We start from the raw sequence: 115343 nt of genomic DNA on the forward strand, positions 1-115343 counted from the left end.
AAATGAATAGTCAAAAACGGCAACATCCCAACTATCGATACACACATCACCTTCCCTCCCTAAAGGAACAAATCCGTGATTGGCTCACCGACGAACATACATTTCTGGAACAAAAAATCCTTTACCCTGAAAACACCTTATTACCAGAAGAAGTCGCCAGATGGCAGGCCTATAAAGTAAAAGTAGATCTCTCAGTCAATGAACTGGGTTACCTGATCCGCTTAATGATAGAACACGGCCTGATATTAAACGACAACAGAACCGAAGTCGCTGATTTTTTTGCCCAGTATTTCGCCACTAATAATCAGAAATCGCTCTCCCACCTAAGTCTCAGACAAAAAATGTATAACTATCCACCCTCATCCACAGAATCAGTAAGAGGTCTTTTGCTGGATCTTTTCAACACCAGTAAACAATTAAAAAACGATCACCTACCCAGGAAGTCATCCTCCCCCTGATACAGGCGTATTAAATCAATGCCTGCACAAAGTGCGTGTGGGTGCCCGAAATACCAACAACAAAGCCGCTCTTAAAGCTTTACTATGTAGTCAATCACATATCCTGCACCAGCCCCATACCAAATGCCCACCCTCATCTTTTTCCACCTCACAACCCATTACAAACCAATACCCTAACAGGGGTTACAGTAACCCCTGTAACTATTCCAGCGTGCTTTATCTCCGTTCATTTGCATCATCAACAAAGCAATCAAAACGCAATGCCAACACAAATAGTAACACTTGACGATCTGCATCATTTCAAAAAAGAACTCTTTACCGAACTAAGAGACCTATTCAAACCTGCATCACCCATCGTCAAAAAATGGCTAAAAACATGGGAAGTCAAAGACATGCTCGGCCTCTCATCCGGCACCTTACAAACCATGCGCTCAAACGGAACGATTAGCTATACCAAAATAGGCGGATTAGTCTTCTACGACTACGATGATATCATGAAACTGATGGAAGCGCAAAAAAAGGGCGGAAAACCAGCTAAAAACAGATACTAATGCAGGACATGTACCGGGTAAACTACATCCGGCATCAAAAAGCCTTCTATTCCCACGTCCGTAAAGACAACCGGTTAAAGGCAAATGACATCAGCCTCTACCTGGCCCTCTTCCAGATCTGGAACAACCAGCACTTCCGGAACCGGTTTCCCATCATACGCGAAGAAGTGATGCTCCTCAGCAGAATAGGCTCCCGGAACACCTATACTAACTGTCTGAAGTGGCTACATACATGCGGTTACATCATCTATCAACCATCTAACCGCCCATATGTCCCCAGCCTGGTCAGTATCGTCCCATTTACGGGGAAAAGCACAAAACAGCTTACCCTGTTCGACGAACCTAATCCCAAAAGAGAGACACGCACTAAGCTCAGAAAAGAGACACATACACGTCTCAAAAAAGAGACACCTACATGTCCCAAAATCGATACTACCATAGTCCCAAAAATGAGACACAATTATAATAAACAAATAAACAATCAAACAGAGAGTAAAAGTACACGCTCAAAAAAAAATTCAATTATCAATGAAAAAAAAACACCAACAATAGAAGCCGCCATGGATTGGTTTTCCCAAAGAGGCCACCCGCCTCAGGAAGCCCGCAAATTTTTCTACCACTACCAGGCCATTGACTGGATGCTCAGCGGCCACCCAATAGCGGACTGGCAGGCCGCCGCCGCAAAATGGTCCGAAAACATAAAAACCACAAAACATGACAAACATGACAAACCCGGAAAACTCCACACCGACAACAACAAAGCCTACACCCACCCCTTATGACTATCATTACCTGCTGCAGTACGTCTCCAGCATAGGAAAAGACATGTACGGAAGAGACTACACCATTGCGGATATAGACAAACCTATCATTTCCCGTCTCTTATGCTATTTCCTAAAAGACAGGGAAGTTGCCGCCGCCGAAAAAATAGACCTGCAGAAAGGCATACTCCTCATGGGCCCTGTCGGCTGCGGCAAATCTTCCATCATGAAAATCATGAACAACTTTTGCCCTGCACCAGATAAACCAGTTTTCCACTCCTGCAATGAAATCGCCATTGATTTCAATACCAAAGGATACGAAACCATTCTAAAATATACCAAAGGGAGTTTCTTCCCATACACCTCCATCCCCCGCGTTCATTGTTTCGATGACCTCGGCCTTGAACCACCTGGATACTATTATGGCAACAACAGCAATGTCATGGCAGAAATCCTACTGTCCCGATACAACTATTTTACCTCGTGCGATATGATCACCCATATCACCACGAACCTGAACACCAGCGAGCTGGAAGCCATATACGGCAATCGTATCCGCAGCCGCATGCGCGAAATGTTCAATCAAATCATATTCAGTAACACATCACCTGATAAACGAAAATAATTATGTATCCAACATTCGTCAAACAAAAAGAAAGCAACCCATACAACAGTACCCGTACCCTCGAAATCTGTGGTCAAAGCTACCTCGCCCACACCGCCGATCCTTACATCGACGACGCTATCAGTCTGGCAGCTCTCTGGCACTCCCACCAGATCACTTACCCCCGTATCATCCACTTAAGAAACTGGATCCGGGAAAATGATCAACACGGGCACAGCATCCCATTTAAACACATAAAAGACATCATGGGCTGCAAGTATTTTGTAGATAGCGTCATTGAAGCTGAATTTTCCAACATCGGCCCTCACTATCAGGAAAACTTCTATGCCAGCTTAAGAGAGAATGAAAGAATATTCTTCGAATAACAGTTCATTGTAGGTATAGGATTTATCTCAAAGGGCCTGATAGTCTTGTCGGGCCTGATTTTAACCTCTAAACTATTACATATGCGACAACGACAAGCCATAATTAAACGGCCTGATATTCCTGTCAGGTCATACTTTAACCTCTAAACTATTACATATGCGACAACGACAAGCCATGATAAAACGGCCTGATATTCCTGTCAGGCTCAATCCTAAAAACATTATTTTGGGGTTAACAATCAAATCCAATGAAAAAAGGCCTGGTATTCCTACCGGGCCTAATTGCATTAATAACAATACTTACATGCGCTATCATATCCCAACCTAATCGCTTCCTTTACAGTGACCAGATCCTCCCGATGCGTACATTTATCCAATCCTTTACAATAACCACTATGATAAAGGTGCAGCCCCCCTTTCTTCCTCCCTACCCGCCCCCAACCAATGCAGCGCCCGCTTTAAAATACCAACTCCTGGGTATTGTCCAATTCTAATAAATTCACGAAATTTGAAACAACAGATCAGATATACCAATAATCTATCTCTGACAGATCACCACCGAAAGCCCCATGTGAAATTGCATATCCTCTGTCTGACCAGAAAGCTCAACCTCACGTATTTTTAACCTTAATATACTTTATGCCCGCAATTTGTTATTGGTGCAGTGTTTCAGGAACTGGTGTACTTTCAAATCCTTCAGGAAAAAAAGATCATCCATTCGGTTGTTGTTATAACTGCCAATAACACCCTTGGCATATAATTATAAATTACAACACCGCGATGATTTAAAAGGGCAACCTATAAAAAAATTTGAAGCCTTATTCTCCACTACCGTAAACGGTGAGAAAATTCCTCCAAAAGACATTACCGGTTTTTTCCGGATTTGGTGTGGAGATCAATCCGCTTGTGTAAAAGGAAAACCATATAATGGTAATGATGTAATTTTCTTAAATCCTGGGGTAATAGCTGCACAGGAAAATACAATGGTTAACAGTTTTGAAAGAATTTCTAACAAGGAGTTTTTCAAATATAAAATCAAAGAAGATACGAATGAGAAAATGGCCTTTTACGGCCTTCTGATAGCAGTATTAGGTCTTGTTATAGATTTAATTATTGGCTTTACTAAAATTGAAAATCATTTTGCATGGTTGAAGGCAAACATCCTGTATATTACAATGAAGTTGTTTAGTCTTTTAATTTTTTACAAAAGAGGACTAAGATTGCGATCCATTGTAATGCTCTCCAGTTAGCCGCTTTTGTTTCAAATCTAATTATTAATGCTTTGAAGCTATCCATCCAGGCATTTGCTTGTTCGATCTTGTAGCGTCTTTTATATAATTGATCATCAAAGTATTGATATGACTCACTGGTTTGCTTGCTATTACGGGAATTGGTAGCGATATTAGCTTCCAATTCCTTTTCCATACAGTATTCTCTGAATTCTCCTCCATCAAATCCTGCATCTGCATTTAAGAACAATCCTTTCGTATTTATTGTAGCCTCTTCGAGGGTGGTTAGCATTTCTTCAAAAGTTGAAACAATATTATAAAGATCATTGTGATTGCCGGATTGTGGCTCGCTTACACTAAGTATCTGGCCTTGATTGTCACTCAAAAACAAACTATTACTCGTTTTGCATGATTTTCGACCCTGATAGCCTACTGCATAGCCTCCTCGCTTCGATGGTGTATGACTTCCATCTAATTGAATCGAAGACAAATCAAGGATTTGGCGATTTTCCTTTAAAAGATTTATCCAGATAAGTTTCCACGATCCATCGCTGCTCCATTTATTAAAGTAGTAATACACGCCTTGCCACGTAATTTCACCATTGGGGAAATATTCTTTAATACTTAATTCTCGCCACTGACAGCCCGTTTTTAACCGTTTTAATATCAAGCTTACTACTTTCACCAAATCCACTTTTGACTTATATCCTCGCTTTCCTATACTTAAATGCGGCAATATCCATTTTCTTATTATACCTTCGCTTATGATTCCCAGGGTAGTATCTTTTGGTTCGCAAAACAAAGATCAACTATTCCTGGGTTTCGTGTTTGTATAAAGACAATTCAATAAAGACTAAACAACTTCAATTCTATCATTTTTACTAAAGGCAGGTGGCCTCATTCTTATTTACATAAAAGGTATCAGGGAATGGAAGTAAAATAAAATTCCGATAAAAGGGAAGAACCAATTTACAAACATAGCCCCTTCCATCCGACCTCCACGCTGCTCCCAGTCCTCACAAATATCAGCCGCCCACCACCAATAAAAGCATTTGACTAAATTAATCTACCCTACAACTAACTAAAAAATCCTGCAAATGACAAATAAGTACAATGGACGAAAGTTTACTTTTTTGTAAATAATTTACATATTTGTAAATAATTTACGTATCTTTAAATGGTAAATTAGTACTGGATGATTGATGCACCATTGAATGTACGGCTTAAAAATTTGAAGACCGGAGAATTGGTTGAGGCTGTCATTGAACCCGTCGTAGCAAAAGATTTTGCTTTAATAAAAAAAAGTAAGGACAGATTCGATAAGTTTGATTGGAGTAATCAAAAGAAGAAAGAGGTGTATAAGTTAAGATTGAAGGAAGATGATCTGATAGTAGGATTACTCTGCATAATTGACCACCAGGATCCAGGGGTAGATGCAATCGAAATTGAGTTACTGGAAGCTTCAAATGAAAATATAGGTAAAGGAAAAACATATGATCAGATTGGAGGATGCTTAATAGCTTTTGCCTGTAGGGAATCTTTTAAAAGAGGGCATGGAGGTTGTGTATTTCTTACTCCTAAAACATCATTAATTAATCATTATGCCAATAAATATGGTTTTAAATACGAACCAATAAGTATACCGGGCAGACCTAATGGATTTATGGTTCATTATGAAGAAGGTGCCCGAAAAATGATTACTGCTTATTTATAGGTAAAATAATTGTTCGATAATAGTCAGCATTCCCAATGCATAGTGCTAAATTTTCAACTGATAACCGTCTGTTAATATGAAATCAATGAAAGAAAAAGGAAAAAAACATACTTCAAAGGAAATAGCGGAATCCATTGTTTTCCCCATGTCAGCAGATGCCAATGAACGCAAAGAAATGATATCTGCTTTTAGTGAAATTCGAAAAAGGCAGAAAGAACAACAATCTGAAGAAAGCAAGTTAATAGCCAATTTACTTCAGTTAAGATTTTTAATTGAAGATTATCTGAAAGCAAATAGCTTTAATAAGGAATTTTATTTTGGATACTTTCTGAAAGAGTATATTACCAGAATAGAAAAGAAAAACAAACAATTTGCGAATGAAATAGATGTAAATCCAACTGAATTAAGCCAGATCATTAATAAACACAGAAAGCCAACGGAAAAAATTATATATAGGCTGGAATTACATTCAAACAGAAATTTCCCTGCTGTTATGTGGTTTAAAATATTGGAAAAAGAGCGGGAATATGAACTAATACATAATAGTTCCGTTATTGAAAGTGAAAAAAAATATGTGAAAGAACATCTGCATTTTTCATTTTAAACTTTTCATAATCATTTGTAAAAAGTATATCCTTCAATGGCCATTAGTTTCAATAATCGTTTTTCATAAAAACATATTTTTATAACCATTTTTCAAACTTTATAATCAATTTTTAAAAAATGGCCAGCTCATAACAGTTTTTCAGAAATATCCAATGAATCTGCTAAGAAATCGGATATATCCTAAGCACTCTATGCGTAAAATATATCCGTGGCATCAGTTATCAAAAAAGCAAAATTCTGGAATCATCCAGCAGCCAAAACCTGAATGATCGACAAATATTAATGCTCAACAAGCTGCTGGATGGTTTTGATGGTAAATACTCCATATCCTGGATAGTCCCTTCAATAAAATACTAATGACAAAACGCAACAGAGTCATAAAATTTGTTGCTGAGTAGCAATCATAATAAGCTCCGCAACGTTTTTGACCCCGAATTTTTGAAGGAGATTCCTGCGGTGCGTATCAACTGTTAACGGACTCAGAAAGAGTTCCTGGCCATAGCACCAGGGAATATACAAGCAATGCAGGTGCCTATACCGAACTGCATTATTATGATGGCAATCAGGTAAACTTTGGTAATAGCAGTCCTAAAAGATACGTCAATACGACCTTTGATCTGGCGGGGTACCTAAACCGTCCATTGCGTGTAGCACTCTTTGTAGACGACCAAAGGATGGCTGTATACCTGGACGGCAAAAAAATACAGGACGGCATTTTTTTTAATCCGTCTGCTGCAAAGAATTTTTATATCACCGCACCATGGATGTATGAAAACGGAGCCAAAGTTCTGGTCAGTAATATAAAGATTTATGGATTTGGAAAATAATCACGGTTTAAGGGAGGTACGACAATGCATAGTCGGCCTTACATACAATAGGCCCCAAAAAGTCAATAATACTTGCTATTTTGTAACCACTTCCTGGCTCACTGCATCTGGTAGCGAAACAACATCATAAATTGATTAAATGAAGAACATTTTTGTAGTATTTCTTTTATGGATATTTACCATCAATCCATTCACCGTTCAAGCCCAAAACCTGGAAAATGCTGTTGATGAACTAATCCTTAGGGATTTTAATGATAAAAATGGTCCAGGAGGTGTATTTATGGTTGCACATCATGGAATACCTGTGTATCAAAAAGCTTTTGGAAAAGCCAACCTGGAACTTGGCGATGATCTGTCGGTGGACAATGTATTCCAGCTCGGTTCTATGACTAAGCAGTTTACCGCTATAGCAATACTGATGCTGGAACAACAACGTAGGCTTAGCGTTGGGGATCCTGTTTCCAAATATATTTCGGATTATCCAAATGGGGACAAAATCACCATTCACCATCTATTGACGCACACTTCCGGAATAAAGGATTTTACGAAAATGAAATCCTTAATGGGTATCGCACAAAAAGATATGACACCTAAAATGATGGTTGATTTCTTTAAGGACGAACCCGTTGATTTTGAACCAGGTGAAAAATTTGACTATAATAATTCAGGGTATGTTTTGCTGGGTTACTTGATTGAACTTGTTTCTGGCGAAAAATATGAAGAATATATCAAGAAACACATTTTCGACAAAGTTGGCATGACCCAGTCATATTATGCAAGTGATCGAAAAGTTATTAAGGGCAGAGCCTATGGATACCATAAAAAAGAGTCCGGTTATGTAAATAAAACGGTCATCAGTTTCAGCGTTCCGTTTTCTTCCGGTGCTTTAATGTCAACTTTATCGGATATGCTGAAATGGCAAAATGCACTGAACAAAAATCTTTTACTTGATACCGCTGAAACAACGAAAGCCTTTAGCAGGTATAAACTAAATAATGGTGAAGAGTTTAATTATGGTTACGGATGGCATATCAGGGATATAAACAAGGTGCCAACCCGGGAGCATGGGGGAAGCATATTTGGATTTAAGACAATGGCAGTATACATACCTGGTGAAGACATTTATGTAATAGGATTGAGCAATTGCGACTGCAATTCGCCCACAAAGGTAACCGGGGACATTGCGGCATTAGCCCTTAAATTCCTGGGTGGTGAAAAGAAGGATAATCGTTAGTTTGTTATGGCAGAAAGGCCTTTATGAGTCCAGGGATCAAGGGTGAAAAATAGTTATGTTTTGTTTTTTGTAATAAATAGAAACGTTTTATATAATGTATTTATCTAAGCATAATATGGCCAGGGCTGGCGTGAAATTTTATTTTGTATTGTTCCTGTTTACCACTTTCGCCTGCAATAACAACAATAACCAGAAAGAACAGATAGATAAACATGCGGATAAAAAAAGTACTGAAGTTAAACAGAAGTGGCACTGGGATAATGACCACAAGCAGAATGAAGATGCGGGATATGCCCAGGTCGTCAAATTGGGCAATATGCTTTATATTTCAGGTATACCCACAGAGGATCTTAGCCCAAAAGGGATAGCCCAGGTCTACCGGGCACTGGGAAAATGCCTAAATGCAAATGGCGCATCCTTCGCAGATGTAGTGAAAGAAACCCTATATACTACTGATATAGAGACAATGAAAAAGTACAATGACGTTAGAAAAGAGTTTTACAATGGTGACTTTCCCGCTGCTACATGGGTACAAATCAGCAGACTATATGAACCCGATTGCAAGTTGGAAGTGGAACTGATTGCACAGCTCACAGATGATAAGTAATGCCCACAACACTTAGGAATATGAGGTGACCGGACTTTCTGGCGATTATTTATTATGACAATGTAGAAATTACGTAACTATAAGGTGAAAGTCAGTAGTCCTCAAAAGGTTTTGACGTATCAGCCCTTTCTTAACAGCCAGGTCTGCCAGAACAATGACCGGCATTGTATAAAAGCCTTTTATAACAACAGTCCCTTTCATAAAAACGTAATCGTTTTTCCGAAAAACAGGCCAATTGTAATCGTTTTTCCAAAATCATAATTACTTTTCCAAAAATGATATGATTTATAATCGTTTTTCCAGGTAAAAACAAGCCTTGCGTAGATTATACCACTTATTCTACGCAAATCTTGCGTAGAATACTTCTTCATGCGAAGAATATTAGCTATAATACGAAGGCCCCTGCATACGCAGAGGCCCTCACCACACCAACAGCCAGCTACACCAGCCTGAATTCATCTACTCTTAACCATACTCCCACCATCCACCGTCGCCTGGCTAATCCCACTCATCACCGTCCCAGCCACCGCCAGGTACCCTGCAATCTGTGTCAGCACCGCAGGTACCATCACTGGCAACCCCGCAATCGTCCCACTAATCGCCAACAACACCAATCCCACATTACGCACCTTCTGAAAAAATGGTGGCGTCGGTGCCACCAACCGTTCCGCAATATTCATTGTTGCTTTTTTTTGATAGTTAAAAAAACCTGTTCCTTCCCATCTAGCGCCATATACACCGCCCTCCTCAACACATCCATTGCAGCCACGGAATAATACCCCAATCCCTCTCCATGAATACTGGTCACCGGCGCAATACACCCCTGCAACTCCTTCATCGCATTATTCGCCGGATGAATCAGGATAAGACTCCTACCTTGCACACCCAACACCTCAAGGTGCCATTTCTTCCGCTCACTAAATCGCTTCTTTAGTGCATACCTCCCTTCCGGAATACACGAACACCCCACATGGTTCTCCTTCCACGGCAACTCAATAGTATAACAAAGCCGATGCCCTTCCATGTACAAAGCGCCATTTGTACCCGTATCAAAATACTCCCGCATCAATAATAATTCCATAACCCTGAATATTAAGCCGTACCAGACACCGCAACAATAGACAAGGCATTAAATGCCCCATTAAACAGGCTATACAACCCATTATTAACCCGCTGGAAAAACTCAATACCCAAAGCCAGGAAAAGTGGCCTGGTACTATCAGCAGTAACCACTGCAGACAAAACAATTGGCGCCGTCGCAACCCTGTCCAATGGCAGTTCACCACTATCCAGGATATTATTCACGAAAGTCTCCCCTTCAAAATCAATCTCTGCACCACCCACAAAGATCTTATAATGGGTAGCACCTTCAGGTGCAGCAATCATATTATTGGGAATAAACGCAGGCACATTTATAGTTGCAGTGCCTGCAGCCCGGTCAATGGTTGCCACATATGGCGCATAAAAAGTACTCCCCAGCGATGACGCTGCATTGAACTCAAATCCCCGCAGTAACTCCACCTCTCCATCAATCACATTCCGCTTTCCACGTACACTGACCTGGTCTGCCTGAATCACCTTTAAAAAAGCACTGGTTAACCTCCCTGATACATAACTGTCACTGGCATTCTGTACCAAAGCTCTTAATGAAGTTCTCAGGAGTTTATTTGCCTTCCCGGCCCTGCCAAACTCCTCGCCGTTCTCCCTGGTCCGCTCAAACGCCGGATCCTTTGCTATACGGCTGCCATCAACACCTCCTTTTTCTCTCGCCAGATTCCCGGCTTTTGTCTTATAAAAAGAGATATTCCCGATAGTACCCTTAAAAGGCACAATTCCTCCTACTCTTGCCATTTTAATATCATTTAATTCACTTTAAATAAGGACAATTTCATCGCCATGTCCGTTCGGCTCATTCTGCGCAAAATGTATTATATTTGGTTACCAACACCAAGCTACGCCGGCATTTCAACCTAAAAAAATGTACCTTCCGAATATGCCGATTACGCAGAAAATCATACCAAACCGCATCGTAATATTTGCCAAAGATGTCATGAATATCACCGGCAGAAAGGAACGTGCTGCGCGGGATTTGATACAAAAAATAAGAGAGAAAAATGGAAAAGGGCCAAAGCAATTTGTGACCGTAAGCGAGTTTTGTGAATATACTGGTCTGCCAGAAGAAAATGTGAAACCATTTCTGCTCTGATAATAGAAATAAAATAAACGCCCCCATATTTCAAATCAGGAGCTGCCACATATAAAGGCACATCTACCAAAGGTTTCCAACTGCACCTCCTTATGAACATTCAACCCTTCCATCTACACCTCTTCCAACTGTGAGTGAAATCCCACTGTTGAAAGAAATGCAGATGAAAAAGAAGTCCACAACAAAAACACCGTTGTGAATGTAATAACAGTTTAAATTTTCCAATAGCTGGAAAATTTAAACATGCATTCCTACTGATTACCTAAAAAATATTATCTGAAAAAATAACTGACATGAGCAAGCGCTGCAAACTTAGTCCCTGCTGTAAATGCAACACCATCAACAGGCTGTTCACCCTTCAAACGTGTGACTGTCTCAAATTGTGTCTCCTTCCATTTCACATTAAACACATTGTTGATCGTTAAGCCTACCTCAAACTTCGCCCTTGTGTAATTCAAAACTAAATCATTCACAAAATACCCCTTTGCTGTCAGACTATAATCCTCATTCGCAGCCCTGTCTCCTAAATAACGATATCGAAAACTGCCATTGATTCCATTCTTTAATAACCATGTTACCCCTCCCGTACTACTCCATACCGGTGCAAGCGGAATATAGTTTTCCCCCTTAGGGTCATCGATAGAACGCCCATGTGCATAGTTTACATCCGCATCTACATAAAGCGCAGCAACCGGCTGAAAACGTCCTGAAAAGTCGAAACCCACACGACGGGTACGACCACTGAATTCAACAGTTCCACCATCACCTGCATATACATATTCTTTTTGCAAATAGCTATACCATACCGCTGCATTAAATAATAAACTTTTTGATAACTTGAACACTGTTCCCAGATCTGCACCATATGCAGCAGGCAAGGTCTGCCCCCCTTTTTCCACTACCACTACCCGGGCATCGTTGGAATGAAACCCTTTCCCCAACAACAAATAAAACTGCGTTTTATCTGTTGCCTGGTAATAAAGGTTCACCTTCGGACTAACAACATTATTATTAGCTGTATAAATCCCCTCACCACTTAATGTAGCATCATCCGCCAGTTTGTTATTGTACTTATAGAAGAATTGATCAAACCTTAGCCCTAAATTTAATGAAAGCCGGTTATTAAACTGTAGGGTTTCATTCACATATCCACCTGCACTGAATTCAGTAATATCGCCCAGTTTAAAACGTTCAATCAATGTATAGCGGTTGATAGTATGAGATAGCTCTGAATTATCTGTAGCATCAAAACGCGCATTGATACCAGCGTCAGTGGTTAACTTTGTATTCCCTATATACCCTTCATGCAGGTAACTGCCATTATATCCAAATAAATTACGCGCTTCTTTTTGCCTGATCTCATCTCCATTTACAGTATCTTCTAAAAAGAAAGTAAAATTCGTAAACAGATCAAACTTGTACCTGGAATAATAAACCTGGTTTTTTATGATATCATGGTTAGGAAGAGTAGTGACTAACTGTACATTCAAATTTGTCCGGGAAGTAATCCCCCCCTCATTCGGATCCAACTGTCCATAAAACCCTACTTTCCCTTCATCAACAGCACTTTCAGGTATCTGGCCGGATGCATCCCATTTGCTATAAAGCGTAGATGCTGTCAATGTTAACCAGTTATGCTCATTGAGTTGACCATGATATTTAGTAAAGAAATTGAAACGCTTGAAATGCTGGGAATGATCGAAGTAACTATCACTATAGCGATATTCTGAAGCAGCATACCAGGATTGATTCTTCGCTTTGGCTTTATCTCCCAGCAGGTTTATCATCGCGAGTGCCCGGTAAGTATTATATTGACCACCTTCCAGTTTTACAGTGTTGGAACTGATCGCATCTGCTGTATTAAAGTTGACAAAACCAGTTACAGCAAGATCTCCCTTTTCTGCATTATACATTCCCTTCTGGTAAGTAGTACTTTCAATCGTTTCGGGAATAATGAAATGACTATCTGCATAGCCCTGCACACACACACACACACACACACACACACACACACACACACACACACACACACACACACACACACACACACACACACACACACACACACACACACACACCCATGTGCATGCGAAACCATATTAATAGGTATTCCATCTACACTCATACTGATATCTGTACCATGATCATTATCAAAACCTCGCAGGAAGATCTGTTCTGCCTTGCCCCCACCCTGATGCTGGCCTATAAACAAACCAGGCACAATCCGTAACACTTCCTGTGAATTTGATACACCTCTTAACTTAATATCCATTTCACTCAAAGCCTTATATGGATTGCCGGTATTCGCAGTGATGATCACATCTGTTAATTGAGTTTGCTGGGTGGCGATAGGAATAATCTGACCATTTCTAAAGTTACTTAACTGGTAAGATTGTTGCTTATAGCCAATTGCCGATACTATAATCACCCTCGCCTCAACAGGGATATTTTTATAAAAGAACCGTCCATTTTCATCCGTTATGTCCGTATGGTTGCCGGGAGTCAAACGTACAGTCACCCCGCTGGCAGGAACATGTGTTGCACTGTCAATGACTATACCGGAAAGGGTTTGTTGTTGTGCAGAAATAGAATGATTGATCACGATGGTCATCGTGATAACAAGCAATAATTTTAATAAATTCATCTCAATATTTATAGTACATACAAAGACAGATCAAGCCAATGGCTTAATCAAATTAAAAACAATCAGGTATATGCCTATAATCGTGGTGGAGGGTAGTCAATATCCTGCCTGGATGCTAAATTAGCACATCTGAACAGGGAATATGCCGGATTCAATATTTGCTCAGCAGGGAAATGGAGTTGTATATTTACGGCTGGCGTATGAGAAATATCTTCCAGGCCACTTTTTTGATTATTAGTAGCATCTTCTTTGCCGGCAAGCTTTTCAGCCTTTACAATTTCAAGGCCAACGTGATCTTTGCCATATGCATGATGCGCTGTTTCCAGGTGCTCCTTTTCCCGGAAAGTATGGGCGATGATGTCTGAAACCAGTGGTATAAGCGGTGAAAAGATGAAGAAAACGTAAGCAAATAACACCACGTAAGACAGATCCTGCATCAGCTTCTTTTTCAGCGACATACCTGTATCTCCGGATGAATTATCCAGGGATTCATTCAGGTCGCGTACAAAAAGGAACCAGTATAGCTTTTTAATCAAGATCTTTGTTAATTATCGCTAAAATATCATTATTTAACCAGGAAAACGCACTAATTTCGACATGCAAGTTAATAATATAGCCTAAATCATGCTATCTCAAAGTAAATTTATTATTGTATTCGCTCATATACAACCAGGAGAGCTGACCCGGCTGCTAAAATCAAATGTGATATCCGCTTATCTGCTACAAGGATATCAGCATATTTTGCCATACGGCTACGACCACATTGCATTTATTTTAGGACTATTTTTACTAAGCCCCCGTTTAAAGGCCATATTATGGCAGGCCACGGCATTCACTATCGCCCATTCTATTACACTTGGACTCGCCATATATCATATTATTACCCCCTCGCCGGCACTTGTAGAGCCATTAATAGCACTGTCCATTCTTTACGTTGCCGTCGAAAATATTCTTTCCCCTAAGTTGAGGCTTTCGAGAATAGGAATTGTATTCCTCTTCGGATTAATTCATGGACTTGGATTTGCAGGCTCGCTGTCGCAATTGGGATTGTCTCATGAGCATTATTTCTCCTGCCTGATTATGTTTAACCTGGGAGTTGAACTTGGACAAATTACAGTGATACTTACCTGCTATTTTTTACTGGCCAGGTGGTTTGCGGATAAACCTTATTATCGAAAATATATAGCAATACCGCTATCAGCCTTGATTGGCGTGATAGCTTGTATCTGGCTGGTACAAAGGATATAACCTGCATCTGAACACTGTATAAATAATTTATTCAATACTGCTCCCCCTCATTTGGAAAGTCAGAATATAACAGCATCTTACATACACCTATTGAAAGTTCACATTCCCTTACCCGTTGGAAAGCTTTTTGAATTTTTTCTATAGCCAATCGCCTTTAATAACCATCACTACGAATGATCAATTGAAGGATTACATGCAGAAAGGAATTTTCCACACCGTAAAAAATTTATACCATTTCATAATTATATTTATAATCTGAACATACATCTATGAACTGGTTTAAAAACCTGGCTGGCAGAATCTATGCATTATATGTGCTGATGATCTTCACCATATTCATGCTCATTTTCCTGCTCCCAATGTGGTTGTTATCATTCTACTCTCTAAGAACCCGCGTTCGAAGATTTGTCAAATCCGGACGCCTCTGGTGCCGTATAATGATGCCGCTGATCGGTTGTCCCGTCCGTACCAAAGGCCGCGAAAATTTCGCCCCCGGACAAGCCTATATCATCGTTTGTAACCACAACTCCTTCATGGATATCCCTGCCACCTACGCCGGCATCCCAGGTATCCACAAAAGCCTCGCAAAAAAGGAAATGGTAAAAGCTCCCATCTTTGGCATTATGTACAAGATCGGCAGCGTGCTGGTAGATCGGAAAGACCCCGCCAGCCGTAAACATAGCTTCGTGGAAATGAAAGAGGTACTGGGAAATGGCATGCATATGCTACTCTATCCGGAAGGCACCAGGAACAAAACTGATCAACCCCTGAAGGAGTTTTATGACGGGGCCTTTTCACTCGCTATTGACACCAAAAAGCCCATTTTACCAACCATCATAAAAGGCACAAAAGAAATTATGCCCCCTGGAAAAACGTTCTTTGCCTGGCCACATGCTGTTACAATGGAGTTCCTGCCACCCGTCTCCACTATTGGGTACACCATGCAGGATATAGAAGAACTAAAGGCAAAAGTATTCCAAATCATGTGGGAACATTATCAAAAACCATAAAAAAAAGGGAAGCCCCTACCGGAACCTCCCTTTTTACAATATCCTACACTTCGCTATAGATCATAGAACGTCCTCGACCTGTTAATCCTCAAATCTCTCAATATTCCCGCCTTCGGACTGATCGTAATACTAAACTGACGATAACTACCAATCGGAATCAAATTAATCGACATCTGCCAACAGTGCAGATCCCTCGATATATACATATTTGTATACCCCAATGCATGATTAATAAAGTCATAACCACTATTCACCCCCACCTTCCACTTCGGTGTCAAACTAAAATCTCCACTAACCGTCAGGTACTGGTAGAATGTCTTCACCACCCCTCCTGAATCCGCCTGGATCGTATTACTATAAGTCAGGCTATAAGACAGATCCAACTTCCATGGAATATCAAAGTCCACATACTCACCCGGGTTCTTCTTCACCGTCGCCAGCTGTCGCTGCTGTGCCTGGAATGCCGCATCCGTACTTTCTGCATTCTCTATACTATTCAGCTGATCCTGCTTGGCCTTCGCCTTCTTATCCGGCGAAGTAAGGGACGTACTCAGCGCTATCGTGGCATTCGATAATCGGCCCGGACTGAACCTGCCCTGATTCCACACATATTTGTCAATTTTTTTTCCCCTGCTATTATATACATAAGGATCAATATTACCACTGGCTGTGATGTTGATCTTATCAAACAGGTTCGTACGGGCGTACAAACTGAAAGTTGACAGTTTGAAGCTGTCCGCCAACAGGTTATAAGAACCATTGAAACCAAAACCATCCAGCAGCTTGATCTTCTTCTCATGGTTCGCCGACGTATCCTTCTTCGAGAACACCTTCATTTCCAGGTTATTATCCAACCCGAACGAGATAGATGCGGCCCTCCCCTCCGAAGGCACCCCAACAGAAGAACTGGTAAAATAAGAAGTACGTACCGCATCGCTGTCCCTATTATAATACTGGTTATAATAGGCATTACTGGCCAGATCAGGTTGCGCACTGATACTCAGTGTAGGCCGCATCACATGGCGGATAGCTTTCACTTTAGACCCATTCGGGAACACATACATACCATATACCGCTGTTGACAAAGACAAACTTGCACTCGCCTGCCGTGCAGCAAAGAAGCCCTGAGTATATATTGTATCCAAACCACCCAAAGAGTCTACACTCACACGCTTGTTTGGATTCCACCTACGCTCCGTCTTCTTTGTATACCAATATTCTGCATAACTGACACCCGGAGACAGGGTAAAGTTTTTAAACACAGGAATAGTAAAGGAGATAGGAATATTCTGTTTCATCCCTGACTGCAACGCATCGAACATCTTCGACTTACCAAACACTGAGTCCTTGAATGTCACGCTATTAGCAAGCGTTGCGGTGTACCCAATCCCGAGTTTGTGGTACCATTTAGACTTCCCAACCAGCTCCTTTGGCTGAAACGGATACTGCGTATTCATGGAAAACGTCGCATTCGGGAAGGAAATAGACACATCACGGGTACTCAGGTTCTGAGAGTGTGTCAGACTAGATGTAAAGTTATAAGGCTTGCCCTGCCAGGTCTTCGAAAAGCTGATAGAAGAACCAATGTTATTGTTTACACGGGTAGCATAATCCGTTACATTGTAAGTATTATAGCTGGAAGTACCAAAGTTCACGTTCGCACCGAAGTTCACACCCGGCCTGGCCTTACTGTCCATACTGTGGTTCCAGGTAACCCTGAAGTCACGAGAGCGGCTAAACTCAGATTTCACCGAAGGATCACCGAAACGGGTATTGGCAAAACTCAAAGTCATACCACCATTATAATGATAGCGCTTTCGGTATGTCGGACTGGCAGTGAGCGACCAGCTACCATAAGAGTAGATATCTCCCCGCATGGTAAGGTCAAAATGCTCCCCCAGACCTAAGTAGTATCCTCCATTTTCCAGACCCATCCCCTTCTGGGCGTTCACCACATACCCCGGCACCAGGATACCGGAACGTTGTCCCTGGGTGATTGGGAAAATGGCAAAAGGAATGAACAAAGGTGTTGGAATCCCTTCAATCTCCAGGTTTGCCGGACCAGATATTACCAGTTTATCAGGAATTACCTTGATCTTTTTGGCCCTGAACTGGAAGTGAGGGGTATCCAGGTTACAGGTAGTATACCCGTTTTTGAAACCAAAGATGCTATTGTCAGGCATGCGCTTCGTCTGCTCGCTATGCACATAGCCTTCTCCGTACTGGGATTTGGTATTGTAGATCTTTGCTTTCTTCGTTTCCATTGCAAAACGCAGGGTATCGGAATCAAATTCCTGTCCACCGTCCTTGAAATGCGGACGACCGAAAGGCTTACCAGCTGTATCCAGCGCGGTAGTGGCTTCCATAATACCTGTAGATTGCATGTAGGTCATTCGTTCAGCTGTAATCTCCATCGTTTTATACTTTGTATTGGCAGTGCCATACATATAAAACTTCTTTTCCGGAATTACCAGGATAATAGAATCCTTCGCTTTGTAAGCAACTGGCGCATCCAGGCTATCCTTGGAGAGCTTGGGACCATGCAGGCTATCTATTCCTGTGGAATCGGTTGAAGATCCAATAGTATCAATACGGTTTGGATGCTGTGTATCAGTTTTTGCTGGTTCCGGCGTTTTTATAGCAGGAATAGTCGTATCCGCCCCTTTCGGCACGGTATCTGCGAAAACAATTGAAGACACGGTGAGGTCGGACCTCGGCGAAGCCAAACTGGTAAAAATTACAGGAAACGCAATTAATATTCCTCCAAATACCAGGTATATCTGTCTCAAAAACTTTTTATAATTATTTTTGTAACTCGGGTGCATGTGTTAAGTGGCACAAACCTACAAGTTTTTGTACAAATTATTGTCAATTGTAAAATGAAAAAGAATGCGGCTTAATATTATTTAACACCTTATATTAGGACGAAAGACTGATTTTAAACGATGAATTACTTTAGAAAAACCAGGAACTCCCTGTAAATTACTGACTGAGGAAGGAACCGGACAATACAAGTTTACTGTGTAGACCCCGGCCCCATCGGGGAAATTCGATTGTAATTCGCAATTATTTTTTTTATTATGACTAACGCCCATTAAATTAAAATAAAAACTGAGTCATGCGCTGGAACCGATTTTGGATTTTTTTAAGTTGTGCAACATTTTTTGGAAGTTTATTTCTTTACGCGAGGAACAAACCTGAACCAGCAGGCAAAAAACAAAATCCGCCCCTAAGGACGATCATTATTGATCCTGGACATAGTGCTACTACCCCGGGAGCAAAAGGAAGTTTTTCCACGGAGGAACAGGTAACACTGGATGTAGCCCTTAAGTTGGGCAAGCTGATCGAAGCCAATATGAAAGATGTACGTGTGGTCTACACAAGAAAGACACCCGCAGCACTGGCAGGCTCCCTGAAGGCAGACCTGAACGAAAGAGCCAATATCGCCAATAGGGAAAAAGGAGACCTTTTTATCTCTATTCACTGTAATTCTGCTGGCCCTACCCATAAAGTAACCGGCTATAAGACGGTATATGTGAAGAAAGGAAAAAAGAAAGTAGCCTCCAAAAGACCTATTTACTCAACCTCCCCCAGCACAGCAGAAGGTACTGAAACCTATGTATGGGCTACCGGGAAGAACAATGCAAAGACAGAATCCCTGCGTGAAAGCTCCGTAATCATGCTGGATGCTGAATCTGAAGGGGCTAATTCTGTCATGGATATGTCCGATCCGGAAACCTTTATCCTGCTGAACACCCTGCGCAACGCTTATTTTGACCAGAGCCTCCGCCTCTCTTCCCTGATCGAAGATCAGTTTACAGAAGTAGGCCGCATCAGCCGTGGCGCCCGTCAGCGTGACGAAAAAGGAATCTGGGTGCTGCAGGCCACCGCCATGCCAAGTGTACTGGTAGAACTGGGCTTTATCTCTAACCCACAGGAAGAAAAGTACCTGAACTCAGACGATGGTCAGCAGGAAATGGCACTCTGCATCTTTAAAGCAATCAAACGCTACAAGGATGAACTGAACCGCTACGATGGCGACCGCCGCTCCGGCAGCGAACAACCAGCTACCATTCAGAACAATGCCACTACCACCAAAAGCAAGTCGGTTTATAAGCAATCCGCTGATAAAGAGGTCGTAAGCAATACACCTACTGCCCCAGCCAAACAATCTTTTGATGTACAACTGCTGGTCACCGAAAAGACCTACGGCAGAGGTGCTACCATATTTAATGGAATGCACGGTACCATCAGGAAGTATTCATACGTAAAAGACAGTAAGAAGTTAAATAAATATATCTGGGAAAATTTCCGGACCGAAGCTGAAGCCAAAGCTGCATTGCAAAAAGCAAAGCAGCTTGGCTTTCGCCAGGCCTTTGTAATTAACAAGGATGGCTCCATAGGTAGTTCAAAACCAACGCCCCCCGTACAGCTGGCTAAAACAAAGTCGGTGAGCAAGCCACCAGACAATAAATATAATATACAACTCCTCGTTACTGATAAGAAGTATACCCGCTCAGCCCCCATCTTCAGCAAATTGAACGGTTATATTAAAAAACAACCCGTGTCTATTAATAATAAGACACTTAATAAATATGTTTGGGGCACTTTTGCCAGCATCAATGAAGCAAGGTCTGCGCTCTCCCACGCCAAAAAAGCCGGCTTCTGGAACGCCTTTATTATGGACCCTGAGCATAACAGCCTTGCTCAACGTTAACTCCTCCCCTCCCCCCTTTAGCCTTTTTAACCCCACGACCCTTTCCCCCAACTTTTTCCCAAAACCAATCATTTCCAACACTTCACGTTATATTTACCTTTTTAAATATTAGTTAAAATAGGTGTGGTATTTGCAATTGAAAATCAGTAATTGATTGCCCGCATCCTTTTTTGATTATTTTTGCAAGAACGTATAACGTATTCACATGCTTAAAGTATCGAACGAAACTAAGGTTGGCATCCTGGCTGCAGTAGCCATCGCAATGCTGATTTTAGGTTTTAATTTGTTAAAAGGTAAAAGCCTTTTTTCGCATAGCAAGACTATTTATGCTGTATATACACAGGTAAATGGCCTCCAACCTTCCAGCGCCGTACAGGTAAATGGCCTCGTGGTAGGTAATGTAGCCAACCTGGACGTAATGGATAAAAACGCAGGCCGCATCCTGGTAACGCTGACTATCAAGAAGAAAATTGATATTCCGCGCAATTCTGTGGCCCGTATTACCGGCGACCTGTTAGGTACCAAAACCGTACAGATCGACTTCGGTAACGCGAACGATTATCTCAAAGACGGCGATACCGTGTATGCAGCCGTAGACGGATCCGTAACAGACGCCCTCAAAGAACAACTGAACCCATTGGTGCAGAAACTGGAAGGTACACTGGGATCTGTAGACTCCGTTCTCCTGACCGTCAACTCCATCTTTGACACAACTACCAAAGGCAACCTCAGAGAAGCAATCGCCCACCTGAATGCCACTATGGGCAACTTTACCCGTACTTCCGCATCCCTGAATGGTATGCTGGATCCAAAACATGGTAATGTGACCGCAACCTTCGACAACCTGGAAGCACTCACCGCTAACCTGAAAGCAAACAACGACAAGATCACCGCTATCCTGAGCAATGCAGAAAAAACAACTGCTGCCCTGTCTAACGGTCAACTGGATAAAACACTACAGGAGTTGCAGCAAATGGCTACACGCCTGAACGAAACAATTGCAAAACTGAATAGTACCGATGGTACTGCAGGTATGTTGCTGAACGATAAGAAAGTATATGTAAACCTGCAGAATTCATTGAATAGCCTCAATAAATTGTTGGAAGACCTTCGCGTAAATCCAAAAAGGTATGTACACTTCTCTTTGTTCGGTAAAAAATCAAAACCTCAGCCCATACCATCAGATACTGCTACGGCACAATGATTTTAAACATGCAGCATTTAGCTAAAGTCGGGCTTATCCTCACCGGGATCTGCCTTGGTAGTATATTCTCTGCCAAAGCACAGGATACCCTTCAGCAAAAGACTGATACCGGGAAAGTGATCCACATCATTCACGCTGACTCCTTGAATGTAATCACGAAGAACGGAGTTTCGCTGAACCGGTTTATAAACGATGTTGTCTTCCGACAGGGAAATACATTATTCTATAGCGATAGTACATTTATTGACAAAGCGACAAATGTACTCGACGCCTATGGTCATATTCATATCAATCAGGCCGACAGTATTCATATCTATGGCAACTATCTCCACTATGAAGGGGAGAGCAGACTCGCCACCATGTATGACAATGCCCGCCTCACAGATGGTAAAGTGACCATCTCTGGCCCTGAGCTGCAATACGACATGAATGCCAGGATCGGTACCTATACCAAAGGTGGTAAACTCGTAAACGGTACCAGTGTTCTCACCAGCCAGGAAGGTTTTTACTACGCCGATACCAAAGACGTTTATTTCAAAAAGAATGTATTGCTCGTAGATCCGGAATATACCCTGACTACCGATACCCTCTTATATAATACAATCTCCAAAGTGGCCACCATCGTAGCACCTACTACGATCAATGATGGTAAAACCATTATGTATACCACCTCAGGAGAATATAATACAGAAACCGGCGAAGGTAACTTCGACAGCCGCCCTACTATTGAAGACAGCGCCACGACCATTACTGCAGACAGGATCATTATGGACAAAAGAACCGGGATGGCATATGCCTACGGGAACATGGTCTATAGAGACACCGCACAGCATATGAGCCTCCTCTCTAACTTTGGTACGGTAAACCAAACCAAAAAAACCATCCTGGCCACACAGCATCCTCTCATGATCCTGGAAGGGAAAACAGATACCATGTACCTCTCTGCAGATACCTTGTATTCTGCCATCCTGGGCAAGGATAGCATCAATGTCAGGAAACCACTGAAAGATACCATCGCTGTCGTGTTGGAGAAACCTGCGGAAAAAGAAATGCCGGATCTGGCCAAAGCAGATAGTATAGCCAAAGCAGTACCTGATAGTACCGCAAAAGCATTATCAGATAGTATAAAGGCCGTAGCAAAGATCGATAGCGTCACCACACCAACTGCGGCAAAGCTTGATAGCGTCGCTACTTCAGCACTCGCAAAGCAAAAACCTGTACCAGGAGGTCCACCTCCGGGACCGGGTGGTCCGGGTGGCCGCCCTCCAATGGCGCCAGGTAATCATCCGCCAACGCCTCCGAACGGCAATCCTCCTTTCCTTGATGCAAAGACTGACACCACTGGCAAAAAATTCCAGGAAAGTCTGCAAAAAGCTAATGGTCTGGCAGATCGTGAACGCGATAGCCTCATGAATGTAGTCGATACCGCTACACTGGCGCTGACCAACCCTGCCCTTACAAAACAAGTGAGGGATAGCCTGGTAAAAGCGGGTCCTGATGCATTGCAGAATAAACCGGATACTATCGCAAAAGACACGACAGAGATCAGGTACATCATGGCATGGCACAATGTAAAGATCTACTCCGATTCCTTACAGGGCGTGGCAGATAGCGTATATTATTCTACAAAAGATTCTATCTTCCGCTTCTACCGCAACCCGGTATTGTGGGCGAATAGTACACAGCTGAGCGGAGATACCATTCACCTCTATACAAAAAATCAAACGGCAGATAAAATCTTACTGACACAGAATAGCCTGATTGTAAAAGAAGTAGACAAGGATCTGTATGATCAGATCAAAGGAAACTTTATCACCGGCTACTTTAAAAATCAGTCGCTCGACTGGATGCATGTAGATGGAAATGCCGAAAGTATCTATTATGTACAGGATGATGATGGTTCTATTATCAGTGTGAACAAAACGTTGAGTGGTATCATCAATATGTACTTCCTGGAAGGACAATTGCACCATGTAAATTTCATCAAAGATCCGGAAGGAACGATGTATCCGTTCGGTCAGCGGCCTATCGATCAGATGCAGCTGCCTAACTTTAAATGGGAAATCAAGCGAAGACCGAAGTCGAAATATGAGCTGATGGGTGGTGTGAAAGAAAAACAACCTGTAGCTGATACAACGACCGTAACAACTTCTTTACCTTAAAAAAATAATTATGATCAAACGGCTCTTCTCTCCCATTTATGATTTCCTGAATGATAGCAGAGCCACCGGAATAGTGTTGATCATATGTACAATCACATCCCTGCTACTGGCTAATTCTCCAATTCAGGAGAGCTGGTTGCAGGGATGGTCTTTTTCAGAGCACTGGATCAACGATGGATTGATGGTGCTCTTCTTTTTTATGGCCGGTATGGAAATTAAAAGAGAGCTGATTAGCGGAGAGCTTTCTTCTGTACAACAAGCCACACTACCAGTGTTGGCAGCAGTAGGCGGAATGTTGTTACCCGCAGGGATCTTTGCTTTATTCAATCATGGTACACCCTATGAAAATGGCTGGGGAATACCCATGGCAACAGATATCGCTTTTTCACTGGGCGTGATTTCATTATTAGGAAAAAGAGTACCGCTGGCGTTGAAGATCTTTCTCACTGCGCTGGCAATAATCGATGATCTGGGAGCGATAGTGACGATTGCAGTTTTTTATACAGCGACATTGCATCAAATTTATTTATTGGCAGCCGGGGGAATTTTAATGGGGCTGTTTGTGATGAATAAATTTAAAGTACAAAGGCTGATATTTTATTTCATCCCCGGCATCATCCTCTGGTATTGTATCCTCCATTCAGGTATCCATGCCACTGTTGCAGGTGTATTACTGGCCTTTACAATACCGCTCAATAAGTTGGATAATCTGATCCATCACCTGCACAAACCGGTGAACTTTATCATCATGCCCCTGTTTGCACTGGCAAATACAGCCATCGTAATCCCAACACCACTCGGACCCATTCTCCAACACACAATCAGTTACGGCATCATCGCAGGACTGGTGCTTGGCAAACCACTGGGTATTTTCCTCTTTTCTTTCATCGCTGTTAAAACACGTATTGCAGCATTACCTTCACAAAGCAACTGGTCACAGTTATTAGGTGTGGGCCTGCTGGCCGGTATCGGATTTACCATGTCCATATTTATTGCCACACTTGCATACACAGATGTCAACTGGCAGGTTTACAGCAAGATAGCAGTAATGATTGCATCATTAATAGCCGGCATAGCAGGATATCTTTATTTACGCAAAAGATAGCTACCTCATCCACACAATATTCCGTATCTTGGCACCGTTATTGCGAAGCATTGCAAATAACAAATGAAAAAGATCTTGTTCATAGCCTTGCTCCTGGGGTTGTACGCTAGTTATTCAAAGGCACAGACAAAAGGCAATCCACAATTAGGTTTGCGCGCTGGTTTGCCATTTGGAGCTACAGTACGATACTTCTTCGACGATGCCAACGCAATAGAAGGCATCGCAGGCGCTTATTCCAAAACTTACACTGTCACCGGTTTATACGAACATCATTTTGACCTCTCGGCCTTGACCACGCAAGGATTTGCATGGTTTATCGGCGGCGGAGCTCATATGGGTAGCCGGACAGTGTCAGGAAATACAAAAGTGATTGGTGGTGTGGATGGTGTTGCGGGCGTAGATTACACCGTCCCCTCCCTCCCACTGAACCTGAGTATAGATTGGAAGCCCGCAATTCATTTTAATACTGACGACGACCTGACTGACTTTGCCATATCGATCAGGTATACGTTTGGAAAATAATTATTGAAACCCTTTAGAGATTATTGAAACAACCTTTTTTAAAAACCAAAAACAGATATGAAACAACTTGTGTTATTATTCAGCCTGTGTACTGTAATGGCATTTCAGGTTAATGCACAACGTCGCGGTAGCTCTACAGACTACGTGAACGCGGTAGGCGTAAGATTAAATCCATTTGTAGTAGGTGCAACTTTCCAGCATTTCTTTACTGAAAACCATGCTTTCGAGGCCCTGGCCTTTACGGATTACAACCGTCGTTCAAATGTAACTTTCACGGCATTGTATGAGTACCATTTTGATCTGGGCGATACCCCACTGCGTATGTATGCAGGTGGTGGCGTGCACTTAGGTATCTACGATCGCTGGGATTATGATCGTGACCGTTATTGGGAACACGGTGATGGTTCTTATGCATCTCCTGGTATAGATGGTATCATTGGTTTGGAATACAAATTCAAAAAAATCCCGCTGGTGATCAGTGGTGACCTGAAACCATATGTAAACTTCGTAGGTGGTACACACCACATTGGGGAAGAGATCGGTGGTGCTTCAGCAAGATTCGTCTTCTAAGAAGAATATACTTTATTATTGAAAAGGGTCGTCTCAAACTTCGGGACGGCCCTTTTTCTTTGAAATAGTTTTCATTCCCTGTTGCTGAATTCCCTCTATCATGAAGGTTTTATTCAGTTACCTATGGAGAGAATTTTCGTACATGCAATTCTCCTGGCCTTCCTTTTATGATACATCCCCTTTTCTTTTTTATATTTAACTATGAAGATTTTTTCTGCACAACAGATTCGTGAAGCAGATGCATATACCATCACGCACACGCCCATCAGCAGCCTGGACCTAATGGAAAGAGCCGCTGCTGCTTGTACTACCTGGATTTGCAAGCACTATGCTGCTGATATACCTGTATATATTTACTGCGGTATGGGCAACAATGGCGGTGATGGTCTGGCCATTGTACGCCTGCTCAGAAACAGAGGTTACATTGCCCACGCATTTATACTGCACCATAGTGAAAAGGCGTCTGCAGATCACGTGGCTAACAGAGAAGCTTTGCAGCAAAAATATTTGGATGCCCTACACGATGTGCCTGTTACATCTTCTATTGCTGCACCACCTGCAAATGCACTGATCGTAGACGCCCTCCTCGGTACAGGACTCAGCAGGCCCGCAAGTGGCTGGATAGCGGGCATTATCCAACAACTACAGGCATTGTATACCACCCACACCATCATCGCCATCGACCTGCCTTCAGGCATGCAGGCAGATAACTCTTCCCTGAATACACCTGTGGTAAAAGCACACCATACACTGAGCTTTGAATTTTATAAACTTGCTTTTTTATTTCCTGAAAATGCTGGCCTCACCGGCGAAGTACATATTTTGCCTATAGGCCTCCATCCGGATTATATTAAGCAAACCCCTACCCCATTTCATATTAGTGAGTCCGCATTGATCAAAAGCATTTACAAACCCCGCTCCCCTTTTGCTCACAAAGGTACCTATGGTCATTCCCTGCTCATTGCAGGCAGTGAAGGCAAAATGGGCGCAGCAATACTGAGTGCCAGCGCCTGCCTGAGAGCAGGTGTCGGTTTATTATCCTGTCATGTACCCAAGTGTGGATATACTATTATTCAACTGGCAGTGCCCCCTGCTATGTGCATCATAGATGACCAATATGACCACAGTTCCGGCTTTCAGACAGACACTTCAAAATATAAAGTGATCGGAATCGGCCCCGGTATCGGCACCGCCGCAGGTACAGCCTGGGCACTCGAAAGACTTTTTGAACAATATCGCCAGCCCATGGTAATCGATGCAGATGCACTCAACATCATCGCAACTACACCTGGTTTGATTGACAAAGTACCTGAAGGAAGCCTGCTAACCCCACACCCTAAAGAGTTTGAGCGCTTATTTGGAAAGACTGCCAACAACAGGGAACAACTACAGGTCTTATCTCATAACGCCATTGAAAAACGCCTCTGTATACTTTTAAAAGGCCGGTATACAGCCATGGCATTTCCGGATGGCAATATTTATTTTAACACAACCGGCAATCCCGGTATGGCAACAGGTGGCAGTGGAGACGTATTAACAGGTATTTTGACATCATTAGTGTCACAGGGATACGCCTCCAAAGATGCGATGCTGATGGGCGTTTATATCCATGGTCTGGCAGGTGACTATGCCGCTGAAACCCTCTCCCAGGAAGCAATGACGCCGGAAGACATCATTGACAATCTCGGCAAAACCTTTCTGGGCCTGCGTAAATGAGATACTACATCAACATACACCCCAAAAAACCTCGGAATAACGGCTTTTTTCTATCAGTTATTTATCTATTTCCCATCAGACAATTCGTAATGGAATAAAGTTTATATTTATAGAATTGTAAAAAATCACGTATATGAATATCGTTTACCTCGTTCCATGTTTTGGCTTGCTTGCCCTGCTATTTACTGCCGTCCGCAGTGCATGGGTATCCCGTCAGGATGCCGGTAATGAAAGGATGACAGAAATAGCCCGCTACATAGCAGAAGGGGCAATGGCTTTCCTAAAGGCTGAATACAAGATCCTAACCTATTTTGTAATTATCGCCGCTATCCTTTTGGGGATTATGGGTGCTTCTCATGAAAACTCTGACTGGACTATTGCCCTTGCATTTATCATTGGCGCTGTATTCTCTGCTACAGCCGGTTTCATTGGAATGAGAATCGCAACGAAAGCAAATGTACGTACTGCCCAGGCGGCACGTACCAGCCTGTCACAAGCCCTCAAAGTTTCCTTTACCGGCGGATCTGTAATGGGTATGGGTGTAGCCGGACTCGCTGTATTAGGTCTGGGTTCACTCTTCATTATTTTGAAAGCTTACTTTGGTGCAATACCCAACACCGATCAGATGATCAAAACCATCGAAGTATTGACAGGCTTCTCACTGGGTGCAGAAAGTATCGCACTGTTTGCCCGTGTGGGTGGTGGTATCTATACAAAAGCTGCGGATGTAGGCGCTGACTTGGTAGGTAAAGTGGAAGCCGGCATCCCGGAAGATGATCCGCGTAACCCCGCTACCATTGCAGACAACGTAGGCGACAATGTAGGTGACGTAGCCGGTATGGGTGCTGACCTCTTTGGCTCTTATGTAGCCACTGTACTGGCAACAATGGTATTGGGCAGTGAAATCATCTCTAACGACAAGTTTGGTGGCCTTGCACCGATCCTCCTGCCTATGATGATCGCAGGTTTTGGTATCGTGTTCTCCATGATAGCAACCGTTTTTGTAAAGATCTCTGATACCGCGGGTCTGAACACCAGCACGGTACAAAGAGCACTGAATATGGGTAACTGGGGGTCAATCGTACTCTCTGCTATCGCCAGTGCAGCATTAGTTTACTGGATCCTGCCTGAAGGATCAATTTACCTGAAACGTGATTATTTACCAGGAACATCTGATTTACGTGAAGGTACCAAAGCGATCACACAGAGTGGTGTAGTAGGAGCCATCTTCGTAGGATTGGCTGTGGGTACGCTCATGAGTATCATCACTGAATATTATACCGCAATGGGCAAGCGTCCGGTATTATCCATTATCCGTCAGTCTTCAACTGGTCATGCCACAAACGTGATTGGTGGTCTGGCTGTAGGTATGGAATCTACCATGCTGCCAATCCTTGTGCTGGCTGCAGGGATCTACGGATCTTTTGCCTGCGCAGGTCTCTATGGCGTAGCAATTGCTGCTGCCGGTATGATGGCCACAACTGCCATGCAGCTGGCGATCGATGCCTTTGGCCCGATTGCAGATAATGCAGGCGGTATCGCTGAAATGAGTGAACTGCCCAAAGAAGTAAGAGAGAAAACTGATATCCTGGATGCCGTTGGTAACACCACTGCGGCTACAGGTAAGGGTTTCGCCATTGCTTCCGCAGCACTGACTGCACTGGCGCTGTTTGCAGCATTCGTAGGCGTAGCTAAAATTAATGGTATTGATATCTATAAAGCAAATGTATTGTCCGGTCTGTTCGTCGGCGCAATGATTCCGTTTATTTTCTCTTCCCTGGCTATCAGGGCTGTAGGCGAAGCGGCTATGAGCATGGTGGAAGAAGTAAGAAGACAATTCAGAACCATCCCAGGTATTATGGAAGGTACCGGCAAACCTGAGTACGATAAGTGCGTGGCAATTTCAACACAGGCTTCTATTAAAAAGATGATGGTGCCTGGAGCCATTGCCCTCATCTCCCCAATCCTGGTAGGCTTTGTGTTTGGCCCGGAAGTATTGGGTGGTTTCCTCGCAGGTGCTACTGTAAGTGGTGTACTGATGGGGATCTTCCAGAACAATGCCGGCGGTGCATGGGACAATGCGAAAAAATCCTTTGAAAAAGGAGTCGTGATCAATGGCGAGACTTTTTACAAAAAGTCAGAACCACACAAAGCATCTGTAACCGGTGATACCGTAGGTGATCCATTCAAAGATACTTCAGGTCCTTCCATGAACATCCTGATTAAACTGATGTCTATCGTAAGTCTGGTGATAGCGCCGACTTTGGCAGATTTACACCATACAGGACAACCTGAAACTGCGAAAAAGCAACCAGTGAAAACGGAACAGGTCGTTGTTAAAAAATAATTATCTGAAGCTTATTTTGGAAAGCCCCGGCTGAAATGCCGGGGCTTTTTAATTATACAGTAATCGAACAAGCATCGAAGAAGCATCGAAGAAGCATCGAAGAAGCATCGAAGAAGCATCGAACAAGCATCGAAGAAAGCTTATAGCGACCTTATAGAAACACTACCTGACTAGTCTAATTATCAATTTATTTGGTAGAATGGAAAAACTCTTTACCTTTGTACTGTAATCATTTTAATTACAGTATGGTCAAAAGTAAGTTTGCAATATCAGTTCACATCCTCAGTCTGCTCAGCCTTTCTGAGACAGAATGGATGTCCAGCGATCTCATTGCAGGCTCACTCAATACCAACCCCGCCCTGGTGCGCAAGGAACTCGCAGCACTAAAAGAAGCCGGTCTTGTAGAAGGCAAGGAAGGCAAAAACGGGGGAAGCAAGTTGACCAAATCACCAAACAATATCTATTTATCCGATGTTTTCCAGATTGTAAAGGAAAACCACATCTTCGGCTTCTCTCCCAACCTCCCCAATCCTGAATGCCCGGTAGGCAGGGATATCAATGGCGCGCTGGAAACCCTTTTCGATACCATCGACCAGGCCGTATACGAGAAACTGAAGCATACCACACTGGCGCAGTTCAGCGCTCAGTTCGTGTCTTGATTTTTTTTACATCAAACTGTAACAATTTTAATAACAATAAAACTTAATACATGAAATTATCTATCGTAGGCGCATCTGGCTTCATTGGCAGCGCATTATTGGCCGAAGCACTGGAAAGAGGACATGAAGTAACCGCTATCGTACGTAATCCTGAAAAGATCACCATTTCCAATCCTAAGCTGACCGTAAAGCAGGGTGATGTAGCAGATGCAGACCAACTCGCTGAATTGATCAAAGGTTCCGAAGCTGTCATCAGCTCTTTCAATGCACATGATACCCCCACTTACCTGAAACTGATTCAGGGTCTGGCAAATGGCGTAAGAAAAGCTGGTATCAAACGTGTACTGGTGGTAAGTGGTGCAGGTAGCCTGGAAATTGCTCCTGGTAAGCAACTGCTGGATACCCCTGAATTCCCCGCTGAGTGGAAAGGTGGTGCCACTGCTACCCGCGAAGGCTTCTACTGGCTGAGAGAACAGAACGACCTGGATTGGACCGTGATGAGCCCTGCGGCTAACATCTTCCCAGGTGAGCGTACAGGTAAATTCCGCCTGGGCAAGGATACCCTGGTAACTGATGCAGAAGGTAACAGCAAGATTTCAAATAAGGATTATGCAGTAGCACTGATCGACGAAGTGGAGAAAAACCAGCATGTAAAAGCAAGGTTCACCGCTGCTTACTAAGCTAATTAATAAAAGGAGGGGGTATCATGCTTTGAGTTCTTTTCTTTGAAAAAGAAAACAGGATTTCGATACTCCCTCTTTTGAAATGCATTTAGGCATTCCGCAGCTTTACCGGGCTCACCCCGAATTTCTTCCTGAAAGCAGTACTGAAATGCTGTACTGATGAAAAACCCAGCTGCTCTGCTATCTGGGTCACTGACTGCACAGCCGATTGTAATAACTGCCGCGCATATTCCATTTTATGATCATTCAGGTAGCCAAACACTGTATTATCAAATACCTGTTTGAACCCATTCTTCAGTTTAAACTCATTTAACCCCGCTGCTCTTGATAACTCCGTCAGCGAAGGGGGAGACTGCATTTGGTTCAATAAATAATCTCTGGCAAAGAAGATCTTCTCCTTATCCGATGCAGATAATGCAAACCGCTCTTTCTGTAAGGATTCTGCCTGCTCCTGCTGCTCACATTGCAGGGCCAGCAACTCTATCACCTTAGATTGCAGGTATAATTTTTTATGCCCTCCCAGAAACTGGCAGTTCCTGATCTCGTCCAGGATCATCAGCATGCGGGCCGTAATAGGGTGATTACTCTTTTTATTTAGTATGATAGGCCTGTTGCCAGCCACATTGTTCCCCAGCATATCCAGTATCCGGCCATTATTTTCCGCCAGCTGCAGGAACCGTTCTTTGCTGAAATTCATCCCAACTGCAGCGAGGTTCTCCTGTTTGAGGATATGGGCATTTTCCACACCCCCGGGATTATAATATAGGTTGTGCTCAAGCGAACCAAACAGGCGCTGCCGCTCATGCCCTACATTAGTATTAAAATGTCCGCGTACCATAAACAACAGGGATACTGCCGGTATGGCTTCTGTCGCATTCACATGCAGGTTCTCATATACAGAGGCATCGCCGGTGAAAATATGATACCCGTCAAAAAAGGTTTCCCGTAATACCGCTTCCCCGAAATGGTACTTGATTTCCTGCTGCTCTTCTACCAACTGGGTAGACACCAGCTTTTCCTGCAGGTCATCCCCGATCTCTTCTTCGAGCAATAACTCATTTATATCATTCCTGATCTGGACAGCCATAATAATCCGTTAAATATAAAATTTAATCCTTTTCGTGTAACAGTTAACCAGACGATGTGCTTCACCTTTGCACAAAGCTAAATATTATAATTAAATGATCGGGATATTCAAAACAAATATCAATACAGACCTGGATAAGTTAAAAGTAATTACCGCTATCCATAAAGAATTCCCAATCCAGGCCTGCACTGTAGATATTGAAGATTGCGATAAAGTATTAAGAGTTGTAGGCCAGGGTTGCCCAGTGAATGAAGGGGAAGTTATTTTTCTTTTACAACGCATGGGTTATCAATGCGATATACTAGAATAAAGATTAATTTTAAAAAATTCTACGGTAACCTATAGGGGTAACCCCATTATCCTACGTCATATATGCGTGTTTAGATCACACTAGCGCACCTTACAACATATTGTAAATTTATAACTATCAAATCCTTTTATGAAGACAAGGCTACTAAAGCTCCTGTCCATTGGCATCCTTTTGCTTTGGGCGCTACAGACAAATGCGCAGCAACGGTTTACATTAAGTGGATACGTAAAAGACCAGCAAAACGGGGAAAGCCTGATCGGCATTTCCGTTTCCAAAGCAGGAACAGGCATCGGTACTGTAACCAATGAATATGGTTTTTATTCTCTCACACTGCCTGCCGGCGACCATGACATTCAGTTTTCTTATGTAGGGTACACACCTATTAAGACACATATTTCCCTGAAAGGAAACCAAACACTGGATATCAAATTAGATAAATCCAGCAGTACACTGAACACAGTCACCGTAATCGGTGATAAAACAGAGAAAGCAGTTAATACGCTGAATTCCAGCATCAACCGTCTGGATATTGCCCAGATGAAAAAGATGCCCACCTTCATGGGTGAAGTAGACGTGCTGCGTTCTATCCAGACCCTGCCCGGCGTACAAACCGTGGGCGAAGGCGCCAGCGGCTTCAACGTACGTGGCGGTGCCGCAGATGAGAACCTGATCCTGCTGGATGAAGCACCTGTTTACAACTCTACCCACATGCTCGGATTTTTCTCTGTATTCAACCCGGATGCAGTTAAAAGCGTGAATCTCATTAAAGGTGGTTTTCCAGCTGAATACGGCGGCCGTACATCCTCTGTGCTTGATATACGCATGAAGGATGGAAACAACCAGAATCTGGCTGTAAATGGCGGTATCAGCAATGTATTCAGCCGTCTCTCCATTGAGGCGCCGATCGTGAAGGACGAATCCTCCTTTATCATCGCTGCCCGGCGTTCCTATATCGACATCCTCATGAAGCCTTTCCTGAGCGGAGATATGAAAGACACCAAACTGAATTTCTACGATATCACCGCCAAGGCGAACTTCAAACTGAACAAGACCAATACCCTCTTTGTAAGCGGTTACCTGGGAAGAGACGTATTCGGTTTCGGATCAGATGTGAATATGAACTGGGGCAATAAAACCGCTACCATAAGATGGAACCATGTGTTCAACAGTAAACTGTTCATGAACCTGACTACTTTTTATAGTAACTATGACTACAGCCTTGAATTCAGCAACGGTAGTACCAAAAATGCCGGTGATAATTACCAGGCTTATGACTGGACTTCCAACATCATCAACTACGGTGTGAAACCTGGCTTTACTTACTATGTGAATGCAAAAAACAGCGTACACTTCGGGGTACAGGGCCTCTATTACATTTTCAAACCGGGTAAAGGTGTGAGCCAGGACGGCGAGAATACAACCGTGAAAAACCTGACTCTCCAACATGGTCTCGAAGCAGCTGCTTACATCGATCATGAATGGAAACCTAGCAAGAAATTTGGTGTGCAATATGGTCTTCGTTTCTCTGAATACCAATACCTCGGTAACAGTACTGCTTATTACTACAATGACACCACACCCGGCGTACGTAAAACACTCATAGGCAGCAAAACTTATGGTACCAATGAGCTGATTAAAGCTTATCACTACCTGGAGCCAAGAATCAACGTTCGCTATGGTATCAACGACAACAATGCCGTGAAAGCATCTTATGCCCGTACTACACAGTACATGCACCAGTTGTCCAACACCGCCTCTCCTACACCACTCGATATCTGGACACCAAGTACCAACAATGTACAACCACAGGTGGCTGATCAGTACACCGTAGGTTATGCATACGATGCGACTAATGGCAAGTATGAAATTTCTGCTGAAGTGTTTTATAAAAACATGAACCACCAGCTGGATTACATTGATAATGCAAACCTGCAGCTGAACCAGTACATTGAAGCAGACCTGCTGCCAAGCAAGAGCCGCTCTTATGGCCTGGAACTGATGGCAAAGAAAGAAATCGGTACCACCACAGGTTGGATCAGCTATACACTGTCAAAATCTGAACGTAAAACTGAGGGCATCAACCAGAATGAATGGTTCCTGAACCGCTATGATCGCACACACAACATTACCATCGTAGCAACGCATGAATTCTCAAAACGTACTTCTTTCTCTGCTAACTGGACGTATGCAACAGGTACACCTACTACGTATGCAGACAGCCGCCTGGAATACCAGGGTTGGGATATTCCATACAACAGCACTGACAAACGTAACACTTACCGCCTGCCAGACTACCATCGCCTGGATGTATCCCTCACACTGAAAGGCAAACAGCTGAAACGCTGGAAAGGCGAATGGGTGTTCTCGCTGTACAATGTGTATTCACGCCGCAATGCTTATTCCATCTACTTCCAGCAGAATGAAGACGACAAGAACAAAAGAGAAGCAGTACGCCTGTCTATCATCGGTTCTGTCATCCCAGGTATTACTTACAACTTTAAATTTTAACCGTCATGAAGAAGAAATTTTTCCGACTCAGCATATTAGCCGCTTTCGTAACAGGATTTAGCGCCTGTACGGATGTGATAGACCTGGATGTTCCAGCTGGTACTTCTTATCCTGTACTGGATGCATGGATTACCAACGAACCAGGTACACAATATATCAGATTTACAAAATCAGTATCTTATACAGAGTCAGGTGATGCTCCTATTATCAGCGATGCAACCATCACACTGTATGACGAAACAACAGGCGATACTTATCCTTTCGTGTTTGCAGATTCATTGTACAAATGTGATCCGGCTAACGGTCAGATTGGTCAGGTGAACCATACTTACCGCCTCCGTGTGGAATACGATTCTAATGTATACGAAGCGACTGATACCATTAAGCCCGTGGCTGCTATCACAAACATTGACTACAAGTACAAGAAAAAAGGTGATGACGGTGCAACCAAGGATGGTTACTATGTACGATTCTATGCAACTGATATGGCAGGGCAGACAGATTACACCTGGATCAGGTCCTACAGAAATAATTTAAATGATGACAATATCCTGGAAGATAACTACGTGATCGATGGTGGCTTCTCCGAAGGTTTGTCTGACGGACAGGAGTTCCCACAGTTCGTAGGTGAAAGCGTAAATGATCGTGATCATCCTTATCTGCAGGGAGATCTCGCTATCGTAAAACTCCGCTCACTGAGTTATCCAAGCTATTTCTGGGTAACCTCTGTTCAGACCCAGATGGAGTCTGGTGGATTATTTGCTACTGTACTGGCCAATGTAGGCACGAACTATAAGAACGTCACAGATGGTGGCGGAAAAGGGAAGATACTGGGATGGTTTGGCACCTCCGCAGTAAGTGATTCTTCCATTACCACGAATTGATTTTCTTCTTCATAAGGGAGTGGGGCGGTTTTCAACACAACTGACCGCCCACTCCCCTCTTCTCTCTCACTTTTCTTTAAACTACATTTTATGAAAAAAGCGCTGTTGGCGCTGCTCGTACTGTTATCAGTACAGCAGGCCTGGGCTCAGACTGCCCAGACGGAAACGTTATTCTCTAAAAAGTCTACTAACACAAAAATTGGTGCATATGGAGTGCCTGCGGCCAATTTAACATCGATCGGTGGTAATTTCGCTGTAATGACCGGTGGTTATGGCGGAGTGCTGATCAATAAGAAATGGATGTTTGGTGCGGGTGCCTATTCGCTGGCGAACAATATCACTTCTACCTATGCACCAAGTGCCACCACGGGATATAAACAATACCTGAATTTCTGGTATACCGGACTTGCTGTAGAATATACACACAACACTGATAAGTTAATCCATTGGACAGCAGGTGCACTCGTAGGCGGCGGAGCCGTATCAAGAAGAAACAAAGCCACTTTTGACCTGAACGACGACGATACACATTATCATTCTTACGACAGGAGCGGATTGTTTGTGGCAGAACCATTTGCCAATATAGAGCTGAATGTAACCAGCTATCTGAGGTTAGACCTGGGTGCAACTTACCGCTTTGTACAGGGGTCTAATACCCCTAATATTTCTAACGGAGATCTGAGCATGGCTTCTTTCCATTTTGGAATCAAGGCAGGTAAGTTCTAATTAAAGCCAATAAGTTCTAAAAAATACTTGTGCCAGGCATTGCTATCTGTTCTGTCTTGCTGTAATGGGTGGCCGAAGGATGGCATGCCTGTTTTTTACCAGATTACCCATTTTTTCAAATAAGCCACGGGTATGGCCCCTTTCTTCTGGAAGGGGCCTTTTTTCTGAAAATGGTTTTCATCACCCGTTGGTGAATTCCCTCTTTTTTAAACTTTTTGAAAATAAATTTTGCAATTACGAAAAGTGTCGTACATTTACTTACGAAGACATTCGTAGATCAATAATCATTGAAAATAAATGAGTACAGCAAAAAATAACAAACCGACGGAAAGTGAACTGGAGATTCTTGGAATCCTGTGGGAGAAAGGCGACTGTACGGTAAGGGATGTGCACGAAGAGCTGTCAAAAAGCAAAGATGCCGGGTATACTACCACCCTGAAGTTAATGCAGATCATGCATGAAAAGGGCTATTTAAACAGAGATGCCAGTAGCAAAACGCACGTGTATACTGCTGCGATCTCACAGGAAAATACCCAACAGCAATTGCTGAACAAAATGATTGATACCGTATTTAATGGTTCTGCTTCTCAATTAGTCATGCAGGCCCTTGGTCATCATAATTCTTCGAAAGAAGAACTCGACAAGATCAGACAATACCTGAATGACATAGAAGACCAGCAAAAAAGGTAAACTCAAGGTTTATGACAGCACAACTTGTTCTCCCTACGATTCTGATCCAGGCATTTGGATGGGCGCTTTTACATTCCCTGTGGCAGGGGTTCCTGATCTTTGCGTGTCTCCGGCTCGTATTGTACGTATGGTCGCACATGAGCGCCAGGATTAAGTACAACCTGTCGTACCTGTCCCTGACCGGCATCTTTGCCTGGTTTTGCATCACACTCTATCAACAGGTAACTGCTGCATTGCGCATCAGGCAGGCTACCTGGGTGATGATTGAAACCGGCGTTCGCCAGCGACACCTGGAAGTGCCTCCGATCTATCACAGCCAAAGCACCATCAAACACTTCATTCCACAACTGGAAATGTGGTTCCCTGTACTGGTTGGCCTCTATGTAACGGGAGTAGCTGTCATGAGTATCAAACTAATTATGGATCTGGTCCAACTGAAACAGATCCGCAATAAACAAGTGCTACCCATAGATGCAGTATGGGAAAAGCACCTGGAACGACTGGCTGCCCGGTTACGGATTCCCCGTAGAGTGCAGTTGCTGATCTCCACACAAATTCAGGTGCCGGTGATGATCGGCTTTCTGAAACCTTTGATCCTGCTGCCTGTCGCCATGTTCAACAACCTGACTGCCGAACAGCTGGAAGCCATTCTCCTGCACGAGCTGGCACACATCAAACGCAATGATTATCTACTCAATATCTTCCAATCTATTGTTGAAACAATTCTGTTCTTTAATCCTTTCATCTGGTGGATCACTAAAAACATCCGCCTGGAAAGGGAACACTGTTGCGATGACCTTGTTATTGCAAGTCAGGTGCAACCCCTGCAATATGCCAAAGCGCTGGTAGCATTAGAAGAATACCGGTTAACAGTTAATGCACTAGCCATGGCAGCGGCAGATAATAAACAACATCTATTTCACCGCATTAAACGCATCATGGAAATGAAAACTAAAAACATTAATTATACACAGAAACTGCTGGCCGTATTGATTATCGCCGTAAGCCTCGTTGCCATTGCATGGTTGAATCCCATCCAGGCACGTGCAAAAAAGACTGCCAGAAAATCACCAGCACCTGTGCTGACCCAAATATCCCGCACACTGCTGGGAGATACCACTGCCCCGAAAGCCAATGTCCATACTGAGGAACAAGAGCAGGATCAGGTTGACAAGGAAGCACTGGATGCAGATGTGCAGGCAGCAACTGACGATGCAATGGCAAATATCAACTGGGAAGATGTGAACAATGATATGGCCAATGCCATGAAAGAAGTGAACTGGGAGGATATTAATAAAGAGGTTGAAAATGCGATGAAGAATATTGATTGGAAACAGATCAACAAAGACGTTGATAATGCCATGAAGGAAATTGACTGGAAACAGATTAATAAGGAAGTGAAAGAGAGTTTGAGACAAGCTAAAATAAATGGGCATACTGGTGTGAACGTAAACCCTAACGTCAATTTTAACCCTGATGTAAACATCAATATCGACACCAACGTTATTCAGGAGAGTATTCGTATGGGCCTGGATGCTGCCAGAGCTGCGATGAAAGATGTAGCCATCCCTGCTGCCAAAATGGGAATGGAATCTGCCAGAGCTGCTATGAATAGCCAGGAATTTAAGGAAGCGATGGATAAAGGACGCCAGGAAGCTGCAAAAGCAATGAAAGAATCCCGCAAACAAATGGAGTTTGCGATGGCTACTGCGAAAGCTGAGATGAAAAAACAGCGGATCACAGAAACTAAAATGCGCGAAGATATGGCGCATGCAAAAGCTGATGGTCAGTATAAGGAAATGATTGATAAGATGGCTGCTGATAAACTGATTGATGCGGACAAGGGGTATAAGATTGAGAAAAAAGATGGGGATCTTTATATCAATGATGTGAAGCAATCAGGTGAAGTAGCAGATAAATATAAAGTTTACCTGAAAAATGCAAAGAAACTGTCTATACTTGGTAAAGAAGATAGCCTGAGCATAAATGTAGAAGAATAAGCGTAAACATTGCTGGCTATTCAGGGTAAAGAATAATAGTTTTAAGAAAATAAAATTATCCATTACCGGCTACCTCTGATCAAAAACTATAGCCTTAAGAAAATAAAATTATCCATTACCGGCTACCTCTGATCAAAAACTATAGCCTTAAAACCATAAGATTTATAAGTGGCTTTCCGCCAAAGCCTGTCATTTATACTGCGCTATTGCCGTTCCTACGGCAGTGGCGTTTTTTTTGATCTATCCCTCTTATCTTTATGCACAAAACCACCATAGATGAAGAAGATTTTCCAAGGGATACTGATGATGCTATTGGCTACGGGTGCTGTAGCGCAGGACTTAAATAAAACGCTTCAGGACTTTACTGTCATTAAAAATAATGCCGCCACACCAGTAAAGAATCAGGGAGAAACTGGTACCTGCTGGTGCTTTTCCTCTACAGCAGTAGTGGAATCTGAGTGCCTGAGAAAAGGACTGCCAGCGCTGGATCTCTCTGAGATGTACATTGTACGTAATATCTATATGGAGAAGGCAAAGAACTACATTCACAGGCAGGGATTTACCCGCTTTGACGAAGGCGGTCTGGCACACGATTTTCTGCATGCAGCAGCGATCTATGGCCTGGTGCCGGAGAATGTGTACAGCGGTCTGACCAATGGACGTACCAGCCATGATCATGCACCGATGGTAGAAGAAATGAAAAACTACCTGGATAGTTTGCTGAAAGTAAAAAGACCTTTGCCGGACAACTGGACAGCACGTGTGAGCAGCATTTTGGACAAGTATTTAGGTGCAGCGCCTGCGTCATTCACTTACAATGGCAAGAACTATACACCCCTGACTTTTGCAAAGGAAGTAGTGAAGTTTTCACAAGATGATTATGTGAACCTGACTTCATTTACAGATCATCCTTACTATGCACCTTTTATTGTGCAGGTGCCTGATAACTATTCTAATGGTGCCTACTATAACCTGCCGCTGGAAGAGCTGGTGAATGTGGCGAAAGCAACAGTGAATAAAGGCTACACAGTATTGTGGGATACGGATATGAGTAACAGGGGATGGATGCTGGGCAACGGATATGGATTGTATCCTGCTGCAGATTCCCTGCTGAAGAAAGTACCCTTTAATCCTGATCTGAATGAGAAGGCATATAATGCAGATGACAGACAACGACTGTATGAAGAGCTGGTGACGGAAGATGATCACCTGATGCAGATTACAGGCTTGGGTAAGTCTGCCGGTGGTAAGGAGTTTTTCATTGTGAAAAATTCATGGGGAGCGAAGGCTGGCCCTTTTGAAGGATATATGCATGTGTCTATTCCTTATTTTGCGATGAATACGATTACGATGGTGGTGCCGAAAGCTGTACTGGATAAGGCGATGCTAAATAAACTGGCATTGAAGTAATTCTTCTGTGTATAATAAAAAACCGCTTCTGTCTCGGACAGAAGCGGTTTTTTTATTGGCTGGCATAGGCTGCAAAAGACAATATATTTATACCTATAATGATTGAAATATTAATGATGCGAGACTTCGAAGGTCCTGAAGTTTTGTACTTCCCCAGGTTCAATAGTAACGCCTGTTACTTTGGCTAGCGGCGGGCCCTGACGGCACCAGGCGATGAAAGCTTCCATTGGCGCCTCCTCTCCTTCTGCGGCAATCCAGACACTGCCATCGGGCAGGTTTTTGATCTGCCCTTTGATATCAAGCCCATCGGCCGCCCGCTTGGTATTAGTTCTGAAGAAGACACCCTGCACCTTGCCTTTTACAATAATGACTTTGTGTATCTTTTGCATCGTTATGCTGTTACGGTTATGAAATATGTTTTGTGAACATATTAAATCTACGAACAGTCAGGAAAAATATAAAATTATTCTGCCAGGAAACAGCCGCAGCTGACGAATGTCACACCCTACGCCACACAACGAACTGACAAGCATCAGAACTTCCTCCGCACAACACGCCGACACCCCTCACACTTTCCCCCCGCACAACACCCCCCACTCCTTACCTGACAACCCTCAAACCTTCCCCTCACAACAAGCCAACACCCCTCACACTTTCCCCCGCACAACAACCCTCACTCCTTACCTGACAACCCTCAAACCTTCCCCCACACAACACGCCGCCCCCCTCACACTTTCCCCCCGCACAACAACCCCCACTCCTTACCTAATCCCCCTCAAACCCTACGCCGCATAATTAAACAACGTATGCTCATTCCCTCTCACCGCCTCATCTCCAAAGAAGAACTCCTTCACCGTCTCATACTGCCCACCCGCCGCTGGTTTCCTCAATAGCGTAAAACTCTTACACTGAAAACTCCGCACAAATACCTGATTGTAAAAATGATCATATACCTGATCAAACTCACGGGTATTCATCCCTCTCGCTATCGTAATATGCGGTTTGTATGGACTGGATTTGATATCAAATTCCTGTAGGATCCTTTTATGCAATTCTACAATCGGCTTTGGATTCGCCACATTGATAAAGATCGTGCGCTTATCCTCCTGCAGCTCGAAGTGATCAAAACGGGAAGTATATAATGTAAACCCTGACTGTCTGCCGGCTATATTATCTAACAGGTTGACAAAATCATCCTCAAAACGCACTGGAAATACAGAGCGGAATAGACTGACGTTAGCCTGTGAGAATTGGGTATCGCCGATACCCAGTTCCTGCGCGATCATCCGCTTTAAAGCCATTACATCATTGTTGATATGAGTACCGGGATTAACTACTAATAAGTAGTCATACAATAATTCCTGTTCAGGAATAACGTTATTATTTGTAATCATAACCAAATAAGTTTTGAACTTAAAGTGTATTGGTTATTTGAATATTGACATTACAAATATAAAATCTTTATTTCGATTTTACTAATTTATTTAGCATTAAATACTAACTTTTTTACTTAATACTAAAATAAATAGCATTCACTGGTATAAAAAACCGGTACAGCAGCCATTTAAACGGCTACCATACCGGAGTAAAATAAATATATAATTGGCTTATGCCAGTGCTTTCACGATTGCTACAAAGTCAGCAGCTACCAAAGATGCACCACCGATCAGACCACCATCCACATCCGGGCAGGAGAACAGCTCTACAGCGTTTGAAGGCTTCGCACTACCACCATACAGGATAGAGATATTCAGGGCAGCTTCACGACCATATTTAGCAGCGATCTGCGCTCTGATAAATGCGTGCATGTCCTGTGCCTGTGCTGCACTTGCAGTCAGACCAGTACCAATCGCCCAGATTGGCTCATAAGCGATCACTACATCCTTCAGCTGCTCAACTGTCAGGTGATACAGGCTTTCTTCCAGTTGTTTTGCAACATATTCATTCTGGGTTTCAGCTTTTCTCACTTCCAGTGGCTCACCGCAACAGAAAAGAGGTTTCAAACCATTTGCCAGTGCCAGGTCAATCTTTTTAGCCAGTACTGCGTTAGTTTCCTGGAAATATTCTCTCCTTTCAGAGTGACCCAGGATCACGTAGTCTACGCCTACAGACTGCAGCATTTCAGCTGATACCTCACCAGTGTAAGCACCAGATTTCTCTGACGCACTGTTCTGTGATGCCAGGAAGAAACCAGGATTATTCTTCAGTAATGCTTTCGCTTTCACCAGGTAAGGGAAAGGTGTAGCAAATACAACTTCCTGTCCTTCTTTCAGATGCAGACCAGCCGCCAGTACGTCATTGATCAGTTGCTCACCCTGCGCCAGGGTCAGGTTCATTTTCCAGTTTCCTGCAACGATTTTTTTTCTCATGTTTATCGCTATTGTTAATGATATATTGAATTGAATCTAAGATTTTCCTCTTACTGCTGCATAGACTGCTTTTAGCAAACGCTCTTCTACATCGCCCAGCTGTTGCCCTTTGAACTGCATCCACTGACGGGCATCCCGCAAAGCCTCCTGTTCCCTGTAAGGTGCCGGTTGCACCCCACCCCAGGAAAAGGAAGGCACAAACTTAGGCGGGAATTCGCCTCCAAAGATATTACACGAAACGCCAATTACAGTGCCTGTGTTAAACATTGTGCCAATACCGCTCCTGCTGTAATCCCCCATGATCAGTCCACACTTGGTACCAGCAGGTATCGCCTCATTTTTGGCCTCAACCCATACCCGCACCGTACTGGCGTTATTTTTCAGGTTTGAGTTCGTAGTATTCCCCCCAAGGTTACACCATTCACCCAGCACAGCATCTCCCAGGTAGCCATCATGCCCTTTGTTGGAATAGCCCATCATCACCACATTCTTGATCTCACCTCCCCCTACACTACCAGGCCCCAGCGTAGTAGCACCATATATTTTAGTCCCCATCTTCAGCATCGCACCTTCACACAATGCCAGCGGCCCCCTGATCAGACAGCCTTCCATCACTTCCGCTCCTTTTGCAATATAGATCGGCCCCGTCTTTCCATTCAAAATGCTGTGCTCTACCACAGCCCCCGCCTCCAGAAAAACATTTTCTACCCCACTGACCTGGTTGGATCCCGAAATCGGGGCAGACGTTCGACCTTCCGTCAGAAGGGCAAAGTCCTGGCGCAAAGCACTATCATTTAATCGAAATATATCCCATGGATAAATCAGCTGTTGTAATGATTCCTGATAGTTAATCCGGTCACCAGCCGTAAGTTGCCCCAAACCAACACCCACTCCCCCCTCAGCAAGCAATTGCCCCAAACCATCACCCACTCCCCCTTCTGCTACCAATTGCCCCAAACCATCACCCGCTAACTGCCAATCACCACCTACTAACCCAAAATCACCCCCAAAATCTCCCCCCACTACCACCTTCGCCACCAATATATCATCCTTATACAACCCCTGCCCCACCTTCAAACCCCGAATCGCCTCCACCAGCCCAGCATCCGGCAATACACCCCCATTGATCAGCACACACTGATCATCAGCAAAAACAGTCTGTAGAGGAAATTTTTCCTGCAAATAAGGAAGGGTCAGGAAGCTGGCACTGGTCTTAAACCACCGCTCCCATTTTTCTCTTATGGTAAGTATCCCTACACGGATGGCCGCCACCGGCCGGGTATGAGTGAAAGGGTACAACAAATCACGTGCAGGAGTGTCAAATAGAATATAATGCCGCTCCATTGGGGATAAAAATAGAGAATCCCATCGAAAAAGTCGATGGGATTCCCATTAAATTATTTGACCGGCCCGTACTAGGCTTTCTTTCCGTAGCGTTTGTTGAACTTGTCGATACGACCTGCTGTATCCACCAGCACGTTCTTTCCGGTATAGAAAGGATGTGAAGTATTGGAAATTTCAAGCTTGATCACTGGATATTCGTTGCCATCTTCCCACTTGATAGTTTCTTTAGTAGGAGCGGTAGACTTGCTCAAGAAAGTATGTCCATTAGACATATCTTTGAATATTACAAACCTGTAACTTTCCGGATGGATTCCCTGTTTCATCAGAATTTTAGTTTTCTTTGTTTTTTACCAGATGCAACCGCGCATATTCATTCTTCTACAATCGATGAACGCCCATGCTAGGTTTCATACCAATATTTATAATACAGGCTGCAAAGGTAAATATTTATTTTAATTTTCCAGCCATTAAGACTGATTTTTTTTAATCTTTCATGTTTACATACTGGAGCGGTATATTCAGGTTGCCCGTTCTGAGCAGCTGTATAACCTCCTGAAGATCATCTCTTTTTTTACCGGTTACGCGCACAATGTCGTCCATAATGGCCGCCTGCACCTTAGAGCCGGAGTCTTTGATCAGCTTGACAATCTTCTTGGCATCTTCCTGCTTGATCCCATTACGTACGGCAACGTCTTTCTTTACCACTTTACCACTCTGGTAATGCTCTTTGGCCAGATCATAAATATTTGCATCCAGGCCCTGCTTGATGGTACGACTGATCAGTACGTCAATCACCTGGTCCAGCTTCATCTCACTCTCCACTTCAATAACCACACTCAGATCTTTTTTATTGAGCGCAATATTGACATGAGAGCCTTTGAAATCGTACCTGTTAGTGATTTCTTTATTTACCGTATTTATTGCATTGTCAAGTGTCTGTGTATCCACTTTGCTAACAATATCAAAGGATGGCATAATTGAGTATTTTTTTTTGTGACAGAAGACAAATATAAATATGAATTAGGACATAGCGGCCATTGTAGCCCATAAAAAGAAAAACCCCGGGACGTTTCCCGGGGTAATTCCCTTCCTAGGCAGGGAACAGTGTCACTTGAATCTACAAGCGACCAACAACTCTCTTTCTTTATCAGTCTATCTTCGTCACCTTTGCAGATCCTGAAGAAGACTGGTTAATGGAAGGATTACCTTTGTAACGTACCTTGGCGCCACCACTTATGCTGATATCCAGTTTCTTTTCTGCAAATACAGCCAGATCCCCACTACCAGACACCGCTACTTCTACTGACTCTGATTGCAATGCCAATGCATCTACACTGGCTGACCCTGAAATACCATATTCTACCTTAGTAACATTCCCTTTCAGCGCAATCTTAGTAGAACCAGACACCCCTATTTCCAGCTTTTCTGCTTTCAGGTCCATATCTATTATCACACTACCACTGATACCCAACTCAACTTTATCTCCTTTCAGTGTACCTTTACTATAAAAGCCACCAGAGCCGCTTGCTGCAAGAGATTTCACTTCTGCCATACTCACATTCACCGTAATTTTCTGCGTAGGTTTAATATTATATCCCTTCTTCACATGCAGTTGCAATTCCCCGTTTTCTACATCTGTTACGATGTAAGGCAGTAAATTATCGTCTGCTTCTATTTCAATGTTACTACCCGAACCAGGCGTAATGTATACATTGAAACTACCTGAAGTGGATATGCTTTTAAAAGAAGAGGCAGATCTTGATTCCTTCTTCAATGTGCCACTACCGGTCACAAGTTCTTTCTGTGCAAATACAGATACACTTGCAAATAGAAGCATGAAGAATGCAATAGCTGTTGTTTTCATAATTGTGTTATTTATTGGATGGAAATTAGTTCGTACTGAATGAAACATCACTGTAGGTACCATTTATCACCAGCGAAGGCGACTGATCATTACCACCTGCAGAAATCGCAGTATAAGTGACGTTGGAAGATTTCTTTATAGAGCTCTCACTCTTCATAGCCAGCCCACCGTTGTGCACATCTCCGTTATGCAAAATGATTTTAAACTGTAACCCTATGCGGGAAGGCATTCCCTGCAATTTGAGATCTGCATACGTGAGCCCGATCCTTCCCCCTTTAAAACTATTCCCGATGCTCTTTACTTTCAGATCACCATACACCAGCCTCGCATTGAGTTCTGCCTGTAATTCTCCGATATTAAAATCTGAATAGTTGCAGGAGATATTGAGTGCACCCACCTTTGCTACTTTGTAGTCATCATAGTTCGACTTTGAATCCAATGATCCTACTATACCCAGTTCATACTCGGAATAATTGGATTGTGTAGTGAGCGAGCCAATATTATCACATTTCAGGTTGGAATAATTAGCACGTACTGTCAGTGCATCTGCTTTACCAATGCGGCCTTTATCGCAGTAATTCAAACCCAGCGTCAAAGACTTTTGCACTTCCTTAATATCGTAGGTACAATAATTTAATCCCATAGTGGCAGGAAAACTCAGCACATCGGCCAATATGTCTCCGAAACTGTTATCCAATGACAGTTTGCGCAAATCTTCAGGTACGTATACTTCGTAATCAATATTCACATAGTCTTTACTATCCCTTTTAGCTCCCCAGTTGAATAGTCTGCCAGTGGAACCCAGCGGATGATAACTGGTTTGCAGCGAGATCTCCCCATTCGCATTGCTCTCATCAATGTCTACCATGTTTGCTGAGTTCTGCGCTTCGCTGGCATTCTTTCCAAAACCAGTGACAGTAATGGTCGCTTTCACATGGTTCTGCTTCCAGGTATGGATAATGATCTTGCCGTATTTATTCGAGATGGACAATACTGAATTACTTCCACTCGCATAATCTTTTGAAATAACGCGCTTGAATTCACTGTCCCCTTTTTTACCAAATGCCATCACGGGCAATAACAGTAGTAGTAGTATTTTAAATTTCCCTTTCATAATTTGACTGCTTTTGCTTAACGGGCTGTTTCTCTCTCAACTCATCAAGTATTTTATCAAGAAGGTCCAGCTTCAACTGATAATAGCGGACCATGGCTGCTTTAATTCTTTCATTTCCCGGGTTCTGGACCAGTTCTGTTTCCAACACCTTGTAGGTATCGTTGCGTAGTTCCAGTTCCTTGCGGGCAGCGCTATCCAGACCCAGTACAGCTGGCGGATAGGCATTGATTTCAGACAGGCGCTTCTCTATCTGGGAAGTATAGTATATACCGGCCTCCTGCATCTCTGGCGAAACAGCCGCTACCTGCTGCTGTTTCTTCATTTGCAGGAACTGGAAGATGACAAATGTATTCACCACCAGTACCAGTACTGCTGCTACTTTAAGCCAATTGCGCCCTAATAGCTGCAACACTTTTCCCTTTTTCTGTGGCATGAGTTCCTTCTCCAGCTTATCCCACAAAATGGGCCTGGGTCCGGACTGCTCAAAATCAGAACGGTGTTGCCTGATAAATTCCTCAAAACTCTCTTCTGGCATCAGCGTATTGCATTTTTTTGTTTAATGATCTGCCGCACCTTGTCCTTTGCACGCATATATTGCGTTTTCACTGTAGATTCAGATATATCCAGCATGGTAGCTATCTCCTTGTGGGAGTACTCTTCAAAGATGTAGAGGTTCAGCACAGTACGGTAACCATGCGGCAATACCTGTATAGCATCTTTGATAGCAGAAACTGTCCAGGCAAAACTATCTTCGTCCAATCCTGTCTTCTCTTCTGCGACATCTATATTGTCCACTTCTTCAAAATACACTTTCTTCCTGCGCAGGTGACTCAAACAGTGGTTCACCACGATCCTTTTGATCCAGGCCGTCATACTACCCGCATTTTCAAGGCGGTCAATGTTCCGGAATACCTGTATAAAGGCCTCCTGCAGTGTATCTTCAGCATCAGCTGCATTACCAGTCATACGTAAACAGATATTGTACATTGCTGCTGAATAAGCATTGTACAGCTCGCGGAATGCGCGAACCTCTCCCTTTTTGCACTGGGCTACCAGGTGGTCTGTTATGATAGTCTGATTCAAGTTGTTGTTGGCTGATGCTTGCATAATAAAGACAATATTTTTAAAAAAGGTTGCACCGCTGGTGAGAAAAATTCGGGGAATTATGAACTAAAAGCAGTCAAACACTTAACAATCAAACGATTAGAACTTTAAAAAAAGGACGTAACCAAGGGGCTACGTCCTATCCATCCTTATATATACCTAAAAAACAGGTCGATGTTAATTAGCTTTCACACGGTTTTGTTCGTCTTCCAGGCCGGTTTTGTGGTTGCGGGCTGCCTTGATATTCGTATTACCGAAGCGGTAGTTGAATGCGAGGCGGACCTGCCTGGATTCCCATTTGGAATCCACTGACATAAAGCGACCGGCGTTGGTAAACGTGCCGCGGAAACGCTGATTATTGAACACGTCGTTTACATTCAGCTTCAGACTACCCTTCTTATGCAGGATGGATTTGGATAATCCACAATCGAATGCATACATCGGTTTCATTTTCATGAGCCCCTCATCTGCAATCTGTGAAGACATGTAGAAGAAAGTCGCTTCTGCTGTAATGCCGTAAGGAAGTGTGAACGTGTGCTGGGTACGACCCATAAAACCACCAGATTCCACACTCACCAGGTTATTGTCCACCATTGTCTCGTACTTAGCATACAATCCCTGAAGATAGGTGTAAGTGTTCCACCACTTCGTGATCGGGAAAGGCATAGAAATACTGAAGGTGAAGTTGTCAGACTTTGCAATGTTCAGGTACCTGTAGCGAAGGATGGATGTATCGCCGGTTGCCGGATCTTTTTCTGACTCTGCCACCTGTGTGAGTTTATCTGATGCATGTGAGTAAGCCACTGAAGTGGTCAGGAACTGTTTGAAGGTATGACTTACTTCAAAGTTATTGCTGTAAGAAGGCTTCAGGTAAGGGTTTCCTGCGATCTTGGTATACCTGTCCAGGTAGAACTCGAAAGGGTTCAGATCTTCGTAATCCGGACGCTGTATACGACGGCTGTAAGAAACACCCAGCTGATGATCTTTTGCCACATTGTAGCTCACGAACAGACTAGGGAACAGGTTAAAGTAAGTCGTATCTGTCACTTTGGAAATGGTCACAGAGTTCCCCTCGATGTGTGACAGCTCACCGCGCAAACCTGCCTGCAGCGTGAGTTTCTTAAACTGTTTGGAGAAGTTGATATAACCTGCATTTACATTTTCCTTGTAGATAAAATGGTTGGAACGGTTATTATCATACACCCAGTTGCCATAGCGTAAAGAGTCGAAACGTGCATCATTATCAGATTTTACAAAGCTAAGCTTCACCCCTGCTTCCAGTTTTGCCTGGTGTTTCAAAGGATTGACATAGTCTGCTTTGAAGGTCTTGATTTCGATTGTAGACGGCTGCATATTACGGGTCGTATCGCCGCGTGTAAAGTTTTTACCTGTGGCATCAAACACGTTTGAATAAGTATTTAAGCGTTTGCTGTCGTGGTTACGGGCATAGTCCAGGTCAATGCTCAGTTCCTTGCCCGTAGTATCCAGGGTGCCTTTATAGTTCAGGTTATAAGCCATCCTGTTCCAGTCACCAGGGTTCTTTGAATCGGTGCGCAGCGTAGAATCAACGATATCATTTTTACCAATATAGGTGATGGAATTGGAAGGCATAGTATAGTTTCTCAGCGCCCCATCAATCATAACACCAATGGTGTGGTTCTTATTGATGAAATAATCAAGACCTACTTTGGCGCCATTGTAATCAGAGAACTGGTTATGTTTATTGTGGTTGTCGAACACATTCACATTGCCATCTGCAGGATAACTGCGATACAGGTCCAGGGTCTGGTTATTCTGACGGTGGTTGTAGTTGTAAGAACCAAATACGTTGTACTTCGCATTGCGGTGGTTCAGGTTCAGGCTACCATTATATTTAGGAGTAGCGCCATAGCCACCACCGAGAGAAATACTACCATTGGTACCTACAGTGTTGTTCTTTTTCAGTTTGATGTTGATGATCCCGGCGTTGCCCGCTGCATCGTATTTGGCGGAAGGATTGGTAATCAGTTCTATTTGCTCAATATTGCTACTGGGCATACTTTTCAGCAGCGCGGCAACGTCCTGGGAACTCATGTTGGTGAGCTTTCCATCAATCATGATGACAACACCGTTTTTACCTTTCAGGCTGATATTATCATCTTTATCTATAGTGATACCTGGTGATTTTTCCAATACCTCCATGGCATTGGCGCCAGCTCCTACTACACTGTTTTCAACGTTTACAACCATCTTGTCTACGCGCTGCTCTACGAATGGCTTTTTACCAGTCACGTTTACGGCTTTCAGGTTGCGGGTATCAGTGCTTAAGGTGAGGGCATTCACTTTAACAGGTGAATTTTTTACTTCAAAAGGTTGGCTATATGCTTTGGTCATACCTACATAAGCGGCAGCAACGAGGTACTTACCATCTTTTACAGGTTCAATTTCATATTTACCATTTATATCTGCAATCGCTCCTTTTACAAGGGAGGAATCGGAAGCTTTTAATAAAGTAACGGTGGCAAACTCGACCGGCTTATTCCCGGTCTGCAATACCTGGCCAGCAACTTTTCCCAAGCCAGGATTTTGAGCCTGGGAAGCAATACCCAGGGTCATGATTGATAAAAGAAAAGTTACTGTCTTCATATAAGGCGGATTAAGGATTTCTAAGTCTCTGTTTTTTAGATAGTTAATAATATAGAACCTTTAATAGTCTAGTTCCTTTGTTTATCAACTACAGTGTAAAGGTAGGTAGTTTGCATTGCATAGTACATAACTTTACATAAACGGTCATCAGATAGGGATGATTGGTAAAATCTATTTTAAAGGCTGTATTAAGAAGACGAGGGAGGAGTGAAAAGGTTGCAAAAAAAAATCGCTTCTACTCAATGTAGAAGCGATTTATAATAATGTAGTATCAATTTTACCATTTGATGCTTTCCAGTACATCGGGCAGTTCCGCCTGTACTTTCTCGAAGAAAACCCTTTCTTCTTTGCGGATATGGTCCTCAAGGCTACGTGCCAGCAGATCCATTGCACCTATCATATCTTTCTCTTCCGTAACAGTGAGTGCACTGTACATGCGGGAGATAGTGGAATGCTCCTGGTATAGTTCTGTCAGGAGCCCGTCTATTTCCGGATTTTTGCCCAGGCACAATTCAAAGAGGTATTCTTCTTTTTGAATGTGTGGTACCATTACTTCCTGGAATACTTTTACGATATAAGCCAGTTTTGCATCAGTTTCAAGTGGAAAGCCTTCATAGGGAGCAGCATCTTTTTTAAGATAGCGGCATACAAATAATAATCGCTGGTGCTCCTGCGAAAGAGGCACTAAGGTAGAATGACGTTGCATGATCAGGATATGGTTTTAGCCGATGTATAAAGTTTACGGCAATACCAGATCAACACAGCTCCGCCTATTACCATGAGTGTAGAAATGATTTCAGCCTGAGTAGGATGAAATCCGAAAATGTCATATTTAGTGTTCACTCTAATCTTTTCAATAAAGAATCTTTCAACGCCATTCAGGATCAGGTAGATACCGAATACCATACCTGGCACCCTGATCTTTTTACGGATACTCCATAATAATGCAAACAACAACAGGCACGCAATGATCTCATACAGGGCTGTCGGATAAACAGAGATCGGCAGCACACTGCAATATTTGCCAGTACAACCCGGCATCAGTACACCTTCATTGATTACATTATGTGGATAGCCGTAGGCAAAGAACCAGTCTGGCAGGAAGCTGAGGCCCTGAGGCTTGGCAAAAGCTGCGTGTGGAATATGCTCCAGGCTACCATACTGGCGGGCGAAGAATAGCTCATTTGCTTTAAGTACTTCCTGGAATTTGGTAGGATCTACCTGGGCTACATGCCCTGTAGCATCTGTTACATATGCACTGTTGTATATCCCCCAGTCACCGTCGCCGGAGAAGTGACAACCCATACGGCCTACCCCATAAGCAAGCATAAGACCCGGTGCAGCACTGTCTATCAGGTGTAGTACATTGATCGACTTCCTGTGGGCGTATCGGATAATCACAAAACTCGCTACGATCAGACCACCATAAAAAGTCAAACCACTGAAGGACAACAAGGAACCAATCGGATCCTGTACGAAGTCGCCCCAGTTTTCCAGGTTGTGAAACACCTTTGCACCAATCAGACCAGCAATGGCAGCCATCACGGTAAAGTCAGGTACACGTTGGTGAGGATATACGAGTTCAGTAACAGTCACTTCTTTTTCAGATTTCTGTTTCTGACCACTTCTATATTTAAAGTAAGCAACAACAGCACCAACGATGATACCACCTATGAAGCTCCCCCTGGTAGATAAAACAAATGACTGGAGATCCTGGGATACATTTTCCCAATCGGATATGATCCCTATTATTTTAAAACCAAGAATAAAACCAACTACTCCATTAATAAGGATGTCAGTGGTACTTACAGGTTTACCCTTTGTAATTGTTTCAGGAATACCTTTCAATAACCCCAGGCGCTCTCTCCTTTTCAATTCACTGGTCAGGGTATAGGCGGCTGCAAGGAATGCAATAGCTACAAAGAAACCGAAGGTCTGAAACAGTTTAAAAAAAGGAAGCTCTAAACCTAACAGATCCTTAAATGCGTAATATAAATTAGGATACATAGCCAAAAAAAATTGGTGATCTGAGTTTTCCTATGAACAAAGCCGAATTAGTCAGGAAGGAAAATCAAACCACCAAAGTAAGCAGTAAAAATCGCAAATTCCAAATCATATTTACGTTTAATGTAAAGTGCCTGACACAAAAATCAAATAAATTTAGCGCCAGGCATTTTACTTCTTACGTAAGCTGATCTTAACAATATTGTTCGAAAGCATCAACCAGGTTCGCTGCGATCATCTGTGCAGGGCGACCTTCGATCATGTGACGCTCAATGAAATGCACCAACTGTCCATCTTTAAACAGTGCGATAGCTGGAGAAGATGGAGGATAAGGCAGCAAATGAGTACGGATCTGCTGGATGGCAGCGGTATCAAAACCTGCAAAACTGGTAGTCAGCTTGTCTGGTTTCTTTTCGCTGTGCGCTACAGCCAATAACACTCCTGGACGTGCACTACCAGCAGAACAACCACATACAGAGTTGATCATCACCAGTGTAGTACCAGCACCCTTTAATGTTTCATCTACCTGATCAGGTGTCAGCAATTCTTCAAAACCATTATCTGTTAACTCTGCCTTCATCGGCATTACTAATGCTGCTGGATACATATGAATATAATTTTATTGTTCGTCAAATTTTTACAAAGTTAAACAATCAGCGGATAAATAGAAAAACTTGAATGAATATGTCGTTTTGACCGATCATTTTGATCGCACACGACATTTTGTCCCCTTTCTTTGCGAGTTTACTAGCAAAATAGCAGTTTTTGTGCCATGGTATTCCGTTTGCATATACGTAATTGTTCAAATTTTTCAAACAAAAACTAAAACTCATAAAACCATGACATACGTAAAATTTAATCAACATCCTGCAGCAAAAGCATTTGGCGGCTTAGTAGAAGACATTTTTAATAATAATGGATTTAAGCAAGCCCTGAAAGATGACTTTTTAACAAATGACTTTTTTGGTGCACATCCCCCAGTAAATATTTATGAAGGTAAAGATGGTTATACCATCGAACTCCTCGTACCAGGTTGGGCAAAAGAAGAAATTAAGATCAACATTGAAAATAAAGCCCTGACCATCAGTGCTGAGAAAGCTGAAAAAGCTGCTGAAAACAAGGACGAAGCCCCAAAACAAACCCGTAAGGAATTTGGAATCCGTTCTTCTTTCAAACGTTCCTTCAACATCAACGAACAGGTTGATGCCGAAAAGATCCAGGCCAAATATGAGAATGGTATACTCAAATTGGTACTGCCTAAAAAAGAAACTATACAAGCCGCTGCCAAAGCGATTGTTGTGGAATAAGGATTAAACTTAATAGCTATAAATCCCCTCTGTGTTTACAGGGGGGATTTTTTTATAATTCACACAAACGTTTAAGAGTTATCCTGTTTTTATGGGATAATTTGCCATATAACCATATGGCCTATGCCTCAACTATTTAAAAGTATACGATCCCTGGCAGGAAAAATATACGTCACTACAGAAATTGCAGTGATAGGCAACGCTTTACAGGTTACCGTCAATACAAGATTACAGTGCAGACTCAAGCTGATTTTTGATTATCTCTTTTTCCACATACTCTTGCTGATACCAAAATTACTTGTAGCACTTTATTATCAGAATAGCACGGACCTGTTACTCCTGTCAGTATATATTATAATATTACCAGCCGCTATGCTCATGTTGAAAAACGGGGCATCCCCCAAAATGGTTAGTTTTTTGGTAGCCCTCTCTACCCTGATACTCCCTATGGCCTCTTCCTTTTTTAATAACCAGGATGTATCACCTAAGTATACCATGACCTGGTTACTCAGCCTGCTCTTCTGTTATATTACTATCAATAGGAGGACGACGCTGTTTTTAGGAAGTTTATTATGCGCTTACCTGGGCCTGGTATCCTGGATCAAAGTGCATCACCTGGCATTTCCGGTTTCGGAAGGATATGTACCGGAACAGTTGTCTCCATTCATGGCATTGTATGCCGGTATGTACATTTTATTCCTGATGCGGGTATTTGGCAAACACTACCGGAATATATTTATGCTGGAGCATGAGCAAACCATCCAAAAACAGAAACAACACTCATCTTTATTAAATCAACACCTGACTAAGCAGTTCATCATTCTGAAAGGTCTGAGCCGTTCCGGTAAGTCCAAATACCTGGATGGGAACAAGGAATTGCTGGAAGCCTGCCTGGTGGAGATCGAAAAACAGTGTGAAAGTGCTATTGACTACCTGGATAATGGAAAATTGCCAGAAAGCTGAGTACGCAGCCTACACGTCTGTGTGAGCATTGCGAAATGAATACAGGTGTGGTTTTAACAGGATTTTAGGAAACCAGACCCATAAATAGGTTAAAAAATTACAACTTTCGGGTATTTTTCTACGACTTAGTCCAGACTATCTTTGTATCATCATAGAACAGGAATTCTATTCTCCTGATACACCACAACGTTAATTTGTCTTATTCTTCCCTATACGAACGAACCTTATATCCCTACTTGTCTTATTTTCCTTTATGCTTTTGATGATAAACCTATGCCATGGAATTGGGCTTCTCTAAATTGCAGGGGGAGCCTTTTTTTGTGAAAATGGTTTTCATCTTCATTGGTGAATTCCGCTTTCATGAATGTTCCTCTAAAAATGGTTTTCATCTTCGTTGGTGAATCCCCGCTTTCATGAATGTTCCTCTAAAAATGGTTTTCATCTTCATTGGTGAATCCCCGCTTTCATGAATGTTTCTCTTAAAATGGTTTTCATCTTCATTGGTGAATTCCGCTTTCATGAATGTTTCTCTAAAAATGGTTTTCATCTTCATTGGTGAATCCCCGCTTTCATGAATGTTTCTCTTAAAATGGTTTTCATCTTCATTGGTGAATTCCGCTTTCATGAATGTTTCTCTAAAAATGGTTTTCATCTTCATTGGTGAATCCCCGCTTTCATGAATGTGTTTCTAAAAATGGTTTTCATCTTCGTTGGTGAATCCCCGCTTTCATGAATGTTTCTCTAAAAATGATTTTCATCTTCATTGGTGAATTCCCTATTTCATGAATGTGTTTATTTATAAGCATCGAATAAAAAAAATAACCCCGCGAAAAATCGCGGGGTGTTTCAGTGGATTACTAACCCATTTTTTTAATAACCCAAAATCTTCAGCATACTCTGGGCAGTTTGTTCCTTAGCATACAGCCAGTCTTTCAGCTGCCCATTTTTATCATAACCAACAATCACGTGCTTTGGCGACGGGATAAGGCAGTGCTTGATACCACCATATCCACTCAGTTGATCCTGGTAAGCACCTGTATGGAAGAACCCGATATACAGCGGCTCACCCTCAGACACTTTTGGCAAAAACACTGCATTGATATGCTCTTCAGAAGTATAGAAGTCATATCCATCGCAGGTCAACCCTCCCAGGTGCACTTCCTGGTATTCCTGTTCCCACTTATTAATGGGTAGCATAAGGAATTTCTCCCCGATGCCCCAGGTGTCAGGCAGTGTGGTAATAAAAGAACTGTCAATCATATACCAGATCTCACGGTCGTTCTGCATCTTCTCGCCTACCACGCTGTAGATCACAGCACCACTCTCACCTACAGTGAACGAACCGAACTCGGTATAAATATCCGGTACCGGTACCTTGTTCTTTTTACAAACACTCTTAATGGTGGCTACGATCTCATTTACCATGTAATTGTAGTCGTAGTCAAAACCCAGGGAGTGCTTAATAGGAAAACCACCTCCTATATTAATACTATCGAGCTCAGGAGAGATTTTCTTTAGCTGGCAGTACAGTTGCAATACCCTGTTGAACTGGCTCCAGTAATAAACGTCATCCTTGATCCCCTTATTCATGAAGAAGTGCAGCATTTTCAGCTCGAACTTCTCATTGCCTTTCAGCTTGTCGATATAAAATTCCAGCACATCGCGGGAACGGATCCCCAGACGGGAGGTATAAAAATCAAAGGTAGGTTCCTCTTCAGCCGCAATACGCAGCCCCAACTTTACCCTCTCCTTCGTCCGGATGAATTTCTGGTAATCCTCCAGCTCCTCTTTGTTGTCCAGAACCGGAATCACATTTTTGAACCCGGCGTTGACCAATTTGGAAATCGCCTTTGTGTAAGCTTTGGTTTTGTAACCATTACAGATCACTTTGGTCTCCTTGGTGATCTTTTTCCTCTCATACAACTTGGTAATAATGTCAATGTCGTATGCAAAAGACGTCTCAATGTGTATCCCGTGTTTCAGGGTCTCTTCCATTATAAAGGAAAAGTGAGAACTTTTGGTACAGTAGCAATAGTAATAATTACCATCGTACCTGTTCTTCTTGATTGCATCTTGGAACATCTTCTTGGCCTTATTGATCTGCATGCCTATTTTAGGCAGATAGGTCAATTTGAAAGGTGTTCCGTACTTATCAATCAACGCTTTGATATTCACCCCATTAAATTCCAGGTAGCTATCCTGTACATCAAACCCTTCCTGGGGAAACTCGAAGGTTTGGTTGACGAGATCTGTGTAGGTGCTGTTCATTTAAACCTGCGATACATGTTTAAGGATTAGTAAAAAGCATATCACAACCCTCGCTGGAAAACTCCTGGTTTACACACCTACGTCAGTTCTTTAAAAGCCCAGCAAAATTGGTTGCAAAGCTAAATATTTTGTCCAATTGGCCGGACAAAAAGTTTCTTTTTTTTTTAAACGGTTAGATATTAAGCTAAATCTAACGCTTTCAATATGTTAAATACATTTATATATGTAAATTTTCCCTTATTTTAATAACGTCAGACTACGTTTTCCCTCGCAAAAAATAAGGTCCAGAATGCTAAGATTTGGCAGGAAGCCTACCCTTTCCTGGAATACCTGGGTGTATGCCGGCAGGTCGGTTTTGGCATTTTCCTTACCTGGTACCATACTATCACGAGCGTCTGTCAGGTTAGTTGCTGTATAATTCTTACTATATTCAGTAGTATAAGTAGTAGGGGAGGATAACCCGATCACCTTGTTAGCCCACTCAAAGCAAGCCTGGTTCCAGTCCATCAGGTATTCAAAAGGTCGTTCATACAGCTGACCCAGCTCTTCCTCATAATATTCAAACCAGGGTGAACGACGGTAGGCCGAAACCAAAGTCTTCCAATGCTGTGCCTGCCACTTTTCTTCATTACTGATTCTCACATCTTTCATCACCGTCCTCTGATTCTTGCCACGGGCCAGGGGAACACTTAATAATATACTTCCGTTCGGTCCGGCAATGTAGCAACGGTTCCTGAAACTAAGCTTTTGATAGTGCTCAAATCTCTCAATCAATAATATATCGTGCTCAGTTAAAGTCTTATAGAAGAATAAGTTTGGAAAGTATTGAGATTCAATCAATAATGTTTTTTGATTTGCATCAGCTGCCATGTTGTCGAATTTGTTGTTTTAAACCTGAATACACTTATTTCAAGATGCGGAGTTACTTATGAATTATTATCTAACAATTGTTGTAAGTAATTGTTAAACAGCTCATAGCATTCTCAAAAATATGCTAGTAAAATTAGCATTTCACCTTTAACTTAAAAATTCAGGAAACTGCAAATTTACTAAATAGTTTAGTAGCTTTTGTATTCATTTTCAGTGGAGCTTTGCTTCAAGTAAAATCTGAAGCTGAGGAGATATTTAGAGAACGTTAAATCGTCCTTCGAGGGGAATAAAATGCATTAACTTTGGTAAAATCCATTTTGACATCATGAAGTATTTACGTCTTTCGATATGCATTTTCCTGATATGGGGAATGGCAAGCTCTTGTGAAAAGTTCAAAGATCTTGAGTTTGTAAGAGTAGCTGGTATCAATCTCGACAACCTCGGTTTTCAAAAGAGCATCATACGGATGACGTTGGCATATTACAATCCAAACGGTTTTAACCTGAAATTGAAAGACGCCAATTTTGACCTCTACTTTGACGATACCCAGGTGGGCCATTCTATCCAGGATACCATGATCATGATCCCTGCAAAGGACACATTTTACTTTCCCGTAAAACTGGAAGTGAATATGGAAAATGTATTTAAAAATGCGCTTGGCGCACTCATGAATAAGGAAGTGACTATCAAGGCTTCGGGAAATTGTAAAGTTGGTAAAGGGGGCGTTTTTCTGCCTTTTCCTATAAAATGCGAGACAAAACAGCCGCTAAACTTCTTTTAAGTGCTTACACAAAGAGAGTTCGTTACACAAAGAAAATAAAAAAAGCCACATTCACGGTGGCTTTTTTTGTATCTACTTACTAACACTTAATTTTTCTTCTTGTCCGGGGTACCACCATCTTCTGGTTTTTTACAGCAGGTAGGCAGTTTTTTGTAAGATTCATCGTTAGCTGTCACATTATCCGCATCATAACCCGCATTTGCGATAGCAGTCTTCACATTTTCGATATTGGTACGGTCGCTGTAGAATTTTACAGTTGTCAGTCCTTTTTTGAAATCTACTTTAGAAGATTGCACACCTTCTTCTCCTGACAGGTATCTTTCGATACGGTTTTTGCACTGTTCGCAACGTACAGTTGGTGTAGCGATCTTAGCAGTCACCAGTGTCCCTTTCTTTACCTGGGCCATGGCAGTCATTCCAAAGCAACCCAGCATTAATACCATTACTAATCTAGCAATACGCATGTTTTACGTTTTATAGTTCTAATATAGCAAAAACTTTGCTTATTTACCACTCCATTGGTCAGGAGCACTTCTCCACGCTTCCAGCAGGGCCAGATCATCGCCGGATACCACGCCTTTCTCAGCAGCCAGTTCAATCAGCGCACCATAATTACTCAGGGAGTAAAAAGGTACTCCGGCAGCTTCAAATGCCTTCACAGCTATGTCAAAACCATAGTTAAAGATGGAAACCATACCGATTACCTCCCCTCCTGCTGCACGGATGGCGTTCACCGCCTCGAGACTGCTCTTGCCAGTCGAGATCAGGTCTTCTACCACAACCACAGGCTGACCTGGCTGCAATACCCCTTCTATGAGGTTACCCATACCATGTTCCTTTGCTTTCGCCCGCACATAAATGAAAGGCAGCTTCAGCTGGTCAGCGACCAGTGCACCCAACGGAATACCACCAGTGGCTACACCTGCCAGTACCGCAGCTTCAGGAAATGTCTCGAACACCACATTGCACAGCTCCGATTTCACGTAGTCGCGTACATAAGGGTAAGAGAGAATCTTACGATTATCGCAATAAATGGGTGATTTCCAACCGGATGCCCAGGTGAAAGGGGCTGCCGGACTTAACTTAACGGCTTGTATCTGGAGCAGTTTTTCTGCTACCTGTTTTTCGCTGATCTTACTCATAATTCGCAAAATTGCGGAATTAAGTGTAATAATTAAGTGTAATGCCCACATTTTTTGACACCCCATTGCTAACAAGCTCTTTCACAGTCTATTACGGCTATCCAATTACACCAATGCCCTTATTTTTGCAGGGTTTCGTGTAATGATTTCATATAAATCTCAATTTTTTGTTCCCCCTTGCCAATTATATTTGTCAAAACCTATCCCCTTCAATTTATTACCCCCGTTTCCTTATTTTTGCCCCATGCAAAAGGATACTGTTATTTACCTCAACGAACGCCCGCTGTTCATCCTTGCCACCCATCAGGCCATACCAGCCGAATACAAGGAAGCAGCCCTGTTCACGGAACCAGATACAAACACAATAGAAGAAACCTTACAAGCCCTGGAAACAGGAAAATCCCCTTCTGCCATCTTCATTCATCCGGACCCACATGAACTCCTGGAAACCATCAAAGGCTACTTCACCGTACTCGTAGCCGGCGGCGGCCTCATTACCAACCCGGAAGAAGAAGTCCTCATGATGTTCAGAAACGATAAATGGGACCTGCCAAAAGGCAAACTTGACGAAGGAGAAAGTCTCGAAACCTGCGCTTTAAGAGAAGTAAGGGAAGAAACAGGGCTACACAATGTGCACATCGAACACAAGATCACGGAGACCTTTCACTATTACACCTACAAAGAAAAGAAAATACTAAAACACACCTACTGGTATAAAATGAAGTTTACCGGTACGGAACTGACCATTCCTCAGATCGAAGAAGGCATTGTCGATATTCAATGGATCAAACCTGAACACCTGGGCAAGTACCTCAGGTTCTCCTACCTGAATATCATCGCTGTCTTTAAGCAGGATGGTTATGCGGTATAAAAAAGATAAATGATATAAAAGAGATAACGATATAAAAGAGATAATGATATAAAAGAGATAACGATATAAAAGAAATAACCTGTATAAAAGAGATAACCGATATAAATAACTATAAAGATAAAAAGACGGGTCTCCCCGTCTTTTTATCTTTATAGCATATCGCCTTATCTTTTATCCCGTATCGCCACCGTAAGGCGACTTATACATACCAACTTATTATGCTCATCACAAATCTTTATATCCCACACATGCGTGGTCGCCCCAAGATGCAAAGGCCTCGCTATCGCATGCACATACCCCTCTTTCATCCCCCTGATATGATTAGCATTAATATCCAACCCAACACATATCTGAGTTTCAGGATCTATTATCAGTGCCGAAGCCACACTCCCCACCGTCTCAGCAAGCGCTACCGAAGCTCCTCCATGCAATAAACCATATGGCTGACGGGTACGTTCATTCACCGGCATCATCATCCGCAGATAATCAGGCCCAATCTCTGTAAACTCCATGCCAAGAAAAGCGGCCATCGTGTTCTCCCCATTCTCATTCAACTGGTCAAGGGATATATTTAAAGAACGCCAGATCGGTTTCATTGCTGTTCTGATTAATAGTTATCGATTAATATGTTTTAACACCTGCTCAGGCAAAAGTGGCGTTGCATCTCCCCCATATTTCAGCACATCCCGTACCAGGGAAGAGGCTATCGTAGAATACTTCGGTGTACAACTCAAAAATACAGTCTCCAGTTTAGGATCCATCATCCTGTTTACATCTGCAATCGCCTTTTCATACTCAAAATCCACAACACCTCGGATCCCTCTTAATATGAACCGGGCGCCGATCTCCTCACAGTACTTAGCCGTCAACCCGGCATAGGTGTGTACCTTTACCTTTGGGATCTGAACATAAATGTCTTTAATCCACTGAATACGCTGTTCAAGGCTGAACATGGGTGTCTTGCTGGAATTGGTACCGATACCGATTACAATCTCGTCGAACAGGTCCAGGGCGCGATCTATTATATCAGTATGACCCAATGTAATAGGATCAAATGTGCCAGGAAATAAAGCAATGCGTTGCATGTTGTAATTATTTCTTCAGTTCCGGCCGGTTAATGAAAATGGAGAAAATGGTAGTCCCATAATTCCTTTCATCCCGGTAGTACGGATACGATTTGTAATTATTACGGGGAGTATGTTCCAGCACAAACCAACCTTCAGGTTCCAGCAGTTCCTTTTCAAAAACCAAAAGAGGTAACTGGTCGATAGTGGTAAGTGCATATGGGGGGCCGGCAAAAATGAAGTTGTACTTCTCCGTACATTGCTTCAGGTACTGGAACACATCCATTTTATACAGCTTCAGGGGAACATTCAGTTCTTTTGCTGTTCTTTTAATAAAGTCTGCCATCTCATTGTCCTTCTCCACGATTGTCAGATCTTCTACGCCACGTGAGTTCAGCTCATAACTGATGCTACCGGTGCCACCAAAGATATCCAGCGTCTTCAGCGAAGGCAGGTCCAGGTTATTTTCAATGATATTGAACAGGCCACCTTTTGCTATATCTGTGGTGGGCCTGGTATGAGGCATGTTTGCGGGTGGTTGAAATCGTAATCCCCCCTTCTCTCCTCCAATTATACGCATAATGCCAGGGAATAAAGATTGTTGAAGTAATAACCAGGAATTTCTTCCATTTTATTAATGTACCAGAAACCTGTAAGACGAGGTACCCATTCCAGTTTTGGAACAAAGCGGTGCAGTTCCTCATAGATCTGGGAATCCGGCGTCACAGGCCCTCCTACTTTCACTTTTACCTGCGATTCATCCAATCCTGCCTGGCGAATGGTATTGATCAGGTGATATACCACGTCCAGACCGGTTTGGGAATTCATCTCGGTTTGCAATAACAATTTGCCGAAACGGTAAACAGTCAATGTAAATTTATGTTGCTGAATATCAAGGTAAACGATCCCATTCAGTTCTAAGTAGTCATTGTCAAAACGATAGCCCTTCAGCAGCCCGGTATTCACATGCGCGAACTTGTCGGTAGAAAACTCTTTGCGCAGGAACCCAAACAGGTCTTTATCTACAGAATAGACATTGACCATCTGCTGGTCGGAGACCGTATCAGCCATAATCAGTTCCTGTGCCTGTTCAGGGTAGATCAGGTGCAGGTAGTCTTTTTTGATGGCAGAGTCAAAATGCACTTCAGGCACCAGGGTGCTGTTGCCCCCGTCAAATGCCAGCAATACATCGCTAAAGTTGGTAAAAAGTAGCTTATCTGTATCAAATATCTGTTCTATAACCTCGATATCCGCTATCGTGGCTTTCTGGGGCGTGAAGCGGTACGACTTCAGTGCCAGAAACTTCCTGGCAGCCGGGTTGTATACCACGTAATTAAAGGAGCCCTTCCCCACCAATACCAGCAACTGACAGGTAGTGAGGTCTGTTTCAAGCAGCGATGCATCATCCGCGGCAAAAGCAGGATGTATGTTATACGTCACAGACATTATTAATACATTAGATATGGCACAATAATAACCAAAAATAGCGACTTTTAGCCCCATGTAGTAATCGGGCTACTGCAATGCGTCGAGCATCTTCCTGCATTCCACCTTAATATTCGCATCGTCCAGGTATACATTTCGCAGGCCCACGGCTTTCTTCAGCACTTCAATGCATTTGTCCTGCTCATCATTATCCTTATAGGCTTTGGCAAGTTCAAAGTAATTCAGCACAATGGAAGGGTCCAGCTTTCGACACTTTTCGTAATTATTAATAGCCTGTTGCAGGGTGCCTTCCGGCAATCCACCAAACAGTAGCTTCGCAGCCGTTTTTTCCAGCGTGCTCAGATTCACCATTTCATAGTTCCATCTTCCCAATACCAGGTAGGCCTTCGCATAGTTAGGATTAAACTTAATGGCCAGTTCAGCATACCGCTTTACCTCTCTGGCAGCAGTTACTTTTTCTTTAGCACCCGCTATCAGTGCCTGCCGGCCCATGGCTACTGCCATCACATAATTGGCATCAGCATTTTCCGGCGCCAGTCTTACAGCCTGCTCGGCATAAGTCTTGGCATCGTTATAGTTCTTTAATTTCTCGTCCTTGTCTGTCACACGATAGCCTACCCGGCTACAGATCTCGCTGGCCCCTATAAGGGCAATAACATTATCAGGTTGGATTTTCAGCACATCTTTGTAAAGGCCGAGTGCCGGCGCCTCTTTCATCTGTTTTTCCAGTGCCCGGGCCTGATCGATCATTTCATCGGCCGTTTGTCCATACGCAATCCCCTGAATGAGTAGTATAAAAGCAAGTACCAGTGCTTTATTCAACATAGGAAGGTGTTTTTCATATAGTAAAATAAATAAATTTATTAAAATCCGGGTGGATTTTAATAAGTCTTTTCCAGGGAAACGATAGAATTACGTACGGAAGCACCCATCGGAGGGTTCATTTTGCGTAAAGAAATAACTGTTTTCTGTACTTCGGGATACTTATGCTTGATAGCATCGGTTATAGCATACACTACCTGCTCCAGCAGGGGCTGTGGAATTTCCATAATGGGCTTAATCACATTTAGTAAGCCCTGGTAATTAACGGTTTCTGAAATCTTGTCGATTGGAGAGACACCTGGTATCGTTACATACACGTCAATAATAAAGTCGTTCCCGATGATCTTTTCTTCAGGGTAAAGACCATGGAAAGCATGAAAATGTACTTGCTCGAGTCCGATTGTCAGCATGGGAAAAAATAAAAAAACCAACCGGACTCGCATCCGGCTGGCTTGTTCAATAATAATATAATTACGCCTGGTGTTCCTTCGCAGATAAATATCTTTCAGCATCCAGGGCGGCCATACAACCACTACCTGCAGCTGTTACTGCCTGACGGTAAATTTTATCCTGAACGTCTCCGCAGGCAAATACACCCTCCAGGTTAGTTCTGGAAGATCCTGGGATCGTTTTAATATAACCTTGTTCATCCAGCTCCAGGTAATCTTTGAAGATGTCGGAGTTTGGCTGGTGACCAATAGCTACGAAGAAAGCGCTGACAGGGATCGTCTGCTCTTCGTTCTTCGCGGTATTCAGCAGTTTTACAGCTTCTACCTTGTTATCGCCCAGTACTTCCTGGGTTTCAGAATTCCAGTATACCATGATATTGGAAGTCTTGAGTACGCGGTCCTGCATCACTTTGGAAGCCCTCATTTCATGACGGCGAACGATCATGTGTACGTTAGAGCACATTTTGGACAGGTACAGCGCCTCTTCAGCAGCAGTATCACCGGCACCAACGATCGCTACTTCCTTACCACGGAAAAAGAATCCATCACATACGGCACAGGCAGAAACACCACTACCGTTCAGGCGCTGCTCGGAAGGGAGACCCAGCCATTTTGCAGAAGCACCGGTCGCAATGATCACCACATCGGCAGTAATCACTTTAGATTCGTCGATCGTAATTTTATACGGCTGACTACTGAAATCTACGGAAGTGGCAAGGCCATAACGGATATCAGCACCCATACGGGTCGCTTGCTTTTCAAAATCCACCATCATCTCAGGCCCCTGAATACCTTCAGGATAACCCGGATAGTTTTCTACTTCTGTTGTTATTGTCAATTGACCACCAGGTTGAATACCCTGGTAAAGCACTGGCTTCAGGTTTGCGCGGGCCGCATAAATGGCAGCGGTGTAACCTGCCGGGCCAGAACCTATGATCAATAAATGCACATGCTCTTGCTGTTGATTAGTTTCCATACTTGCTATGTAAATTAATAAAGTGTGGCTCGAAATTCATTTGACTTGCAAAGGTACACTTACTTATATAATAAAAAACACCGGCTATAAAGATTACAGCCGGTGCAGTTATAGACATAATAGATTTATAATATTGACGACAGAGATCCTCTGTGCACACTTTACTATTATCCCAGATAAGATTTGAGCGCTCCACTGTAGCGGGCCTTTTGCAGCCTCTTGATGGCGCGTTCTTTAATTTGACGAATCCTTTCTTTTGTAAGGTCGTACTTCTGACCGATTTGCTCGATCGTTGCTCCATTTTCCCCATCCAGACCAAAATAAGCATTCACAATCTCTGCTTCGCGTGGGCTGAGTGATTTCAGAACACGACGAATCTCTTCACGAAGTGAATCTCGCATTACGTCATCATCAGTAATATCTCCACCTTCCAGCAGGTCACCCATTGCTACGTCCTCTGCCTCGTGTACTGGTGCATCGAGTGACATGTGACGGGTATTGCTTTGGAAGATATTGTTAATTTCTGATTCAGACATTTCCAGGATCTCTGCTAACTCCTCTGTTGATGGCTCTCTCTCGTTCTCCTGCTCAAATGCCATGTAGGCTTTGTTCGCTTTATTGTAAGTGCCGATCTTATTTTGCGGCAGACGCACAAGACGTCCTTGTTCTGCTAAAGCTTGCAGGATGGATTGACGAATCCACCACACAGCATAGGAGATGAATTTAAACCCTTTCGTTTCATCGAACCTTTGCGCAGCTTTGATCAACCCTAAATTGCCCTCATTAATGAGGTCGCTCAGGCTTAAGCCCTGGTGCTGATATTGCTTTGCAACTGATACAACGAAACGCAGGTTTCCTGTAGTTAAACGTTCAAGAGCCTTTTGGTCGCCCATTTTGATACGTTGCGCCAATACAGTCTCTTCCTCAGGTGTTAACAAAGGGATCTTTGAAATTTCCTGCAGGTATTTTTCTACCGCCTGCGAATCACGGTTCGTGATCTGGGTGGCAATTTTAAGTTGCCTCATATTGAAAGTGTATTAGTTTATAAAATAGATAACACGAGAAGATTTATTTTGTTGAAATTAGTAAAATATATATCTTACAATCTATTCCACCTATCTCTACTCTCGTTATAACAAATTAGCCTGCAAAGATCGTGCTAATACCCCACACTGCCAAATTCTTCTTTTGCCTCACCATTCGTATAACAAAGTACTTTATATAAACGAAAGTTTATAGCCCTTTAGTAGGTATTTTTAATGGTTTATATAAATTTTAACGTTTGAAAAAGAATCTCATTCAAATTAATAACTTCACTAATTTATTCTTCAATAGATTGCAAATTCTTCAATAATGATAATTGACTTCAGGAGCGACACTTTTACCCGCCCAACGCCCGCCATGCTTGATGCCATGTACACTGCAACCACCGGAGATGATGTATACGGAGAAGACCCTTCAGTGAATAAATTAGAAGCCATGATGGCTGCCTATTTTGGAAAAGAAGCCGCCCTGTTCTGCCCTACCGGCACCATGAGTAACCAGATCGCGATCAAGGTACATACCCAACCAGGTGATGAGGTGATTCACAGCAACTTAGCACACATCTATATCTACGAAGGCGGCGGTATCGCTGCCACTTCCGGCGCCCAGAGCCGCCCTTTGGAAGGTGACAGAGGCATGATCACTGCCTCCGACGTATTGGCAGCCATCAACCCTGACGATGTGCACAAAGCCGCTACCAGCCTCGTTTGCCTCGAAAATACCATGAACCGTGGCGGCGGATGCTGTTATGACATGGAAGAAATTGTCAGGATCAAAGAAGTCTGCCTTCAAAATAACCTCAAACTCCACCTGGACGGTGCCCGGCTCTTCAATGCACTCGTTGCAACCGGGGAAAACCCTGCCACCTATGGGGAAATATTTGACAGTCTGTCAGTATGCCTGAATAAAGGAATGGGTTGCCCAATTGGTTCCGTTTTAATAGGTAGCACCGATTTTATCCGCAAAGCCCGCCGGGTTCGCAAAAGGATCGGTGGCGGTATGCGCCAGGCAGGCTTTATGGCAGCTACAGGTATTTATGCCATGGAACACCATATTGAAAGGTTAGCACAAGATCACCTGCATGCAAAAGACATCGCCGGGGAACTACTCAAAAAATCCTTCGTAGGCCATATGCTGCCAGTGGAAACTAACATTATCAGCTTTGACCTGGTAGGCCACGACTGGACTCCCCGTCTTTTTTGCGATTACCTGAAAAAAGAAGAAATTCTGCTCAACCCTGTATCTGATACCGCGGTCCGGATGGTCACCCACCTCGACATCTCACCTGTTATGGTAGCAAAAACCTGCGCTGTAATAGCCGAAATGGAATAATCTCTTATTTTTGCACACTCTTATATAATCAGATATATCGTTAGCATGGAACTTTCTAAAAATTATACACCTGCTTCAGTTGAAGGCAAGTGGTACCAACACTGGATGGACAAAGGGTATTTCCGTAGTAAACCGGACAACCGCCCTCCTTTTACCGTTGTAATACCTCCGCCAAACGTCACCGGCGTCCTGCATATGGGACATACACTGAACGAAACTGTACAGGATATTCTGGTACGCCGTGCCCGCATGAGTGGCTTTAATGCCTGCTGGGTGCCCGGTTCCGACCATGCTTCCATTGCCACAGAAGCCAAAGTGGTAAACATGCTCAAAACTGAAAAGGGCATCGAAAAATCACAACTCACCCGCGAGGAATTCCTGAAACACGCTTTCGAGTGGAAGGAAAAATATGGCGGTATCATTTACAGCCAGATCAAAAAACTCGGCTGCTCCTGCGACTGGGATCGTGTCACCTTCACCATGGATGACCACTACTATGAAGCAGTGATCAAAGTATTCGTAGACCTCTATAATAAAGGTAAAATATACAGGGGGGCCCGTATGATCAACTGGGACCCTAAAGCTAAAACCGCACTCAGTGACGAAGAAGTACTGTACAAAGACCTGCAGGGTAAACTGTACCATGTACAATATGCATTGGAAGATGGCGATGGTAACCTCACCGGCGAATCTATCACCATCGCAACCCAACGTCCTGAAACCATCATGGGCGATACCGCTATCTGCGTAAACCCTGACGATGAACGCTACAAACACCTGATCGGCCACTTCGCTGTTGTTCCGCTGATCAACCGTCGTGTACCCATCATCTTCGATACTTACGTTGACAAGGAATTTGGTACCGGTGCACTGAAAGTAACACCCGCACACGATATCAATGACTACAACCTGGGCCTGAAACACAACCTCGAAGTTGTTGATACCCTCAATGACGACGGTACCCTCAGCGTTGCTGCCGGCGTATTCATCGGCGAAGACCGCTTCAAAGCACGTAAGCTCGTGGTGGCTGCCCTCGCAGATCAGGGCCTGCTGGTAAAAGAACAGGAATATACTACCCGCCTCGGCTACAGCGAACGTAACCCGGACACTGTTGTTGAACCCCGTATCAGTACCCAGTGGTTCGTGAAGATGGCAGAACTTTCAAAACCTGCCCTCGATGCAGTTGTAAACGGTGATGTGAAGATCCACCCCGGCGATCGCTTCATGGCGACTTACAAATACTGGATGGAAAATGTAAAGGACTGGTGTATCTCCCGTCAGCTCTGGTGGGGACAGCGCATTCCTTCTTACTATGCACCGGATGGTACTTTTGAAGTGGCTACCAGCCTTGACAACGCTGTCGCACAGTTCAAAGCAAAAGGTGTGGAAGTGAAAGCAGAAGACCTCCGCCAGGATGAAGACTGCCTGGATACCTGGTTCTCCAGCTGGCTCTGGCCAATGGAAGTGTTCAACGGCGTTTCTAACCCTAACAACGAAGAGATCAACTACTACTACCCTACTAACGTACTGGTAACTGGTCAGGATATCATCTTCTTCTGGGTGGCACGTATGATCATGGCAGGCCTGGAATATAAAAATGAAAAGCCTTTCGGTGATGTATACTTCACCGGTATGGTGCGTGATAAACTGGGTCGTAAGATGAGTAAGCAACTGGGTAACTCCCCGGACCTGCTGGAACTCATCGACCGCTTTGGTGCTGATGCCGTTCGCTTCGGTATCATGATCGCCTCCCCTGCCGGCAATGACCTGCTGTTTGACGATTCAAGCTGTGAACAGGGACGTAACTTCAATAACAAGATCTGGAATGCCCTGAAACTGGTAAAAATGTGGGAAGGTCGTGTGGCTGAAGGCGCCAGCTCCAGCGAAGAAGCTCACTTTGCAGTCAACTGGTTTGAAAACAGACTGAATGAAGTAAAATCACAGGTGATCGACCTGTTCAAGGACTTCAAACTGAGCGAAGCCCTGAACCTGATCTGTAATCACCTGATCAAGAACGACTTCTGTAACTGGTACCTGGAATGGGTGAAACCTGGTTTCGAACAGCCAATTGATGCGGCTACCTATACAAAGACGGTTTACTTCTTCGAAGAACTGATGCAATTAGCACATCCGTTCCTGCCATTTGTAACGGAAGAGATCTACCAGCTCCTCGCTACCCGCGAAGCCGGAGACGACCTGACAATAAAACAATATGCAACACCTGCAGCCGTTGATGCCAACATCCTGGCACAGGGCGAACTGGCCAAAGAAGTGATCACCAGCATCCGCGATGCCCGTGCTAAGAACCAGATCAAGCCAAAAGATCCGATTGCATTGCACATCGATACTGCACAACAGAAATCCTTCAAACAAATTGAAGACATGCTGATCAAGCAGGTAAATGCAAAAGCGATCAGTTATGTGAATGCACCTGTAAGTGGCTGTATTGCGCTGGTAATACAGAAGGATAAGTTCTACCTTGAAACGGAAACAACACTCGATCCTGCTACTCAGAAAGAAACATTGCTGAAAGACCTGGCCTACAACGAGGGCTTCCTTGCCTCTGTAGACAAAAAGCTAAGCAATGAAAAATTTGTACAGAATGCCAAGCCGGAAGCAGTTGAGCTGGAACGCAGAAAGAAAGCTGATGCCGAAGCAAAGATTGCCGCCATTACGGAAAGTTTAAAATCCTTATAATTTTAGACATCGCCCGGACGTTAATTCTCCGGGCGATTTTTTTATACCCTTCAGTACTATGCACAAACACCTTATACTATCAGGTATCCTCGTTGTCATGTCTGTTTTCTCACTGTATGCGCAGTCAGGAAAGCCAAAGGCTACGCCTGCCAAAAAAACGGCGGCAACTAAAGCGACTACTACCAATACTAAATTACGTTTCAGAAGTACCTGGGGCATTTTTCTGAGTGATAGCGTTCCCCGTCCAGAGATCGTGAAATTACTGGATTCTGCACTTGTGGTAAGAGACGAGAAAAATGTGAAATATCCAGTGGTATCGTTTGATTTTACTTATGAGAATAAGGAATATTACCTGAATGATTCTACAGGTAAACCGGGTATCTATACGGAGTATGTAGGTGATAGTTTTAAAGGAGATAAACTGCCTGCACTGTGGGTCACAAGAATTAAGGAGATGCTGGATAAAGGAGAAGTATTTTACTTTGATAATATTATCGTGAATTATACAGGCGATAAATTGTACAGAGTACCGAAATTGCAATTTATTGTAAGATAAGAGAAGAGGGGGCATCATAAATAAATGAAACTCCTGAAAAACGCATAAAATGGAATCTGACGCCATCAGGTACCCGAATGAAACAGGATGTATGAAAAATAAATGAACCTCCTTAGAATAGCATACATGGAAACCTGGCGCCATCAGGTATCCGAATGAAAAGAGCGTGTATCTTACTTTTGATACACGCTCTTTTCATTATTTAAGTATACAAGTAGTATGCTAGCAGCCTTTTAGCAGTATAGAAACAGTATGGAAATAGTATAGAACGAGTATAGACCGAGTATAGAAACAGTATAGAATTAGTAATTAAATAACTGTTGTAGCGGAATAATAAACGTAAACCTATCCTTCGCATTATCTGCCGGATCCTTATCAAACAACCTGCTATACCTAAACCCAAAAGAGAAAGGCAACACATTCCCAATCTTCGTATCAAAGAACACCTCCGTACCAGCTGATGTAAACTGGCTATGTGAATTATTGAGATAGTTATAAGACTTACTATAATCATAAAATAAGTTCGCCCTCACCCGCATCAGGTAAAGCATCTGCCCAAAGCCCCAGTCAGGATAAACAATCGGGAAATGATAGTTCACACCCAATTTATACACCCACTTATAATACGGCGTATTATACCCTCTTGCATAAGCGAAATTGTCAGAGAATGAATAATTCCTCATGGTATCCCGCTGCTGGAATGCGGCCTGCAAAATCAGGTTATGGTTCTGACTCAAACCAGGTAAGTACAGGTCAAATTTGCCATAGAACTGCTCTGCGAAAAGATTGTCAAGAGAATGATTGTAAGAGAGCACTAAATACTGACCAAAGTGTGTGAACAGGTTCTGTGTCGCTTTGATCCTTGCATTGTAGAATACAAATGAATTACCAATGTACTGCAAAGAAGGATGCAGGAATTTGAAATTACCCTGCGGATACCTTTCCAGATAATGGTATGTGGAAGCAAAGGAAATACTACGGCTATACATCCCCTTAGACAGATTCAATGGTATTGTAATCCCCCCATGTACATCCATTTCATTCCAATACAATCTCCCTCTGTTCGCATACAGGTCCGAGCGGTTAAAAGTATACGTAACACCTGCCTGCAGATATGGGAACAGCGCACCATAAATGAAGTTGCCTGTAATGGCAGAACTCCCTTCATTCCTGTTGTAAGTATATCCTAAACTAGTAGACGCTGTATTCAGGATATTATCCCCATAAATCGTCAGACTATAATCAGGATCATCGAAGGTCGGTAACCAGCTATGCAGGTTGATCAACTTCGTACTCTTCCTGTATTTTGTAATGGTGTAATCCTTGTCAGGCACGGTGGAGAGGATATTACCACCTTCCTGGAAGTCAGGCCTGAGCCAGCTACTGTGATAGTTTAAGCTGGCATCTACTGGTTTCCAGCTAATGCTATCGGTATATAACTGATAACCTCTGGATGTAAACCCACTAAATACAACGCCCCTCTCTTCTACAGTAGCATGCAGTACACCGTTGTCATGATTGGTGACCTGGTGTATCTGTTTGTCAGCAAGGGTGAGGGCGTATATATTATCTACGTCTTTATAGCTGGCCGTGTAGTAGATGGTATCATGCTGAACATTCGGAATGCTGAGCATGTTAAAGCTGAATGGCGTGAGCAATTCTGTTTCACCACTGCTGAGTGATTGTTTGATCATAGCCATCTCCCCTTTTGCATTGCGTACCGCACTGATCACACTTTGTTCATCCGCAGAGAATTTGGGATAAGTGTAATACCAGTTTTGTGGATTGGGTAAAGTAGCAATGACTTTGCCATCTGATGCATCCAGCAATTGTAAACCGAATGCCTGTGAAGACAACGTGTAAGCTGCGATGATCTTTTTACCATCTGCACTGATATCAGGAGAGAAATAACGGGTACCGCGCGTCAGTGTTTTTTTCATACCGGTTTCACGGTCATATAGTTTGATGACAGAATAATCTTTCCATCCCCAACGAGGATCGTAGCGGGCTTCTGTCCAGACCAGGCGACCATTTTTATACCCGAAATAATCGTCAAACTGAATACCCGGTCTTGTCAGCAAAGACTGACCACCCGTGCTGTCGATCAGGTAAAAACCAGGTACTGTTTTGTAAGAAGATTTGTAAACGATCCACTGACCGGGTCTTACGGTATAAATGTATTTATAGTCAGTCACAGTGCGCGGAGCACTCATCAAAGGTGCGCCGGGAACAGCGGAATCTTTTGCATAAGTATTCCATTGTGACTCATATTCATTCAACATATTGTGATAGAACCCTACCACGTTTTTGCCTGTATGTTTTTTCAGACTATGACTCATGGGATAAAACAGACCTCTGTACCGAACGGCATCGGTGGTAATGTCTTTCCAGAACATACGACCATAGTGTTCGCGGCCGTACATACTCATGAGGTAACCCAGCGGGTAATGATTCGGTGTATAGTCTACATAAGAACCATTCCGCACCTTCATAAAAGAATAGTTTCTCTTTTCTAAAGACAAAGCGCGGAAGCCATCAAAGAAAGAAGGTAGTCTGCCTCTCCCCTGATTGCTGAGTGCTGTTTCCATTGTGACGGCATCCCCTTCCCAGAACCAGTTGGGTACAGCGATGCTGGTAGCTGCTGCCAGTCCCATTTGACCGAATACATAAGAAACGACTTTACTCGCTCCCTGATCAAAATTGCTGTTCTGTAAAACGTGCCGGTATTCGTGAATGGACAACTGCTCTTCCCATTTCAGGGAACCGAGATCAGGATTGGGCGGAGGTGTCAGGTAAAACTCTGAGCGGAAAGGCCCCAGTGCCACATAGCCATTAGATTCCAGGGTTTGGTTCTGCAGAACGATGTTCACCTTCATCTTTCTGTTACCAATCGAACCACGGGTATTGGCATCCAGGTAATTGACAATGTTGGCTACCCGGCGGCCTTCTTTTTCAAGACCTGCGGGGAAGATCACACGAACAGTGTCCGTATTGATCTGGTGCCATTTCAACGAAGGTGGGTTTCCGCCAAATACCTGGGCAAACAGGCTGACAGGAAAAAGTAACAGGAAGAGATACGCGAATAATCTCATAACATTTGTAGGTATAGCCTGACAATATACATAATTATTGCGTTACGCCATGCGACCTTTCGCCGGGATAAGGTCTGCCGCAGGATAATTTCTCACTACATCAACACTCCGGCAAACTAATCGGAATATTCACAGCCAGCCCGCCATCAGAGGTCTCCTTATATTTACTATTCATATCCAGTGCCGTTTCCCACATGGTCTTCACCACCGCATCCAGCGATACCTTGGCCAGTTCAGGGTTACTCTGTAAAGCTAACTGCGAAGCAGTAATAGCCTTAATCGCCCCCATGGTATTCCGCTCAATACAAGGTATCTGTACCAAACCGCCAATCGGATCACAGGTAAGCCCCAGATGGTGCTCCATAGCTATTTCCGCAGCCATCAATACCTGCCGCTGAGAGCCTCCAAGACACTCTGTCAATGCTGCTGCTGCCATTGCAGAAGAGACGCCAATTTCTGCCTGACAACCACCCATGGCCGCTGAGATAGTAGAACGTTTTTTGAAAATACTACCTATTTCGGAAGCAGTAAGTATAAACTGAAGGATTTTGTCTTCAGAATAGCCATCACAAAAAATAATGAAGTATTGCAACACAGCTGGAATTACCCCTGCTGCACCATTCGTAGGTGCTGTCACCACACGGCCAAAGGACGCATTTTCCTCATTCACCGCCAGCGCAAAACAGCTCACCCAGTCAAGCGTATAAGCAAAATGGTTACCACCCTGACGGATGGCCATCATCCAACTATCGTAATCAGTATAGGTATTACCTTTTAGTAATTTCTTATTCAGCGCAGCAGCTCTGCGGGCTACGCGCAATCCACCGGGAAGTTCGCCGGCGGTATGAATGCCACGGTAAGTGCATTCTTTCATAACCCGCCATATATTCAGCACCCCTTCCCGGGTAGCTGCTTCCGATCTCCAGGCGAGTTCATTCTCCATGACCAGTTCAGAAATGGAATATCCCGTCTTGATACAAAACTGCAACAACTGACGGGCTGTATCGATAGGGAAAGGCAGATCCACCTGCGAAGCAGCGCCTGCCACCTCTCCTTCTTTCACTACAAAGCCACCTCCAATAGAATAATAAGTAGCTGCCTGCTGACCGCCATCTTCAAAAGTGACTAAGAAAGTAAGTGCGTTGGGATGAAAAGGGAGCGATTCTTCGTAGAGGAAGCTAATATCTTCCAATGGGTCGAATGCGACTAATTTTTCACCACCCAGCAACATGGTTTTGCTGCGGCGGATGTCGTCCGTTTTCTCATTGATCTTATTGACATCGAAGGTTACGGGATCATCGCCACAAAGTCCCAGCTGTACAGCAATGTCAGTACCATGCCCATGACCGGTTTTAGCCAGGGAACCATACAATAAAACGCTTACATGCTGTACTTCGGAAATTGTCCGGCCTGCTTTTTTCAGTTCGGCAAGGAATTGTAATGCAGCCCGCCAGGGGCCTAAAGTGTGAGAGCTGGAAGGACCGACGCCTATTTTGAAAATATCAAAAACGGATATGCATTCGTGTGCCACTAGTAGTAATTTCACCAAAATTAATGCATTCCTACAATCATTTAAAATCTACTAGTTGTACGGTGCACACCAGTACGGTATTAGCGGGAATAATACTGCCTACGGATACGTCGCCAAATCCAAGGCGGCTGGGTATGATCATGAAGATAGTGCCGCCTTTGCCTATTTTGCGAAGACCAATCTGCCAGCCGGCGATGTGATCTTTTAGCTGGCGGCCGTCGAAGTCGGTAGAACCGAAACTGGCATCCAGCAGCGTGTCTTGCAGGTTGCTACGGGTATAAATGAGGGTAGGTATATTATTGAGGTTCATTATTTGAGTAGAGTCACCCATATCCATGATTTTGTAGTACAAGCCATTGGAGTCTCTTTTCATGGTCAGGCCATGAGTGGAAATATAAGATTGTATAGCATATTCCTGTGAGCCAATACTGGATGGATCATTGGAATATATATCATCGTCTGCCGACGCAGAACAGGCAGATAGGCACAGTAAGAAAAGTATAGATTGTAAAAATATCTTCATGTTTATATAACGGCATATGCTTATGCAAAGTTACAAAGCCTGTCGGTAAAAGATGACCCGGTATCGACGAAATATACCCACCGGCAGCTGAAAATATGCTATAAGGGTATAAATATCCGGCAAATGTCTAAAGAGTATAAAACAACTTTTTTATGATTTATTTTAAGCCTGACACAAATCAATTGCAAGCGATTGCAACGCTAAACCGTAAAAAGTATACTACTGCAGCACCATTTCCTCACATTTATCTTGATAATGTATTTCCAGATCTGGCATTAGAAACAATTCTGGAAGAGTTTCCCACCACCAAACAGGCCCACTGGCAGCAGTTTAATAATAACAAAGAAGTAAAACTCGCAGCGAAAAATGAACAGGATTTCGGGGATTTTACCCGGCATTTTATTCATATGCTCAATTCAAGATCTTTTATTGATTTTTTAGAAACCCTCACAGGCATCCCCGGATTATTGCCCGACCCATACCTGGAAGGAGGTGGCCTCCATATGATTAAACGTGGTGGTATGTTGAAAGTGCATGCAGACTTTAACAAGCATCCTAATACCGGGCTTGACAGAAGATTGAATGTGCTTATTTATTTAAATAAGGAATGGGAAGAATCCTATGGAGGGCATTTGGAGTTGTGGGACAAGGATATGGAAAAGTCAATGGTAAAGATCCTGCCTTTATATAACAGGATGGCTATCTTTTCAACGACTTCGCATTCCTATCATGGACATCCTGATCCGTTAATGTGTCCTGAAAACCGTACCCGAAAATCAATAGCATTATATTATTATACCAATGGCAGGCCATTAGAAGAAACTACTGCGAGCCATAGCACCATATTTAAATTAAGAAAAGAAGATGCTAAAAGTACTTTGAAGCAAACATTAAGAGACTGGGTACCGCCGGTTTTATTGAGAACTTTTTCCAGGTAAAAGATTTACTGTAGCACTGCTGTCGCCTGCGATCAAAGCAGTGCTACATCTTATTCTCTTGTTAAGAATTACGTTCTCGTCTTAAATAATACGACCATTTATCCCCTCCTTAAACTGTGCTACAATCTATTTCCTTCTTAAATTATAAAACAAGGATACCCGAACGCCTATCCACGTATTTAATTCATAATAGTCCCCATTCCCGCTAATCTTCGCATTATAGACAGGAGTACCATATCCATAATAATGTGTTTCCATATTCACCTTATTCACTGTTGAATCATTCGACTTTTTCAATGTTGAATAATTCACTTCCACCTGCAGATTCAAACGAGGGCGGACCGTCTTCGACCACGACACACCGTAAGAATTCATCCGTTCGCGCAACATTCCTCCCTGCGGCATCGTATCTATAGATTTCCTTGATAGCGCACCAGTGGTAAACTCTGCATGCAATGCAGTATATTCATCCAGCGGGAAACGCACACCAGCTCCATATCTGAACCGCATTCCTCTGGAAGCAACGCCCAATGTTGCGATACCATAAAAATACTGTATGCCGGCCTTCACACTGGCATTGAGATATACAATGTCATTTGCAGTAAGTCCTGCTTCAGCCAGCGGCGGCGCCCACAAATGTGGTAGCACAACATGTCGTCTTTCGTTTTTCGGCGAAGCTTCTTTTGTGTCACTCACTTTCCGCTCATTGATTACCATATGCCGTGGTTTCACATATGGTGCAGTCGGTGACGGTGTGATGTTGTAATCAACATGAATCGGGCTTAAAACATAAGCCGGATAACCAGGTATCATCGGGCTTTCAGCAGGTGTCGATACACTTTTAGCAGCTATCGACTCACCTATCGTAACTACCTCCCTGCTTTTCGAAATGACCAACTCACTTTTCACAACTACCACCCTCTTTTTCACAGTTCCCGATTCATTTTTCGCACCTCCAGCCCCCCTTTGCATACCTCTCGCCTCCCTTTTCACAGCCCCAGACAATGCTTCCCGGGGCATCCCATTAGCTGTAGACTTCCCCCCTTGCCCTCCATTCACCTTCTTCACAGGCTTATAATCCGTAAATAAAATATGATCCCCCAATATCTTATACTCCAACCCCACTTGCTGCTGCACCTCCCTCATCACATCCTCGAGCTTCCATTTTCCAGCTTTCAGATGTACACTTTTCTTCAACGACTTATTCTGCATATTCAATGAATACTCCACCCCCGTCTGGGCAACTATCGCCTTTGCCAGCTCAGGTATATCCATCGAGGGTTGGGTAATAGTAATAACACGTTGAGTTAATTGGGCATACAACGGCAGATTGAACAGGATCATTACAGTACAGTATAGCAGGAAGTTACTATTCTGCTTCAATAGATATTTCATCAGAATTCAGGTAAGTATAATTTAAATTAAGTGTAGAAATAATAACATCCAGCACATACTCCAACCGCTTATTGTCAAACACACTGGAAATCCGGAGCCGTGCAAGGTCGGCATCTTTTGCATCGTCGCTATCTCTCAGAATAGTGTAAGCATATCGGTATAATACCTCAAAATATTCGTTGAAGTAAACTGCTAGTACATCTGTATTGGTAATAATTGCTTTCAATTGCGAAAGTGGGTAATTGTATCTGATAGGTAGACAACTGTGAGCCAGGTATACCCTTATAAAAACAAATATAACCTTACAAAACCAATCATACCTTCATAAAAACCACCCATACCCTCATAAAAAGAAGCCACACACAAAACAAAGAAGCCCACACCACCCATACCTTCATAACACCAACCCTATCTTCACAAAAACCTCCAAACCCTCCCCCCATAAAACACCCATCCCCCTCCCAAAACCACCTTCTCCCCATAAAAAAAAGAAGCCGCCTCAATTAAATGAGACAGCTTCCTCTTTATAATTAATTACCAATATTAGTAATCCATACCCATACCGTGACCACCTGGCATTGCAGGAGCTGCGGATTTAGGCTCTGGCTTATCTGCAATCACACACTCAGTGGTCAGCAGCATACCAGCAATAGACGCAGCATTTTCCAGTGCGATACGAGTCACCTTAGCAGGGTCGATTACACCAGCAGCCAGCAGGTTTTCGTAAACTTCAGTACGAGCGTTGAAGCCAAAGTCACCTTTACCTTCTTTCACTTTCTGAACTACGATAGAACCTTCGATACCTGCGTTAGCAGTGATCTGACGCAGAGGCTCTTCAATCGCACGTTTAACGATTGCGATACCAGTCTGCTCATCTTCGTTCTCTACTTTCAGGCTTTCCAGAGACTCGATAGCGCGGATGTAAGCAACACCACCACCTGGTACGATACCTTCTTCAACAGCCGCACGGGTAGCATGCAGTGCATCGTCAACACGGTCTTTCTTCTCTTTCATCTCAACTTCGGTAGCAGCACCTACGTACAGTACAGCAACACCGCCGCTCAGCTTAGCCAGACGTTCCTGCAGTTTTTCACGATCATAGTCAGAAGTAGTTACTTCGATCTGAGCTTTGATCTGATTGATGCGAGCCTGGATAGCTTCTTTTTCGCCTCTACCACCTACAACGGTAGTATTGTCTTTATCGATAGTTACGGATTCTGCACGACCGAGGTAGCTCAGGTCAGCATTTTCCAGCTTGTAACCTTGTTCTTCGCTGATTACGATACCACCGGTCAGGGTAGCGATATCCTGCAGCATTTCTTTTCTTCTGTCACCGAAACCAGGAGCTTTTACAGCAGCTACTTTCAGCTGACCACGCAGTTTGTTTACAACCAGGGTAGCCAGTGCTTCACCTTCCAGGTCTTCAGAGATGATCAGCAGTTGCTGGCCGTTCTGAACGATTTTTTCCAGGATGTGCAGGATGTCCTTCAGGGTGCTGATCTTTTTATCGTAGATCAGGATGTAAGGATTCTGCAGCTCAGCGTGCATTTTCTCGCTGTTGGTGATGAAATATGGAGACAGATAACCACGGTCAAACTGCATACCTTCTACTACTTCTACAGTAGTGTCAGTACCTTTCGCTTCTTCTACAGTGATTACACCGTCTTTGGTTACTTTGCTCATTGCTTCAGCGATCAGTTTACCAATGGTAAAGTCGTTGTTTGCAGAGATAGCAGCAACCTGCTCGATTTTCTGAATGTCGTTACCAACTTTTTCAGACTGACCTGCCAGGTTCTCAACGATAGCCTTAACAGCCTTGTCGATACCACGTTTCAGATCCATTGGGTTTGCACCAGCAGCTACGTTCTTCAGACCTTCGCTGATGATTGCCTGAGCCAGAACGGTTGCAGTAGTCGTACCATCACCGGCAATATCTGCGGTTTTAGAGGCAACTTCCTTTACCATTTGGGCACCCATGTTCTCAATTGGGTCTTCCAGTTCAATTTCTTTAGCCACGGTCACACCGTCTTTAGTCAGACCAGGTGCGCCAAACTTTTTCTCAATAACAACGTTACGACCTTTTGGGCCCAGGGTTACTTTAACAGCATCTGCCAGAATATCAACGCCCTTCTTCATTTTGTTGCGGGCTTCGATGTTAAAGAATATTTGCTTTGCCATAATAGCTTTGAATTTTTTTAAATTTTACGGATTGTTTTGTGTGTGCGCCAATTGATTAAACAATTGCTAAAATGTCAGACTCACGCATGATTAAGTAATCGCCACCTTCAATACTGATCTCTGTACCGGAATATTTACCATACAGTACAGTATCACCTACTTTCACAGTTACCGGCTCATCTTTTTTACCGGGACCAGCCGCTACTACAGTACCTCTCTGTGGTTTTTCTTTCGCAGTATCCGGGATGATGATACCACCAGCGGTCTTTTCTTCTGCTGCTGCGGGTTTCACAATCACCCTGTCAGCTAAGGGTTTAATACTTAAATCTTTTGCCATATAATTATACTTTTTAAAAAGATAAGATGATTTTCTGACCATTGATCCTCGATAATTGTGCCAAGGCCCCGATCGGGTCATTTTTTCAGGAACACCTGCTTTTCTTCCCATGCAGGCCTGACAAAAATGCCAATTTTTCAGCAAAAACTGACAAAACATTCTAAAATGTGAGTAACTACCAGATTAAAAGCCTGTTAGCCTGCCTGAAGTTAACCACCTTTTTACTCGCCCTATCAGACTGTTACGTAAAATGTACCCCCCTCTGTTCGATTACCCCTTTTTTTACATAGCTTTGCGCCCTCATACAGTTCTTGATTATAAGATGATTAGCAGAAGAAATATCCGGGTAAAGGTCATGCAAACCCTTTATGCCCTGGAAACGATGGAGCCAGGTACTATTAAGCCAGGTACGGCTACCAGCTTACTGACCGAGAAGTTGGACCAGACCAGTCAGATCTTTACCTATTTACTATATTGCCTTACTCAGGTAGCGCAATATGCGGAAATAGACGCACAACAACGTGCTTCTAAACATCTTCCCTCAGCCGAAGACCTGACCGTAAACACCAAAATTGCAGGCAACGAGTTCATTTTCCAGATTATTAATGATAAAGGATTCCAGGTAAACCTGGAAACCGGGAAGCTCAAACTCATTCCGGAACAGGATATGCTGCGTAAGCTATATCACATCCTGGTAGCTTCTGAAATCTATCAGACTTATATCCAGGAACCTTCCCGCGATAAAAAGGTTGAAAAAGAAATTATCGAGTACATCTATAAGGAAATACTTAGCAAAGAGGAACTTTTCCTTCAGCACATGGAAGATACCTTCCTGCACTGGGGCGACGACGCAGAGATGATGTCCCTGCTCATTGCTAACTACATGCACAAACCTCACCTGTTCAACTTCCTTCAGCTCATCAGCAGAGAAAAACTGGAATATGCCAAAGAACTCCTGCTGACCGTACTGGACAAGAAGGATTATTGCCTTGAACTCATCAAGCCAAAATTGCAGAACTGGGATCCTGAGCGTATTGCCGCTGTCGATATGCTGCTGATGGAAATGGGCGTGTGCGAATTCCTCTTCTTCCCAACTATTCCTACCAAGGTAACAATCAACGAATATATTGATCTGGCCAAAGCCTACAGTACGCCACAAAGCGGACAGTTCGTAAACGGCATACTGGACAATATCCTGAAAGACCTGGATGCGGCTCACCAGATAAAGAAAATAGACCGTAACAAAAAATAACTAATTTTGACCTATGAAGAAGGTATTCTACCTGCTAGCCTGCAGTACCCTCCTCCTGGGAGCCTGCGGCAATAATCAAAGCAGTAAAAAAGGGGCCGGTACACCCGTTACCGAGATTAAAAAAGGTACGCCCACCATCTCTTTCGAAGAAATGGAACATAGCTTCGGTAATGTCGTGGAAGGTGAAAAAGTAGAGTACTCATTCAAATTTACAAACACTGGCGATGCGCCGCTGGTCATTACTGACGCTACCTCCAGCTGTGGCTGTACCATCCCCGATTGGCCAAAAGAACCAATCCAGGCAGGAAAAAGCAGCTATCTCAAAGTAGCATTCAACAGCGCAGGTAAGTCCGGCTTCACGACAAAGCAGATCGTACTACATGCCAATACCACCCCAAAGCTGGTGCAAGGCCCAACGATCATTTGTACTGTGGTAAAACAATAATAAACTTAACAACAAATACAAACATTTACGATGTACACAAACATGCTTAACATTTTACTGATGGGTGCTCCAGGTGGAACCCAGGGCGGTAGCGGTGGTATGGTGCAGCTGCTGTTTTTTGGTGGTATGATCCTGGTGATGTGGTTATTCATGATCCGTCCTCAGACAAAAAAAGCTAAAGCACAGAAAGATTTTATCTCTAACCTGAGAGAAGGTGATAAAATCGTTACCATTGCTGGTATCCACGGTAAGATCAATAAATTCAATGATAACAATACCGTTAAGATCGAAGTTAGCGCAGGTACTTACCTCACTATCGAACGTTCTGCAATCTCAATGGAATATACCACTGCTCAGCAGAAAGCTGCTGAACCAGCTGCTAAATAATTCTACATCCGAAAGGATGACAGGTCCCAAATTCCTTTACCGGAGTTTGGGATTTTTTTTGATCTTTGGACATATGCTAAAAATAGGTATTACAGGAGGCATCGGCTCAGGCAAGAGTACTGTATGCAAGGTCTTCTCCCTGCTTGGTATCCCCGTATACTATGCGGACGATGCCGCTAAAGAGATCATGCATACTGACTCGCTCCTCAAAGCCAGTATCATTCAGCACTTCGGCGAAGACATGTACGACGAAAACGGCCAGCTGCAACGAGCAGCCCTGGGCAAAATTGTCTTTAACGACAAAGACAAACTGGAACTGCTCAACTCCCTCGTACACCCCGCCACCATCCGGCATAGCGAAGAATGGGCCGACAAACAGCAAGCCCCTTATATTATTAAGGAAGCTGCACTCCTCTTCGAATCAGGTTCCTTCGCCTACCTGGATAGGATCATTGGCGTGACCGCCCCTCAGCCAATGCGCATTCTGAGGGTCATGAAACGTGACAACGTCTCCCGCGAAGATGTGCTGGCACGTATGTACAAACAAATCGAAGAACCCATCAAAATGAAATTGTGTGACGATGTCATTCACAATGATGAACAACAGATGGTCATACCTCAGGTACTCGCCATCCATGCTAAATTGCTGGAACTGGCAGGCGCCTAATCATTCACCTTAAAATATCTGCATGGGGAAAACCGTCAATTCGTCTAAAGCTACACCCGTTCTGCTGCTGGAACTGCAAAGTAATCACCCGGAACCTATTAAGATCAACGCCGGTTTATTGAAAGAAGATGCCGGTGGCCGTACCTGTCAGCGAATGCCCCTGCATGATAAAAAATCCCTGTCCATATTTAATACCCTGCCTGCCGGCGTTCAACACCTGCTGCACCCCTGCACACAGGAAGCCATGCTGTACAAGGAACTGCAACTGAAAGATAAATTCAGAGAGTCCCCCGTGAGAGAACTGACCTTACAGCAGTACGTACAGGAAGGAATGCAGCAATACCTATATCATACCTTACAACAACTGCGCCCCCTCACTCCTGTATTGCCCTGGTATACCATGATCACTGACGAAAGCATGCTGATAAAACATACCCGGCCCGCTACTGTCAATAACTATACGCCTTCCCTCTCCTTTGAACTCGTGCAGGGCGATGATGGCGTTATCCGCATGGTAGCCTTCGTCAATATCAATAACCAGTCTTTTCCACTCTCCGGCTTTGAGCACTATGGCTTCTTACTGCGCAGCCGCGGAGAACTCTTTATATTACCGCCTGCCAGTGCCAATGCCCTGGCAAAATTCTCCGGTGGCTACATCGATGCTATACCCGGCGAGGAAGGCGCTTTCCTCCAACAGGTAGTTGAACCCCTCAGCGAATTATTCCCTGTCAATAAAAGTATTCTGCTGGATAAGGATGTGATCGATGTCACCCCCACCTGCAACATATGGCTCAGTGAACTGAATAAATCTTTTCTCGTACTCACGCCGCAATGGCAGTACGGACAATTCACCCTCGACGATTCACCCGACAAAGTCGTACTTCGCACGGAAGGCGATACGCAATTCGAGATCAAAAGACACCTGGATGAAGAAAAAGAGATCATCACCTTCATCCGTTCCTTGCATGCCCGCTTTGCACAACAGCGAAACGGTTATTTCTACCTGCCCTTTGCAGATGCAGAAAAAAACCAGTGGTTTGTAAAGTGCTACCGTAAACTCACCGACCGCAACATTGGCGTATATGGCATGGATCAGTTACAACATTTCAGGTACAATACCAATGTACCTGTGATGGATATTCAATGGAGCGGCGATGATAAAGATGCCTTTGATCTTGAAATCAAAATCCACTACGGCGATATTCCCGTTGCATTGGTAGACCTGCAGAAAGCGTTGGTGCACAAGCAACCACACCTATTACTGAAAGATGGTACCATAGGTGTGATCCCCGAAGAATGGCTGCATAAATATGACCTGCTCTGGAAACTGGGACAGGTACAGAAAGACAAGCTGAAACTCTCCCGCCTGCATTTTACCATCGCACAGGAGATACTGCAGGGCAATCATTCAAAAGATACCCTGCAACGGCTACAACAGCTGCAGGCCCAGCCAGGTAAAGATTTCCCTGTACCAACCTCTATTCAGGCACAACTGCGTAATTACCAGCAGGCTGGTTTTGAGTGGATGTGTCTTCTCGATGCCATGCGCTGGGGTGGCTGTCTCGCAGATGATATGGGTTTGGGTAAGACCTTGCAGACCATCACTTTCTTACAACACCTCTCTAATAAATACCCCGGTGAAACACACCTGGTTGTATGCCCTACTTCCCTTATTTATAACTGGGAAAGTGAACTGAAGAAATTCGCGCCCGACCTAACATACGCCGTCTACCATGGCGGTAACCGGCAATACGATCCCGCTGGTTATGATCTGATTATTACCAGCTATGGCACCGTACGTAGCGACCAGGATATCTTTGCCCGTCAAGTGTTCGGCTATATTGTGCTCGATGAAAGCCAGGTAATCAAAAACCCTGCTTCACAGACCACAAAGGCCCTGCAGGTACTGCAATCGCGCAACCGCCTCATCCTGAGCGGTACGCCTATCCAAAACAATACCATGGACCTCTATGCGCAAATGAACTTTGCCAACCCGGGATTGTTGGGCAACCAGGCATTCTTCCGCACTGAATTTGCCATGCCTATTGATAAATATTCAGATGCTGAAAAAGCAGCTCAGTTACGCCGCCTCATCTACCCATTCCTCTTAAGACGAACTAAGGAACAAATAGCCCAGGACCTGCCGGACAAGACTGAGATCATTATGTGGTGTGAAATGGGCGATGAGCAGCGACAGGCATACTATCGCATCCGCGATCTGTACAAAGAGAAGGTGTTAAACCGCATCCAGGAACAGGGAATCGCAGCTAGCACGATTTATGTACTGGAAGGTCTGACCCGTCTGCGGCAGGTATGCAATGCGCCTCAGCTGGTTGAATCTGAATCGCATATCACTCATTCTGTTAAACTGGATGAGCTGATGCGCGAAATCAGTGAAAACACCGGTGCGCACAAGGTATTGGTCTTCTCACAGTTCACCGGCATGCTGCAGCTCATAGCGAAAGCAATGGAGCAGGAAGGACTGAAATTCCTCTATCTGGATGGTAGTACAAAAGCAGAAAACCGCCAACAACTGGTGAACCAATTCCAGCAGCAAGAGGAAATGCGGGTATTCCTGATCAGTCTCAAGGCAGGTGGTGTAGGTTTGACGCTGACGGCAGCAGACTATGTGTACCTGGTAGATCCATGGTGGAACCCGGCCGCTGAGCAACAAGCCATAGACCGTACTCACCGTATCGGCCAGCAGAACAAAGTGTTTGCCTACAAGATGATCTGTAAAGACAGCGTGGAAGAAAAGATTCTTGCCTTACAACAACGGAAAAAGATGATTGCAGATGATCTGATCAGTGAAGATACCGGCTTTGTGAAAAAACTGACGGAAGATGATGTGGCATTTTTGTTTAGTTAATAAAATTATTTTCGAAATTTGTAGTATGTTAAATAACTCCAGGTCTATTATCATGCTTATGGTGGCGTTCTTTGCCACTTCATTCACGGTTCGTGCCCAGCAAGGGGCGCCACCGAAATTCCCTGAAGGCTTTAATATTCAGAAAGGGGTAAATATTGGTTACTGGCTATCAGAATCCAATGGCCGTAACGGTACGGCACAGGTAGATTTTTTTGGTGAGCAGGATGTGGTCTTACTCGCACAAAAAGGTTTCGACCACCTGCGTATACCTATAGATGAAGGTGAGCTGTGGAACTATAAGAACGAGAAATATGCAGATGCTTTTAAGTATATACATGCTGCCATTGGCTGGTGTAAAACAAACAAGCTGCGTGTAATTATTGACCTGAATATACTGAAGGGACACCGCCTGTGGAGCGATGATGATGAACAGGATCGTTTTATTGACATATGGAAAGAACTGGCGCTGGAGCTGAAAAAATATCCAACAAACCTGGTAGCATATGAGTTACTCAGTAATCCTGCAGCAGATAGTGCAGCACAATGGAATGATCTGCTGGCAAAAGCGATCAAAGCCATCCGTGAAATTGATCCTAAAAGAGTGATAGTAGTAAGTAGTAACCAGAATGGCAGTTACAGCACGTTTTCACAGCTGAAACTACCTGAAGGAGACAATCACATTATACTCAACTTCCACTATTATGAACCCGTTTACTTTACCCATTACCGTTATAATGGCAGCAGACAGCAGGATTACAGCGGACCGGTTCATTATCCCGGTGCGACAATCACTGCCAAAGAGCTGAACCAGCAACCGGCCACTATCAGAAATCTGCTGGCAGGTAGTACGCAGGATTATAATGAAGATATTATAGCAGATCAGATAGCAACAGTAGCCAGAGTAGCAAAGAAGTTTAAAGTGCCGCTTATATGTGGAGAATGGGGCTGTACAAGTCTGACCCCCAGAAAAGACAGGATGCGTTGGTACAAGGATATGAAAAAGGCACTGGATAAAAACACTCTCTCATGGACAGTGTGGACATATAAAGGAGATTTTGGGATAATGGCAGATGATGGTAGTGAGGATGATAAACTACTCAAATTACTCACTAAGGAATAAAGATTTTTAAACGGTTTTGTCTGACGACAAAACCGTTTTTCTTTTAAAGAAATGACTATATCCAAATTTAAATCTACTCCTACTTCACAATCCAATACGCCAACGCCAGCCACACCAACCCCTTCACCAAAAAGAACAGGAAGCCCCAGATTCCTACCCTCCTGATCCACTTTACCCAGGTATTTTTTGCTGTTGCTATTGCCATAAGTAAACTATTTACATGCAAAATAATATACTCCCCCAAAAGAGCAACATCGCTTTTATCTATACCCCAATAGGTAAGAAAAAAGCCTTGCTCCGGCTCACTCTGAAAAATATCCCCCACTCCCCCAAAAGAAAAATTTCCTCCCTGCAGTCCTGTCACCAAACCTACCCAACCAAAAGAAGCGCCACCTCCTCGCCTCCCCGCAAGCATCTCTACCAAATAAAAAGCCCCTCGGTTACACCGAAGGGCTCTTATATATCAAACATTTAATTGAACACTATTTCTTAACAGCTGCGCCAGCTAAGCCTTTCTTATCTGCATCTTTTACAGGAATTGCTTCGCTTTCATTAGCTAACTCATTCTTTTTGTCGAAGTCCACCAAAACCGGTGCAGCTACGAAGATAGATGAGTAAGTACCGGTTATCACACCAATCAGCATCGCAAATGCGAAACCACGGGTTACCTCACCACCAAAGATGAAGAGGATCAGGATAGTCAGGAATACTGTCAGAGACGTCATTACTGTACGGCTCAGTGTATCGTTGATCGCCTTGTTGATGATGCTGTCTCTTGACTGACCCTTCATCTGACCACTGCGGAAGTACTCACGGATACGGTCAAATACGATCACGGTATCATTCATTGAGAAACCTATCACCGTTAGTATCGCCGCAATGAAGTGCTGGTCAACTTCCAGTGGGAACGGAACGAGATTATGGCAATAAGAGAATACCGCCAATGTTACCATCACGTCATGCAACAGGGAGAAGAGTGTACCGATAGAATATTGCCACTTGTTGAAACGTAACAGGATGTACAGGAAGATCACTATCAGGGACAGGATCGTCGCTTTCACCGCACCTGCACGCAGGTCATCAGAGATGGTTGGTGATACTGTCTGGGAAGCTACGATGTAACGAGGTGAAGAGAATACTTCATAAGTCACATTATTATCATAGAATTTCTTCAAACCATTGTACAGTTTCTCAGTTACTTCCTTATCAACTTCAGGACTCTGTTCGTTGATCTTATAGTTGGTAGTAATGTTCAGCTGGTTAGTGTTACCGATAGTTTTCACATACGGCTCTGTACCAAATTCTTTTTCCAGTACGCCACGTACTTCTTCGGTCTTCATTGGCTGTTCGAAACGAACAGTGAAGCTACGACCACCATCAAAGTCAACACCGTGACGGAAACCGTGAATGAAGGAAGAGGCCCCCAGCAGGATCATGATACCAGAGATCACATAAGCATACTTTCTCTTACCTACGAAGTCAAAAGTAGCATGCTTGAAGATCTTCCTGGAAATCGGGGTGAAATATTCGAAGTGACGTTTCTTGTTGGTATAGTAATCAGTTACAATACGGGAGATCATGATACCACAGAACAGGGACAATAACAGACCGATGATCTGAGTGGTAGCAAAGCCCAGTACAGGACCTAAACCGAAGTAGAACAGGATAATTGCGGTGAGCAGGGAGGTGATGTGACCATCCAGTACAGGCGCATAAGAACGCCTGTAACCATGTTCCACAGCCTGTTGGTAAGTTCTGCCATGCACCAGTTCGTCCTTGATACGTTCAAAGATGATTACGTTCGTATCCACGGCCATACCTACAGTCAGTACCAGACCGGCTATACCAGGCATCGTTAGCGTCGCACCTAGCGAAGCAAGAATACCGAAGGTGAACAGCAGGTTCAGTACCAACGCGATGTTTGCAACGATACCAGCAGTATTATAATATACCAGCATCAGTACGAAGATCACGATGAAGGAGATGATGAAGGATTTAGCACCAGCTGCGATAGATTCAGCACCCAGGGTTGGTCCGACAATCTGCTCCTGAACAATTTTAGCCGGAGCAGGCATTTTACCTGACTTCAGGATATTTGCAAGGTCTTTCGCCTCTTCAACGGTAAAGCTACCGGTGATCTGGGAGTGACCTCCAGGAATTTCATTAATAATTGAAGGAGCTGTGTAAACGATGCTATCCAGTACCACCGCTACATAGTTCAGGTTGCTGCGATCGTCTTCTGCGCCACCTTTAGGAGCTAGTTCGCCGGTCAGCTTTTTCCATTCTCTCGCACCTACGTTATCCATAGTCATGCTGATCTCAGCATTACCATTCTGGTCGAAATCCTGTTTAGCATCTACAACTCTTTCACCGCTTACACGTGGAGCTGGGTTAGCTGGATTGATTTTCAGACCAAATACTTCGATCACACCATGGCGGTCTGTTTTATTTTCAGGACCAAAAGCAAATACCAGATCTTTAGGCATTACGGCTTTCACCGCAGGCAATGTCAGGTAAGCTTTGAAGGTAGCGGTGTCAGAGGGGAGAATCCTACCGATAGTAGCACTAGGATATGGACCTTCCTGTGAAACGTTCGGATGCAGAATACCAAACAGTGGGTTAGACTTCAGGAATTCCTTTTCTGCGTTCGCCATCAGCTTGGCAGAGTCAACTTTACCGTTCTTATCTTTTGCAGAATCGTTCATGAAGCTAGCCAGGCTACCTTCTTTAGAAGTATCAGCAGCAGCTTTGCCAGCTTTTGCAGTATCTACTGCAGTAGCTGCGGTAGCAGCCGTGTCAACAGTGGCTGGTTTAGTGGTGGAAACATTTTTCAGTGCTTCGTTCATCTTCACCAGTACATTGTTAAAGAAGTCAGCGTCGTTTCTGTACACTTCGCGGAACTCCAGGTTCGCACTCGCCTGCAGGTATTTCCTTACACGATCAGGGTTGTCTACCCCAGCCAGTTCTACGGAGATAATACCTTTGCTTTCGTCCAGACTGATGTTTGGAGAAGCTACCCCAAACTTGTCAATACGTTTTTGCAGTACGAGGTAAGTATTTTTAATTGCAGCACCTGCTTCGCTACGGATCACTTTCAGAACGTCCGCGTTAGAGGTGTTGAAATTGATGTCTTTCTGATAAGCGTTGGCAAAAATAGTTGCCAGACGACCGTTAGGAGCTACCTTCTGGTATTCCTGCCCGAACAATGTTACAAAATCCGACTGGCTGGTCTTTTTTGCTTCCGCTGCATTCCTCAGCGCCTGGTTAAAAGCTGCATCAGTCGAGTGACCGCTCAGCGAACGAATCACATCTTCCACGCTCACATCGAGCACTACGTTCATACCTCCCTGGAGGTCAAGCCCAAGGTTCAGCTCTCTTTCCTTGGCTTTAGTATAGGTTATGTACCAGGGAAAACCCGCGATCTGTTGATTGCTGGTGCTATCCAGTATCCTTTGTCTCCTTACTTTTATCAGATCAGTCAGTGTATCCTGATAAAAAGCCTGTTGCTCTTTACTGTTTGGATACTTCTCCACAGCACTTTTGTTCGCCTTTAAGACGTCGTTTTTGGCTTGCAGGTCTACCTTGCTCTCGTAGCTGCGGACCAGAAACGTGAAAGACAAGTAATACACAGAGATAAGGATCAATGCACCGGCAAAAAATCTAACCAGTCCTTTAAGTTGCATATTGTTTCGGGTTTATAAAAAAATTTTAAGAGTTGCAAAGATAGAATTTAAATTGATATATTAAAGCCGGAGAAACTCAGAAAAGGAAAAAGGTGGAAAATATTGGTTTTCAACTCTTAAACCGGAGTTTTTTGCCCTTATTTAGTCTTCTCTAAGTGTGTGCCAATGCTTTTCTATCTGGTTGATACTATACTTTGCAGGCTGCAATACTAATAAAAATATGCAAACCTCCAATTACCTTCCCCAAGACTCTTTTTTAGATTCCCTGTTAAATACACAGACAGCCCGCCTTGGACGGGTTTTTGCCAATCCGGAAAAGTACCGGCTGCAGATTATTTATACCAGGATCGACCGGGATGCACAAAACACCCCCCATTGCACAAATTTCACCTATAGATTGGACAAAAACACCTATTTCTACCCCGCCTCTACCATAAAACTGGCCGCCACCGCCCTCGCCCTGGAAAAACTGAATGACCTTTCTATCCAGGGCCTGGACCGCCATACTCCCATGTTCACCGGAAGTATGCCCGGCGCTACCCCGGCCGCCCTCACAGATGCCTCCTCCCCTTCCGGATTCCCCTCCATCGGTAATTACATTAAAAAGATATTGCTGGTCAGTGACAACGATGCCTTCAACCGGCTCTATGAATTTATCGGTCAGGAAGCCTTTAATAAAAGTCTCTGGGCCAAAGGGTACCCCGGGGCACAGGTCAGACACCGGGTGGGAGTCTCCGGTATTTCACCCGAAAAAAACCGGTATACCAACCCCATTACTTTTCGCAGGGGCAGAAAAGTCATCTACCAGCAACCTGGTCTATACAGCCCCCTCACCTTCTCCCCCAGACACGACCAGATGGGGAAGGCATACTATAATGAACAAAATGAACTGGTCGAAACCCCAATGGATGCCTCGGAGAAAAACAGGATCTGCCTGGCAGACCTGCACAATATTTTAAAAAGTATTATTTTTCCTGATCTTGTAACAAAATCACAACGTTTCCGTTTAAATGATGGCGACTATGGATTTTTATACCACTGCATGTCAGCACAGCCGGAAGAATCGGAGCAACCAACTTTTGATTCGGCAGCGTTTCATCATAATTACGTGAAGTTTCTGTTGTTTGGTGCAGAGAAAAACAACAATATCAGTGGTAATGTACGCAGCTTTAATAAACCAGGATGGGCATATGGCACATTAACAGACGTGGCCTATATAGCAGACTTTGCCCACCGGATTGAATTTATGTTATCTACAACCGTTTATGTAAATGACAACACTGGAATCCTTTCCGACGAAAATTACCAGTTCAAACAGATAGGCGAACCTTTCATGCAGGCCCTAGGCGAGCTTATTTATAATTATGAGCGCCAACGGCCGCGGATATATCGTCCCGACCTGTCCCGGTTCAAAATTGACTATTCCAATAAAATCTTTTGAAAATACCAAGTTCTAATTCTATATTAAACAAGTGAGTGAAATGGCAACAAGTAAACGTTTATGGGCAGTAGCGGCCCTTTTAGCAATGGTAACAGGGTTTACCGCATGTTTGAAAACTGAAAACACAACTCCTTCAAGACCAGTCGCTGCTTTCGTTGTGATCAATGGTATCACAAGTGCTGCAAAACTGGACTTCTATGACAACTCTACCAAAGTTAAGGACAGCATCTCCACAGGATTTGCAGGTTACAACTACCAGGCCTACGGTGGCTACCACCTTTTCGACCTGAAAAGATATGCAACCAGCACTACAGTGGTGTCTACCAGCGCTGCCAACTACGATTCGCTGACCTACTACACCCTGGTAGCATTCGGTGATTCTACCTCACCTGTGTTCTATCCGATCGAAGACGATTTCGAAGGTGCTAGCAACAGCAACCTGAATATCCGCTTCTGGAACTTATCACCTAACATCGGTGCGGTTGACGTATACCTGAACACAACTAAAATTGACAGCAACAGAACATTCTCCCTGTCCAGACCAAGTTCTGTGTTCAAGGCACTGACCACCGTATCCACTGCGACTTCTATCACCATCAAGAAAGCAGGTACGGAAACAATTGTAGCAACTAATAATTCTTCTTCTACCCAACTGACTTCAGGTGGTGTATACACCATCTTCCTCACAGGCGATGCCAATGTCACCAGTGGTACACTGGCTCCTTATGTTGGATATATCAAGAACTATTATTAATAGAATTTACCCGCTTCTGTCATTGGCAGAAGCGGGTTTTTTACTATATCTTAGCCCCCATGAGGCTAACTATCCTGATAATATTCCTGCTATCCTATTCCTTTATTAAGGCCCAGACTCCACGCTATATTATCCAGTTGCGCGATAAAGCCAACACTACCTGGTCCCTCGATCAACCCTCCCAATTCCTTACTGCCAAAGCAATTGCACGCAGAACAAAACAACACCTTTCCATAGACAGTACAGACCTGCCGGTATCTCCAACCTACCGTGACAGCATTGCTGCTGCCGGAAATGTAAATATATTGTATACTTCACGCTGGTTCAATCAGGTCATCATTCAGACTACTGATACCGCCGCCCTGAGAAAAATTCAATCCTTCTCCTTTGTGGCAAAAACCAGTACTGAAGGCCGTAAATCCGCGCTACGAAAAACCATTGCGGCCAACGGCAAAAGCACGAAACTGTCAGGTACCGGTACATACGGTGGCGCTCATTGGCAGATGGAACTACATAATGCCATCACCCTGCATGACCACAATTATAAAGGACAAAACATGATCATTGCCGTTATTGACAATGGTTTCCCTTCTGTGAATGTAAACCGTGCTTTTACCAGTACCAATATCATCAGCACCTGGGATTTTGTCAAAGCCGCTGCTAACGTATACGACTATGGCGAACATGGAACAGAGGTTCTCTCCATACTGGCATCCAACCTCCCCGATGAGATGATCGGATCCGCACCGGAAGCAGGTTACATCCTGCTCCGTACAGAAGAAACAGACTGGGAAAAACCCATTGAAGAAAATAACTGGGTAGCTGCGGCTGAATATGCAGACAGTCTGGGTGCTGATCTCATCTCCTCCTCTCTTGGTTACAATACATTTGACGATCCTGTTTATAATCACACTTATGCAGATCTGGATGGAAAAACGACCATCATTGCCCGTGCCGCCGCTTTGGCTGCTGCAAAGGGAATGATCGTCGTCATTGCCGCAGGCAATGAAGGTGCGAATGACTGGCATTATATATTGACACCCGCTGATGCAGATAATATTCTGACGGTAGGCGCAGTCAGCCCCGAAGGTGATCTGGCCGACTTCAGCGGCCGTGGCCCCACCGCCGATGGCCGTATCAAACCAGATGTGGTATCTGTCGGCAAAAATAGTCAGATCGTACGACCAGACGGCATACTTACACTAGGCGATGGTACATCCTTTGCCACACCAGTCATAGCGGGTCTCACCGCATGCTTATGGCAGGCATTCCCTAACAGTACGAACCAGGAAGTGATCAATGCTGTCAAGGCCAGTAGCAGCCAGTATAGCTCTCCAGACAATGATATGGGATATGGTATTCCCAACTATCAGATAGCTTACAATACCTTACTAGCCAGTACTTTATCGAATGATACTTTACAGTTTCAGCACAGCTGGCTGAAAGCAATCCCCAATCCTTTTACAAATGAGATCAAAACATTTGTACATGTAAATGCAGGTCAAAAGGTGGAACTGGCGCTGTTTGACAATAACGGCCGCAGGATCAGGACAACAAACTTTACCCCTGCTACAGATTATTATTACTATGAATGGCCTGCTGACTTTTCAGCATTACCTGCCGGTATATATTATTTAAGGGCGCAAAAGGGCAGGGACAAGGCCGTGGTGAAGCTACTAAAACGTTAAGTATTTCCGCTCCTCCTAACTACGATCACAGATTTCTTCCACTATCAGTTACAAAATTATTGTAGGTTTGTTGCTGGTCGCGCACCTACTAAACATTTTTGTTATGAAGCATTTGGAATTAGCAGAAAGGCTGTCAAGGATCTCTGAGCCACAAACGATCAAGATGGCGAAGTTGAGCCGCGAGTTGAAAGCACAGGGCATAGACATTGTGGATCTGAGTATTGGCGAACCTGACTTTGACACGCCAACCCACATCAGGGAGGCAGCAAAAAAAGCCATCGATGAAGGCTTTACGCATTACACACCCGTAGCTGGTATTGCAGATCTGCGAGCGGCAGTAGTGAAGAAACTGCAACGCGATAACAATCTGGAATATCTGCCGGAACAGATTGTGGTATCGACAGGTGCCAAGCAAAGTATTGCCAACGCAGTGCTGAGTGTAATCAACCCCGGTGATGAGGTCATTATCCCTACCCCCTATTGGGTCACTTATTCAGAATTAGTAAAACTCTGTCAGGGTACGGTTGTGTTCGTACCATGCAGTATTGAAAATAAATTCAAGATCACCCCTGCACAACTGGAAGCGGCTATTACGCCAAAAACAAAGTTGTTCATGTTCTCTTCTCCCTGCAATCCTACCGGATCTGTATATAGTAAAGAAGAGCTGAAAGCACTGGCCGATGTATTTGCCAAATATCCTGGTATCTACGTGATGGCTGATGAGATCTATGAATACATCAACTATGTAGGTAAGCACGAAAGCATAGCACAGTTCGAGGGAATGAAAGAACGCACGATTATCATCAATGGTCTGAGTAAAGGCTTTGCGATGACAGGATGGCGTTTAGGCTACCTGGCTGCACCTGCAGCAGTAGCAAAAGCGGCGGAGAATATGCAAAGCCAGTTCACTTCTGCAACCTGCTCTATCACACAAAAAGCAGCAGTGGCAGCACTGAATGGTCCGAAAGATTCTGCTGATGAAATGCTGGCAGAGTTCACCAAAAGAAGAGCATTTGTATTTGAACAAATGAGCCAGATGCCAGGTTTGAAACTGATCAACCCGGACGGCGCCTTCTATATGTTCCCGGATGTAAGCAGCTTCTTTGGCAAGTCTTACGACGGTGTAGAAGTGAACAATGCAGATGATCTGTGTATGTACCTGCTGCACAAAGCGAACGTAACATTTGTAACAGGTTCTGCCTTCCAGCAGCCAAATGCCATCCGAATTTCTTATGCCGCTTCTATGGAGAAGCTCCAGGAAGGGATGAAGCGTTTGAAAGCAGGTCTGGAAAAACTGGCCTAAATAATTCATTTCCTATAGAAAAGCTTTTGCCAAATCGGCAAAAGCTTTTTTTTCGCCACTACATCTGCACATTATTATTTATATATTTGCACCTGCAAACAATTATTATACATGGGTATGACATCTCAGCAAGCCCTCTTTATCGTACTTGGACTTGGCATTCTAACTATTCTATATATGACCTTGAAGGATATGTTCCTAAAACCTAAAGACAAGGAGGCAACACCTGTCACCGCCGCACCTGTTTCTGAAAAACGCAGCAGCGACCCGGCAGTCCTCCCCCTCCAATTACAAGCCTATGAAAGAATGGCTTTGCTGGTAGACCGCATCAACCTGCAGAACCTGATCAGCCGTGTATACCAACCCGGCCTCGGTGCTACAGACATGCAGGTGGGCCTGATTCACACCATCAAAGCTGAATTCGACCACAACGTCACCCAGCAGATCTACGTCTCTGCAATCGCCTGGGAAGCCGTAAAAACACTGAAAGAACAAACCATCACGATCATCAACCAGGTTGCCAGTCAGCTCCCGGCCGAGGCCACCGCGATGGATCTTAATAAACATATTCTGGAAGTATTCCTGCAAGCTGAATCATCCCCTGCCGAAATGACCGCGCAGATCGTGAATGCCGAAGCCCGCAAGTTATTCTAACAAAAGAGGATACTTAAAATCGAAAAGGAGGTGTATCAAAAGTATGATACACCTCCTTTTTTTATGAAAATGGTTTTCATCCCCCGTTGGTGAATTCCCTCTTTCATGAAGGTTTTTATGAAAATGGGTTTCATGCCTGTTGGTGAATTCCCGCTTTCATGAATGTTTTATTCGGGTAGCTTTCAGTAACTTATAGTCGTTACACAATTCTCAGACCCTGATTTTATTTTTGAGACTCCCTATTCTTGCTATTTTTTTACCATCGTCACTCTTTTGGGCCGGATCACCTCATACAGTAAATATCCTTTTCCATTGAAGTGTATATATAATGGCGGCCCCTGATACCATGGCTGTCCCGGTATTTTCTTATGTGCCTGAATATGCAGGTGTGGTTCGGTACTAAATCCTGAATTTCCCACACAACCCAAGGGTTGCCCCTTTTTAATCACATCGCCATCGTGCACAATCACACTCCCCTCCTTCATATGCCCTAAAAAGATGTAACTGTTAGAGGTTTCGATGATGACCTGGTTGGTATTGTTTGGTCCCCGGCTCATATCAGGAGGGATATTATCCGGGTTGTCTCCGTAAGCTTTTAATACCCGTCCATCGCAGGGACTATATAAGGTATCGCCAAATATTTCATAATCCGCCAACTTTCTGCTGAAGATCTGATTCGCACGCCTGCCATCGGGTTTCAATTTTACAATATCCATGGCATAAATCGCTCCCCGCAAACTGAAGTGAAACAGGTTAGTGGGTAATCCCTTCCCTCCCTGCAACACAAAATACCGCCCGGTTTTCATGGGGAAAGCCAGTTCAATGGTTTCAGGTTTGCCGGTGGTACCGGTGAAATAAAGAACACTCAACAGCGTCAAAATAGCAGTAAAGAATAAATTAAATACCATCTGCCAGTTTTTTGACGCCCGCTGCCCCTTTTTCCGGCGCAGGGCGCCAATGATCAGGGCCAGCAGCAAACAAATGCCAAACCCATACTTGGCTTCGATCGTAAGGTACACCCAGGTGCCATAGAGATAAATAAATACACCCAATGACAATCCGGCTAATAGACGTGACCAATTGTGGCGGAATAGGGCTGCGGCAGCAGTGTATGTAAAAAAAACGCTGAACAGGGCCAAAGTAAAAGTCAGTAGTAACAGTGCGTAAATAAACATAGCTTATTCGGTAAATCGTTCAGGAATGGTCCTGCAAATTATCAATATTTTGGCCTTCGCAGCAATACGGTAATAATTATGTAACATTGTCTATCATACATCATTATTCCACGAACGTACACAAAATGGAAAATATCATCAAAACAGATGCCGGTATTATCATTGAACCAGTTTATACCCAACCGGTACCCATGGATGAGTTGCCCGGACAATTCCCTTTTACAAGAGGAGTACATGCCTCCATGTACCGCGATAAACTATGGACCATGCGGCAGTATGCGGGTTTTAGTACTGCGGAAGCCTCAAACCAGCGCTATCATTTCCTGCTTAGCCAGGGGGTAATGGGGCTGAGCGTAGCCTTTGACCTGCCTACCCAGATCGGGTATGATTCAGATCATGCCATGTCGGAGGGGGAAGTAGGCAAAGTGGGTGTGGCGATCGATTCACTGGAGGATATGGAAAGACTCTTTGCCGGTATCAAACTGGAAGATATTTCCACGAGTATGACCATCAATGCAACAGGATTTATACTACTCGCTCTGTATATCGCCCTTGCCAAAAAACAGGGAGCGGACCTGCATAAAATATCAGGTACTATCCAGAATGATATTCTCAAAGAATATGCGGCGAGAGGCACCTATATTTATCCACCCAAACCATCTATGCGCCTGATTACAGACATCTTTGCATATTGTAGTACCGAGGTCCCTAAATGGAATACGATCTCAATTTCGGGATACCATATCCGGGAAGCAGGCGCAAATGCAGTACAGGAACTGGCTTTTACACTGGCTAACGGCAAAGCCTATCTAAAAGCGGCGATTGAAAAGGGGCTAGCTATCAATGTATTTGCACGGCGATTGTCATTCTTTTTCAATGCGCATAACCATCTCTTTGAAGAAGTGGCGAAGTTCAGAGCGGCCCGTAGAATGTGGGCCCATATGACAACGGAACTGGGGGCTACAGATCCAAAGGCACAGATGCTGCGTTTTCATACACAGACAGGTGGAAGCACATTGACAGCGCAACAACCCCATAATAATATAGTACGTGTCGCCGTGCAAACCATGGCGGCGACATTGGGTGGTACACAATCATTGCATACCAATGGCTATGATGAAGCGCTTTCCCTGCCTACAGAAGAAGCAGCGCGGATAGCCTTGCGTACCCAGCAGATCGTAGGTTATGAAAGTGGTATTGCAGATACAGTTGATCCTCTTGCCGGAAGTTATTATGTAGAAGCCCTGACGAATGAGGTGGAGGCAAAGGCCTGGGAACTGATACATCGTATAGATGCGATGGGTGGCGCGGTGAGTGCGATAGAACAAGGTTTTGTACAGGATGAGATAGCGAAAAGTGCTTACTTATATCAGCAGGAAATAGAGAGCGGTAAAAAGATCATCGTGGGAGTGAATAAATTTACGGCAAAGGATGAAGGAACACCAGAAATATTCAGGATAGATGACAGTATCAGGCAGGTGCAAACGGAAAGACTGCAATCGCTAAAAAGCAGGAGGGATAATGAAGCGGTACAGGCAATTTTACAAAGGCTGGAAGCCGCGGCCCATACGGAAGAAAATGTAATGCCTATCGTCGTGGAAGCTGTGGAAACTTTGTGTACCCTCGGTGAAATAGCCGATACATTAAGGAAGGTATTCGGTGAATATAAATAGGTCCTACCTGTTTAGCCGACCGCAGGCCATGCCCGGACACACGAAAAAATCACTTGTGCAGAAGGCCATTCCGATGACTACGAAAATTTAGCCGGCCGCAGGTCATGCCCCCGACTACGAAAAAATCGCTTGTACCGAAGGCATAAGCGATTTTTTCGTTATGATTTTCATTATTTTTGGCCATGTCTTTTATCTACCATAACACCTGTCCGGTATGTGGAGCCGCAACTTCACATAAAGTACTGACAGCCAAAGATTACACCGTTTCAAAGGAAACCTTCGACATTAACCATTGCGGACATTGTAGCGTACGCTTCACACAAAACGTTCCTGATAGCGCCAGCATTGGCCGCTATTATCAATCGCAGGAATACATCTCCCACTCTGAAACCCGTCAGGGCCTCATCAACCGTTTATACCACAGCGTGAGGAAAATCACCCTGCGTAGTAAACAAAATTGGGTAAAAGCAGCAACTGGTCTCAAACAAGGTTCCATCCTCGACATTGGTTGTGGAACAGGTTCCTTCCTTCACTTCATGCAGCAGGGCGGCTGGCAGATCACCGGTCTTGAACCAGACGAAACGGCCCGTCAGAACGCAAAGACATTATACAACATCGAACCTCGTCCTTCAGAAGATCTCTATTCTCTGCCTGCCGGACAGTTTGATGCTATCACCATGTGGCATGTACTGGAACACGTACATACCTTACATGACTATATCCGCCAGATCCGCACCTTATTAAAACCGGAAGGCGCACTCCTCATCGCTGTTCCCAACTACACCTCTCCCGATGCAGAACATTATGGTGAACACTGGGCGGCTTACGATGTACCACGTCACCTTTACCACTTCTCTCCTGCTGCCATGGAAGTACTCCTGAAGCAACATAAGATCAGAGTAGTGAAAAAGCATCCGATGGTGTTCGATGGTTTCTATGTGAGTCTGCTGAGTGAAAAATATAAAACAGGTGGGAATGGCTTATTCAAAGGCTTCTGGAATGGTTTCATCTCCTGGCGCAAAGGATTGAAGGATGTAGACAGATGTAGTTCTGTCGTGTATGAATGTAAAGCAGAATAACCAATAAAATAAATAAAAACATTCATAAAAGAGGGAATTCACCACCGGGGAATGAAAACCATTTTCCGAATAAAAAGGGGGCGTCTTCGGGACGCCCCCTTTTTATTCAGGTACCTGATCTGATTGAGAGAATTTCCGTACATGCAATTCTCATGGCCTTCCTGTTACTTAGGATACATCCCCCTCTTTTTTATTTATTTATGATTTTAATACAGATAGTTCAATGCAATCCTGTCATTCGCATTGAAAGTACGATTCCCCACATTATTGCAGGCCAGCATCCAGCTATTGGCATCAGGTGCACTCGGCGTACCTGGTATCAGGATGGCACCTACCCCCCCAGACCCCTCATTAACAGACGTTCCTCCACAGCTAAAAGAACGATCCAGGCAATCACTATGACGGAAACCAATGCAGTGCCCAATTTCATGCTGAATAACAGAAGCCACAAACAATACATTCGGATTACTGCCAAATGCAGCAGAATTGGTATTTAAAAGAATAGATGGATAAGGGTTCCCACTGCTGGAAGGAAAACCGGAAGAAGCATATGTAACCGATCCTCCACTTGGCCCCTGGTTAAAACCAGAAATCGTAATATCTGCAGTACCTGTAGTAATACGTACAAAAGTCAGCGATATACCCAGACTGTTAAAACGCGCGATGGCAGTATCCGTTCCTGCTACAAATGCACTACCCAAACCACTTACTTTGATCGTAATGGTACGTGGCGTGCCTGTTATCAGGTTGATGGTACGATATTGTTCTGTGCCTGCAATCCGCAGATAAGGTCCGTTAGCAGGTTTATTTAAATCAGCTTCAGAAAGGCGGATATCACCTTCTACAAGGTAATCTCCCTGAAATCTTTTTACATCTGCAGCATTAAATCCTAATGCTTCAATTTTCTGCAGAACAGCTGTTGGGATAGCTGTTTGTTGAACAGCTACTTCTTTTTTACAGGAGGTTATAATAAGAAGAAAGTACAGAAATATAAGTTTACGCATACAATAATAGTTGGGGTAAATAAAAATGAGCCGGCAGCAAATCGCTACCGGCTGCTTTGCTCATGCATCAGCTAATAAGAATATCTTTCTTACTAATTAATACAAGTAGTTTAATGCGATAACATCGTTCGCATTGAAAGTACGGTTGCCACCATTGGAGCAGGACAGCATCCATGAATTTGCATCAGCACCGGTTGGAGTACCTGGAATCCAGATAGCACCTACAGAAGAAGCACCTTCGTTGGTAGCAGTACCACCACAGCTGTAAGAACGATCGAAGTAATCAGTATGACGGAAACCAACACAGTGACCGATTTCATGCTGAATTACAGAACCTACATACAGTACATTAGGATTGCTGCCATATGCCTGTGAGTTAGTGTTCATCAGGATAGAGCTGTATGGATTACCGCTGCTGGTTGGGAAACCAGAAGAACCCAGGGTGATATAACCACCGCTTGGACCCTGGTTGAAACCAGAGATAGTAATGTTTGCAGTACCACTGGTAATGCGGGAGAAAGTGATAGCCAGGCCCAGAGCATTGTAACGTGCAATAGCAGTATCAGTACCTGCTACATAAGCGCTACCCAGACTGCTGGCTACTTTTATAGTAATCGTGCGTGGAGTACCTGTTACCAGGTTAGTAGTGCGATATTGCTCTGAACTTGCTACACGCAGTACTGGACCAGTATATTTACTGTTCAGATCTGCTTCAGTCAGGCGGATATCACCCTCCACTATGTAATCATCGCCGAACTTGTGTACATCAGCGGAGCTGAAGCCCAGCGCTTCGATTTTTGCGAGGGTTTCAGTAGGGATAGCATCAGGCTTGGTGCTGCTTACGTTATCTTTTTTACAGGACACAGTTGCTACAGCGATGCCTGCTGCCAGACACAATAAGGCGTTGAATGAATGTTTACGCATACATTTAGATTTGGGTTTGGGTTTCAGGAAAATGAAGATATTATTAGCTGATTCGCTGATGAGAAATGGACGTATTTATCATCAGTAAATACAGCTAACGACAGATAATTGCTCGTGTTTACAGTTGCTGCACATTACGTGCATCATGAACGTTTAAATTGTTACTGTTGATACATAATTTTTAGTGCTCATAAAGTGATGCGGGTGAAAGAAACGGTATGGCTAGATCCGCGTCCTCTCCGGGTTTTCAATGACTATTTGATTCCTTTGGTTAACGCCAGTACATGGCTGTATACTTCATCTCTGGTATCAATTGCCTCGACGTTTAGATTTTAGTTGCTCGGGTCCAATATTACAACTTTCCACGAAACCAAAAAAAATTTTTCTTCCCTTGTTTATCAAAGTTATGAATGAATTACATTAGTTTTATTTGAAGCAAAGAGCAACCTGTCAACCCAAAATCTTTATGAGAGCAACCCTTGTATTGTTACACTTATTAGTATGCCAATCATTATCAGCAGGCGCACAGGAGTTATCGGACCAGGTAGCTGCACGATACGCCAGTAGCGACGTTGCAGGGTCTCAGTCGCGTAAACATACAGGGTATTACCTCGTAAAGTTCCGTGAATATCCCGGTGAATCACTGCATGATTATGGTGTAGTAAAATCATTGAGTCAATTGCATTTTATACTAAAGAAGACAAATTTCGATAGTAGTTTGCAGAAGAAGGTGGTGTATACTTATAATGCAAATGATAACTGGAAAGCGAGTACGAATTTGCTTCACACATTGTCACTGAGAGACAGTATACATTTACTGAGAGACAATATCAAGTCATTGAGAGACACTACCAACTCACTGAGAGACCATTTAAATTTACAGAAAGACAGTATCAATTTAATTGTGACCTCATCAGCCCTCCCTGCATATTGTCGCATCCTACGCCACTATGGACAATCTTACACTGTTTCTATTAACACAAAAGACTGGTCTTCCTTTATAGCACAACCTTTTATTTCTTTTGCCGATGTACAACGCAAAGCATCCCCGGAACAAAGAATTAATTCAGCGGATATCTCTGCGAATGCAATCAATACTGCACAACAGGCTTACCCTGCGATAAAAGGAAGTGACATTACAGTATCATTAAAAGAAGATTTATTCGATACAACTGATCTTGATTTAGTAGGAAGGTTTTTATATAATGAGAATGCTTCAGTAAACTTTTCTTCGCATGCTACTATTATGGCGACGATGATAGCAGGTGCGGGCAATACCGGTGAAAAGGGCATGGGGGCCGCACCGCAGGCATTGTTATGTCCGGCTGACTATAATTATAGTTTACTGCCTGAGGATAGCAGTTATATGCGTACATATCATGTCTCTATTCAGAACCATTCTTATGGTACAGGTATAGAAAATTACTATGGTGCAGAAGCTGTAGCATTTGATGAGCAGGTGTATAATACAGATACTGTGCTGCATGTATTCTCTTCCGGTAATATAGGTACAGATGCAGATTCTACAGGCATTTATCAAAACATGACCGGGTTTGCAAATCTGACGGGCACATTCAAACAGGCAAAGAATGTATTAGTAGTGGGCGCCACAGACGATTCATTGCATGTGCCATCTATCAGTTCAAAAGGCCCTGCATATGATGGACGTATCAAACCTGAGTTAGTAGCATTTGGAATAGATGGTTCTTCAGGATCAGCGGCATTGTGTAGCGGTACAGCGGCGTTATTACAACAGGCGTATAAGCAGGTGTATTATACCATGCCTTCGGCAGCACTGATCAAAGCGATATTGATCAATAGTGCAGCCCGCAATAGCAATAGCAATGGATATAGCAGCGGTATCAGCTATAGCAGTGGATATGGAAGTTTACATGCATTACATGCAATACAGACATTAGCAGAAAATCATTTTTTAAAAGGCACTGACAATGGTACTTTCTCTATACAGGTACCCACAGGTATACAGGAGTTAAAAGTCACCCTCTGCTGGAATGATCCTCCTGCCGAAGCAAATGCCGTCAGTGCATTGGTGAATGACCTGGACTTAACTGTAAATACCGGTAATAGTAAATATCTTCCATGGGTACTGTCTACAGCACCTGTATCAGATTCCTTATCTGCTGCACCACATCGTTCCCGTGATAGTCTGAATAATGTAGAACAGGTCACTATTGATATACCTGCCGCAGGCACGTATCAGATACAAGTGGCTGCGCATCATTTAAACGTACCAAATCAGGCTTTTTATATTGCTTATGACTATATACCTAAAAATAACTTTGAATGGCAAAATCCGGGCGCTAAAGAGGTAATAGTAGCAGGTAACCCTGTCCCCTTTCCATTACGATGGCATTCGAATGTAACAGGCAAAGGAGATATTTCATGCAGCTATGATAAAGGCGCAACCTGGCAATCCATCGCAACACAATTGAATACCGCTACCGGTCTATATTACTGGACCATCCCTGACACTTTTAGTACTGCTTTATTAAAATACACCACCACTGATACCTCCTTTATCAGCGATACATTTTATCTCTCTCCCCGCCTTACCTTACAAACAGGTTATGACTGCGGAGACAGTGCGATGATCTTCTGGAATACATTACAAAATGCCGGTGCTTATCAACTCTATAATATGGGCAGCACCTATCTCCTGCCTTACACACAAACAGTGGATACTTTTTTGACATTGACTGCTTCAGGTAATTCAGCCTTTTATGCAGTAAGTCCATTGCACTCAGAAGGCTGGGCTGGCTTGAAAAGCTACGCCACCAATTATCAGTTACAAGGTACAGGTTGTTATTTCAAAAGTTTGCTGGCGAATGAAACAACAACTAAAAATATATCGCTTGTATTAACGCTGGGCACTACCTGGCATATCAGTGAACTGTATTGGCAACGGCTCTCCGGCAATGATTATGTATCCATTGGTAACAGCACAGTTACCAATGCGACCAGTTATACATTTGAAGATGAAAATGCACATGAAGGATTACTCTATTACAGGGTCAGACTCGTCACTGATAACGGTACAGATCTTTACTCAGACCCGGTACCTGTATACCTGCTGAGGCAACATGACCACCTGATATTTCCAAACCCTGCCACCAACCTGGTGAATGTAGTCAACAAAAGTATGAGCAATATGCAGCTGCAACTGTTTGATATGAGTGGAAGACTGATACTGACTAAAACCCTATCCAGCCTGCAGGAAACGGTATCCGTCGAACAATTACAGCCGGGTGTCTATAACTGCGTATTATATGATGAGGGGAAAAAAGTATTTTCCACCAAGCTGGTAAAACTTTAAGTAACTGGATGGTATAATAACCTCATACCACTCGCCACTAAAAAACAAAAGTCCCGGAGTTTACCTCCGGGACCCTTAATATAGCGCTAATACTTTCTATTACAAATGTATCGCCTCACCATAAGCCACCTCAATCGCATCCTTCACTGACTCACTCATAGTCGGATGTGGATGAATTGAATCCAACACCTCCTGATAAGTAGTTTCCAGCTTACGGGCAGTCACTGTCTGCGCAATAATCTCAGTAACATTCGCACCGATCATATGCGTACCCAGCCACTCACCATACTTTGCATCAAAGATCACCTTGATAAACCCTTCAGGCGCACCAGCAGCAGTCGCCTTACCTGACGCAGAGAATGGGAACTTACCAACTTTCACTTCGTAACCAGCTTCTTTCGCTGCTTTCTCAGTATAACCTACAGAAGCAATTTCTGGTGCGCAATAAGTACAACCAGGAATGTTCATATAATCAATAGGCTCAGGTTTGTGAGCATATTTCTTCTCATTGTAACCGATCGCTTCGATACAAACGATACCTTCCTTAGAAGCTACGTGTGCCAATGCCTGACCAGGAACCATGTCACCAATAGCGTAAACGCCTGGTACATTTGTCTGATAATATTTGTCTACCAGTACACGACCCTTGTCGGTCTTGATACCCAGTGCTTCCAGACCCAGGTTCTCGATGTTAGCCTGAATACCAACAGCACTCAGTACAACATCTGCTTCCAGGCTGATCTCACCAGTTGCAGTTTTCACTTTCGCTTTCACGCCCTCTCCGTTTGCTTCTACAGCTTCAACAGATGCATTGGTCATGATCTCGATACCTTTCTTCTTGTAGATCTTTTCCAGTTCTTTAGAGATATCCTCGTCTTCAACCGGAACGATGCGCGGCATGAATTCAACGATAGTTACCTTAGTACCCAGGGTAGCGTAGAAATAAGCAAACTCAACGCCGATAGCGCCGGAACCTACTACGATCATGGATTTAGGCTGTTTAGGCAGCACCATTGCCTCACGGTATCCGATTACTTTCTTACCATCAATTTTCAGGTTAGGCAGTTCACGGGCACGAGCACCGGTAGCCAGTACAATGTACTTAGCGTCGTGTACTGCAGCTTTACCGTCCTTATCTGTAACTTCTACCTGACCTTTAGCTTTCAGCTTACCAGTACCCAGCAGAACATCAATTTTGTTTTTCTTCATCAGGAACTGCACACCCTTGCTCATCTTATCGGCAACACCACGGCTGCGCTTGATAACAGCATCAAAATCAGCGCTGCTTTCTCCTGCATTGATTCCATAGGCCTTGGCATGCTGTATATATTCCAATACCTGTGCAGACTTTAACAATGCCTTAGTAGGGATACAACCCCAGTTCAAGCAAATACCGCCCAGGCTCTCTCTTTCAACGATTGCCGTCTTAAATCCCAGCTGAGAAGCACGGATAGCAGCCACATATCCACCGGGGCCACTACCAATTACGATTACGTCGTATGCCATAATGCTTAATTTTAATTAAAACTTGCCAAAGGTAGTAAAAAAATGTGCAATTGCTAGTATGCTTGTAAACAGGCTTTCTCTTACATATGAAATAATATGCCCATAAATAAAAAAGCCCGGCCAAAAATAGCCAGGCTTTTCTTTTCTTCTTAATCGAAGATCCATCAATATTTTATCGCAAATCCACTACCTCTACCCCTGGATACTTCTTAGCATCAAAGCTAAATGTCGCATCCGTCAGGTTTGTATTAGGTGTGAAATTGGTAATCTCGTATGTATAACGATTTCCATTCTTCTCAAACATTTTCATCCTCGAAATGTTCTGGTTCTTCTTGTCAATTGACACAATTACCTTAAAAACATTCTTAGACTTGTCTGTAGGTGTCATCTCTATATTCTGATATACCTTACCCTTCTCTGTTGTTTCTGCATCCAAACGGTACAAATAATCCTTATCGTAGAAGTTAGTAAACAACTTAGCAGGTGTAAGCTGTGTGCTACCTTGATCTACATTATTGATTGTCACTTCATTAGCATCTTTCTGGTAAGTCCAGCTAGTCTTGTTATCGCTAATAATCTCCTGACCTTCCAGGTTTACTTTATACTTGCTGCCTTTTACATATACAGTTCCCTTCTTGGAATCTGTCACGCTGTTGTTGCCACCTTCTACTTTCAATACGAAGTTAGCTACAACAGTCTTGAAAGTTGAAAACTTCTTGCTAACATTATCCAGGATCACCTTTGCTTTCGGATCATTCGCACCCAGGCTACCTGTTTTTGTCTGAGCCATGCCGCTCATTGCTACACTCCCTGCCAACATGCTCATGAATAAAATTTTCCTCATTACGGTAAGTTTTTTTATTGTTGTAGTAGTAAAAACAAATGTTATGCCGGGACGGTCCCGGATTGTTAAGATTGTGCCAAAAAGGCGGAAAATACAATTAAAATCCCCCTCCCAAATCATTCAATATCATTTCCAGATCGGTCTCCGTCTTCACATTCACCTCCCTCGCCTTACTCCCCAGATTCGGTCCCACAATACCTGCAGCTTCCAGCTGATCCATCAATCTGCCCGCTCTATTATAGCCCAGTTTCATCCTGCGCTGCAACAAAGATGTAGACCCCTGCTGGTTTTGCACAATCACCCTGGCAGCTTCTTCAAATAACGGATCCCTGTCCTGCAAATTCACTTCCTTCCCATCCATCTCCTTCTCATCCACATATTCAGGCAAAAGATACGCCTCCGGATAAGATCGTTGTTTCCCAATAAACTCCGCCACTCTTTCTACCTCAGGTGTATCGACAAATGCACATTGCAAACGCACCAGATCACCGCCTAACGACACCAGCATATCCCCCTGACCAATCAACTGCTCTGCACCACCAATATCAAGAATTGTACGGGAGTCAATCTTGCTCGACACCTTGAAAGCAATACGAGCCGGGAAGTTCGCCTTGATTGTACCTGTGATAATGTTCACTGATGGACGCTGGGTAGCAATGATCAGGTGAATACCCACCGCACGTGCCAACTGAGCCAGACGTGCTATCGGCATTTCCACTTCTTTACCCGCTGTCATAATCAGATCTGCAAACTCATCAATCACCAGTACCACAAATGGCAGATAACGATGTCCCCTTTGCGGGTTCAGCCTGCGCTGTACGAATTTATTATTATACTCACGGATGTTACGGGTACCCGCCTCTTTCAGCAGGTCATACCGCAGGTCCATTTCTATACACAAGGCATTCAGGGTATGAATTACCTTTTTTGTATCGGTAATAATAGCATCCTCTTCGCCCGGCAACTTGGCAAGGAAATGCTTCTCAATCAGTTTATAAAGGGAGAGCTCCACTTTCTTCGGGTCTACCAGAATAAACTTCAGCTGAGAAGGATGCTTTTTATACAAAAGTGAAACCAGCAAGGTATTAATACCCACCGATTTACCCTGACCAGTAGCACCCGCCATCAACAAGTGAGGCATTTTGGCCAGATCGGCAATAAAGTTTTCGTTGTCGATCTTCTTACCGATTGCGATCGGAAGGTCCATATTGCTCTGCTGGAACTTCTCAGATGCCAGCAGGTTACGCAGCGACACCATGCTCTTTTTCACATTCGGCACTTCAATACCGATAGTACCTTTACCAGGAATCGGCGCAATAATTCGGATACCCAATGCTGACAAACTCAGGGCAATATCGTCTTCCAGGTTCTTGATACGGGAGATACGTACGCCGGCTGCCGGTACTATTTCGTACAGGGTAACTGTCGGCCCTACGGTCGCACTGATCTTCTGGATGGAAATATCATAGTTCTTTAGGGTGCTGATAATCTGGTCTTTGTTTCTGTCCAGTTCTGTAGCATCCTGCACGACCTTTTCTGTATTGTGGTTATCAAGCAGCTCAAGTGGCGGATGTTTGTAATCGCGAAGGTCAAGGGAAGGATCGTATGGATCCAGCTGAGCAGCTTCGCCCACTGTACCAGTGGCTTCTGCCAGCACTTCATCTGGTTCGTCTTTACTTGGCTTCACTTCCCACGCTACATCTAAAGGTGCGTTGCTCTTTTTATTATTGCGGGCATTGGTTTGCTCTATAGTTTCTTCGATATACAGCAATGGACCCGCATCATCTTCTTCCTCCTCCTCCTCTTCTGTTTCTTCTTCTACTACCGGAGGCTTCACTGTCAGCGGCATATTTTTTTCTACCAGCTGCATGTCTTCCATCTCCGGTTCTTCCATCGAAGGCGCGATAATAAGACCACCTTTTTCCTTCAGTCCATTCTTACGTTTTGGATCTTTTTTCACTGGTACTTCAGACACTTCCTCATTTACGTCCACACCTTCCGGCATTCCGGCCAACTGTGGCTTAGGTGGTTTTGGTTTGCGCAATACCCATTTAAAATCCAGGTTGTACTTCCAGATACACCAGGCCAGACCAGCTACCATCAAAAGTAAAGCTGCACCGGCAGTACCCAGGAAACCAGAGATCCATTTGCTCACGCTGTCACCCATAGCCCCACCCCATGCAAAATCTGCAGCAGCAAGACCTGCTACAAATGCAGCCGTGGTGCTGATGAACAGTAAACCAAAGAGGATATATTTAACATTGCGCCATACTCTGAATACCCGGCGGCCAACGATGAAGTTGACACCGAGAATAAAGAACAGGTAGCAAAAAAGATAAGAGGCGACGCCAAATCCTTTGTAAAAAAACCAATGGGAAACAAATGCACCCAAACGACCCAGTAGATTTTCTACTTTCACCGCGTCATTATCCATCAGGAGAATGTTCGCGCTATAGCGGAATACTTTGTCCTGGTCATCCTGCCATGTGAAGAGATACGAGGTGAATGCAAGAAAACAGTAGAGGGACAATAAAAGGCATATCACACCCAGAACTTTGTGGGTGCGCTCGTCTTTTACCAGCTCCTTTACTTTTACCTCTGCTTCTTTTTCCTGCTTCAATACATTGGGGTCATTAGCACGAGGAGCCTTTTTGCTTTCTGGTTTTTCAGTTTTCAGTTTGTTCTTAGACATATTCTATTGCGCTCCAAAATTAAGGCCACAGGTTGATATATTAAGAATTTATTTTCATATATACCTGAAAATGGCGATGGTATTAGCCTGCGGCAGCAGGGAAGTTACCCTTTTTTTTAATTTGGCTTCGCCTTCAGGCGGCATGAATTGCCATAAAAATATTCATGAAAGAGGGAATTCACCAATGGGGGATGAAAACCATTTTCAGAAAAAACCCTCATGAACCGGGTTCACAAACGACTATGAAAATGGTGGTACCTTCGACAAAAGTACTACCATGGAACAATCACATATCAGTTTTGAACAGGTTGTGAGTCGCGGCTGTGGCCTCGATGTTCACCAGGAGAATGTAGTAGCCACCATCAGAGGAAATGGGTTGGAAGAACAAACCCGCACTTTTAGCACTTTCACAAGTTCACTTAGGGACCTGGTAGCTTGGCTTGAAGAATCCGGCATTACACATGTCGCAATGGAGAGCACGGGGTTTACTGGAAGCCTGTTTTTAATATACTGGAACCTCACTTTGAACTTATTCTGGTCAATGCCCGGCATATTAAATATGTGCCGGGGCATAAGACCGATCGCAATGACAGTGCCTGGATTGCAAAATTATTGCTAAGCGGGCTACTAAAGGGAAGTTTTATTCCACCGCAATACACTCGCGAATTACGGGAATTGTACCGATACAAACGTAAAGTAATAGGACAGCGGTCCAGTGAATATAACCGGTTACAGAACATTTTAGAGACAGCCAATATCAAATTGAGCACTGTAGTCAGTGATGTATTCGGTGTAAGTGGCTGGTCAATGATCACTGCCATTATTGAAGGAGAACAGGATCCTATGATATTGGCCAATTTGGCAAAAGGTAGGCTCAAAATCAAAAAACAAGAGCTTATTCTTGCATTAGAAGGCCATCTTAATGAGCATCACCGTTTTATGCTCAGCCTGTCTAAAACTGTTATTTTACAGCTAAATGACCTACTTGGTCAGGTGGATAACCGTATAGATCAGTACTTAAAAAATGGGAGGAAGAAGTAAAATTACTTCAGACTATTCCCGAGTACAAAAACAAACAGCTACCGCCATCTTAGCCGAAATAGGTACAGATATGCATGCGTTCCCTAATCAGCATCATTTGGCTAGTTGGTGTGGTTTATGTCCTGGTAATAATGAAAGTGCCGGAAAAAGAAAAGTGAAAGAATCAATCATGGCAACAGATCCCTTAAAACCGCACTCGTGGAAGCAGCATGGGCTGCAGCACATACGAAAGATACTTATCTGAAAAGAAAATATTATACTTTGAGTATACGAAGAGGCAAAAAACGAGCACTTATTGCAATTTCACACAAAATCCTAATTGCCGCTTATTTTATACTCAAAAATAGAGTGCCATATATGGAACCTGATAATCAGGAGTGGCTAAAAAAAGAAAGCAGGCGCAGATAAATAATTATCTCAGACGCCTGCGCGAGCTTGAGGCATTACCCCCATCTCAATAAGATTACTAAGTTACAAAAATCGACCTTTTATTGGTGCTTTTTCAGCCTGTAGAAAAAACTGATTTAAGACTCTAAGTACAAACGATTGTTGCTATAAGCACGAAAAGAAAATTTTAATCCTATAGAGTCATATCAAATTATGGCCTGGACGAACTATTTTCAAAGAAAAAGGTTTTGCCTTTCAGCAAAACCTTTTCCTTAAATATTTTCAATCATTATTCTCCATACAGCAACCATACCCACTTCGCCATCATCTCCATCACCATCGGATTAATCGTCTCATCCAGCGCACCATACTCCTCTATCCTACACGTATTACACTGCTGGAACAGGTGATTCAATCCCACAAAATTCCGCATGGTCAGCATCTCATTTCCACCAGCCTTCAACCCTGCCTGGATGCCCTGCAAATTACTGGTGGCTTCTGTCTCCACATCCTTGCCTCCATTTATAGCCAGCACCGGACATTTGATCTTTGCCAGGTAAGGCGCCGGGTCAAATTTCAGTAATGACAGCGCCCGTGGCCGGGTATCTGCCATATACACCTCGCGTACAAACTGCTGTTTCCCAGCTACATTCGTACTATCTCCAAAACGGTTGTACACCAAACCTAAGTAGTTATAAGCAATCGTCTTCCGGGAAATTGTATCCTTCTGATTCACCAACACCTTCAGGTAAGGCTGATAATATCCTTTATAATCTCTGATACGATCTTTCGAATCACCATAAGAAGCTGCTGTCGTCATCATCCTGTTCAGATACTGTGTTTGCCCATCTACCCCCGGCGCAGCCATGAGCATCAGATAAGCGATCATTTTATCATTTGCCGCCACCATTTCAGCCACAGCACCACCTTCCCCATATCCTAACAATCCAATTCCAACGGAATCAATATCCTTTCTGTGTCTCAAATAATCAAGGGCTGCCTGCACATCATTGGCTAAATTACCGATGCT

At 43.7% G+C, this 115343-nt stretch carries 110 protein-coding genes and 1 pseudogene (2 of these 111 running past the window's edge); 57 read left to right on the top strand and 54 right to left on the bottom strand.

Translation table 11 applies throughout. The features are described 5' to 3' along the window. From QQL36_RS31775 to QQL36_RS31800, 6 genes are all read left to right on the top strand, one after another. Positions 1-458 carry the end of a hypothetical protein gene (locus QQL36_RS31775; RefSeq protein ID WP_321568043.1) on the top strand. The gene continues 709 nt to the left of window position 1, outside the view, so 458 of the gene's 1167 nt are visible here — the last part of the coding sequence; its start codon lies off the left edge, out of view; its stop codon occupies positions 456-458. A 260-nt stretch (positions 459-718) separates the two neighbouring features. Beyond that, positions 719-1009 carry a helix-turn-helix domain-containing protein gene (locus QQL36_RS31780; RefSeq protein ID WP_083723598.1) on the top strand — a complete coding sequence of 97 codons (291 nt, stop codon included), beginning with the start codon at positions 719-721 and terminating at the stop codon, positions 1007-1009. Then, entirely contained in the window at positions 1009-1791 is a 783-nt protein-coding gene (locus QQL36_RS31785) for a hypothetical protein (RefSeq protein WP_083723600.1), read from the top strand. The genes QQL36_RS31780 and QQL36_RS31785 overlap by 1 nt, the downstream gene beginning before the upstream one ends. After that, positions 1724-2395, top strand: coding sequence for an ATPase (locus QQL36_RS31790; RefSeq protein WP_143708861.1), 672 nt, complete (start codon positions 1724-1726; stop codon positions 2393-2395). Before QQL36_RS31785 ends, QQL36_RS31790 begins: the two co-directional genes overlap by 68 nt. 2 nt (positions 2396-2397) lie before the next feature. Beyond that, positions 2398-2760 (top strand): hypothetical protein, encoded by a 363-nt coding sequence (locus QQL36_RS31795; protein WP_321568044.1) that lies wholly within the window; start codon positions 2398-2400, stop codon positions 2758-2760. A gap of 749 nt (positions 2761-3509) precedes the next feature. Continuing rightward, entirely contained in the window at positions 3510-4010 is a 501-nt protein-coding gene (locus QQL36_RS31800; protein WP_321568045.1) for a hypothetical protein, read from the top strand. On the opposite strand, the gene QQL36_RS31805 is transcribed toward QQL36_RS31800, so the two are convergent. After that, entirely contained in the window at positions 3946-4791 is an 846-nt protein-coding gene (locus QQL36_RS31805) for a transposase (protein ID WP_220388919.1), read from the bottom strand. The two genes, QQL36_RS31800 and QQL36_RS31805, sit on opposite strands and share 65 nt — an antisense overlap. Before the next feature lie 393 nt (positions 4792-5184). Here QQL36_RS31805 and QQL36_RS31810 point away from each other — a divergent pair, with 393 nt between their 5' ends. Both QQL36_RS31810 and QQL36_RS31815 read left to right on the top strand, forming a co-directional pair. Beyond that, on the top strand, positions 5185-5703 hold the full coding sequence (locus tag QQL36_RS31810; RefSeq protein ID WP_321568046.1) for a hypothetical protein: 519 nt from the start codon (positions 5185-5187) through the stop codon (positions 5701-5703). A gap of 85 nt (positions 5704-5788) precedes the next feature. Then, positions 5789-6307 carry a hypothetical protein gene (locus QQL36_RS31815; protein ID WP_321568047.1) on the top strand — a complete coding sequence of 173 codons (519 nt, stop codon included), beginning with the start codon at positions 5789-5791 and terminating at the stop codon, positions 6305-6307. A 377-nt stretch (positions 6308-6684) separates the two neighbouring features. Here QQL36_RS31815 and QQL36_RS31820 read toward each other — a convergent pair whose 3' ends face one another. Next, positions 6685-6828 carry a response regulator transcription factor gene (locus QQL36_RS31820; protein ID WP_321568048.1) on the bottom strand — a complete coding sequence of 48 codons (144 nt, stop codon included), beginning with the start codon at positions 6826-6828 and terminating at the stop codon, positions 6685-6687. A gap of 447 nt (positions 6829-7275) precedes the next feature. Between QQL36_RS31820 and QQL36_RS31825 the strand changes: the two genes are divergently transcribed. Together QQL36_RS31825 and QQL36_RS31830 are read left to right on the top strand one after the other, a co-directional pair. Continuing rightward, positions 7276-8370: a serine hydrolase domain-containing protein gene (locus QQL36_RS31825; protein WP_083723607.1), complete on the top strand. Its 1095-nt coding sequence runs from the start codon at positions 7276-7278 to the stop codon at positions 8368-8370. Between the two features lie 115 nt (positions 8371-8485). Next, positions 8486-8977, top strand: coding sequence for a RidA family protein (locus QQL36_RS31830; RefSeq protein WP_083723768.1), 492 nt, complete (start codon positions 8486-8488; stop codon positions 8975-8977). 455 nt (positions 8978-9432) lie between these two features. On the opposite strand, the gene QQL36_RS31835 is transcribed toward QQL36_RS31830, so the two are convergent. From QQL36_RS31835 to QQL36_RS31845, 3 genes are read right to left on the bottom strand one after another with little or no spacing between them, the layout of a single operon-like run. Next, positions 9433-9657, bottom strand: a complete 225-nt coding sequence (locus QQL36_RS31835; protein WP_321568049.1) for a hypothetical protein — start codon at positions 9655-9657, stop codon at positions 9433-9435. Further along, a complete protein-coding gene (locus tag QQL36_RS31840; protein WP_321568050.1) occupies positions 9654-10058 on the bottom strand; it encodes a DUF5675 family protein in 405 nt (134 codons plus the stop codon). The genes QQL36_RS31835 and QQL36_RS31840 overlap by 4 nt, the downstream gene beginning before the upstream one ends. An 11-nt stretch (positions 10059-10069) precedes the next feature. Further along, on the bottom strand, positions 10070-10828 hold the full coding sequence (locus QQL36_RS31845) for a hypothetical protein (RefSeq protein WP_321568051.1): 759 nt from the start codon (positions 10826-10828) through the stop codon (positions 10070-10072). Between the two features lie 127 nt (positions 10829-10955). On the opposite strand from QQL36_RS31845, the gene QQL36_RS31850 reads away from it, so the two are divergent. Then, the gene (locus QQL36_RS31850) at positions 10956-11183 is read left to right on the top strand and encodes a hypothetical protein (protein ID WP_220388772.1); all 228 of its coding nucleotides are present in this window, start codon (positions 10956-10958) and stop codon (positions 11181-11183) included. A 272-nt stretch (positions 11184-11455) separates the two neighbouring features. Here the strand turns inward: QQL36_RS31850 and QQL36_RS31855 are convergent, their stop codons facing one another. From QQL36_RS31855 to QQL36_RS31865, 3 genes are all read right to left on the bottom strand, one after another. Beyond that, positions 11456-13096, bottom strand: coding sequence for a TonB-dependent receptor (locus tag QQL36_RS31855; protein ID WP_321568052.1), 1641 nt, complete (start codon positions 13094-13096; stop codon positions 11456-11458). Next, positions 13063-13827, bottom strand: a complete 765-nt coding sequence (locus QQL36_RS31860) for a TonB-dependent receptor plug domain-containing protein (protein WP_321568053.1) — start codon at positions 13825-13827, stop codon at positions 13063-13065. Before QQL36_RS31860 ends, QQL36_RS31855 begins: the two co-directional genes overlap by 34 nt. A gap of 74 nt (positions 13828-13901) precedes the next feature. Then, positions 13902-14363, bottom strand: a complete 462-nt coding sequence (locus QQL36_RS31865) for a hypothetical protein (RefSeq protein ID WP_083723617.1) — start codon at positions 14361-14363, stop codon at positions 13902-13904. Positions 14364-14451: 88 nt separating this feature from the next. Here QQL36_RS31865 and QQL36_RS31870 point away from each other — a divergent pair, with 88 nt between their 5' ends. Both QQL36_RS31870 and QQL36_RS31875 read left to right on the top strand, forming a co-directional pair. After that, on the top strand, positions 14452-15075 hold the full coding sequence (locus QQL36_RS31870; protein ID WP_321568054.1) for a HupE/UreJ family protein: 624 nt from the start codon (positions 14452-14454) through the stop codon (positions 15073-15075). 269 nt (positions 15076-15344) lie between these two features. Then, positions 15345-16085 (top strand): lysophospholipid acyltransferase family protein, encoded by a 741-nt coding sequence (locus QQL36_RS31875; protein WP_321568055.1) that lies wholly within the window; start codon positions 15345-15347, stop codon positions 16083-16085. 53 nt (positions 16086-16138) lie between these two features. Here QQL36_RS31875 and QQL36_RS31880 read toward each other — a convergent pair whose 3' ends face one another. Continuing rightward, on the bottom strand, positions 16139-18874 hold the full coding sequence (locus QQL36_RS31880; protein ID WP_321568056.1) for a putative LPS assembly protein LptD: 2736 nt from the start codon (positions 18872-18874) through the stop codon (positions 16139-16141). Positions 18875-19203: 329 nt separating this feature from the next. Between QQL36_RS31880 and QQL36_RS31885 the strand changes: the two genes are divergently transcribed. The 10 genes from QQL36_RS31885 to QQL36_RS31930 all read left to right on the top strand — a co-directional run bounded on the left by QQL36_RS31885 (position 19204) and on the right by QQL36_RS31930 (position 31767). Beyond that, entirely contained in the window at positions 19204-20802 is a 1599-nt protein-coding gene (locus QQL36_RS31885) for an N-acetylmuramoyl-L-alanine amidase (RefSeq protein ID WP_321568057.1), read from the top strand. A gap of 205 nt (positions 20803-21007) precedes the next feature. Beyond that, positions 21008-22006, top strand: a complete 999-nt coding sequence (locus QQL36_RS31890; protein ID WP_083723626.1) for an MlaD family protein — start codon at positions 21008-21010, stop codon at positions 22004-22006. A gap of 8 nt (positions 22007-22014) precedes the next feature. Next, complete coding sequence (locus QQL36_RS31895; protein ID WP_321568058.1) at positions 22015-24168, top strand: OstA-like protein; 2154 nt, start codon at positions 22015-22017, stop codon at positions 24166-24168. 10 nt (positions 24169-24178) lie between these two features. After that, the gene (gene nhaA, locus QQL36_RS31900; protein ID WP_321568059.1) at positions 24179-25273 is read left to right on the top strand and encodes a Na+/H+ antiporter NhaA; all 1095 of its coding nucleotides are present in this window, start codon (positions 24179-24181) and stop codon (positions 25271-25273) included. 63 nt (positions 25274-25336) lie between these two features. Further along, positions 25337-25795, top strand: a complete 459-nt coding sequence (locus tag QQL36_RS31905; RefSeq protein ID WP_321568060.1) for a hypothetical protein — start codon at positions 25337-25339, stop codon at positions 25793-25795. Between the two features lie 57 nt (positions 25796-25852). Then, positions 25853-26365 carry a hypothetical protein gene (locus tag QQL36_RS31910; protein ID WP_083723634.1) on the top strand — a complete coding sequence of 171 codons (513 nt, stop codon included), beginning with the start codon at positions 25853-25855 and terminating at the stop codon, positions 26363-26365. 201 nt (positions 26366-26566) lie between these two features. Beyond that, complete coding sequence (locus tag QQL36_RS31915; RefSeq protein ID WP_321568061.1) at positions 26567-28081, top strand: NAD(P)H-hydrate dehydratase; 1515 nt, start codon at positions 26567-26569, stop codon at positions 28079-28081. 133 nt (positions 28082-28214) lie between these two features. Further along, positions 28215-30428, top strand: coding sequence for a sodium-translocating pyrophosphatase (locus QQL36_RS31920; RefSeq protein ID WP_083723638.1), 2214 nt, complete (start codon positions 28215-28217; stop codon positions 30426-30428). A 245-nt stretch (positions 30429-30673) separates the two neighbouring features. Next, entirely contained in the window at positions 30674-31087 is a 414-nt protein-coding gene (locus tag QQL36_RS31925) for an Rrf2 family transcriptional regulator (RefSeq protein WP_321568062.1), read from the top strand. A gap of 50 nt (positions 31088-31137) precedes the next feature. Continuing rightward, positions 31138-31767 (top strand): NAD(P)-dependent oxidoreductase, encoded by a 630-nt coding sequence (locus tag QQL36_RS31930; protein ID WP_321568063.1) that lies wholly within the window; start codon positions 31138-31140, stop codon positions 31765-31767. A gap of 91 nt (positions 31768-31858) precedes the next feature. On the opposite strand, the gene QQL36_RS31935 is transcribed toward QQL36_RS31930, so the two are convergent. Beyond that, positions 31859-32857 (bottom strand): AraC family transcriptional regulator, encoded by a 999-nt coding sequence (locus tag QQL36_RS31935; RefSeq protein WP_321568064.1) that lies wholly within the window; start codon positions 32855-32857, stop codon positions 31859-31861. A gap of 94 nt (positions 32858-32951) precedes the next feature. Here QQL36_RS31935 and QQL36_RS31940 point away from each other — a divergent pair, with 94 nt between their 5' ends. The 7 genes from QQL36_RS31940 (at position 32952) to QQL36_RS31970 (ending at position 41385) form a co-directional block, all read left to right on the top strand. After that, positions 32952-33167: a hypothetical protein gene (locus tag QQL36_RS31940; protein ID WP_083723646.1), complete on the top strand. Its 216-nt coding sequence runs from the start codon at positions 32952-32954 to the stop codon at positions 33165-33167. 129 nt (positions 33168-33296) lie between these two features. Beyond that, complete coding sequence (locus QQL36_RS31945) at positions 33297-35675, top strand: TonB-dependent receptor (protein ID WP_083723648.1); 2379 nt, start codon at positions 33297-33299, stop codon at positions 35673-35675. Between the two features lie 5 nt (positions 35676-35680). Further along, positions 35681-36559: a DUF4249 domain-containing protein gene (locus QQL36_RS31950; protein ID WP_083723650.1), complete on the top strand. Its 879-nt coding sequence runs from the start codon at positions 35681-35683 to the stop codon at positions 36557-36559. A gap of 90 nt (positions 36560-36649) precedes the next feature. Then, positions 36650-37285 carry a hypothetical protein gene (locus QQL36_RS31955; protein ID WP_083723652.1) on the top strand — a complete coding sequence of 212 codons (636 nt, stop codon included), beginning with the start codon at positions 36650-36652 and terminating at the stop codon, positions 37283-37285. A gap of 297 nt (positions 37286-37582) precedes the next feature. Next, on the top strand, positions 37583-37975 hold the full coding sequence (locus tag QQL36_RS31960; RefSeq protein ID WP_083723654.1) for a BlaI/MecI/CopY family transcriptional regulator: 393 nt from the start codon (positions 37583-37585) through the stop codon (positions 37973-37975). Between the two features lie 11 nt (positions 37976-37986). Further along, the gene (locus QQL36_RS31965) at positions 37987-39975 is read left to right on the top strand and encodes a M56 family metallopeptidase (protein WP_321568065.1); all 1989 of its coding nucleotides are present in this window, start codon (positions 37987-37989) and stop codon (positions 39973-39975) included. 276 nt (positions 39976-40251) lie between these two features. Beyond that, positions 40252-41385 carry a C1 family peptidase gene (locus QQL36_RS31970; RefSeq protein WP_083723658.1) on the top strand — a complete coding sequence of 378 codons (1134 nt, stop codon included), beginning with the start codon at positions 40252-40254 and terminating at the stop codon, positions 41383-41385. A gap of 110 nt (positions 41386-41495) precedes the next feature. Here the strand turns inward: QQL36_RS31970 and QQL36_RS31975 are convergent, their stop codons facing one another. Then, positions 41496-41774 carry an acylphosphatase gene (locus tag QQL36_RS31975; protein ID WP_083723660.1) on the bottom strand — a complete coding sequence of 93 codons (279 nt, stop codon included), beginning with the start codon at positions 41772-41774 and terminating at the stop codon, positions 41496-41498. 106 nt (positions 41775-41880) lie between these two features. Here QQL36_RS31975 and QQL36_RS31980 point away from each other — a divergent pair, with 106 nt between their 5' ends. Then, a complete protein-coding gene (locus QQL36_RS31980; RefSeq protein WP_321568066.1) occupies positions 41881-42180 on the top strand; it encodes a hypothetical protein in 300 nt (99 codons plus the stop codon). Here QQL36_RS31980 and QQL36_RS31985 read toward each other — a convergent pair. The 13 genes from QQL36_RS31985 to QQL36_RS32045 all read right to left on the bottom strand — a co-directional run bounded on the left by QQL36_RS31985 (position 42168) and on the right by QQL36_RS32045 (position 54416). Further along, a complete protein-coding gene (locus tag QQL36_RS31985; protein ID WP_083723662.1) occupies positions 42168-42779 on the bottom strand; it encodes a 2'-5' RNA ligase family protein in 612 nt (203 codons plus the stop codon). The two genes, QQL36_RS31980 and QQL36_RS31985, sit on opposite strands and share 13 nt — an antisense overlap. 213 nt (positions 42780-42992) lie before the next feature. Continuing rightward, on the bottom strand, positions 42993-43754 hold the full coding sequence (gene tpiA, locus QQL36_RS31990; RefSeq protein ID WP_083723664.1) for a triose-phosphate isomerase: 762 nt from the start codon (positions 43752-43754) through the stop codon (positions 42993-42995). Positions 43755-43790: 36 nt separating this feature from the next. Beyond that, on the bottom strand, positions 43791-45098 hold the full coding sequence (locus QQL36_RS31995) for a putative sugar nucleotidyl transferase (protein WP_083723666.1): 1308 nt from the start codon (positions 45096-45098) through the stop codon (positions 43791-43793). A gap of 71 nt (positions 45099-45169) precedes the next feature. After that, positions 45170-45421 (bottom strand): type B 50S ribosomal protein L31, encoded by a 252-nt coding sequence (locus QQL36_RS32000; RefSeq protein ID WP_083723668.1) that lies wholly within the window; start codon positions 45419-45421, stop codon positions 45170-45172. A gap of 160 nt (positions 45422-45581) precedes the next feature. Continuing rightward, positions 45582-46073: a YajQ family cyclic di-GMP-binding protein gene (locus QQL36_RS32005; protein ID WP_083723670.1), complete on the bottom strand. Its 492-nt coding sequence runs from the start codon at positions 46071-46073 to the stop codon at positions 45582-45584. A 172-nt stretch (positions 46074-46245) separates the two neighbouring features. Further along, complete coding sequence (locus QQL36_RS32010) at positions 46246-46962, bottom strand: head GIN domain-containing protein (RefSeq protein WP_179091154.1); 717 nt, start codon at positions 46960-46962, stop codon at positions 46246-46248. Between the two features lie 25 nt (positions 46963-46987). Further along, entirely contained in the window at positions 46988-48076 is a 1089-nt protein-coding gene (locus QQL36_RS32015) for a hypothetical protein (protein WP_321568067.1), read from the bottom strand. Beyond that, a complete protein-coding gene (locus tag QQL36_RS32020) occupies positions 48060-48611 on the bottom strand; it encodes a hypothetical protein (protein WP_083723676.1) in 552 nt (183 codons plus the stop codon). The genes QQL36_RS32015 and QQL36_RS32020 overlap by 17 nt, the downstream gene beginning before the upstream one ends. Beyond that, positions 48611-49183 carry an RNA polymerase sigma factor gene (locus QQL36_RS32025; RefSeq protein WP_083723678.1) on the bottom strand — a complete coding sequence of 191 codons (573 nt, stop codon included), beginning with the start codon at positions 49181-49183 and terminating at the stop codon, positions 48611-48613. The genes QQL36_RS32020 and QQL36_RS32025 overlap by 1 nt, the downstream gene beginning before the upstream one ends. 174 nt (positions 49184-49357) lie before the next feature. Then, positions 49358-51805 (bottom strand): TonB-dependent receptor domain-containing protein, encoded by a 2448-nt coding sequence (locus QQL36_RS32030; protein WP_083723680.1) that lies wholly within the window; start codon positions 51803-51805, stop codon positions 49358-49360. Positions 51806-52082: 277 nt separating this feature from the next. After that, positions 52083-52511 carry a hemerythrin domain-containing protein gene (locus QQL36_RS32035; protein WP_083723682.1) on the bottom strand — a complete coding sequence of 143 codons (429 nt, stop codon included), beginning with the start codon at positions 52509-52511 and terminating at the stop codon, positions 52083-52085. 2 nt (positions 52512-52513) lie between these two features. Further along, positions 52514-53812: a prolipoprotein diacylglyceryl transferase gene (locus QQL36_RS32040; protein ID WP_083723684.1), complete on the bottom strand. Its 1299-nt coding sequence runs from the start codon at positions 53810-53812 to the stop codon at positions 52514-52516. Between the two features lie 190 nt (positions 53813-54002). Next, on the bottom strand, positions 54003-54416 hold the full coding sequence (locus tag QQL36_RS32045; RefSeq protein ID WP_083723686.1) for a BrxA/BrxB family bacilliredoxin: 414 nt from the start codon (positions 54414-54416) through the stop codon (positions 54003-54005). A gap of 67 nt (positions 54417-54483) precedes the next feature. Here QQL36_RS32045 and QQL36_RS32050 point away from each other — a divergent pair, with 67 nt between their 5' ends. Beyond that, positions 54484-55116: an Hsp20/alpha crystallin family protein gene (locus tag QQL36_RS32050; RefSeq protein ID WP_321568068.1), complete on the top strand. Its 633-nt coding sequence runs from the start codon at positions 54484-54486 to the stop codon at positions 55114-55116. A 123-nt stretch (positions 55117-55239) separates the two neighbouring features. Continuing rightward, positions 55240-56079: a hypothetical protein gene (locus tag QQL36_RS32055; RefSeq protein ID WP_321568069.1), complete on the top strand. Its 840-nt coding sequence runs from the start codon at positions 55240-55242 to the stop codon at positions 56077-56079. 385 nt (positions 56080-56464) lie between these two features. Here QQL36_RS32055 and QQL36_RS32060 read toward each other — a convergent pair whose 3' ends face one another. From QQL36_RS32060 to QQL36_RS32070, 3 genes are all read right to left on the bottom strand, one after another. After that, positions 56465-56731 (bottom strand): hypothetical protein, encoded by a 267-nt coding sequence (locus QQL36_RS32060; RefSeq protein ID WP_321568070.1) that lies wholly within the window; start codon positions 56729-56731, stop codon positions 56465-56467. A 218-nt stretch (positions 56732-56949) separates the two neighbouring features. Further along, a complete protein-coding gene (locus QQL36_RS32065; protein WP_083723692.1) occupies positions 56950-58347 on the bottom strand; it encodes an arginine decarboxylase in 1398 nt (465 codons plus the stop codon). A 237-nt stretch (positions 58348-58584) separates the two neighbouring features. Next, positions 58585-59217 carry a WbqC family protein gene (locus tag QQL36_RS32070; RefSeq protein ID WP_083723694.1) on the bottom strand — a complete coding sequence of 211 codons (633 nt, stop codon included), beginning with the start codon at positions 59215-59217 and terminating at the stop codon, positions 58585-58587. A gap of 325 nt (positions 59218-59542) precedes the next feature. Here QQL36_RS32070 and QQL36_RS32075 point away from each other — a divergent pair, with 325 nt between their 5' ends. Further along, positions 59543-59998 (top strand): LEA type 2 family protein, encoded by a 456-nt coding sequence (locus tag QQL36_RS32075; protein WP_083723696.1) that lies wholly within the window; start codon positions 59543-59545, stop codon positions 59996-59998. Positions 59999-60084: 86 nt separating this feature from the next. Here the strand turns inward: QQL36_RS32075 and QQL36_RS32080 are convergent, their stop codons facing one another. Both QQL36_RS32080 and pyrE read right to left on the bottom strand, forming a co-directional pair. After that, on the bottom strand, positions 60085-60462 hold the full coding sequence (locus QQL36_RS32080; protein WP_321568071.1) for a heavy-metal-associated domain-containing protein: 378 nt from the start codon (positions 60460-60462) through the stop codon (positions 60085-60087). A 39-nt stretch (positions 60463-60501) separates the two neighbouring features. Continuing rightward, positions 60502-61140, bottom strand: a complete 639-nt coding sequence (gene pyrE / locus QQL36_RS32085; protein WP_321568072.1) for an orotate phosphoribosyltransferase — start codon at positions 61138-61140, stop codon at positions 60502-60504. 244 nt (positions 61141-61384) lie between these two features. Between pyrE and QQL36_RS32090 the strand changes: the two genes are divergently transcribed. After that, positions 61385-62011, top strand: coding sequence for an NUDIX hydrolase (locus tag QQL36_RS32090; RefSeq protein ID WP_321568073.1), 627 nt, complete (start codon positions 61385-61387; stop codon positions 62009-62011). Positions 62012-62175: 164 nt separating this feature from the next. On the opposite strand, the gene QQL36_RS32095 is transcribed toward QQL36_RS32090, so the two are convergent. From QQL36_RS32095 to QQL36_RS32130, 8 genes are all read right to left on the bottom strand, one after another. Continuing rightward, positions 62176-62607 carry a hotdog fold thioesterase gene (locus tag QQL36_RS32095; protein ID WP_083723704.1) on the bottom strand — a complete coding sequence of 144 codons (432 nt, stop codon included), beginning with the start codon at positions 62605-62607 and terminating at the stop codon, positions 62176-62178. A gap of 18 nt (positions 62608-62625) precedes the next feature. Further along, entirely contained in the window at positions 62626-63096 is a 471-nt protein-coding gene (coaD, locus tag QQL36_RS32100) for a pantetheine-phosphate adenylyltransferase (protein ID WP_321568074.1), read from the bottom strand. Positions 63097-63103: 7 nt separating this feature from the next. After that, on the bottom strand, positions 63104-63601 hold the full coding sequence (locus QQL36_RS32105; protein ID WP_320576237.1) for an RsmD family RNA methyltransferase: 498 nt from the start codon (positions 63599-63601) through the stop codon (positions 63104-63106). Positions 63602-63645: 44 nt separating this feature from the next. Beyond that, entirely contained in the window at positions 63646-64521 is an 876-nt protein-coding gene (locus QQL36_RS32110; RefSeq protein WP_179091157.1) for a DUF3822 family protein, read from the bottom strand. A 69-nt stretch (positions 64522-64590) separates the two neighbouring features. Next, positions 64591-65346 carry a hypothetical protein gene (locus QQL36_RS32115; RefSeq protein WP_321568075.1) on the bottom strand — a complete coding sequence of 252 codons (756 nt, stop codon included), beginning with the start codon at positions 65344-65346 and terminating at the stop codon, positions 64591-64593. A 56-nt stretch (positions 65347-65402) separates the two neighbouring features. Beyond that, positions 65403-65753, bottom strand: a complete 351-nt coding sequence (locus tag QQL36_RS32120) for a dihydroneopterin aldolase (protein ID WP_179091158.1) — start codon at positions 65751-65753, stop codon at positions 65403-65405. Positions 65754-65814: 61 nt separating this feature from the next. Further along, positions 65815-66768: a thioredoxin-disulfide reductase gene (trxB, locus tag QQL36_RS32125; protein WP_083723716.1), complete on the bottom strand. Its 954-nt coding sequence runs from the start codon at positions 66766-66768 to the stop codon at positions 65815-65817. Positions 66769-66935: 167 nt separating this feature from the next. After that, positions 66936-67793, bottom strand: coding sequence for an RNA polymerase sigma factor RpoD/SigA (locus QQL36_RS32130; RefSeq protein ID WP_012793808.1), 858 nt, complete (start codon positions 67791-67793; stop codon positions 66936-66938). Positions 67794-68121: 328 nt separating this feature from the next. Here QQL36_RS32130 and QQL36_RS32135 point away from each other — a divergent pair, with 328 nt between their 5' ends. The 3 genes from QQL36_RS32135 to QQL36_RS32145 are packed head-to-tail and all read left to right on the top strand — an operon-like array spanning position 68122 to position 72397. Then, positions 68122-69144 carry a GntG family PLP-dependent aldolase gene (locus QQL36_RS32135; RefSeq protein ID WP_321568076.1) on the top strand — a complete coding sequence of 341 codons (1023 nt, stop codon included), beginning with the start codon at positions 68122-68124 and terminating at the stop codon, positions 69142-69144. A gap of 45 nt (positions 69145-69189) precedes the next feature. After that, the gene (locus QQL36_RS32140) at positions 69190-71841 is read left to right on the top strand and encodes a valine--tRNA ligase (protein ID WP_321568077.1); all 2652 of its coding nucleotides are present in this window, start codon (positions 69190-69192) and stop codon (positions 71839-71841) included. A gap of 58 nt (positions 71842-71899) precedes the next feature. Continuing rightward, a complete protein-coding gene (locus QQL36_RS32145) occupies positions 71900-72397 on the top strand; it encodes a hypothetical protein (RefSeq protein ID WP_321568078.1) in 498 nt (165 codons plus the stop codon). 302 nt (positions 72398-72699) lie between these two features. Here QQL36_RS32145 and QQL36_RS32150 read toward each other — a convergent pair whose 3' ends face one another. The 3 genes from QQL36_RS32150 to QQL36_RS32160 form a co-directional block, all read right to left on the bottom strand. Beyond that, positions 72700-75489, bottom strand: a complete 2790-nt coding sequence (locus tag QQL36_RS32150) for a hypothetical protein (protein ID WP_321568079.1) — start codon at positions 75487-75489, stop codon at positions 72700-72702. 100 nt (positions 75490-75589) lie between these two features. Continuing rightward, complete coding sequence (locus tag QQL36_RS32155; RefSeq protein WP_083723726.1) at positions 75590-77020, bottom strand: L-serine ammonia-lyase; 1431 nt, start codon at positions 77018-77020, stop codon at positions 75590-75592. A gap of 37 nt (positions 77021-77057) precedes the next feature. Further along, positions 77058-77543 carry an FKBP-type peptidyl-prolyl cis-trans isomerase gene (locus QQL36_RS32160; protein WP_083723728.1) on the bottom strand — a complete coding sequence of 162 codons (486 nt, stop codon included), beginning with the start codon at positions 77541-77543 and terminating at the stop codon, positions 77058-77060. A gap of 152 nt (positions 77544-77695) precedes the next feature. On the opposite strand from QQL36_RS32160, the gene QQL36_RS32165 reads away from it, so the two are divergent. Then, entirely contained in the window at positions 77696-78481 is a 786-nt protein-coding gene (locus QQL36_RS32165) for a 2OG-Fe(II) oxygenase (RefSeq protein ID WP_083723730.1), read from the top strand. Between the two features lie 126 nt (positions 78482-78607). On the opposite strand, the gene QQL36_RS32170 is transcribed toward QQL36_RS32165, so the two are convergent. The 4 genes from QQL36_RS32170 to QQL36_RS32185 form a co-directional block, all read right to left on the bottom strand. Beyond that, the gene (locus QQL36_RS32170) at positions 78608-79876 is read right to left on the bottom strand and encodes a hypothetical protein (RefSeq protein ID WP_321568080.1); all 1269 of its coding nucleotides are present in this window, start codon (positions 79874-79876) and stop codon (positions 78608-78610) included. Next, positions 79851-80102 (bottom strand): hypothetical protein, encoded by a 252-nt coding sequence (locus QQL36_RS32175; protein WP_321568081.1) that lies wholly within the window; start codon positions 80100-80102, stop codon positions 79851-79853. Before QQL36_RS32175 ends, QQL36_RS32170 begins: the two co-directional genes overlap by 26 nt. Positions 80103-80419: 317 nt before the next feature. After that, positions 80420-82054 carry a chaperonin GroEL gene (groL, locus tag QQL36_RS32180; RefSeq protein ID WP_083723736.1) on the bottom strand — a complete coding sequence of 545 codons (1635 nt, stop codon included), beginning with the start codon at positions 82052-82054 and terminating at the stop codon, positions 80420-80422. A 55-nt stretch (positions 82055-82109) separates the two neighbouring features. Beyond that, positions 82110-82391 (bottom strand): co-chaperone GroES, encoded by a 282-nt coding sequence (locus QQL36_RS32185; protein WP_072356767.1) that lies wholly within the window; start codon positions 82389-82391, stop codon positions 82110-82112. A 322-nt stretch (positions 82392-82713) separates the two neighbouring features. Here QQL36_RS32185 and nusB point away from each other — a divergent pair, with 322 nt between their 5' ends. From nusB to coaE, 4 genes are all read left to right on the top strand, one after another. Beyond that, positions 82714-83643 carry a transcription antitermination factor NusB gene (gene nusB, locus QQL36_RS32190; protein ID WP_321568082.1) on the top strand — a complete coding sequence of 310 codons (930 nt, stop codon included), beginning with the start codon at positions 82714-82716 and terminating at the stop codon, positions 83641-83643. A gap of 13 nt (positions 83644-83656) precedes the next feature. Further along, complete coding sequence (locus QQL36_RS32195; RefSeq protein ID WP_083723740.1) at positions 83657-84088, top strand: DUF1573 domain-containing protein; 432 nt, start codon at positions 83657-83659, stop codon at positions 84086-84088. Between the two features lie 42 nt (positions 84089-84130). After that, positions 84131-84475, top strand: coding sequence for a preprotein translocase subunit YajC (gene yajC / locus QQL36_RS32200; RefSeq protein ID WP_235643737.1), 345 nt, complete (start codon positions 84131-84133; stop codon positions 84473-84475). A 73-nt stretch (positions 84476-84548) separates the two neighbouring features. Then, positions 84549-85142: a dephospho-CoA kinase gene (gene coaE / locus QQL36_RS32205; protein ID WP_083723744.1), complete on the top strand. Its 594-nt coding sequence runs from the start codon at positions 84549-84551 to the stop codon at positions 85140-85142. 1191 nt (positions 85143-86333) lie between these two features. Here the strand turns inward: coaE and QQL36_RS35835 are convergent. Continuing rightward, entirely contained in the window at positions 86334-86522 is a 189-nt protein-coding gene (locus QQL36_RS35835; protein ID WP_368677477.1) for an SWIM zinc finger family protein, read from the bottom strand. A gap of 112 nt (positions 86523-86634) precedes the next feature. Between QQL36_RS35835 and QQL36_RS35840 the strand changes: the two genes are divergently transcribed. Both QQL36_RS35840 and QQL36_RS32215 read left to right on the top strand, forming a co-directional pair. Beyond that, complete coding sequence (locus tag QQL36_RS35840; protein ID WP_415751088.1) at positions 86635-88011, top strand: DEAD/DEAH box helicase; 1377 nt, start codon at positions 86635-86637, stop codon at positions 88009-88011. A 25-nt stretch (positions 88012-88036) separates the two neighbouring features. Then, positions 88037-89131, top strand: coding sequence for a glycoside hydrolase family 5 protein (locus tag QQL36_RS32215; RefSeq protein WP_083723750.1), 1095 nt, complete (start codon positions 88037-88039; stop codon positions 89129-89131). A gap of 79 nt (positions 89132-89210) precedes the next feature. On the opposite strand, the gene QQL36_RS32220 is transcribed toward QQL36_RS32215, so the two are convergent. Both QQL36_RS32220 and secDF read right to left on the bottom strand, forming a co-directional pair. Beyond that, positions 89211-89336 carry an alanyl-tRNA synthetase gene (locus QQL36_RS32220; RefSeq protein WP_143708868.1) on the bottom strand — a complete coding sequence of 42 codons (126 nt, stop codon included), beginning with the start codon at positions 89334-89336 and terminating at the stop codon, positions 89211-89213. Positions 89337-89613: 277 nt separating this feature from the next. Then, positions 89614-92814 (bottom strand): protein translocase subunit SecDF, encoded by a 3201-nt coding sequence (gene secDF, locus QQL36_RS32225; protein WP_321568084.1) that lies wholly within the window; start codon positions 92812-92814, stop codon positions 89614-89616. Positions 92815-93034: 220 nt separating this feature from the next. Between secDF and QQL36_RS32230 the strand changes: the two genes are divergently transcribed. The 5 genes from QQL36_RS32230 to QQL36_RS32250 all read left to right on the top strand — a co-directional run bounded on the left by QQL36_RS32230 (position 93035) and on the right by QQL36_RS32250 (position 98654). Further along, positions 93035-94255 carry a serine hydrolase gene (locus QQL36_RS32230; protein WP_321568085.1) on the top strand — a complete coding sequence of 407 codons (1221 nt, stop codon included), beginning with the start codon at positions 93035-93037 and terminating at the stop codon, positions 94253-94255. A gap of 40 nt (positions 94256-94295) precedes the next feature. Next, a complete protein-coding gene (locus tag QQL36_RS32235) occupies positions 94296-95009 on the top strand; it encodes a DUF4397 domain-containing protein (protein WP_083723758.1) in 714 nt (237 codons plus the stop codon). Between the two features lie 59 nt (positions 95010-95068). Continuing rightward, positions 95069-96697, top strand: a complete 1629-nt coding sequence (locus QQL36_RS32240; RefSeq protein ID WP_321568086.1) for a S8 family peptidase — start codon at positions 95069-95071, stop codon at positions 96695-96697. A 103-nt stretch (positions 96698-96800) separates the two neighbouring features. Beyond that, on the top strand, positions 96801-98000 hold the full coding sequence (locus tag QQL36_RS32245; RefSeq protein ID WP_083723762.1) for a pyridoxal phosphate-dependent aminotransferase: 1200 nt from the start codon (positions 96801-96803) through the stop codon (positions 97998-98000). A 117-nt stretch (positions 98001-98117) separates the two neighbouring features. After that, complete coding sequence (locus QQL36_RS32250) at positions 98118-98654, top strand: hypothetical protein (RefSeq protein ID WP_321568087.1); 537 nt, start codon at positions 98118-98120, stop codon at positions 98652-98654. Positions 98655-98902: 248 nt separating this feature from the next. On the opposite strand, the gene QQL36_RS32255 is transcribed toward QQL36_RS32250, so the two are convergent. After that, on the bottom strand, positions 98903-99829 hold the full coding sequence (locus tag QQL36_RS32255; protein WP_321568088.1) for a M23 family metallopeptidase: 927 nt from the start codon (positions 99827-99829) through the stop codon (positions 98903-98905). Positions 99830-99954: 125 nt separating this feature from the next. Between QQL36_RS32255 and QQL36_RS32260 the strand changes: the two genes are divergently transcribed. Both QQL36_RS32260 and QQL36_RS32265 read left to right on the top strand, forming a co-directional pair. Continuing rightward, positions 99955-101502 carry a methylmalonyl-CoA mutase gene (locus QQL36_RS32260; RefSeq protein ID WP_321570571.1) on the top strand — a complete coding sequence of 516 codons (1548 nt, stop codon included), beginning with the start codon at positions 99955-99957 and terminating at the stop codon, positions 101500-101502. A gap of 182 nt (positions 101503-101684) precedes the next feature. Further along, complete coding sequence (locus QQL36_RS32265) at positions 101685-102581, top strand: class I SAM-dependent methyltransferase (protein ID WP_321568089.1); 897 nt, start codon at positions 101685-101687, stop codon at positions 102579-102581. Between the two features lie 206 nt (positions 102582-102787). Here QQL36_RS32265 and QQL36_RS32270 read toward each other — a convergent pair whose 3' ends face one another. Both QQL36_RS32270 and QQL36_RS32275 read right to left on the bottom strand, forming a co-directional pair. Beyond that, positions 102788-103585, bottom strand: a complete 798-nt coding sequence (locus QQL36_RS32270; RefSeq protein ID WP_321568090.1) for a M57 family metalloprotease — start codon at positions 103583-103585, stop codon at positions 102788-102790. A gap of 96 nt (positions 103586-103681) precedes the next feature. Further along, entirely contained in the window at positions 103682-104509 is an 828-nt protein-coding gene (locus QQL36_RS32275; protein ID WP_321568091.1) for a M57 family metalloprotease, read from the bottom strand. Positions 104510-104975: 466 nt separating this feature from the next. On the opposite strand from QQL36_RS32275, the gene QQL36_RS32280 reads away from it, so the two are divergent. Continuing rightward, on the top strand, positions 104976-107843 hold the full coding sequence (locus QQL36_RS32280) for a S8 family peptidase (RefSeq protein WP_321568092.1): 2868 nt from the start codon (positions 104976-104978) through the stop codon (positions 107841-107843). 99 nt (positions 107844-107942) lie between these two features. Here the strand turns inward: QQL36_RS32280 and lpdA are convergent, their stop codons facing one another. The 3 genes from lpdA to QQL36_RS32295 form a co-directional block, all read right to left on the bottom strand. Further along, a complete protein-coding gene (gene lpdA, locus QQL36_RS32285) occupies positions 107943-109349 on the bottom strand; it encodes a dihydrolipoyl dehydrogenase (RefSeq protein WP_083730404.1) in 1407 nt (468 codons plus the stop codon). A 172-nt stretch (positions 109350-109521) separates the two neighbouring features. Then, on the bottom strand, positions 109522-110193 hold the full coding sequence (locus QQL36_RS32290) for a LolA family protein (protein ID WP_179091384.1): 672 nt from the start codon (positions 110191-110193) through the stop codon (positions 109522-109524). A gap of 97 nt (positions 110194-110290) precedes the next feature. After that, positions 110291-112885: an FtsK/SpoIIIE family DNA translocase gene (locus QQL36_RS32295; protein ID WP_321568093.1), complete on the bottom strand. Its 2595-nt coding sequence runs from the start codon at positions 112883-112885 to the stop codon at positions 110291-110293. A gap of 277 nt (positions 112886-113162) precedes the next feature. On the opposite strand from QQL36_RS32295, the gene QQL36_RS32300 reads away from it, so the two are divergent. The 4 genes and pseudogenes from QQL36_RS32300 to QQL36_RS32310 all read left to right on the top strand — a co-directional run bounded on the left by QQL36_RS32300 (position 113163) and on the right by QQL36_RS32310 (position 114334). After that, entirely contained in the window at positions 113163-113504 is a 342-nt protein-coding gene (locus tag QQL36_RS32300) for a hypothetical protein (protein ID WP_321566369.1), read from the top strand. Beyond that, positions 113420-113926 carry an IS110 family transposase gene (locus QQL36_RS32305; RefSeq protein WP_321570555.1) on the top strand — a complete coding sequence of 169 codons (507 nt, stop codon included), beginning with the start codon at positions 113420-113422 and terminating at the stop codon, positions 113924-113926. The genes QQL36_RS32300 and QQL36_RS32305 overlap by 85 nt, the downstream gene beginning before the upstream one ends. A gap of 70 nt (positions 113927-113996) precedes the next feature. Then, positions 113997-114124 (top strand): annotated as a pseudogene (locus QQL36_RS35845) (transposase); the annotation flags it as partial. After that, positions 114125-114334 (top strand): hypothetical protein, encoded by a 210-nt coding sequence (locus tag QQL36_RS32310; RefSeq protein ID WP_321568094.1) that lies wholly within the window; start codon positions 114125-114127, stop codon positions 114332-114334. It begins immediately after the preceding pseudogene. Between the two features lie 268 nt (positions 114335-114602). On the opposite strand, the gene QQL36_RS32315 is transcribed toward QQL36_RS32310, so the two are convergent. Continuing rightward, on the bottom strand, positions 114603-115343 hold the 3' portion of the coding sequence (locus QQL36_RS32315) for an alpha/beta hydrolase (RefSeq protein WP_321568095.1). Its footprint extends 684 nt past the window's final position; the window shows 741 of its 1425 coding nt (coding positions 685-1425); the start codon falls outside the window, past its right edge; it ends in the stop codon at positions 114603-114605.

This window comes from Chitinophaga sp. LS1 (assembly GCF_034274695.1).
GTDB lineage: Bacteria > Bacteroidota > Bacteroidia > Chitinophagales > Chitinophagaceae > Chitinophaga.

Bases quoted from the DNA above. Each gene is read 5' to 3' on its own strand.
- QQL36_RS31795 (WP_321568044.1), top strand. From the start codon at position 2,398: ATGTATCCAACATTCGTCAAACAAAAAGAAAGCAACCCATACAACAGT.
- QQL36_RS31945 (WP_083723648.1), top strand. From the start codon at position 33,297: ATGAAGACAAGGCTACTAAAGCTCCTGTCCATTGGCATCCTTTTGCTT.
- QQL36_RS31970 (WP_083723658.1), top strand. From the start codon at position 40,252: ATGAAGAAGATTTTCCAAGGGATACTGATGATGCTATTGGCTACGGGT.
- QQL36_RS32290 (WP_179091384.1), bottom strand. From the start codon at position 110,193: ATGAGGAAAATTTTATTCATGAGCATGTTGGCAGGGAGTGTAGCAATG.
- QQL36_RS32140 (WP_321568077.1), top strand. From the start codon at position 69,190: ATGGAACTTTCTAAAAATTATACACCTGCTTCAGTTGAAGGCAAGTGG.
- QQL36_RS32025 (WP_083723678.1), bottom strand. From the start codon at position 49,183: ATGCAAGCATCAGCCAACAACAACTTGAATCAGACTATCATAACAGAC.
- pyrE (WP_321568072.1), bottom strand. From the start codon at position 61,140: ATGAGTAAGATCAGCGAAAAACAGGTAGCAGAAAAACTGCTCCAGATA.
- QQL36_RS32060 (WP_321568070.1), bottom strand. From the start codon at position 56,731: ATGAAAACCATTTTTAGAGAAACATTCATGAAAGCGGAATTCACCAAT.
- QQL36_RS31895 (WP_321568058.1), top strand. From the start codon at position 22,015: ATGCAGCATTTAGCTAAAGTCGGGCTTATCCTCACCGGGATCTGCCTT.
- QQL36_RS31825 (WP_083723607.1), top strand. From the start codon at position 7,276: ATGAAGAACATTTTTGTAGTATTTCTTTTATGGATATTTACCATCAAT.
- QQL36_RS31905 (WP_321568060.1), top strand. From the start codon at position 25,337: ATGAAAAAGATCTTGTTCATAGCCTTGCTCCTGGGGTTGTACGCTAGT.
- secDF (WP_321568084.1), bottom strand. From the start codon at position 92,814: ATGCAACTTAAAGGACTGGTTAGATTTTTTGCCGGTGCATTGATCCTT.
- QQL36_RS31860 (WP_321568053.1), bottom strand. From the start codon at position 13,827: ATGAATTTATTAAAATTATTGCTTGTTATCACGATGACCATCGTGATC.
- QQL36_RS31815 (WP_321568047.1), top strand. From the start codon at position 5,789: ATGAAAGAAAAAGGAAAAAAACATACTTCAAAGGAAATAGCGGAATCC.
- QQL36_RS31885 (WP_321568057.1), top strand. From the start codon at position 19,204: ATGCGCTGGAACCGATTTTGGATTTTTTTAAGTTGTGCAACATTTTTT.
- QQL36_RS32130 (WP_012793808.1), bottom strand. From the start codon at position 67,793: ATGAGGCAACTTAAAATTGCCACCCAGATCACGAACCGTGATTCGCAG.
- yajC (WP_235643737.1), top strand. From the start codon at position 84,131: ATGCTTAACATTTTACTGATGGGTGCTCCAGGTGGAACCCAGGGCGGT.
- QQL36_RS31835 (WP_321568049.1), bottom strand. From the start codon at position 9,657: ATGAATATTGCGGAACGGTTGGTGGCACCGACGCCACCATTTTTTCAG.
- QQL36_RS32015 (WP_321568067.1), bottom strand. From the start codon at position 48,076: ATGAAAGGGAAATTTAAAATACTACTACTACTGTTATTGCCCGTGATG.
- QQL36_RS31955 (WP_083723652.1), top strand. From the start codon at position 36,650: ATGAAAAAAGCGCTGTTGGCGCTGCTCGTACTGTTATCAGTACAGCAG.
- QQL36_RS32215 (WP_083723750.1), top strand. From the start codon at position 88,037: ATGTTAAATAACTCCAGGTCTATTATCATGCTTATGGTGGCGTTCTTT.
- QQL36_RS31870 (WP_321568054.1), top strand. From the start codon at position 14,452: ATGCTATCTCAAAGTAAATTTATTATTGTATTCGCTCATATACAACCA.
- QQL36_RS32170 (WP_321568080.1), bottom strand. From the start codon at position 79,876: ATGAAATATCTATTGAAGCAGAATAGTAACTTCCTGCTATACTGTACT.
- QQL36_RS32055 (WP_321568069.1), top strand. From the start codon at position 55,240: ATGCCTCAACTATTTAAAAGTATACGATCCCTGGCAGGAAAAATATAC.
- QQL36_RS32095 (WP_083723704.1), bottom strand. From the start codon at position 62,607: ATGAAACCGATCTGGCGTTCTTTAAATATATCCCTTGACCAGTTGAAT.
- QQL36_RS32005 (WP_083723670.1), bottom strand. From the start codon at position 46,073: ATGCCATCCTTTGATATTGTTAGCAAAGTGGATACACAGACACTTGAC.
- QQL36_RS32000 (WP_083723668.1), bottom strand. From the start codon at position 45,421: ATGAAACAGGGAATCCATCCGGAAAGTTACAGGTTTGTAATATTCAAA.
- QQL36_RS32265 (WP_321568089.1), top strand. From the start codon at position 101,685: ATGTCTTTTATCTACCATAACACCTGTCCGGTATGTGGAGCCGCAACT.
- QQL36_RS31840 (WP_321568050.1), bottom strand. From the start codon at position 10,058: ATGGAATTATTATTGATGCGGGAGTATTTTGATACGGGTACAAATGGC.
- QQL36_RS31875 (WP_321568055.1), top strand. From the start codon at position 15,345: ATGAACTGGTTTAAAAACCTGGCTGGCAGAATCTATGCATTATATGTG.
- QQL36_RS31940 (WP_083723646.1), top strand. From the start codon at position 32,952: ATGATCGGGATATTCAAAACAAATATCAATACAGACCTGGATAAGTTA.
- QQL36_RS31830 (WP_083723768.1), top strand. From the start codon at position 8,486: ATGGCCAGGGCTGGCGTGAAATTTTATTTTGTATTGTTCCTGTTTACC.
- QQL36_RS31960 (WP_083723654.1), top strand. From the start codon at position 37,583: ATGAGTACAGCAAAAAATAACAAACCGACGGAAAGTGAACTGGAGATT.
- QQL36_RS32160 (WP_083723728.1), bottom strand. From the start codon at position 77,543: ATGAAGATATTTTTACAATCTATACTTTTCTTACTGTGCCTATCTGCC.
- QQL36_RS32235 (WP_083723758.1), top strand. From the start codon at position 94,296: ATGGCAACAAGTAAACGTTTATGGGCAGTAGCGGCCCTTTTAGCAATG.
- QQL36_RS32040 (WP_083723684.1), bottom strand. From the start codon at position 53,812: ATGTATCCTAATTTATATTACGCATTTAAGGATCTGTTAGGTTTAGAG.
- QQL36_RS32090 (WP_321568073.1), top strand. From the start codon at position 61,385: ATGCAAAAGGATACTGTTATTTACCTCAACGAACGCCCGCTGTTCATC.
- tpiA (WP_083723664.1), bottom strand. From the start codon at position 43,754: ATGAGAAAAAAAATCGTTGCAGGAAACTGGAAAATGAACCTGACCCTG.
- QQL36_RS31950 (WP_083723650.1), top strand. From the start codon at position 35,681: ATGAAGAAGAAATTTTTCCGACTCAGCATATTAGCCGCTTTCGTAACA.
- QQL36_RS32120 (WP_179091158.1), bottom strand. From the start codon at position 65,753: ATGCTGACAATCGGACTCGAGCAAGTACATTTTCATGCTTTCCATGGT.
- QQL36_RS32260 (WP_321570571.1), top strand. From the start codon at position 99,955: ATGGAAAATATCATCAAAACAGATGCCGGTATTATCATTGAACCAGTT.
- QQL36_RS32240 (WP_321568086.1), top strand. From the start codon at position 95,069: ATGAGGCTAACTATCCTGATAATATTCCTGCTATCCTATTCCTTTATT.
- QQL36_RS32230 (WP_321568085.1), top strand. From the start codon at position 93,035: ATGCAAACCTCCAATTACCTTCCCCAAGACTCTTTTTTAGATTCCCTG.
- QQL36_RS31810 (WP_321568046.1), top strand. From the start codon at position 5,185: ATGATTGATGCACCATTGAATGTACGGCTTAAAAATTTGAAGACCGGA.
- QQL36_RS32220 (WP_143708868.1), bottom strand. From the start codon at position 89,336: ATGGCAATAGCAACAGCAAAAAATACCTGGGTAAAGTGGATCAGGAGG.
- QQL36_RS32185 (WP_072356767.1), bottom strand. From the start codon at position 82,391: ATGGCAAAAGATTTAAGTATTAAACCCTTAGCTGACAGGGTGATTGTG.
- QQL36_RS32165 (WP_083723730.1), top strand. From the start codon at position 77,696: ATGATTTATTTTAAGCCTGACACAAATCAATTGCAAGCGATTGCAACG.
- QQL36_RS32035 (WP_083723682.1), bottom strand. From the start codon at position 52,511: ATGCAACGTCATTCTACCTTAGTGCCTCTTTCGCAGGAGCACCAGCGA.
- QQL36_RS32115 (WP_321568075.1), bottom strand. From the start codon at position 65,346: ATGTTGAATAAAGCACTGGTACTTGCTTTTATACTACTCATTCAGGGG.
- QQL36_RS32250 (WP_321568087.1), top strand. From the start codon at position 98,118: ATGACATCTCAGCAAGCCCTCTTTATCGTACTTGGACTTGGCATTCTA.
- QQL36_RS31790 (WP_143708861.1), top strand. From the start codon at position 1,724: ATGACAAACATGACAAACCCGGAAAACTCCACACCGACAACAACAAAG.
- QQL36_RS32280 (WP_321568092.1), top strand. From the start codon at position 104,976: ATGAGAGCAACCCTTGTATTGTTACACTTATTAGTATGCCAATCATTA.
- QQL36_RS32145 (WP_321568078.1), top strand. From the start codon at position 71,900: ATGCACAAACACCTTATACTATCAGGTATCCTCGTTGTCATGTCTGTT.
- QQL36_RS32135 (WP_321568076.1), top strand. From the start codon at position 68,122: ATGATAATTGACTTCAGGAGCGACACTTTTACCCGCCCAACGCCCGCC.
- QQL36_RS32070 (WP_083723694.1), bottom strand. From the start codon at position 59,217: ATGGCAGCTGATGCAAATCAAAAAACATTATTGATTGAATCTCAATAC.
- QQL36_RS32275 (WP_321568091.1), bottom strand. From the start codon at position 104,509: ATGCGTAAACATTCATTCAACGCCTTATTGTGTCTGGCAGCAGGCATC.
- QQL36_RS31780 (WP_083723598.1), top strand. From the start codon at position 719: ATGCCAACACAAATAGTAACACTTGACGATCTGCATCATTTCAAAAAA.
- QQL36_RS31975 (WP_083723660.1), bottom strand. From the start codon at position 41,774: ATGCAAAAGATACACAAAGTCATTATTGTAAAAGGCAAGGTGCAGGGT.
- QQL36_RS31850 (WP_220388772.1), top strand. From the start codon at position 10,956: ATGTACCTTCCGAATATGCCGATTACGCAGAAAATCATACCAAACCGC.
- QQL36_RS35835 (WP_368677477.1), bottom strand. From the start codon at position 86,522: ATGGTAAAATGCAGGCGGGAGAGTTTCAGCTTGTCTTTCTGTACCTGT.
- QQL36_RS32065 (WP_083723692.1), bottom strand. From the start codon at position 58,347: ATGAACAGCACCTACACAGATCTCGTCAACCAAACCTTCGAGTTTCCC.
- QQL36_RS31915 (WP_321568061.1), top strand. From the start codon at position 26,567: ATGAAGATTTTTTCTGCACAACAGATTCGTGAAGCAGATGCATATACC.
- QQL36_RS32075 (WP_083723696.1), top strand. From the start codon at position 59,543: ATGAAGTATTTACGTCTTTCGATATGCATTTTCCTGATATGGGGAATG.
- coaD (WP_321568074.1), bottom strand. From the start codon at position 63,096: ATGCAACGCATTGCTTTATTTCCTGGCACATTTGATCCTATTACATTG.
- trxB (WP_083723716.1), bottom strand. From the start codon at position 66,768: ATGGAAACTAATCAACAGCAAGAGCATGTGCATTTATTGATCATAGGT.
- QQL36_RS32300 (WP_321566369.1), top strand. From the start codon at position 113,163: ATGGAACAATCACATATCAGTTTTGAACAGGTTGTGAGTCGCGGCTGT.
- QQL36_RS31995 (WP_083723666.1), bottom strand. From the start codon at position 45,098: ATGGAGCGGCATTATATTCTATTTGACACTCCTGCACGTGATTTGTTG.
- QQL36_RS31925 (WP_321568062.1), top strand. From the start codon at position 30,674: ATGGTCAAAAGTAAGTTTGCAATATCAGTTCACATCCTCAGTCTGCTC.
- QQL36_RS32245 (WP_083723762.1), top strand. From the start codon at position 96,801: ATGAAGCATTTGGAATTAGCAGAAAGGCTGTCAAGGATCTCTGAGCCA.
- QQL36_RS32045 (WP_083723686.1), bottom strand. From the start codon at position 54,416: ATGTATCCAGCAGCATTAGTAATGCCGATGAAGGCAGAGTTAACAGAT.
- QQL36_RS31920 (WP_083723638.1), top strand. From the start codon at position 28,215: ATGAATATCGTTTACCTCGTTCCATGTTTTGGCTTGCTTGCCCTGCTA.
- QQL36_RS31980 (WP_321568066.1), top strand. From the start codon at position 41,881: ATGTCACACCCTACGCCACACAACGAACTGACAAGCATCAGAACTTCC.
- QQL36_RS32195 (WP_083723740.1), top strand. From the start codon at position 83,657: ATGAAGAAGGTATTCTACCTGCTAGCCTGCAGTACCCTCCTCCTGGGA.
- QQL36_RS32270 (WP_321568090.1), bottom strand. From the start codon at position 103,585: ATGCGTAAACTTATATTTCTGTACTTTCTTCTTATTATAACCTCCTGT.
- groL (WP_083723736.1), bottom strand. From the start codon at position 82,054: ATGGCAAAGCAAATATTCTTTAACATCGAAGCCCGCAACAAAATGAAG.
- QQL36_RS31965 (WP_321568065.1), top strand. From the start codon at position 37,987: ATGACAGCACAACTTGTTCTCCCTACGATTCTGATCCAGGCATTTGGA.
- QQL36_RS31935 (WP_321568064.1), bottom strand. From the start codon at position 32,857: ATGGCTGTCCAGATCAGGAATGATATAAATGAGTTATTGCTCGAAGAA.
- nhaA (WP_321568059.1), top strand. From the start codon at position 24,179: ATGATCAAACGGCTCTTCTCTCCCATTTATGATTTCCTGAATGATAGC.
- QQL36_RS31910 (WP_083723634.1), top strand. From the start codon at position 25,853: ATGAAACAACTTGTGTTATTATTCAGCCTGTGTACTGTAATGGCATTT.
- nusB (WP_321568082.1), top strand. From the start codon at position 82,714: ATGATTAGCAGAAGAAATATCCGGGTAAAGGTCATGCAAACCCTTTAT.
- QQL36_RS31845 (WP_321568051.1), bottom strand. From the start codon at position 10,828: ATGGCAAGAGTAGGAGGAATTGTGCCTTTTAAGGGTACTATCGGGAAT.
- lpdA (WP_083730404.1), bottom strand. From the start codon at position 109,349: ATGGCATACGACGTAATCGTAATTGGTAGTGGCCCCGGTGGATATGTG.
- QQL36_RS32110 (WP_179091157.1), bottom strand. From the start codon at position 64,521: ATGTCTGTGACGTATAACATACATCCTGCTTTTGCCGCGGATGATGCA.
- QQL36_RS31985 (WP_083723662.1), bottom strand. From the start codon at position 42,779: ATGATTACAAATAATAACGTTATTCCTGAACAGGAATTATTGTATGAC.
- coaE (WP_083723744.1), top strand. From the start codon at position 84,549: ATGCTAAAAATAGGTATTACAGGAGGCATCGGCTCAGGCAAGAGTACT.
- QQL36_RS32020 (WP_083723676.1), bottom strand. From the start codon at position 48,611: ATGCCAGAAGAGAGTTTTGAGGAATTTATCAGGCAACACCGTTCTGAT.
- QQL36_RS32255 (WP_321568088.1), bottom strand. From the start codon at position 99,829: ATGTTTATTTACGCACTGTTACTACTGACTTTTACTTTGGCCCTGTTC.
- QQL36_RS31855 (WP_321568052.1), bottom strand. From the start codon at position 13,096: ATGTATAATGCAGAAAAGGGAGATCTTGCTGTAACTGGTTTTGTCAAC.
- QQL36_RS32010 (WP_179091154.1), bottom strand. From the start codon at position 46,962: ATGAAAACAACAGCTATTGCATTCTTCATGCTTCTATTTGCAAGTGTA.
- QQL36_RS31890 (WP_083723626.1), top strand. From the start codon at position 21,008: ATGCTTAAAGTATCGAACGAAACTAAGGTTGGCATCCTGGCTGCAGTA.
- QQL36_RS32080 (WP_321568071.1), bottom strand. From the start codon at position 60,462: ATGCGTATTGCTAGATTAGTAATGGTATTAATGCTGGGTTGCTTTGGA.
- QQL36_RS32150 (WP_321568079.1), bottom strand. From the start codon at position 75,489: ATGAGATTATTCGCGTATCTCTTCCTGTTACTTTTTCCTGTCAGCCTG.
- QQL36_RS32105 (WP_320576237.1), bottom strand. From the start codon at position 63,601: ATGCCTCATACCAGGCCCACCACAGATATAGCAAAAGGTGGCCTGTTC.
- QQL36_RS32030 (WP_083723680.1), bottom strand. From the start codon at position 51,805: ATGAAGACAGTAACTTTTCTTTTATCAATCATGACCCTGGGTATTGCT.
- QQL36_RS32295 (WP_321568093.1), bottom strand. From the start codon at position 112,885: ATGTCTAAGAACAAACTGAAAACTGAAAAACCAGAAAGCAAAAAGGCT.
- QQL36_RS31930 (WP_321568063.1), top strand. From the start codon at position 31,138: ATGAAATTATCTATCGTAGGCGCATCTGGCTTCATTGGCAGCGCATTA.
- QQL36_RS31785 (WP_083723600.1), top strand. From the start codon at position 1,009: ATGCAGGACATGTACCGGGTAAACTACATCCGGCATCAAAAAGCCTTC.